Raw genomic sequence first — 90,070 nt, 5'->3', positions numbered from 1 at the left:
CCAAAGAATCCCTACCCAAAGAATCCCTACCCAAAGAATCCCTACCCAACAACCAACAACCAACAACCAACAACAAACCGATGATAATTCCCTCAAAACGCGCTTTTTTACTGCTGGGACTGGGGATGGCGATCGCCCTATTTGCTGCCCAGTGGTTTACTCAGTCAGTGGCCCTAATGATGACCCTGGGATTTGATGGACTGATTTTGGGGATGGTGTTTCTGGATGGATTCCGGGTCAAATTTCAGCGCGGGGAAATTTCTCGGACTCCTTTGGGCAAATTATCCATTGGGCGAGATAATCCGGTCACTTTGACGGTGCGATCGCCAGCTACCACTGCCCAGATTTCGATCCGCGATGGCTATCCTCTCCAATTCAAAGTATCGGCTAAAGAACTGCAAGCCACGTTAACGGCGAATAGCAGTCAAGAACTGACTTATACGGTTCACCCAGGGGATCGCGGTCAATTTGAATGGGGCGATATTCAAGTGCGACAGTTGGGGCAGTGGGGTTTGGCATGGCATCAGTGGTCAGTGAAGCAGCCGCAAACGGTGGCGGTATATCCCGATTTGGTGGGATTGCGATCGCTGACGATTCGCTTAACCTTGCAATCCACGGGCAGTTTGCGATCGTCTCGACGGTTTTCTATGGGAACGGAATTCGCCGAACTGCGGGAATATACCCAAGGGGACGATCCTCGGATGATTGATTGGAAAGCCACCGCCAGACGCACCGGCTTATCTGGGCATAATCCCCTACAGGTGCGGGTTTTGGAGGCGGAACGAGAACAAACTTTAATCATTTTGCTCGATCGCGGACGGTTGATGACGGCGCGGGTGAAGGGATTGCAGCGGTTTGATTGGGGGCTGAATGCCGCCCTGGGTCTGGCTTTGGCGGGGTTGAATCGGGGCGATCGCGTGGGAGTTGGGGTTTTCGATCGCGAGGTCGTGACATGGATGCCCCCGGAACGGGGTCAACACCAACTCAGTCACCTCCTGGAACGTCTCACCCCCATTCAGCCGGTGCTTTGGGAACCGGACTATATGGGGGCTGTCACCAAAGTGGCCAAACAACAAAGCCGAAGAGCCCTGGTAGTCTTAATTACAGATATTATTGATGTCACCGCCTCCGCAGAATTGCTGGCAGCCATGCAGCGGTTAGCCCCCCGTTATCTGCCGTTTTGCGTCACCCTCCGCGACCCTCAAGTCGATGCGATCGCCCATACCTCCACCCTGGAAATCCCTCAAACTTACGAACGTGCGGTTGCCCTTGATTTGCTGGCACAACGTCAGGTTGCCTTTGCCCAATTGCGCCAAAAAGGGGTTTTAGTTCTTGATGCCCCTGCCCATGAAATTAGCGACCAATTAGTCGATCAATATTTAAGATTAAAAGCGAGAAATCAGTTGTGAGGAAAGAGGATAAAAATTAAGGCAAAAAATTAACGTTTCCGCCTACAATACATAAAAAATACCCCAAATATTCCCAGGCCGATAATATATTTCAAAATATCAGGAATGGCGGGATTTGGGGATAAAAATCCTTCAATGATTCCGGCAGTAATTAACATTGGCACGATGCCAAACAGCAGTTGAATGGCTTGGGAACCATAGAAACGCAATGCCGCTGCCCGTTGATATTTTCCCGGAAATAATAACCCTCTGGCAATCAGCAATCCCGCACCACCAGCAAAAAATATGGCCGGTAATTCTAGGGCGCCGTGGGGAAAAACAAATGCCCAAAATGGATAGGCTAAATTATTTTGTCCTACTAAGGTGGCGATCGCCCCAATATGTAATCCATTGAAAACTAGAATATAAACAGTCACAAGACCGGCAGTGATTCCTCCGCCAATGGCGCTAAAGGCAACCTGTAAATTATTCTGCATAATTGAAGTCGATGCTAAGGGTTCCCACCCGACAATAGAACCCATCCACAATTCGCCGCGATCGCGCACTTTTTCGATTAAACTTTCCGGCACCATTAATGATAGAAACATCGGGTCTTGCCATGCATACCACCAAGCGACTAAAACCCCCAAGAGAAACAGCCCAGTAGCGATCGCAATATAGGGAAACGTTTGCTGCACTAACTGAGGGAAACCCCAAAGGCAAAATTCCCAAGCTTTCTGCCATTCTTGTCGTCGAGAACCTTGATAAATTTGGTTATAACTGCGAGAAGTTAGTTGCTGCAATTCTTGGATTACCGCATTGCCCACATTGTAAGTCTTTGCCCGGGCTAAGTCCCCAGAAAGCGATCGATACAAACTGGCCATCTGCCGCACCTCATCGGCATTTAAGCGAGACATCCCTTTTTTTTCAGCTTTTCTTAACAATGTTTCTAATTGTTTCCAGTTAGTTTCCCTGCGGGCAATCCAACGGCGAATATTCATAAAACTCGATGAAATATTGATAGATTATTGCTGATTATTGCTAAATTTTGCTAAATTTTGCTAACATAAGCCTCCCTATTTCTCTAGGGTAGCGTAAGATCGCGATCGAACAATCTTACCTGGGAGCATCAAACCAATGGCTAATACTCCATTAAAACCCATGACTGTGGGAAATGTGGTTAGTGCGGGACTTCGCCTTTATCGCGATCGCTTTTCTACCTACTTCCCGATTGGTGTCACCGCCAGCTTATGGGCATTAATCCCTATTTTAACGCTTCTACCGATTCCTTTTCTAATTTTTTTCCAGCAAATCAACCCATCAATTCTCTGGGCTGCCAGTCCTATCTGGCTAATCTTATTAATTTTTACATCGGCTAAATCGATTACAAACCTAGCCTTAATTTGCCGCTTGGCTTTTGGAGTTTTAACCAATAAACCGGAAACCGTTAAAGAAGCCAGTGCTCATGTCATGCCGAAAATCTGGAAATTGTGGCTGGCTTCTTTTTTCGCATTTTTACTAATTATGGCAGTTAGTCTGGGTTTTGCTGTGGTGATGGGATTCGGATCGGGCATAGTCGTAGGCATTCTTATTGGCTCACAATCTTCTCCCCTAGCTTATTGGATAGCTGGATTATTGGCATTATTTATTATAGCAGCTTTCTTGATTTTTTACATCCGATTTACAATTGGATTGTCCCTGATTGAAGTGCCATTAGCGATCGAGCATAATTTAACTGCTTGGGGAACAGTTCAAAGAAGTCAAAAGCTGACCAAAGGCTATGCTGGGAAAATTTTTACAATTTTTATCGTCGCCGGATTGATTTTTGTACCCCTGCAAATGGTCGTTAACGTTTTATCCGATCTCATCCAAAGAACTCTGATCAACACTTTAGCTATGGATCAAAACTCACCAATTTTTATTACCATATCTTTCTTGGTTGCTTACATCCTGGGCATTCTATTTGGGATGGTCTTAGTCCCCTTTTACCAAATCATTAAATCTACTATATATTATGACCTTTGCACTCGAAAAGAAGGATTAGACATGAAATTGAGCAATGAGTAAATTTAGCGCTCATTTCGGTGGGAATAAATAAAACCCAATGTTTTTATCCTGTGGGCATATTTCCAGATTAATAAATTAGATAATAATTAAATAATGCAGCAGTAGGGGCGAAGCATTCGGGGCAGCCAACTAATGCTTACCATAGCAAAGCCATTACCCGGTAAGCGAAGCTATGCCCGTAGGGCTTTATGCTTCGCCCTTCTCGAAACGCCCGTACTACAAAAAAGTTCCTGATTGATCCTTCCCGTTCCAAGGGCGCGAAGCGCTGTAAATTAATCAATTAAATCATCCCATGAATATCTTCAATCGAGTTAAAATTCAAACCCCAGAAAGTGTAGAACTTGAGTTTACCTTAGCCGGCATCGGCAGTCGGACTTATGCTTTATGCCTTGACTATTTATATTGGTTGCTGAGTTTGGTGATTTTAATCATATTATACTTAATCTTTTTCGCCATATCAGTCAATTTTTTACAAGACCTATTGGGCGGCGATCGCCTTGAGCTTTGGGGATTTGCCATTCTGGGCTTAATCTTTTTCTTTGTCTATGTGGGTTATTTTGCTTTTTTTGAAACCTTATGGCAGGGACAAACCCCAGGGAAAAGACAGGCAAAAATTAGGGTGATTCGTGATGATGGTAGACCCGTTGGCTTGCCACAAGCAACCTTAAGATCGTTGCTAAGACCCGTGGATGATTTATTATTTATTGGTATGTTTATGATTATGTTCGGCCAGCGAGAAAAACGCATCGGTGATTGGGTAGCTGGAACCTTGGTAGTACAGGATGAAGAAGCAGTAGCCTCGGCGGAATTTTCCTTTTCAGAAAAAGCTGATTCTCTGGCAGATCGCCTCTTAGAAGCTACGGATATCTCTGGGTTAAGCCCAGATGATTTTGCTCTAATTCGCGAGTATTTACGCCGTCGTTCCAGTCTTTTTTCCGAGGCAAAAGTTGAACTCAGCTATCAGATAACCCAACGGGTACAAACCGCCCTAAATTTAGAAAAAATGCCCAAAGGAGTTACAGCGGAGTTATTCTTAGAAGCTGTATATTTAGCCTATCAAAAACGATAAATATGGAAAAAGAAACCGGGTTTATGGGTAGTTTCATAAACCCGGTTTTTCGAGGCTTTCTCGGTTGAGTTTAAATTGACTTATTTTCCACTACAATAATCGGCAATGTACTTGTTGCTAACACCGCTTGCAAATCCGACCCAACTAACACATGATCATCGGCACGATCGCCGCGTTTACCCATGACAATTTCTGCTGCATTATATTCTTGAGCAATGCGAATAATTTCTGCGGGTACGTCTCCATCAGTAGTAATAAATTGATGGGGAATATCTGCCAGGAGTTGCTTGCTGCGATTCCGCAATTTTTCTACTTCTTGGATATCTTCTCCTACGCGCACATGGAGCACCACCACTTCCCCATCACTGCGACGGGCTAATTCTGCCGCTTTGGTTAAAGTCTCCGTGGCAATTGCCGAAGTATCTACCGCAGCTAATAAAATAATGTGACGGGAAACTGCGACTTTAGTGGGGTCAACTTCACCCTTTTCTAACAGTTTGGGAGCAAAAGTGGGAATTGCCCAAGCCCCCAAGGGTGCGGTGACTAAAATCGACAAAGCGGCGATCGCTAAAATCGTGTCTCCTCCTTGAATTCCTTGGGCTAGGGGAATAGCCCCAATCGCCGCTTGTACCGTGGCTTTGGCGGAATTTCCCGGCAGCAAAAACAGCCGTTCTTTCCAACTCCAGTTACTCCCCAAAGTGGACAGATACCAACCCAGCGATCGCCCCACCAAAGTGCCGATCGCCAACACCAGCAGTCCCACCAGCAAGCGATCGCCCAAAACATTCAGTTGAATACTAGCCCCCAGCAACACAAAAAGGACAATTTCCGCCACCACCCATAAGCTATCAAAACCGACTCGCAACCGTCGGGCTAAGGGGGTATCCATTTCTATTAGAAAAAATCCCGTCACCATCACCGCTAAATAGCCGGAAAATACAGGAAAATCTTCGCTTAATACCACCAAAAATAGGGCAAAACTGGCGGCAACCAGAGCATCCAAAACCTTATTTTGCATCCATTTTTGTTGCGACAGCAGAAACACCAAAATTCGCGCCATCAACCAACCTAACAATACCCCTAAACCAATTTGGGCAATGATTTGAAACGGCAATAATTGCAAGGGACTGAGGGTAATTCCACCGGGCAAAGTCAAGCTGGTGGCGGTATTTTGAGACAGAAACGCCAGCAGCAAGCTAAACACCAAAAGCAGCAATACATCCGATAAGGCACTTCCGGTTAAAATCGCATCGGGAATTCCTTTTTTCACCCCCCATCCCAGGCTTTTTAACCGCAACATTCCGGGGACAATCACTGCTGGGGACTCGGCACTAATCACGCAGCCCAGCAACAATCCGGTAGCTAAGTCAAATTTGAATAGCCAAACCGCCGCCACCGCAACGGCGATCGCTTCACAAGCTGCCGGTAAGAACCCTAGTCTTAACGCCACAGTCCCTTGTTGAGACAGCTTTTCCCGGTCTAGACCCAACCCTGCTTTCATCAAAATCACCATCACGGCGATCGTCCGCAGGGAGTCCGCTGCCCCCAGCACTTCCCCACTAATCACATTGCCCATTTGGGGGCCGAGGAGAATACCGACCAGGGTCATGCCCACCAATGCCGGTGCTCTTAGCCGTCGAGCAATCTGCCCCACGAAACAACCCATCAATAAAATCCAGATAATGCTTTCTAACATATCGTCACGTTAATTTGAATGTGTGGAAATTTAAAGTTGTGGAAAAACGTGACTTGTGGCAGAAAGAGTAATCAGAACCCAAAGCCCCTACTCTTCCGCAACAAGCCGGAATAGTAGGAGCCATCAGCCTTGGTCTGGTCAAATTCTTGGCAAATTCTTGGCAAACTTACGGCGGTTTTGGCGAGCCCCATCGCCATCATTATTTTTATAGCATAAAAAGGGAAAATAAACAAGTAGTAAATCATAAAGAAACCGGGTTTCTGTTGTGAATATTAGAGTTAACGGTGGATGTACCATAAGAAACCCGGTTTCTGGCGCAAATAAACAAGCTAAAAAAGAAACCGGGTTTCTGTTGTGAATATCAGAGTTAACGGTGGATTTCTAACAAGAAACCCTGTTTCTGAGTCCAGTGATGGCGATCGCTTAAGGATCAATCATTCTTTTAAGTCCCCTTAAAATGGGATCGTATTCTTCGGGAGTTAGTCTTCCCCAATACTCTGTAATTCTGGTGAAATCTAAAACTCTGATCTGATCTAATAATGCAATAGAGGGCTGACGCAATCCAGCAGTTCCGGCGGGAAATTTAGGATATAAATCAGGGGAATCATTCGCCCATGCTTGCCCTCGATCGCTGGTGATTGGCACCAAAATGACTAATGGAAAACGCGGATTCCCGACTCGATTGGGCAACCCCACTACAATTGCCGGTCGTTGTCCTTCTTGTTCATGGGCTTGAGGATTTTGTTGGGGAAATCGCGCCGTAACAATATCCCCAATTTGCAAAGATAAAATGGTCATTCTTCTCCTATAACTAAACCAACACCCTCCACATAATTCACCGGCTTACCCGATCCTAATTCTCCCGCTTGCCATTCGTAAGCATCGTATTCACTTAGCCGAGATAAATCTTGATTTAACCAAGCATCTTCCGCGTCTGATTCGAGGATTTGGTCTAAACCGAATTTAGAAATCAATTGCTCGATGCGTTCAAATTCAGCAATGGGAATTTGCACGGCGATCGCCTGTTTATTTTGATCAAATACATAACTTTTATTAATTTTTAACATGAGACAGAAGGCTCCTTGACTACTTACTTTATAATATAAAAAACAGATGGTTAAAAGAATGGTAAAATATTCAGAATATTGTCAATTTTTTGGCCAACTTACTGCGGTTTTGGCGAGCCCCATCGCCATGATTATTTTTATAGCATAAAAAGGGGAAATAAACAAGTAGTAAATCATAAAAAAACCGGGTTTATGTTGTGAATATTAGAGTTAACGGTGGATCTACAATAAGAAACCCGGTTTCTGGCGCAAATAAACAAGCTAAAAAAGAAACCGGGTTTCTGTTGTGAATATCAGAGTTAACGGTGGATTTCCCACAAGAAACCCGGTTTCTGGGTTCCGGTTTCTAGCTTAAGCTTGAAGTTTGCGGAAAATCCCTGTCATTTGAATGCCGGTGATTAATAAAGCCAGCAAACTTGCGCCAACCAGCAACACATAAAAAGACTTGAAAGTATTACCCAAATATGAGCCTTGATGAATTTCTAACAGGATAGAAGCTTGCTCGCGAGATAGACCAAACCAAGCCCTCCCTAGACGATAACCAACGCCGGTGATGGCGCTAAGAAATAGGGGCAAAAATGCGATCGGGGAGAGCACGCGATGAACCCATCTCCAGTCTTTTTTTGGCTGAAATTTTGATGCTTTACGCTGCCATTTGATCATGGTGAAACCTGTGAAAATCATGCCCAATAATCCCAGCCCAACTAATAATACATAAACCGGAACTAGGGGTTTGCCAAGAAATCTCCCTTCGTGAAGATTGAGCAAAAATCCAGAGATTTGTCCAGAAATACCAAACCAATTTCTGCCCAGTTGGTAAGCGACGCCGGTTAATGCAGAAAGAAATAAGGGAATAAAGACAATGGGAGCAGATTTTCGGTGAAGTTTGCGGAAGTTAATCATCAGAATTACCTAATTTTTACTAAAAAAACAATCAAATAACGGTAGAGGCATAATTACCAGATTGAAATATGCCAAAAAGTTTCAGGAAAAAATTGATGTTATTCAACCAATACCCAACTTTTCATGGCGGTGTTTTTTCCTTTGACTTGATGGGTTCGGCAATGCTTAACTTCTATTGCCTAGAAATTAACCTATAAAAGCAGATAAGCGATCGCTGTAGTGGATGATTTTTTTGGATAATTTGGCTAATTTGGCAATTTTAGGCATTGATAAATACCCTAAAACATATAAAATATCCCTGAACAGAAAAAACTGAATATTTTTAGATGAATCTTCCTAAAAAATAGTGATTGTTGGATAATTTTGCTTAAATTTCCACCCATTGCCGCAGTAAGTTGGCGTGGGTTTTGCAGAGTAAATCAAATTCTACGGTTTTGCCATATTGCTCAAATATTGACTTTCTCACCGTATCCAGTTCAAAGAGAATTTCTCGTTGCTGAACATCACGAACCAAACTTTGAACCCAAGTCACCGCAGCGAAACGAATTCCCTGGGTTACTTCAGTAACTTGATGGAGAAATGTAGAAGGATAAACAATCATTGACCCAGCCGGAAGTTTAAAAGATTTTTCTCCAAGACTGGTATCGATGACTAATTCACCTCCTTGATAAGTATCTGGATCGCTGAGAAATAAAGTCAGGGATACATCCGATCGCGCCAATTCGCGATCGCCCATAATTGCATTATCCGTATGCCAACCATAAGACATTCCCGGTTCATAACGACTAAACAAAATTGGCCGAATTGTTTTGGGACGAACGGCGGCTTTAAATAGGGGATTTTGGGCGATCGCATTATGCACAATTTCCCTCAAATTTTTGGCGGCATCCGTATCTCCTTTCAATTGATAGTTATCTTTAACGGTTTTCGCATACTTCCCAGCGGTGAGTTTACCATCGACAAACTCAGCATCTTTGAGAATGCGATGAATTTCTTCTATCTGTTCTGGGGTGAGAACGCGATCGATACATAAAATCATGGGATTAATGCCAAATTTAGCTAAAAAAGATTGATGATTTCATCTGGATTAATGATTTGAAAATATAGGGAGGGATACCCTAGCCAAGATATAGCGTTTATGATCCCGATGAAGTACAGAGGTTTTCTGGATTCCCGCCTGCGCGGGAATGACTTTTTTTGTACTTCATAACTCTACCAAGTGCTATATCGGATTCAAGACTAGGAAAATCCCCAAGCAAATCAAAAGCAAATCAAATTGTTGTTATCAAATGATGGTTAAGATGGTTAAATCGTTGCCACGAAACAAAACAAAAGTGGCAATGGACTAAGATTCTCCACCTTCACCATCTTGGTCATCTTCACCATCTTGATCGTCTTGATCGTCTTGATCGTCTTGACCATCTTCGCCATTTTCGCCACCTCCTTGAGGACTGGTAGAATTAGGCGCAGTTTGAGTGGTTCCTCCGGTTGTACCTGGAGTGGGAGTGGTCGGGGCTGGGGCAGTGGGAGCACCTCCTTCTTCTCCACCATCTTGAGTGGTAGAAGCTGGGGGAGTTGGTTGTCCTTCTGTCTGACCACCGGGCTGACTGGAACAGGCCGCCACGGTTGTCGCTAGGCCAAGACTGAGAAATAGTGCAACTGCTTTAGATTTCATAGCCAATTTGTGAACGTGATTATTGCTGGTCAGAAGTGATCATAAGGTAATTGTAGGAAACAAATAGTAAAAATCTGGGAAAGAAAGAAACCGGGTTTCGGCGATAACTTTGGCGGAAAATCGATCTTGGGTTCGGGCAAAGCATTCGGGTAATTATGTTAACGGTGAAAACCCAGAATTAACTGCCCGTAGGCGAAGCCTTCTCGAAGAGTATGCTTTGCCCCTACAGCGGAAAACCGATCTTGGGTTCGGGCAAAGCATTCGGGTAATTATGTTAACGGTGAAAACCGAAAATTAACTGCCCGTAGGCGAAGCCTTCTCGAAGAGTATGCTTTGCCCCTACAGAGGTGTTCGCTGTAATTAAGAAACCCGGTTTCGGCCCGATCGCTTTGGTTACGGGAGCGGTATTTTCACCTGAAAGCAACTTCCTTGACCGAGTTGGCTGTGTACGGTGATGTCGCCGCCATGAGTCTGGGCGATGGTTTTGGCGATCGCCAGTCCCAAGCCCGATCCTCCTTGATGTTGGCTTCTGGCTTGGTCGGCCCGCCAAAAGCGATCGAATATATGGGGCAATTGGTCGGGGGCAATACCAATGCCGGTGTCTTCAATGCGAACTAGGGCATGAGTGCGGCTGCGCTGCGATGAGACGGTGACGGTGCCCCCAGATGGGGTATATTGCAGGGCATTGGCTAATAAATTAGTAAATAAGCGACATAGTTGAAAGGCATCTGCATAAACCTCCAGGTTAGGGATAAGTTGAGATTGCAGTTTGAGGTTTGCCTCCTCTGCCCGATCGCTGTACAAATCTACCAAGTCTTCTAATATTTCATCGAGGGCAATTTGTCGCCATGCCGCGCGATCGGGGGCTTGGCGATCCATGCGAGTTAACAATAGCAAATCGTCAACCAGTTGGCTCATTTGGGCTGACGCAGAGGCGATCGCCTTCAGCTTGTCCACGTCAGCAGGATGAACTCGTTCTGGGTGACTTTGCATCACCGCGATCGATGCCCGAATTGCCGTCAATGGGCTTCGCAATTCATGGGAAGCATCCGAGGTAAATTGTTTCAGTTGCTCAAAACTTTGCAAAATTGGCTTGAGTGACTCGCTCACGAGCCAAAAGCCGCCCACTGTCACCAGTCCAGAAACAATCGCAACTCCAGCCATTAACCCTTGCTGAAACCGACGCAACTCAGCGTTTAACAAATCCATTGATTTGGTGGCTCGCACATAGCCTAATAATTGCTCTGGTTTTGATTGCTCTGATTTGGCCGCCGCATAAACCGGCAAAATGAAACTACGAATATTTCCCTGTTCAATAATTTGTCCTTTTGGGGATACAATTTTCGGCAAATAATTTTTGGGAAAAAAGTTCCCTTCCCGCACCATTAACTCTTGTTTGCGATCGAACCATTCGACCCCTTGCTCGGTCGATATCAGTGGATTCGGCACAAAATCTGGAATGGACTTGGCTTGATATTTATCCATCAGTTGAGATAAGCTAATGGGCAGAAAATTGCCATCAGCATCCCTGGGAATATATCCTTTATATTCTTCTTCTGTGGTTAGTTCTTCATATTCATGTTCAATAATTTCTAAGGTGCTGGCAGATGCAGCCGCAATCTGACGCAAAGATGCATTTAATTGTTGATTGCGATCGCGGGCAACCAGAGCATAAACCGCCGTAGAAAATGCCCCTAAAATCGTGGCAATTACCAATAAATACGACAGCAGCAGCCGAGTTTGTAATTTGCTAAACTGTCCGTTAGATATTTGCTTAGATATTTGCTTAGATATTTGCTTAGATATTTGCTTAGATATTTGCTTATACCATTTACAAAAATTCATCCCACAGCCCCTAACATTCTTCGGGTGGGCAAAAATATTCACCCCACCTTACCATATATGATGGTGGATTTTTGCCCACCCTACAATATAAATACTTAGAGATTTGCTTAGAGATTTGCTTAGAGATTAACATTGAGTCGATATCCCAAACCATAAACGTTTTCAATAAAATTTGCCGGGGCTCCAGCCGCCTTCAGCTTTTGGCGCAAACTGCGTAAATGCACTTTAACGGTTTCTTCTCCTGGCATATCTTCAAAAGCCCAGACTCGTTCTAAAATTACACTACGGCTGAGAACGCGACTGCCATTTCTTAAAAATAACTCTAACAAAGCGTATTCTTTCGGTGTTAAAGTTAATGGTTTATCTTCGTAGATTACCTGACATTCATTGGGATTTAGCCTTAATTTTCCCCACTCCAAAATCGGGGAAAATTTCACCGTTTCCCGCCGCAAAAGCGCCCGAATTCTCGCTAACAATTCTGGCAAATCAAATGGCTTGACCACATAGTCATCAGCCCCCACATCTAATCCTAACACTTTATCGCTGCTAGTATCTCTGGCTGTTAGCATCAAAATCGGGGTTTTATTTCCGGCGTTTCTTAGCTGCCGACATAAGGAAATTCCATCGAGTTTGGGCAACATTAGATCCAGAATAATTAAGTCAAAAGCATTGGTTTCCGCAAAAGTCAACCCCAATTCACCATCGCTGGCAATTTCTACTACATAGCGGCGATCGCTCAAAGCTTCGGCGATCGGCCCTGAAATCCGCACATCATCTTCAATTAACAGGATTTTCATAAGCGATAATTTTCACAGGAAAAAGAAACCGGGTTTCTGCGATAATTTTGACATAAAAGCAGAAAGAAAAGAAACCGGGTTTCTGTGGTGCTAATGTAGGGGCGAATGGCCATTCGCCCCTATTTTGCCAAAAATAAACCCGTTTTCTGGATCCTTTCAATAAGAAACCCGGTTTCTGACGAATCGGGTTTATTCTGGTGAGTTATAATTTAGTTGACAAATTACAAAAAACACTATGACTGAAATCACCCTAGACGAAACTAAACTGAAAGAATTACTCAAAGCGGCAATCGTTGAGTTACTCCAAGAACAACAAGAAGAGTTTTCGGAAATTTTAGCGGAAGCCCTAGAAGATATTGCGATGAAAAATGCGATTAAAGAAGGCGAAAATAGTGAGACAGTCAGCCGCGATGCTATTTTTAAAAGACTCCATAACAAACCATGAAAATTGAGGTTTAAAAAAGTTTTGAAAAAGATTTGCTCAATATTCTTGATGCCGATTTATATCAATTTTAAAACCTATACAATTCCAAGGTTTATTTGGGCGAAAAAAACGTAGCAGCCAAATTGTATGAATTTTTGTAAATGGTATTACCAATTTGAAAATAATCCAGAGTCGGTTTTAACCGACTTCCGCTATTAGCCGGGGGTTTTAACCCCAGGCGGTTTATGTACCCCCGCAATTAACCGACGATTGCGGGGATTAAAATTCGGCGGGGATTAAAATCCGGCGGGGATTAAAATCCCCGCCTGTAGGGGTCAACGGCCGTTGACCCCTACAGTCGGTTAAAACCGACTATTTTACCAATTTTAAAACTATACAATTCCAAGGTTTATTTGGGCGAAAAGGACGTAGGGCCCAAATTGTATGAATTTTTGTTAAACTCAATAAAATAAAACGGGTTTCTGCTATCCAGAAAAGAAACCGGGTTTCTGTGGTGAATATATAGGGGCGAATGGCCATTCGCCCCTATATTGCCAAAAAGAAACCCGGTTTCTGAAACCCCACTGCTATCCAGAAAAGAAACCGGGTTTCTGTGGTGAATATGTAGGGGCGAATGGCCATTCGCCCCTACGTTTTCAAAAAATAAACCCGGTTTTTACCCGTTTTTTGGGTTTATTTAGGCACCCCAGAAGTTAAAATATCATGGCCTTCCGCAGTGACTAAAACATCATCCTCAATCCGAATACCAATCCCTCGCCAACGGTCAGGGATTTCTGGTTGCCCTTCCACGGGTTTTGTGGTCGGCCCGATATAAATTCCTGGTTCTACCGTCAGCACATTTCCTGGTTGTAAAGGATAGGGATTTTCGCCATATTGATAAACCCCTACATCATGCACATCTAGACCTAACCAATGACCAGTCCGATGCATATAAAATGGTTTATATTTTTCCTCTTTAATAATTTCTTCTATGTCCCCCATTAAGAGTCCTAAATCTAGCAATCCTTCTACTAAAACTCTGACCGCTGTTTCATGGACTTGATTGTAAGGATTGCCCGGTTTTACTTGTGCGATCGCCTTTTCTTGGGCTTCTAAAACAATGTCATAGAGGATTTTTTGTTCGGGAGTAAATTGGCCATTTACCGGAAAAGTACGGGTAATATCTGCATTGTAATAATTGTATGCACAGCCCGCATCAATTAACAATAAATCCCCGTCTTGGAGTTGGCGATTGTTTTCCACATAGTGCAAAACACAGCTATTTGGCCCAGAGGCAATAATCGAAGGATAAGCAGGGCCATTGCCGCCATGTTTGCGAAAAATATAGTCCATTTCCGCTTGAATTTCATATTCATAGCGTCCCGGTTTAGCAAATTCGCGGGCATGGTTATGGGCTTCTACGGAAATAGCCGCAGCTTTTCGCATTAATTCTAATTCCGCCATACTTTTAATTTGGCGCATGGGGTTAAGAATTGTGCCAGAGTCTTGAATGGCGATCGGGCCTGTGCCCCGCTTGGGATAAGTGGTCATTAACCGTTGCCAAATTTTGACAATGGTTTCATTAAAATTGCGATCGCGGCCAAAATGATAATAAATGCGATCGGCTTCCAGCAAATATTGGGGCAATTTTTCATTTAATTCCGTAATGGGATAAGCTTCATCAGCCCCATAACGTTCTTTAGCCCCTTCCACCCCAGCGCGATATCCCGTCCAGACTTCTTTATCCGGGTCTTTTGGTTGGACAAACAGGACAAAACGGTGCTCTTTATGGTGTGGCGCCAGCACAATTACCGCGTCGGGTTCATCAAACCCGGTCAAATAGAAAAAACTGCTATCCTGCCGAAAAGTATATTCCACATCATTGTGCATCACCGCCAGGGGCGCACTATGAAATATAGCAGTTCCTTGGCCGATTTTTTCCATCAATTGCTCGCGACGCTGACGATATTCTATAGCTACCATAGGATGAGATTATAAATTGAATCACAAACTAATCATAAACTAAAATTTAGTTGCTCCAGTTTACAAAATCCACTCCTAATCGTGAAAAAAAACCCCGTTTCTTCTATAACTCCCGGTTTCTCGTCCAGATTTTGCGATCGATATCACCGATCAAAGTGCTAAAAATCACCAAGTTAGCTGATATAACTCAACCACTCAAGAGCAAAATTATGTTATATAGGAAGAAATTGATTTCCCAGGGTGCGTGTTTGTATGATGATTCATAAATTAGTCCAGTCAGCATTTATGACTGGGGTTATGAGTGTGGAGTCCGAAGCACTTATTCGCCAAGTCTTAGCTTGGAAAGTCTACCAGCCTTCAGATTTAAAAGCCCTGCATAACTTGTATCAAGCCATCAACAATGGCGCGATACAACGCGAGGCTAATGGCATTTTTAATCTTCAATTACCGGCGATTTAGCAAGGTTAATTAAACCGTAATTAACCTAATTCGGGTGGGCATTCTCCACCCTGTTTTTTTGGTAATGAATTATAGCAATTGTCTGATTTATGAGGTACAAAAAAAACTGTCATTCCCGCGCAGGCGGGAATCCACTACGATTAACATAATTCGGGTGGCCATTTTCCACCCTGTTTTTTTGGCAATTAATTATAGCAATTGTCTGATTTATGAAGTACAAAAAAACTGTCATTCCCGCCTTCGCGGGAATCCACTACCGGCGATTTAGCAAGGTTGATTAAACCGTAATTAACATAATTCGGGTGGGAAATTACCGCCCTGTGTTTTTGGGAATTAATGATTGATTAATCATTGACGCATAAATCAGCAAATCCCAAAAATTTTACCCCTTGGGGACTAGGTTCAAACCGACAGGGTAATATTTCCATACCACAGGCGATCGCCTCTCGTAACTTAGCACCATAAACCGGATCGATGCTATCCCCAGGGGCAAAATGAGTGCAATCATTGCGGTTAATAAAATATAAAGTCACCGCCCGTCCCCCGGCAGCGACAATTCCCATTAACTCCTGTAAATGTTTCTGTCCCCGGGTCGTCACCGCATCAGGAAACCGGGCAATATTCCCATCAGCCCAAGTCACATTTTTTACCTCTACATAAATAGGAGAATTACCTGAATTTCCGGTCAACAAAAAATCCACACGACTGTTATTATCCTGACCATAACGTACCTCTGGCTTCACCGTTGTATAATCTCCTAACTGGGGAAAAATGCGGTTTTCTAATGCCAGCTTAATCACCTGATTGGGTAAACTCGTATTCACCCCCACCCAGGTAGCTTGGTGCTGATTTTTTGCCTCCACCAACTCCAAACTATAAGCTAACTTTCTCTTAGGATTATCACTGCGGGAAACCATCACCCGAAACCCAGGTTCTGATAATCCCAACATTTTCCCAGGGTTAGCACAATGGGCGGTAATTTTTTCGCCGTTTGTCAATTCAATATCAGCCAAAAAACGTTTATAGCGTTTAATCAGAATACCGGGAAATAAGGGCGGAAACGGGTAAATAAAATCGGTCATTATCAGGATAATTTTATTGATTGATTGGTTGATTATATCACAAAATTTTCCAACCCAGAAACCGGGTTTATTTTTGGGGGTTCAGAAACCGGGTTTCTTTTTGGGGGTTCAGAAACCGGGTTTCTTTTTGGCAACAACCGTTAACTGTTTTTTGCACCACAGAAACCCGGTTTCTTTTCTCCACGAAAAACCCGGTTTCTTTTCTCCACGAGAAACCCGGTTTCTTTTCTCCACGAGAAACCCGGTTTCTTTTCTCCACCACAGAAACCCGGTTTCTTTTTGAGGTTCAGAAACCGGGTTTCTTTTTGGCAAAAACAGTTAACCGTAATTAGCACCACAGAAACCCGGTTTCTTTTCTCCACGACAGAAACATCGAGAATAATTTTCATGGTTCGCCAAACAGGGTTTCGTCAACTCGGATGGGTTGGCGTGGTTCGATCGCAATTTCGCCCGGTTCGATCGCGCTGAAGTGTCGATCAAAGACGGCAGTAAGCCACTGGCCCTCGTTGGGAAAGTTTCCAGGTTGGAGTTCTGGGGCTGGTTTGTGGGGGGTTGGGTGCAGTTCGCGATCGAGCATCTCGAATAGTTTTTGTTTGTCAGTCTAGTGCTGTATCTAATATTTTACCTTCTGGAAACATGGCTGAGACAATTTCCCAGCATCAGGTGTCGAAGTTTACCAGAATTAGTGGAGCAAAAGCCCCTAAGTATTGTACAATAATGTTGTACGAGTTATCTAGCAAAAATGATGTTAAGCAAAGAAACCACTTATTCTCAAGCGAGAATGAATTTAGCCACTATTTTGGATCAAGTTTGTGATGAGCGTCAGATTGTGGTCATTAAGCGTCGCAATGAGAAAAATGTGGCGTTAATTGCCGAAGATGAGCTAGAAAGTTTATTAGAATGTGTCTATTTACTGCGATCGCCCGAAAATGCGAAACGGTTATTTCGTGCTTTAGAATGGTCAGAAAATAGCACCGCAACTCCTCAAACGGTAGCTGAATTAAAAGAGGAGTTAGGAATTGAGTCCTAAAAAGAAAAAACCAGGCAATGAAAACCCTAATAATCATATTTCAGGTTATTTTCCTGTATTTAGTCCCGATTTTAAAGCCGATTTAGCTTGGTGGTATCGCACTGAACCCAAAAAAGGGGATAAAATCCTAGATTTAGTCGCAGATATCCTTGATGGTGAACCATTTACCGGGTTAGGAAAACCTGAACCGCTAAAATATATTGCCGCAGATACTTGGTCAAGACGTATTGATTTAGAGCATCGTTTAGTTTACAAAGTAACAGGAAATAAGGTTTATTTTTTACAAGCACGTTATCATTATCAATCAGATTAAACAGTGAGGTTCAGAAACCGGGTTTCTTTTTGGCAACAACCGTTAACTCTAATTACCACGACAGAAACCCGGTTTCTTTTCTCCACCACAGAAACCCGGTTTCTTTTCCCCAACCCAGAAACCCGGTTTCTTTTTGGGGTTTCAGAAACCGGGTTTCTTTTTGGCAACAACCGTTAACCGTAATTAGCACGACAGAAACCGGGTTTCTTTTCTCCACGACAGAAACCCGGTTTCTTTTCTCCACGACAGAAACCCGGTTTCTTTTCCCACCCAGAAACCGGGTTTCTTTTTGGCAACAAAAGTACAGGTAATTACAGCGGTTTTTAGATTAATAAACCACAACCGGCGGGGATTGAAATCCCCGCCTCATAGCGCAAGTCGGTTAAAACCGACTCTTGATGCTTATATTAAAAGAATTTTAGTCGGTTTTAACCGACTTTCGCTATTAGCCAGGGAATTTATTCCCTGGCGGTTAGGTTTACTCTAGGAAACCCCGGTAGCACCACAAAAACCCGCTTTCTCACTCCCCTAACAACGCCCGAAATCGACTATCCCCGCGAATCCTCTCAAAGTCCTGGTCAGTTTTCGCCATCTTGCGATATCTTGAATCTAACGAAATCGCCCGTTGTAAGTTTTGAACCGCTAAATCTACATCCCCTTGTAACCCATAAAGACAAGCAATATTATAGTAAGCGTTGGCATAATTAGAGTCCAACTCTAAGGCTTTTTGGTAACTCGCTATTGCTTCCTCATAGCGACCTAAAATATGGAAAGCATAACCGCGATTATCCCAAATATTAGCGTCGTCGGGTTGTAACTTTAAGGCAGTTTCATAACTAGAAAGTGCCGCTTCTGCATCCCCAGAATTGTATTGTGACGCTGCCAAATAATTCCAATATTCGGCGTTATCTGGTTGCACTTTTACCGCCCCTTGAAAACAACGCACCGCCCCTTCATAGTTTTCTGCTTCCCACAGCGCCTTGCCTTGTTTATAAAGCGCCTTTCCCCCATTTCCCCAAATCATCGAGGCAGCATCCGGTCGCAGTTTCACCGCTTTCTCCCAACAGGACATCGCCTCCTCCTCCCGTCCCTGCTGTACCAGGGATAAGCCTTCGGACAGTAAACTCAAGGGATTTTCCGACCCCTCACAAGGCGAGGCTAAGGGGGCATCCATCTCCAACCGCAGAAAATGCACCCCTCCAGAAGTATCCCCCGCCACCACCGTTACTCCATCCGGTTTCATTGCACAACTTTTAAAGCCAACCTCACCTCCAAATGTTGCCACTATCCTTCCCGTGAGTAAATCCCAGAGTTTAAGGGTTTCATCCAAGGATGCGGAAAGCGCTTGTTTGCCCGAAGGGGTGATGGCCACTGCTAGTACCGAGCTACTATGCCCTCTAAGGGTGGCCAATTCCGACCCGGTAGCCAAATCCCAGAGTTTCAGGGTTGTATCATCAGATACGGAAAGCGCTTGTTTGCCATCCGGGGTGATGGCTACTGCTCTTATCCAGAAACTATGCCCAGTGAGGGTGGCTAGTTCTGAACCGTTGGCTAAATCCCAAAGTTTCAGGGTGTTATCCCAGGATGCAGAAACCGCTTGTTTGCCGTCCGGGGTAATGGCCACTGCCCATACCGAATCACTATGCCCCGTGAGAGAGGCCCGTTCCAAACCTGTAGCCAAATCCCACAGTTTGAGGGTTTTATCCACAGATGCGGAAACCGCTTGTTTGCCGTCTGGCGTGATGGCTACTGCTAGTACCGGGCTACTATGCCCCCTGAAACTGGTAACTTCCAGCCCCGTAGCCAAATCCCAAAGTTTCAGGGTGTTATCCCCGGATGCAGAAACCGCTTGTTTGCCGTCTGGGGTGATGGCCACTGCACTTACTCCCTTACCATGCCCTCTCAGGGTGGCCAATTCCAACCCCGTAGCCAAATCCCACAGTTTCAGGGTTTTATCCAAGGATGCGGAAACCGCTTGTTTGCCGTCTGGGGTGATGGCCACTGCCCATATCTCCTTACTATGTCCACTTAGGGAGACCCGTACCGACCCTCTGTCCAAATCCCAGAGTTTGATGGTGGTATCATCAGATGCGGAAACCGCTTGTTTGCCGTCCGGGGTAATCGCTACTGCATTGACCAAGCTACGATGCCCAGTCAGGGAGGCCAGTACCGACCCCCTCTCCAAATTCCAGAGTTTGAGGGTTTTATCCACAGATGCGGAAACTGCTTGTTTACCGTCCGGGGTGATAGCCACTGCATTTACCTCATCACTATGCCCTCTGAAAGTGGCGACTTCCGCTCCGGTAGCCAAATCCCAGAGTTTGAGGGTGGTATCATCAGATGCGGAAATCGCTTGTTTGCCGTCTGGGGTGATGGCCACTGCATTTACATCATCACTATGCCCTCTGAAAGTGGCGACTTCCGCTCCGGTAGCCAAATCCCAGCGTTTGAGGGTGGTATCATCAGATGCGGAAATCGCTTGTTTGCCGTCTGGGGTAATAGCCACTGCACTTACCCCGCTACTATGCCCAGTCAAAGTGGCGACTTCCGACCAGGTAGCCAAATCCCAGAGTTTGAGGGTGGTATCATCAGATGCGGAAATCGCTTGTTTGCCGTCTGGGGTGATGGCCACTGCATTTACATCGTCACTATGCCCAGTGAGGCTGCCCAGTTCCGACCCGGTTCCCAAATCCCACAGTTTCAGGGTCTTATCCCAGGATGCAGAAACCGCTTGTTTCCCGTCCGGGGTGATGGCTACTGCATTTACCACGCTACTATGCCCTCTGAGGGTGGCCAGTTCCGACCCGGTAGCCAAATCCCACAGTCTCAGGGTCTTATCATCGGATGCGGAAACCGTTTGTTTGCCGTCCGGTGTGATGGCTACTGCCCATACCCAGTCACTATGCCCTCTGAGGGTGGCCAGTTCCGAACCCGTAGCCAAATCCCATAGCTTTAGGGTTTTATCATCGGATCCAGAAACTGCTTGTTTGCCGTCCGGTGTGATGGCGACTGCATTGACCGAATCACTATGGCCGGTGAGGGTGCGAATTAGTGGCCCGCCTGGGGGGGTAAGGTTGGCTGCAAGGGGTCGAAACCAGGGTTTTTCCTGCTTTTGTTTGGCTTGTTCCAGTAAAGCGACTATTTCAGGCCGATCAAAGGAGAGCAACCGCCCCCAAAGTTGCCCCGCCAGTTGGGTTGTATCCTCTTCTAAAACATGAGCCGATCGCCGCAACGCTCCAGCGATTAATTCCAGGGTTTCCCTCTGTTCCAGGTTCAGCAATACATCCGATTTTATCGCCAAATTGTAATCTTCAATTAAGGCTTGCACCCCAAACTCCGCCAGTTTTGCTTGGATAAAGTCAAAATCGGTCAGCAATTGGTGCAGCCGTGCGGTTTGGGCGGTGTTGACGAGATCACCGGGCAGAGTGTCCAGGGCAGAACGTCGCTTTTCTGGGGAGAGGTTTTTGAGTCGATCGCTGAAGTCGGTCATAAGTCATCGCTAGGGGGTGAAGTAGGATAAAGCATCTGGTCTTAGTCCCTAATATAATGAATTAAGCGCAATATTGAGGAGGAAATTCTATGACAACAAAACCACTAGAAATCGAGGGAACTTGGGAAGAAATTGTCAGCCATGCCGATGCCTTAGCGGGATGCCAAGTGCGGGTGACAGTTCTCTCTAATCCAACCCAGTCGCCATCTCCAGACAATCCTGCCCCTTTTCGTCCGGCTTCCGGTCGGTCTTTTCTCAGACACGCTGGAACTTGGTCTGGTGATGATTTGGAGGATTGTCTAAAAATGGTTTATGAGACTCGTCGCCCTGTGTTATTTAGCTAATTATTCTCCTCATCATTCTCCATACAAACCCTGCCAAAAATTATCAGTTTTTCGTAGGTTGGGTAGAGCGAAGCGAAACCCAACGCACTCGGACTCTACAGCAATTTTCTTTCTTCCTGAACCACGATCGGGCGAAGCATTCCGGTATTCAGATTAATATTTTCAGCAATAATTTATCTGCCGGAATGCTTCGCCCCTACAGGTGTTTGTGGTTTATTCACTAGACAAGAATGCAAAATTCTTAAAAGCCGATTGGCCCTTTTAAGGGGGGTTGGGGGGATTGATCTATTTATTTTGCAAGAGGTCTAATAGAAAATGTACGCTTGCTTTGGTTGGATTTTTGTTGGGTTTCCTGCGTCAACCCAACCTACTAATTATTCTCATCTTTTCCATATAAATCTTCCCACAAGTTATCCGCGATCGCCTGTTCAATATCCCGCAAAGATATCCCCGCCTTTTGTACCGTTCTCTTATTGAATAAAAAGTCCTGAAAACTCTTGTGGTAAATACTATAAACCTCCTCATTCTCCACAGACAGATGGCGTAAAAATTGCTCCCATTCATCCAAAACATCCTGCACCGTTAACGGGTCTTCCTCAGCAAAATACGCCAACAAATCGCAGGACACAGGCTTACGAGTTTTGGACAATAAATAGATAATTTTTAACTTAGTCCGAGGTAACGGCTTAGTCATCATTCCCATACGTTGCCAATGTTGCTCATAATATTGTTCCAAACCCTTGGGCAAATTTGCCAAGTTCAAATCCGCATATTTTCCCTTCTCAATATCCCACTTTTCAATATCATCGAGAACATACTTTAAATACATAAAATTATTCTCGCTATTCTCTGCCAATACTTCCGTAAATTTCGCCTCTGTCACCCCTTGGGCAGTTAGCCAGCGTTGGATCGGTTCTCGTTGGCAGCGATACCGAATAAACCCTTGAATATCCGCTAAATTCGCCTGATAATATTCAGGGGACATCATATCAAACTCCTGCTGCGGTGCCGATACCACAAAAGGCAAAGGCTTCGGGCGTTTGGTCAGGATAAAATAGACCCCATTGGGTAAAGTTGCCGGGAGATAAAGCACATTTACCCCCGGACTTTGGGTGTTTAGATCCACCTCATCCAAGGCATCCACCGCAATCACTAAACGGTCAGTTTTTGCCGCCGCTTCCGTTAATAACTTACTCAAAAAATTGCCATTGCGGGTATTATCCGGATGCAGGGGCAAGTCATAAGCTAACCCATAGCGAGAAATCAGTTGAGCGCAAATACTTTTAATAAAATCATCGGTGCTGGTGCGGTTTTCTGAGAGGATATTAAAATAAGCCAAACATCCGGTTTGCTGCACATATTGGGCTAACAACGCACTCTTACCTACTCCGGGTTCAGCTTCTATGATAAAATAACCCTTGGCTTGTTTATGGCAAAATTTCTGAATTTCCTCAAACACAAATTCTCGGCCAAAAAATTCCTGGGTTTTTTCCTGAATAAAAGCCGAAAAATCCGCCGGAACGGGACTCGTCCCTTTTAAGGTTTTCAGCACTTGATTAAACCGTTCATCTAACCCCTGACAAGAGGCGATAAATGTATCCACACCCTCATCAATTCTCACCCGAATTTGCTGGTGTTCCCGATCGATATTGCCGACTTTCCCGCCAATTTCGGTGAGCAAATCGTGGGCTAAGGTACGAAAAACCACGTCATTATATTTAATTTCTAAGCGGAAATAATGCACTAGCATTGGTAAATATAAACCTTGAAATGCCCGCACTAATACCGGAGGGGCTTCTCGCAACCATTGATGTTCTTGTTCTAGGCGCTGCGTCAATTGTTTGGCAATTTCCTGCTGTTGAGGTTGCCCCAAACCGCCCTCAACTCCCGGAGACTGCCCCGCCTCCACCATGCCTAGTATCACTTCACCATCTTGCTTTAGCTGATTTATCCGTGCAAGAATTTGCGGCTGAGTCCCTTCCCACTCTGGTGTACCCTGACAATAGCCGCAAATTTTTTCTAAAGCCCGGTGGTGGGCCTTTAGCAGGGCTTGTTCAATGTGGTCCTTTTGTTCCTCGGCTTTCTTCTGTGCCCACTGGCGAATATCGCCGACTGCTTGCTTCGCTACAGGGCCAGCAAATAACATTAAAATATCAACTAGCATGACTTAACCCTCACCTCAACGCACCTTAAACCTTTGATTAAATATTCTAATTCTATTGCGTCCCTAGGTTGAGAAGCCCAGAAACCGGGTTTATTTTTGGCAGCCCAGAAACCGGGTTTCTTTTTGGCAACAACCGTAGGGGCGAATGGCCATTCGCCCCTACATTAGCACCACAGAAACCTGGTTTCTTTTCTCCACGACAGAAACCCGGTTTCTTTTTTGGGTACAGTCGGCTCAGAAACCGGGTTTCTTTTGTGAAAACAACCGTAGGGGCGAATGGCCATTCGCCCCTACATTAGCACCACAGAAACCCGGTTTCTTGAGGTTTCTTGGAGTTAACTGTGAGGTTCAGAAACCGGGTTTCTTTTGTGAAAACAACCGTAGGGGCGAATGGCCATTCGCCCCTACATTAGCACCACAGAAACCCGGTTTCTTTTCTCCACCACAGAAACCCGGTTTCTTTTCTCCACCACAGAAACCCGGTTTTTTTTCTCCACGACAATTACGCTATAATTAAATTAACTTACTTAACCAAACCATGAATACAACTGAATTACGCCAAAAAATCACCAGCCAAGTGAATCACCTCTCACCGGAAAGACTTGCCCTCGTGAGTGAGTTTCTCGACTCCCTAGAAGCAACCGAACCAAATAAAGCATCTTCCTTGCGAAAATTGCCCCCGCTAAAAAGAGGTAAAACCGCCAAAGATTTACTAAAATTCGCCGGTACTTGGCAGGGGGATGACTTGGAAGAGTGCCTTAATTTCGTTTACGAAACTCGCTCAGAAACCCAGTTTTAATATCATGTCTTATTTACTAGATACCAATCACTGTAGCTATATTATCAATGGCAACATTCAAGTAATTAATGCTTTAAATACTCGTGAGAATGACACAATTGCCATTAGCATTATTACCTATATTGCTTTATATGGCTGATAAGTCCGAGAAAAAATCAGAAAATATCACGGCATTTGAGGTTAACTGTGAGGTTCAGAAACCGGGTTTCTTTTGTTAAAACAACCGTAGGGGCGAATGGCCATTCGCCCCTACATTAGCACCACAGAAACCCGGTTTCTTGAGGTTTCTTGGGGTTAACTGTGAGGTTCAGAAACCCGGTTTCTTTTTCGCAACCCAAATTATCAATGGTATAACTATATGATTTTGCCGATTATAGATGCGATCGCTTCTCAGGGTTCATTCCTTTCTAACCAGTCAGCGATGTTAGTAGCAATATCTGGAATTGATGCATCGGGAAAAGGCTATTTAGCGGAAAAAATTGTCAGTATGCTACGACAAAGAAATCTCCGAGTAGCCAGTATTAATATTGATGGCTGGCTGAATTTACCCAACCAGCGATTTAGCCAGAACAACCCCGCAGAACATTTTTATCATCATGCTATTCGCTTTGATGAATTATTCACTAAATTAGTCTTCCCACTCCGCCAGTTTCGCTCAATTTCCCTGGAAATGGATTATGCCGAAGAAACCGCCAGAAAATATCGCCCGCATCACTACGAATTTGCCGATATTAATATCATTATCTTAGAAGGAATATTTTTATTAAAAAAAGAGTTTCAATCCTATTATGACCTGTCTTTTTGGGTGGAATGTAGCTGGGAAACTGCCTTAAACAGAGCTATTCCGCGATCGCAAGAAGGATTATCTCCCGAAGCAACAATTCATGCTTATCAAACCATCTACTTTCCCGCCCAAAAAATTCACCTAAAACGAGACAACCCCAAACAAGCGGCTACGGCAATTATTGATAACGATTGCGACGATATCTTTTTGATCGAATAAGTGGAAAAATAATTTATCTAAATTAGCAGAAAATACTGATAGATTCCCGCATTCGCGGTAATGACACATGACTAAATAGCAGAAAATACTTATAGATTCCCGCATTCGCGGGAATGACATATGAGAAATAAAACTTTTCTGGGTGAAAGTGGCGATGAGAATAGAGGGGAAAATTTAGGGGCGATCGCGGTTGAAATTGCTTCATGCTATAATAGACTTATACCACTGATTAAAACCGCCATAGAAACTGCCATGATTGCCGTAAGATCCTCCGACTACATCAGCCCAGAAGAATACCTCGATCGCGAACGCCATAGCCCCATCAAATATGAATATATCGATGGCGAAATGTACGCAATGGCTGGCACCGGAGGTATCCATAATATTATCAGTGGCAACCTTTATGTGTTGTTACGCAGCTACCTTAAAAGTACATCCTGTCGCACCTACTTTGCGGATCTCAAAGTGAACATTGCCCAGGGAAAATGCTTTTTCTATCCCGATTTAATTGTCACCTGCGATCCTCACGACGATCCCAGCCGTGCTTATGTGGAATCGCCCAAAGTCATCATAGAAGTTTTATCAGAATCCACCGAATCTTTCGATCGGGGGAAAAAATTCCAGTATTATCGGACAATTCCCAGCTTACAAGACTATATTCTGGTCAGTTCTCAAGAATATTTAGTCGAAATATTTCACCGGATGGAAAATAATCTCTGGTTGCTACAAACCTATCAAGGCTTAGAGGCGATCGCCCAGATCGAAAGCCTTGCCATTGATGCGCCCCTGGGGGAAATTTACGCCACCCTAAACCTCAGCCCCCAAGCTGACACCCCTGAACCGGAAGCCGAAACAGGCGATCGGGCGATCGAGCGATCGTGACCCTGACCCTTATGTCAAAGGCAAATTCACTTTAACAATTGTGCCCACCCCTTCTTGACTAGAAACCGTGAAACTGCCGCCATAGATATCCACAGATTTTTTCACAATTGCCAGTCCCAGGCCATTTCCGGGAATCTTGCCCACATTTTTGCCGCGATGAAACAACTCAAATAAATGCTTCTGATCTTCTAAAGGAATGCCAATACCTTGATCTTCGACTTCCAAACAGACCGCATTATCTTCTGGGTATAATCTCAAATAAACCGGGGTTTGATTTGGGGAATATTTCAGGGCATTTGACAATAAATTATTCAAAATATGCTCCAATAACTTTTCATCGATTGGCCAAAGATTATCTTCACATTGATTCACTAGAGAAATTCTTCTGATGGGACTGCTTAACTCTAGATTTTCTAATAAATCATCACAAAAATCAGCCAGATTAATTAGTTTTCTTTGCACGACTAACTTATTTGAATCGGCTTTGCCTAAAATCAGCAAATTATCTAACAGTTCCAATAAATTTTCTACGGATTTATGAATTTGCTCAATATACTTTGAAGTTTTAGGTTCTGAAACGTTTTGGAGATTAAACTGCAACAATTCTGCCGCTGAGAGAATCACTGTCAGTGGGTTTCTAAACTCATGGGAAGTCATTGACAGAAAGTTAGATTTCAGTTCGTTGAGTTCTCGTTCTTTCTGCAAGGCGATTTCCATTTCTTTTTCCAGCCGTTTTCGTTCAGTGATATCTCTACCTATATATACAAATTTATTTTCATTGTCGATTTTAATCAATGAACAATTAAATAAGACGGTTAAATTTAACCCGGATGGTTTCTTATAACTAACCTCCAAATTATTAATAGTTTGAATGGTTAATAGTTCAGGAAAATAATTTTGAACGGGCAATAATTTAACGTCTTTAAAGAATTGGTAAATAGGTTGATCGATGAGCCTATCTTCACTGATTTCTAATAAGTTTTGGGCGGCGTGATTACACTCTTCAATAATTCCCGAAGCATTGGTGACAAACAAGGCATCTGCCATGTACTTGATAATATATTGAAGGTAATTTTTATAAACCGATAAATTTCGATTGACTAAGGTCAGATCGTTGGTAATTTGAACATATTTCCTTTCTAAGACACTTTGTTGGGTGACATCTTGGAAAAAAATCACCAAATGATAATTTTCGATCAATTCATCTGTTTTCGGAATCGCATAAAAGTTGAAATACAAAGGTTCCCCGCTGGCAGTTTCTCGGCAAATAGCCATGAGTTCCAGTTGTTCTTGATGCCCCGCGAACAAAGTTGACAAAATATCTTCAAGTCCAATCAACTCTGGAAAGTAAATCCGGCTATCCTGTCCGACTTGCACCTCACCGGGATGTTCCGCAAATCGGTTAATCCCAGGAGAATGGTCTAAAATATTGAATTTACGATCTATTTCAATAAATTCTAAACTTTGTACGCCTAATATTTTTCCGAATAAATGGTTCATTCTGATGTCTCCATAATTTTCGCAGTCAAAGTCTGAAAAATTTCATCAACATTTTTCCCGGTTTTGGCTGAAGTATTATAGATAGCGCTGATTTTTTCCGAGTCCAGTTGATAACTAGCCATCATTTTGGCAATTTTGACTTCATCAAGTAAATCAGACTTATTCAAAGCGACGATAATTTGCCCTTTCGGGTTCATAGACAAAAATAACTTAATATGATCTTGAATATGCTCAATCGTTTCTGAACGAGTCAGATCCGCCACAATAATCACGCCTTTGGATCCTTGCAAATAAGTCGGGGCGATCGCCTTAAACTTGGTACTACCTTCTAAGTCCCAAATCAGCAATTGTACCTGGACATTTTTTTTCCCGCCTACTTCCTCTAAGTCTACATTTTTGCGAGAAATTTTCACCCCGACCGTAGAGAGATATTGATCGCTAAATTGGCGATCGACAAACCGACGAATTAAACTGGTTTTACCCACATTGAAGTCACCAACCAGGCAAATTTTTTTAGAAATCATAAATATAACAAAGAAGTGAACAAATCTGATGCTTTAACAGCACGGTAATTTTGGAATTTAGCGATCGCATTGCCCCTGGTATATGCCCCTTTTATATATCATCCCTGGTCTTGAGTCATCCTGAGATCGTCATTTAAATCGCCATAGAAATAGCTCATCCAAATTATGAGACCCGTTCGCGCTGGGCAAAAATTTTCCGCTTAGGAAAATGATTGCTGAAAAAGCTTTTGCGACCAATGGGTGAGTATAGCGCGAAGTTGTTCCAAACCTACAGGTTTACTAATATAATCGTCCATCCCGGCATCAAGACATAGCTGCTCATGGTGACTCACGGCGTTAGCGGTCATGGCAATCACCACAGGACGACGGATGATTTGAGTGGCTTCTAGGCGATCGGCAGTCCAGCGACGGCGGATCTCTTGGTTGGCCTGATATTTATCTAGGACAGGCATTTGGCAATCCATTAGTACCACATCATAAGGCATCTGTTGCAAACGCTGAATCACTTCTGCGCCATTTGTCACCACATCGGCAGTATATCCCAAATTTTCCAGCAGCTTCAACGCCACTTTCTAATTTACCACATTATCTTCAGCAAGTAAAATTTTTAATCGCTGACCTTCAACTTTGTCGGTTTGTAGACCTGTAAATCTTGAGAAATCAGGGGAATCAATCTATCGATCTCTTTAACTACAGGAGTTTCTAAAGCCTCGACGATCAAATCAAACAATCGAGAAGCTTTCACCCGCTTGACTGAATCGGCGAAAAAACCTAGATCCAGGCATTGTCTGGCCAGTTCCTGCTGCTGAGTCGATCGCATCAAAATTAGCGGAATTGAAGCCAACCGGGGGGTTTCTTTAATGGTCTTGCCGAATGCGACTCCATCTACCCCAGAAATTTCCGCATCAATTAAGATCAAATCATACAACTTTTCTGGGGAACTATGAGAATAGTTTTGCAAAAAGTTCCAGGCTGCTTCGGCGCTATTCGCTTCAGTAATTTTCACTTGCCAATCGCTGAGGGAATTGCGAATCATATAACAATGATTGATATTGTCATCTATCACTAAGAGATGAATTCCTTTGAAAGGCGAAGCAATTTTTACCGGAACTTGAGAATATGTCTGTTTGGCAAAAGGAAGGGTTAACCAAAAGTCAGATCCGCGTCCCACCTGACTGTTCAGCCCAATTTTTTCTCCCATGAGGGTGACTAATTGTTTGCAAATCGCTAGACCCAAACCCGTCCCCCCATATTGGCGAGTGGTGCTGCCATATAACTGAGAAAAAGGCTTAAATATTTTGCCAATATCCGTTGGCAGAATGCCAATAACCGTATCACTGACAACCAAATAAATCACGACGCTATTGTCATTTTTTTATTGCATTTTTACCTGAATATTTCGCATTTTTGAGTAAAATTAATAGGATTACAAATTAAATTAATTAAAATTTGTTCAAATCGCTTTATCCACAGAGATAGGGATCTGATTAGGAAGACAAAAATTGATTCATAGTTTTTTATCTGCGGTTATATATAGCTAACAATTATAAAAGATTTTACAAGCAAATAGATAAATCAAAATTTACCTGCTACAAATTAATTTGACCGGCTTCTTTGGCCAGATATAAAATTTCATTAATCAACCCTAAGACTGATTCGCTAGGTTATTTTGGCAAAATCACGCTGATCCGGTGTCAATGGAGTCATTAATAACAGTTATGTCATCGCAAAAATTGGATTCATTGGCGTCCTAATTTTATGGCTCATATTGGCCAAAAAATTAGTTTTAATTTGGGCGGCTAACTCGGCTTCTCCCTTGGCATAAAAGCTTGATCTGCCTGTTTTTGATCGGTGATATCTCGACCTATATAAACAAATTCAGGAGGATCGTGGGCAGTTATTTTCATCCATGAGCAAGAAAATGATAAAACAATCTCTTTGCCTTCTTTAGTTTGGCTAATAAATTCTTTGTCTTGAAAAATATTCTGATTCAGCGATTCCTGATTAGGCTTAATTTTAGGTAAAATATTTTCATTGGCACTCAATAAAAAAATTAATTTATGAATCAATTTGCCATTTTGCTATTTAAATAAATTCAAATAATTCAAGTTAAATTAATTTTTTAATTAAATTATTAATTAATTTAAACTATATTATAATATTTAGTTTTTTTATTAAAAAATCAATTATTTTCGTTATTTTATTTAACTAATTTTTGATACATCAGGATAGTATCGGTCGGATTTTAAACTAAAATTATTAATCGGTTAACAGGTAAATCATCATCGGGATAGGCGATCATAAATCAATATATAAAGGTTGCTGCGGATCGTCAAATCGAGTAATCCCCTTTAGTTCAAAATTATCTTGTCTTTCTTCGATCACTTGTTGAAGAATTTCTTCAAGGCAAAACAATTCTGGAAAGCCTAAGCGAATATCATTGCCGATTTTTACTTCATCCGGATCGGGATCGTCCGCAAAAGATTTTACCCCAATCGACATATCTAAAATTTGTAATGACTCATTCACTTTTAGATATTCTAAATGACGGGGTTGGATCAGTTTTTTAATTAAATGTTTCAGCCAAATAAGGTTTAGGGAGAAGGAATCAGAACTTATCGGATCATCAGAGGAACAAAACCTGGAAACAAAACCTGGAAACAAAACCTGGAAAATAGAGGATATCGGCGGTATATTCTCAGCATTTTACCTGGAGGTCTTGACGCTCAACAATACGCTCAACAATCAAAGATTTGTTCAAGAAAAAATTACTGTGAGGTCTCGGAAAAACTCAGGGACTATGGTCGATAGGCAGGCGAGATAATTGGGTAAAAAATCACACATCGCTGCTGCCATTCCGGTTGGTCTTGAGTTACATCGATGGGGGGTGCTGGGTTGGCGGAAATGTTTAGCCTTCCAGGGGCGATCCCCATTGATATCAAGGCTTTTTGAACGCTTTCAGCACGATTCAGTGCTAAACGCTGATTGCGGGAGGGTTGACCTGTGCGATCGCTGTGACCAACGAGATTTAAATGGACTTGGGGATATTGAGTCAAAAACCTTTGAACCTCAACCAGTTTCGTATTCACATCTTCTGGTTTAATTTTACTAGAATTTTGTTCAAAGTAAATCCGCGTATCAATCCTTAAAGGTTGCAGTTGTACGGAACTAACCACGGAAGTCACTCCAGGAATGTTGCCAAAAGCTTGGGCGATGGTTTGGCTATCCGTTGCCTCAATCACCGTTCCGTCTACGGTGACTTTTCCCTCAACATATTTCACCGTAATTGAAATCCCCGCCATTTTATTGAGGGTTTCCGCCACTCGATTGACTTCATCTTCAACCAACTTGTGCAGAGAGGATTTTTCTGGGGCGATAATTTGATTATTTAACTTCAAATTTGGCACCGCATTTTTCACAATTTTTTCTGCTTGATAACGCAGCATTGGATTTGGCACTTTACCTCGGACTGTGACTGTATCTTGGTCTACTTGAACCGTCCAAGGATAAATCTTTAACTCTGGGTCGGCATCCAAAGCATTTAATACTTGGTTTTCCTGCTGCCGCCCTTGAAAATTTTGATAAAAGTTCCAGCCCAAAGACAGGAAAATTAATCCGGCAATGGCGATGAGGAAAAGTTGCAGTAAAGGTAGATTTTGGTGTTTTTTGATTTGACTAATGGCGATTAAATCATCCAGCATTTGATGAATTTTTTGGGGTACGCTGTCGGTATCGCCGTCAAATTCCTGAACTACTTTACTATAATAGAGAACAATTTTGCTGAGAGTTTTTCTGATTTGATACACCAATTGCTTGGGGGGATGATCTCCTTTGATTAATACGGCTATATAGCAATAGCCCGCCACTTCTAGTTTAATCGTGGATAAACCATATTCAATATCATTTAACTCCGCAACTTCTCCGGTCTGAACAATGCAGTCATTGACAAAGCTGCGAATTGCCGTGAGCATACCAGCAACCATTTCTGACTCTAGTTGATGTTCTGGCGGTTGGGCTTCGGAAATAATTAACCCCGACTGTTTGTGAATTAAAAATACTCCTTGTACGCGGGAAGCGATCGCCTCTTTAAAAATTAGCTCTCCTTCAGAAACTCCCTGAAGTTTTGCTTGGATTTTCCGGCGAATTGTTTGGCCGCTGAGGGCTTTAGCAATCTTTTCATTAATATCCTTAATGGCTTCAGCAATATATCTAGCAACGGTAGAACCAATCACCGGATAAAGTGCATCTACCATTGCTTCTTGTTCTAGTTTAATTTGCTCTTTAATCGCGTCTCCCATTTGGGGAGCAAGGACGTTGGCGATCGCCGCTCGATCTAGCTTTATTTGCTCTCGAATTGCCGGAGCAATTTCTGGGGCGATCGCCTTGGCAATATCTTCTGGGGCTTGTTTAATTTGGTAAGAAATGGCTTCGGGAATCAACGTGGCTAAAACCGCACTCATGGCGCTTTTATCTTGCAGCGATCGTTCTTGAATCGCTTGGTCAATAACTGGCGCGATCGCTCGCGAAATATCCTCTTTGGATTCTTCTACTTTCAGACTTAAGAGTTCGGCAATCACCGGCATCAGCAAATTAATCAAATTTTCGGGATTATGAATCTGCCGATCAATGTGCGAAAGTTTTTGATCCAATTGTTGATTAAATTTTCGCAGGGGGTCAACTTCTGGATTCACCAAAAGATTTTGCAGGATTTCCAACTCTGACGTTGGCTTTGTTTGTGGTGACTGATTTAAAGGCTCTAAAACTTCTACCGCCACAAAATCCGCAGGCTGCTCCTGATTGCTCCCCTCAGAATTTAAAGATTCCCCTTGACTTAGTTGAGCCGACAAATCAACGGGATATTCTTGACTTAGTTGAGCCGAAAAATCAACCCGATCTGCGATCGATTCTGGAGCCTTTGACCGTTGATTGTCTGAATCAATTTCAACATCAATTTCAACATCAATTTCAACTTTTGGCTCGGATAGATCCGATAAAGCTTGATTTTTTAATGGTGAATTCGGCAGTGAGTCTGCGGGTTGGGCTGAAGTCTTTTCAGGATTAACCTCTTTTACTGGAGTGGTCTGGGGTGGTTTCTCCGTAAACATCAGTTGACGCAAAAAATCCAGGGAACGAGCCACTTCTTCTATATCCGGTTCTGGGAGTGATTCTGCTTCCACTTGAGGCGATCGCTCTGGTTCCGGTTCTGACTCCTCTGACTCTTCTGACTCTAATATAATGTCTGATTGTAACTCAGGTTCTGACTCTAATTCACTAGGTTTTTCTAGCTGATTCATCACATTCATCAGGGGTTGATTCATCCCTGGAAATTCTGCTGCTGCCAATGGATCTGTATCGGTGATTCCGGAAACCGCCGAGGGTTTTTTTTTCGGTTTAGACCCTTGCAGACCCTGCAAAAATGCGGAAATCTGCCTAAAGTGATCCTCGGAATAATCAGGATAATTCTCTGGGCTTAAATCACCGACAACTTCCTCGGAATAAGAAATTGAATCCAAGGAATTTTCGAGGTAATTCGGCACCGCTTCTGAGGAGTAAAAGTTGCCATTTTCAGAATATTTAAGCAAATTAAAAAGGCGAGCCAGCAAGCGATCAATCTCATATGTGCGCCGAGATTCATCTAAGTTACCATCGCTACAACTTTCTAATTCTTGCAAGAGCAAATTGGTGAGATGATGAATCTCCTGAGTTGAGTTAAGCGGGTTAAGCGGATTTTTATTATCCGGGTCTGTTGAATTTTCTACATCACATAATAGAGTTATTAACTGCTGAATTTGCTCAGAAGATGCTTCAGAGGAATTACTATCTAAAACATTTTCTGAGGATTCTAGTTGTTCGAGCGCCCTGTTGATTTGTTCTAATAAAGTCATCAGCTACATTCTCATGGAGTGTGGGAGGGAATTGGTCGATGATTTTTCAGAATTCAAGTCATGGTTTTGCCACCGTAACTTGACTCTCCTGAAAAATCCACAAACATTCGCGAAATCATTAACCATTTTTACCTCCGGTACATATCCGAAATCTACCGGAGAGAATGGAAGTTTAAGCAAGGCTTCAATTCACCGCCATCGAGATGATTGGGTTTTTGGCGCTGCCAACCCCTCTGAATCAATGAATATCTAATTTTAGTTGAAAAAAGACCGCCTGAGCAATCCCTGGAAATGTCGATTCAGAGGACTAGCAGCAAAAAATCCAGAGTCTTGGTATAGTCATCGGCGCCCCTCGGTTTTTTCCCAATTTTACCCTAGATTGGGTCACGAGCAAAAACCCGGTGATTCAATCCTGCCACCCTCTGCGGGATGATCTAGAAGGGCTTTTTTTAAAGATTCTCTCTTTGTCTGAGATCAACAATGGTCAAATTTTGTCGAATTACCGGGAAAGTTTAGGCGAATGTCTAGGCGATCGCCTGACCATCTCTGGCAAATAAATAGACTTTTTTCTACTTTTTTCGCATCCACTGGTTAATTTACAACAAATTGGAATTTCCGGGGATGCTGGCAATTAAATCAATTAAATTAATTAAATAAGCTGAATTACAGCGGAATACGGCAAGATTTAAACATGATTCTCAATTAAATGTTGATTCTAGTCGAGGATTGCTATAATCTTAGGCCGATCGGCTTTTATTAAAAGCCTTTCCACGTCCCCAATCGGCAAATGATTAATTGTTTGGCGGATTTTATGGAAAAATCATTAATAATTGATAAAAAAATTATTAAATTCCTCTCTGGTTTGAGTAAATTACCGATCGCCATGCCACAGCAAGAAGATTTGTTGATCGCTTGAGCAATTTGGTTTAAAGGGTAGGAGAAGACCGCAAAAGTTATTTGGTTAAACTGGCTACAAAATTCATCGGCTGACTACGATCGCCCATGATGGTTGATCTGACCAAGATCCATCGCCTCAGCCGGATCTATCACCTGGATCGGGATTCTGGGATCGCTGGTGTCGAAATTAAGTCAGCGATCGCAAGATTCCTGTTGATTTTACTTCCATGACATCGCTTCAGGGGGCGACGACCTCAGATAGCGATCGACATATAATCGGGATATAATAGAATAGAAACACAATAGAATTGTACTACCACTTCACAGATTATGTCACCTAAAAAACGCTTATCAGACAGAGTGCTCACTATTCGTCTGCCGGAACTAGAACTGGAAAAACTCGAAGCCTATTGTCAGGCAACCAAACGGACAAAAACCGATGTGGTCAGGGAAATGATTCGTAAAATAAAAATAAAATCCGCCTCAGATAGTGAGTCATCTCAGTAATGGCTTAATTTTTATGTTTTAAATAATTTTAAAAAACTATTTTACTCAGAGATATTGCCACAATTATCAATTGGCCAATAAATTTGGCGAATAAATTCATTTTTTATTTTTTTCGATTTTATCTCTGGCTAATAATCGGTCTAATGGCTGGCATCACAAAAGACAATAATAAAACCGAAAATATTGAAAAAATAGAGAAGAAATAGGGAAGCGATCGCTACCAATAAATTACCCATGTCAGCAGAGCAGCGGCAATCGCCACCGGCTAACGGACGATACCTGATATGTCACCATTAATCCCTGATTTTTCAAGGCGGCGATCGCATTTAAACAGACTGATTTTTTCCTTTCCCTGTATAATGTTTTTTTTGGCGTGACCGCTTCAGTTTACATTTCAGTTTATAGCGCACCGCTTCATGGACAACTTTATAAGAAGCATCAACCCCAAATTCACGTTTTAACCAAGTTTTTACTTCCCCGTAGCTCTTAAATGTTTCCTGTTGATCCAGGTGCTGCTTTAATTTTTGCATCACATCTGCGGGAATTGCGGGTTTTCGTCCTTGGCCTTTTTTTACCTCAAGGATTCCCTCAAGACCATCTTCTTTATACCGTTGGAACCATCGATAAAGGGTAGCAGTATCTCGCCCTAATAAAATCGCCAGTTCTTTGAGTGTTCTTACTTGGCCAATTTTTAACAGATACAGTGCTTGGACTCGTTCCCGACCCCGGGCAGTTGTCTGTTTGGAGAGCAGGGTTTTAAGCTGTTCACCACTTTCTGTGATTTTGAGTTTTAGGACTCCGGGCATACAATCAATCTCAACGCTAAGATTAATATACTATATTTTTGCAAATTTAAAGTGAATTGCTTTTCTTAATCAGCGATTCGGCGGCACCAAGATCGCCGGATACCGAAAGAAAGCAGCGCGATCGCCAACCCATAAAAATTGTGGGACAAGCTAAACACCGATCCCACAATTGATTATTTTATCCCAAGAGATCCCCGAATGGGTGAATCACTTAAAATTCGTGACTATTTTACAGATTGACCGCGACCCTGACCGCGACCCTGACCTTGACCGCGACCCTGACCTTGACCGCGACCCTGACCTTGACCGCGACCTTGACCGCGACCACCGCCATCCTCATCATCTTGCCAACGTCCCTGCATATTTTCACCGAGTTGCCGTCGTTGGGCTTCGGTCAAAACGTTGCGAATTTTTAACATCTGTTCAAATCGCAAATTCCCCATTTGCTGATGTAACTCTTGCATTTGCCGATGTTGATTTCGCAGTTGACTATCAGACGCATTAGAACTCATCAACTGACGCATTTGCTCGTGCGCTTGACGCATCTGCTCATCTAACCGATCAAATTCACCCTGAGATGATTGACGAATTTGCTCAATTTGTTGTTGTTGGTCAGCGGTCAAATTCAACTCAGAAATCCAGCGATCGCCCCCTCTCCCTGGGCCATTCCCCAGGCCGCGACCCCCACCTCCAGGGCCTTGGGCAATCATTTGCTCAAACTGATCGTAAGGCAAAGATTCAGGAGCCGCGATCGCTGCTGTCCCACTCAGCGCCACCATCAGAATAGCCAAACTAGAAAAACGACTTAAGAACATCATACTATCCTCTTCAAACAATTAAGTAAATCAGTGAATTGATGAATTCATCCTGCGGGATAATTCCTGATCCTTTAGATCAGTTAACTTTAAAAAAGGTTCAAATGAAATTTTTCCCATATTCGGATAATTTTTGAGCTTTTAGACTCGCCAGCTTTGAAAAAGGTTCAAATTGAATCAATCTGAATCAAATACCCTAGTTAAAAATCTAAATACCAATCTTGGCTATCCTTATCCAAAACCCCATCCCAAGTATTTTCAATAAAAACCTCTAAACTCGCGAGATCGGTGGTCGTCTGGGGTGGCGGGGTGAACAGGCGACTGGTTCCCCAAGCCATCAGTAAACCAGCCGCGATCGCCGGCGGCATCAGCCAGAAACTCCGTCGCCGGAACGGAATCACCGGAGAATTTTGCACCGATTCTGACAGGGAAGTTGCCGCCACCGCCGCCATAATCTGTGCTTCCAAATCCAGATTTTCTGGTGGCAAATCTGGACGATTTTGGCGGAGAAACTCCACCAGCTTTGGGTCATTGTTTGGCAACTTATTCATAATTGAACCCCCTGTTTTTCTAAAAATTTACGCATGGCAGCCCGCGCATGAAATAAGCGAGACTTCACCGTTCCTACCGGCACCGCTAAAATTTCGGCAATCTGCTTTTGCGGCAAATCTTCTAGGTCGTGTAACACCAGAATCGTGCGATGGTCAAAACTCAATTCAGCCAACCCTCTTTTGACTAAATCTTGATAATGTAAATGCATCAAATCAGAAGGGTCTGAGGTTGTGGATTCAGCGTGATTATTCAGAGTTTCCTGTTCAGAACGTTGTTTGGCAAATTGCTGTCGCCGATCCGTAGCCACATTCCAAGTAATTCGATACAACCAGGTGGAAAAATGCTGCGGATTTTTCAGCTTAGGCAGTCCTTTCCAGGCTCGCAAAAACACATCTTGCATCAAATCATCCAGCACTGATGTACCACACAACTGGTAAAGCGTGGATCTGACTTTATGCTGATAGCGCTGGTACAAGACTCGAAAAGTTTGGCGATCGCCCTTTAAACAACGCTGCACCAGATCCGCGTCTGACCCCTCATTTTGGTTAACATCCACTGAAACCATCAACACCTCTGGTTTCTCCCTTACTGTGGTCTGATTACTGTGGATTTAGACCAAAAGGCAGAAAAAAAGGTTCAATATTTCTGAAATCTCTGAAATCACGCAATCTCTACCCGCAGAGTTATACTGAAAAATATACTGAAAACGCCATCCTCAAGTAAGTCCATGACTCCACTGGATGACGATCTGACCCGCATCACGCCAAATTTTTTTTGATCGTAAACTCCCAGGGGATATCCTGAGAAATACAAAATACTCACAAAATACTAACTCTTAGGAATACGGAATTTCCTGGGTTACTGGACTAACACTACTGGACTAACCCTACTGGACTAACACTACTGGACTAACGCTTTAGAATTGGAGATTTTATCATTATGAAACTACTGAAAAATTTTAAAAATTTATTGTTTATGCTTGCGAGTACGGCTTTGGTCTGTCCGCCTGTTTGGGCAGTTCCTTCTACTAATGCCGACGGTGATTATATTTTTCCCCAAAGACGGGGAAATCGGCAGGTGAATTGGCAAGTAAGCGATCGCGATCCCAAGGGGTTAAATTGTCGGATGCCTCGCCAATTTCAGGGAGTCTATCTCGATAGCATAGACGTTCCTGCCCCGTTACAAGAAAATAACCGCCATGACATTACTCAATGGTCAGTTTTAACCGTTTTTAAAACCGGACAACGTTTACAAGCGGTCACTGGAAATATGGCCAATCAAATTGTGCTTTTGGATTACCGAGGCAAACCTTGGATTCCGGTGGATAGTATTAATGGTAATTGTTTTGTTCGTGCCAATAATCGCTTTATTATGCCAATTCCAGAAGACCCCAGCACCCTGGAAACCCTTGAGGATTGAAGCCAGGAGGGTCAGAGGTTCCAGAAACCGGGGTTTCTTAATTTTTGGCTGGGTGACAAAATCGCCGAAAACCGGTTTCTTTTATTTCTTTTTTGACCTACGATCGCCGAATTTCCACCCATAAATCTTGATACTTTTGGGTAACTTCTGGGGGCAGCGGTTGCATAAATTCAGATTTTTCTAAAATATCCGCTTCTGGCAATAACAGGGCATTTAACAGGGAATTATTTTGTAATCCTTTGGGTAAGTTGGGTTGATTTTGATTCAACATAGGCGAAACGGCTTTCGTTCTCAAAGAGATTTGCTCCACGATCGCCCGTTCCCAGCAAAAGTCAATCCATTGAGAAAGAAGGTCATCAGATTTTGATTTGTTGGGTGAATTTCTGTCTTGATTGGTGTCTTTATTTGTCTCTTTTTTGGCTGCCGGTCGCACCCACAAATCAGCCCACAACGCAGTCCCCGAAGCCGGAATCACCGCCCCTAGATTAGAATACCGTTGCAGCATAGGCAAGATATCTGTAGACCAACCCACCGCCACCCAGGTATCCCCTAGAATTAAGGGTTGTAGATAGGTATCGGAACTGTAGAATTTAACGAGTTTGTGTAAATTTTGTAGTTCTTCTTTGAGTTGAGGAACTTTGGTTAAATCTGCGGTGTTGTAGGAATGACCGAGTTTTTTTAAGGTTAAACCAATGATTTCTCTGGGTTGGTCAAGCAGGGAAAGGCGATCGCGCAATTCTGGACGCCATAAATCACTCCAATCCGTTGGCAACCAATCAAAATGTTTTAATTTATCCAGCCGATAGACGATCGCGGTACTGCCCCAGCGATAAGGGGCGCCCCAGACTGCCCCATTCGGGTCGAGGTTGCCCTGGCGATCGCGTTGCACCAAAGCTTGCCAACGGAGGGGTAATTGTTGCCACTGCTTGAGTTTCTGAGTATCCAACGGTTGAATCAGTTCTTGGGCGATCGCCGAAGCTAACCAATAATCGCCCAAAGTCACCAAATCAGAAATCACCCCATCTGGTTTTCGTCTACCCAAAAACGGCAAGTTAAACCGTTGACTGGTTTCAGTAGTCGGAGTTTGCTGCCAAGTTTGAAGCTGAGAAAAAATATCTTGCAACTGGGCAACGGGAACAAAATCCAACACCACCTGATTTTGAATTTGTTTACGGTACTGATTCAACACCACTGCCGGAATGGAATTTTGCAACAAACGAACTTGGAGGGTGGATTTTTTCTCACCCCCACAAGCGGCTAATAATTGTCCCAAAGTCAGGACTCCGGCACCGAGAATAAAAGATCGTCGCTTCAATGTTTACGGGAAATGTTTATTGGATACGTTTTTCTAGATACTGACCAATCATAATTTGTTCACCGGCACGGGACATAATCGATTGCCTGGTGCGGTACTGCTGGCCAATATGTTTAATTTCTTCTTCAAAGACTGACCCATTGTACTCTGTTCGCAGACACAATGTTTCCGGGTTGGGCAGGTAAAATTTCGCCGTAACCGGATTCAAGGTGGCAAAACCGCGATCGCGGTACAAAATACTATTCAACGCCCCAAACACCGTAGAACCCGCCGACTTTTTCTTCCCGTTCCTGGAATCGGTACTTTCCCAGTAGACCTTACTCCCACAGAGGGCTTCACATTCTGCCAAAGACAACTGATGCAAAGACCCCAACTCTAACAAAGAAACATGACCGGGTTCGAGAAACTCAACCGTGACAATACTCACCAGTTCTTCCGTCGGCCCTTCCGGTAGGGTGTAATACCGCCGTTCTGAGCGCCATTTTCCCTCACTAAACTGGAAAAATGCTCGAATCAAATCACTGCTGGTCTGACCATGAGTCTGAGAACTGCTTGGTTGAGTAAGTTGTGGCAATAACGTCATTAGGTAAACCCCTAACTTTAATCGATTATGGACAGGGTAACAACGGCTCATCCAGAAAAGATGTCAATTTTGTTACCTTTCTTAATATAACTTCATATTTTACTGACGATTCCGTGAAATGGGTAGGGACTTCGCCGAGTCCTGTCCTAAATTACAGGTGAGTCTGATACAACGACCTGCTTGCTATAGAGGCAATTCATCAATTGTCCCTACATCTCCGAGTGAAATGCCAAAAATTGCCTCAGTCCTAATTCTGGAAATAAATCAACCCTGTGGCAGATTGTTAGCCCCAATGTTAAGGATTGTTGCGTGACATATTTTTTTAAAGAAAATCAACATTTTCGCAATAAATATTAAATAAATGTAGAAATAATCCAAATTTGACCAAATTATTACTTAAGATTGATTAGAAGATTTTTTTATAATCATGGGGGTCTGGTATGGGTTCTGTAGAAAGCCAGATAATGACATTAATTCATAAAGTCGATATTCTTTATCAAATGATCGAGCAGCTTAATCGGAAAATCGCGCTTATCGGTACTAAAAATGGCTGGACAAATAACCACTCCGTTGAAGGGTCTCCGTTTGATGCCAGAATTTCCGACTACTATGCCAATGGAGAAATCATCGATTCTCGTCGAGAATCTCAGAATTTTTACTCAGATCGGGCAAGTTGGCAACCCAGGCTACAGGGTCAAAATTCTGCGGCCAATTCTCCGACCAATGGCACAAGCCTTGAATCATCGTTAAAAGATTTGGATCTATCGTCACCGATGGATCGCTCACTGTTATATCTGGATGATGAAGTTTGCTATCCCACTAGCGAAATGTTCGATCGCTCCCTAATTCATCAAGATATTTTGGGCAATGACAATGACCTAGAGGATATGGTTGAAGGGGAGCAAACCGAGATTACCCCCGATATCCAAATTCAGCGACTCACCGCACAACTCACTGCTGCCTATAATCGGATTGCCGCATTAGAGGAACAGCTTGTGGCCAAAAGAATCCACGCTTAAGAATTAGAGATTAGAAATTACTGGTTTTATTCCCACGGTCTGAAACAGGCGATCGCGTCAATGGCATTTTTAGATTGCTACCCATTTATCAAAATTTAGGATAACATCTATTAGGAGAAAAAACAACCCAATCAAATCGACAGCGATGAGACTTTTGTTAGTAGAAGATGAGCCTGATTTAGGGGCAGCGATTAAACGCACATTAACCCAAGAAGCCTATATTGTAGACTGGGTAGAAAATGGTCAAGATGCCTGGGACTATCTAGAGAGTGGTACTCAATATACCTTGGCAATTTTTGATTGGTTACTGCCCGGATTATCTGGTTTAGAATTATGTAAGCGTTTGCGGCAAAAAAAGAATCCTTTGCCGGTGATTATGCTCACCGCCAAAGATACTCAAGCGGATAAAGTTGCGGGGTTGGATGCGGGGGCTGATGATTACTTGGTCAAGCCATTTGGTATGGGAGAATTGTTAGCCCGGTTGCGAGCTTTACAGCGGCGATCGCCCCAAGTTCAACCCCCGCAACTTCATTTCAAAAATAGCAGATTAGATTATGGCACTCGCTACTTATATCAGCAGAATAATAGCGGGGAAATAGCCGCGATCGCCCTAACTAATAAAGAATTTCAACTGCTAGAATATTTTATGCGTCATCCCAACCAAATTGTCACCCGCGACCAAATTTTCAATCAACTTTGGGAATTTGATGCGGAACCAGAAAGTAATGTGGTAGCGGCACAAATTCGCCTCCTCAGACGCAAGCTTTCTGAACATCAATCTGACTTAATTATTGAAACGGTTTATGGGTTGGGATATCGGTTAATGGTTAATAATTAATAGCTATTAACTAATAGTCAATAGTTAATAGTTAATAGTTATTCGTGATTGGGGCTGATTCAAACAACAAACAACAAACAACCAATAACAAACAACAAACAACAAACAACCAATAACCAAAGAATCCCTACCCAACAACAAACAACAAATAACCAATCACAAATGATGCAACAAAATCAGCTTTTTCAAAAGACTCGATCGCGACTAGCTTGCTGGTATGCGGGAGTCATGGGGGTGATTTTAAGTATTTGTGGAGTCGGGGTTTATGAAGCGATCGCCCATGCTCACCAAGTCACCTTAGATCGGGAATTAGAATCGGTGGCTGGAACCATCCATGATAGCCTGGAAACCTTATTAGAAGAACCGGGGATTTTAGCCCCTGAATTACGGCGATTTTTGCCGGATTTATGTATCGTCACCGAAAAATGTGCCACGGAACCGAGAAACCCCAATAGTCATGTCCTCGGTGCGATCGCCCAAGGACACTATTACCTTCGCTTACTCGATTTATCCGGTAATTTAGTGGCCTTAGCAGGCATTCATCCTCCTGGTTTATCCAGCAAATCACCCCAAAAAACTTGGCAAACAGTTGTTGATACTAATGGCACTCGTTACCATCAAATTTCTGTCACCTTGCATACCCAAGATTATCGGGATTGGGGATATTTACAACTGGGGCGATCGCTGGCTGAATGGGAACATTATTTAGCGGCGGTCAAGCTGATTTTAATTGTGGGATTGCCCATCGCCTTATTATTAGTTGGATTTGCCAGTTGGTGGTTAGCCGGATTAGCCATGCAACCCATTTATCAATCTTATCAGCAAATCCAACAGTTTACTGGCGATGCTGCCCATGAACTACGCACCCCCCTGGCGGCTATCCGCGCTACCGTAGAATCTACTTTAAGAATGCCCCAATTAAATCAAAGCGAAATTAGAGAAACTTTACACAGTATTCAACGGCAAAATCACCGTCTGTATCAACTGGTGAAAGACTTACTTTGGTTATCGCGCATGGATCGGCAAATTATGCCCCAAGAGCCAAATGTCTGTTGTTTAAATGATATTATTAGTGATGTTCAAGAAGAACTCGCCGCTTTAGCGATCGCCGCCAATATTACTCTTAACAAACATATTAATAGTTATCAACCTTTAACCCTGCTTGGCTATGAAGACCAACTCTATCGTCTCGTGATGAATTTAGTCAGTAACGCCATTCAATATAGCAATGCGGGGGGTGAAGTTAACCTAATTTTAGAGAGTGCTGCTAATGACGCGATGATTCATATTAAAGATACGGGAATTGGCATCAGTCCCGAAGACCAAACCCGAATCTTTAATCGGTTTTATCGGGTGAACAGCGATCGCTCTCGAACCACCGGAGGCGCTGGTTTAGGATTAGCCATTGCTGAGGCGATCGTCAAAAACCATAACGGCCAAATCCACCTCCAAAGTGAACTGGGAAAAGGCAGCATTTTTACCATTAGATTACCTCTAACAAAAAGTCCATCCCAATTTACCAATAAACTCAAAACATCAAAAACTTAGGGCTTTGTGATTCGTGATTTATTATGGCTTATCCAGAGCAAATACCCAAAAACAAATAAGCAATAAGCAATAAATATTCAGCAAAGAAAAAAATCCCAGCTTGACTCGCAAGCCGGGAAATGTCAATCAGGGTGCATCTACCATTTTTTTTTCCACAAGAAGTCACGATTAATCCGGAAAAAATCAGCAAATTTATGTTAAATTTAAGCCAGCGGTTTAAACCGCCTATATTCTCTATCAGAGAAAAAAAACCCAGCTTGACTCGCAAGCCGGGAAGCGTAAATCAGGGTGCATCTACCATTCCTATTTCCCGCATCCTACCTTTAACATCCGGAAACTTTTGGCCAAATTTATGCTAAATTTCTGCTAATTTAAGGAAAGCGTCTTCTTTCCCGCATCTATTCTTTATCTATTCTCTATCAGAGAAAAAAAATCCCAGCTTGACTCGCAAGCCGGGAAGCGTCAATCAGGGTGCATCTACCATTCCTATTTCCCGCATCCTACTTTTCACATCCGGAAACTTTTGGCCAAATTTCTGCTAAATTTCTGCTAATTTAAGGGAAGCGTCTTCTTTCCCGCATCTATTCTTTATCTATTCTCTATCAGAGAAAAAAAATCCCAGCTTGACTCGCAAGCCGGGAAGCGTACATCAGGGTGCATCTACCATTCCTATTTCTCGCATCCTACCTTTCACATCCGGAAACTTTTGGCCAAATTTCTGCTAAATTTCTGCTAATTTAAGGGAAGCGTCTTCTTTCCCGCATCTATTCTTTATCTATTCTCTATCAGAGAAAAAAAATCCCAGCTTGACTCGCAAGCCGGGAAGCGTCAATCAGGGTGCATCTACCATTCCTATTTCCCGCATCCTACCTTTCACATCCGGAAACTTTTGGCCAAATTTCTGCTAATTTAATTTTGGTTATTTTGTTGCCTATTTGTTATTTGTTATTTAGGTTAATATGCTAACAACAAATAACAAATAACAAATAACAAATAACGAATAATTCTAACTCTTTTGCGGGACGATTTCTTTGATTCGGGCTTGAATTGCGGCTAGTTCGTCCACCCCTTCATAACCATAAGGGTTATAACTATTTTCCACAATCATTTCCTCTAAATATCGCACCCGTTCTGCGGAGGGTGGGTGAGTCGATAACCACGGCGGTGGGGCTTTATCTCCGTAAAGTTTATCAAGTCTGACCATCACATTTCTGACGCCATCGGCAGCATATTTTGTACCCGCTAAAACTCGCGTTCCTAAAATATCTGATTGCCGTTCATTCTGACGAGAATAAGCCCGATTTAACAGTTCAGCAATCACATCTCCTAAGGGTAAAACACGGTTTAAATTGGATAATAATGTCCCTTTAGCAATGCGCTGATAGCCGTGGGATAGTACCGCGTGGCCGACTTCATGGCCGATTAATCCCATTAATTCTGCTTCGGATTTCAGTTGCATTAATGCCCCCGTATGAATAAATATTTTACCTCCGGGCATGGCAAAAGCATTGAGGGAATCATCGGCAATCACATTAAATTCATATTCAAATTCATCGCGACCCATTAAGCTGGCGACTTGCTGACCTAATCGGTCTACATATTCTAAAATTTGTGGGTCTTCAACTAACATCCCTTGGCTTCTATACTCTTGTTTGTAAGCTTCAGAAAATTGTTTGCCAAAGGAAGATTCGCCTTGCAATAAGAGCATGGTTAATTGCAGGGTGGGAATGCCGCCAGCGGCATTGCCGGTTAGGAGGTAATCGCCAATATTAATCGCGCCACTGAGAATCGCTTGACCGATTAATCTCCGCTTCATCCCTCCTTGATATTTTTTCAAATATTCATCGGCAATTTTGGTGAATTCTCCCGCCTTTTCGTGTTCGGGAAAGAGTAGGGCAAATTGCCGCGCAGAAATTGAGGCTTCTAGCCATTGTTTATCCTCGGCTAAGGCTTTGATTTCGGCAGCAATTAATGACGGTTCATTGGGATAGAGGTTGGTGGCCCTTTCTAGGGCGGCGATCGCCAAGAAGAGGCGATCGTATTGTCTCAAAGCATCTACTAATAATAAATGACCGGGGATAAATTGCGGATAGTCTTCTACTAACTGTTCTAGGGCAATAAACAGTCGGCTTTGCATTTTTTGTTCAAATCCCGCTTGGGCTTCGCGCCAATAAACTCGCGCTGCTCCTCCCAGTTGTTCGGCATCATAGACAGGTTCAGGCAGATCGTTTCTGCCAACATTTGAGGAGTAAGGGGGTTTAACTTCGCGATAAATTCGTTCTGCCCCAGAGACATTTCCTTCTCGAAAGAGGCGATCGCCTTCCGCTAATCTTTGTAATTGGTTGCTATCCGAGTTTTGGGCGAGTTGGAAAACCTCCTCAAGACTGGGGAGGTTGCTGTTTTGCCAAACAAAACCGGGAGTTTGGCTGGGGGTTTGGTTGGTGGTAGGCGGTAATTTTGACTGAACCCCCAGGGGGAAGCCAAAATTCAACAAGTTGACGCTGAGAAATACAGCTAATCCTAGCGCCACCCAGCGGAATTTTCGCAGTTTTTTCATTTTGCTTGTCTCCTTATTTCCGAAGTGGTCAAAAGCGTTTTCTAGGGCAGGATTTAGAGTGATTAGAGTTAAATGAGTAGTTCGCACCCCAGACATCCGATCTATATATACCCTGTGAACAATACCCTAGAAGTTCAATCCCTTGCCGGTTTCTTAAGTGTCTAGATCCATTTACCCGGTCAACAAGTTCCTGAGAATACAGCGTCAGCTTTCAAAGGTCAGCTTTCAGAGGTCAGCTTTCAGAGGTCAGCTTTCAGAGGTCAGCTTTCAGAGGTCAGCTTTCAGAGGTCAGCCTTCAGGGTTTAGCTTTCAGCTTTATTCTGAATATGAAAGGCCGATATTTGGTGCCGATATTTAACGCCCAAGACTGATAGCCGATCGCATTTTTCACGCACAAATCACTCTGGCTAATCCTCTTTTTACCTCCATTTCTATTGGTAAATACTCGACTTGCTCCCCATCCACCGTTAAAATACCCTGGGGGGTTAAGGGTTCTAAGCGAAAACCCCGTACTTTATAAAATTCGATTCCCGGTAACGAGAGATGCTTTCCCTGGGCAGCTTTTAAGAAAGCTAAGAGTAAGTTTAACTTAGAAATTCCCCGGCGGACTATAATAATATCCATCATCCCATCAGATAAATGGGCGTGAGGTGCCGCTTTGATATTTTGGGTAGCATGACTAATATTCATCGCCCAAATTAATACAAAGTCATCTTGCATCACTTGCCAATCTTGCTGCTTTGTTGGCGGTATTTGTTTATCTGCTGCCAGACAATTTGGACATTTTTTAAAGGTTTGACATTCACTTTGGTATTCACCCATGAGAGAGGCGACTCCCGTAAGGGATCCGCTACGCGTAATCGCCTCTGTTTCTGGTAAATAAGCGGGTAAATAAGCAAATTTTCCTGGATAATGACGCAATGTCGCAATTCGCATCAGGGCATAAATATCGGTTCTGAGACTGCCTAAAAACCTTAATTTTTCTGATTCAATATCTACATCACTAATAATTCCCCAACCAAGAGAAAGAAAACTATAAAATATTTGGCCAGATTGTTGAGTTTTAGCAAGATCCAAAGGGCGATATTTTCCTTGGGTAATTCCTTTGGCAATCAGAAAAGCCGCACTTAAGGGATCGTCCGGTTCACCGGAAATTTCTAATAAAGTTTTAGCTAACCCATTCCCCGTTCCCGTTGGAATAATGCCAATGGGTTTGAGGATTGCTGTTTGCCAATCAGAACGATTCATTAATCCATTGATTGCTTCATGGATGCTGCCATCACCCCCGACGATGATAATCCCATCAATTTCTGAGAGATTAATTTCACTTAAGGTGTCTTGAATTTGACCAGTACGGGTGGTTTCTGTTAAGGTATATTCCAGATGACTATTGTCTAATAATGGACTAATTTGCTGGAAAATTATCCGGCTTTGTTTTTTGCCACTTGTCGGATTTAAAAATATCTGTAACCGCTGATTAACTGCCGGATTTTGGTTGTCAATCGGTAAACCTCGAATCAGGTTTTGAATCGCCACTATCCAGCGCGATCGCACCTCAGTATTGGGACAAGCAAATTCATAAGTTTTTAACCGGCGTTGGCGTTTTTTTCCCAAACCCAAAACTGCTGATAATTCTACCAAATGATAAGCTTTAACTTGAAAAAATGCTTCCTCAATATTTTCTAATCTATCGCATATAGATACCCCAACTACATCGTCTAAGCTTAAATAGCTTTCTTGGCTATTCTGGAAAAATATCAAGTAATTTTCCGTTAAATACCCTAAAGGATAATCAGGGGTATTTTCCGCCAACGGTTTTGGGCTATCTATAAACCAGAGGCAATCGCTAAATATTCTTTCCTGGATTTTTTCCTGCATTCTTTCCGTAATTTTTTCCTGCATTTTTTTCTGCTTTTTTTCTGCAAAATTATTAGTTAATACATCATATAAATGATGCAATATTTATATGATTAACTTAATCAGATAAATTTGGCGATATATTGGCGATATATTGGCGATATATTTTTGGCTAGGGTGGCCAATGCTTGCTACTTAAACAGGTCGGCCATGCCCAACCAACATTTTTCTATTCCCTGTTTCCTATTTGATTTCACTGAAAATGCGCTATAATAAATTGAGAAATTTCGCTCACTCTATATTTTACCACTATGCCCCCGATTTTACAAGTATTTTTTCAGGATACATCCAATATACTCTGGCTAATTTGTCCATTATTTATCGCGGGAATAATCGAAGCATTCCTCTGGAAAACTCCACTATTTGAACCGTTAAACTTTCCCATTAACCAGTCATTATTTGGAGCAAACAAAAAATGGCGCGGCTTAGTCAGTCTTCCCTTAACCAATGCGGTCAGCGTCTTATTATGCCAAATATTAGAACCTTTGCTCATCAAAGACCCTCTGCCTAATTGGATATCTTTGGCATCTTTTAACTGGTTAGAGTATGGGTTACTGGTTGGATTAGTGTTTAACTTATCTGAATTACCCAATTCTTTTATCAAACGTCGCTTAGGAATTCCCCCTGGGGATGAAAGTAGTCTGCTATTTTATTTTGTGGATCATACGGATTCCCCTTATGGCACCTTACTTTTATGGTATTTTTACTTTCAATTTCCGGGACATATGATTCTTACGGGATTGCTTGTCACCCCCCTATTATTTATGACCGCTACTTGGATTAGAAAAAAATTGGGCTTAAAATAGAGTCATCAATCAGTAAATTAGCCGTTAATCAGCAATGTCTAACACTCCAAAAGAAACTAAAGTTCTCCTCCTAACCCTAGTCATCACCTTAACCCTGCTGGGGATAGGATTTTTCTTTTTTCAGCGATCGGGTGGCATCCAATCGATTACTGGAGGCAACAATTCGTCAGAAAATGGTGACAATTCTGCCGATAATTCCCCCAATCAAACAGTTATAGAATATCCTGAAACCTTTGCTCAAGTGAAAAATGTTCCCAAAGGATTATTTAGTCATGGTGGCAGTACCACTTGGGCGCCCATTAGAGCAGAAATTGACCCAGCAATTCAAATCGTTTGGCCACAATTTCAACTGCGTTATACGGATCCCGTCCGAGAAGCCCCCAGTACGGGTACGGGAATCTCTATGCTATTAAATAATGAACTGGCTTTTGCTTTATCTTCCCGACCGATTTCTAAAAATGAATATGAAACTGCCGAAAAACGAGGCTTTAAAATAAAAGAAATCGCAGTGGGGATTGATGGAATTGCCGTAGCAGTTCACCCCAGTTTAGAAATTCCCGGTTTAACCATTCAACAACATGATGATATTTATGCGGGTAAAATTACTAACTGGAGCGAAGTTGGGGGCCCAGATTTAAAAATCCAGCCTTATGGTAAAATAGGTAGAGACGATCCCAATTACGCTATCTTAACAGAGACTACCACTGAAGCTATCAGAATGGTAGCGAGAGATATGGGGGGAATTTACTGGTCTTCCTCTACATTACTGGTGCCTCAATGTACGGTAAAAACTGTACCAATTGGTAAAAACCCTGGTGAATTTGTTGCCCCCTATCAAGAACCGTTTATCCCTCTTTCCCAATGTCCCAATCGACGGAATGAAGTGAATGTGAACGTATTTAGAAGTGGGGCATATCCCTGGAGTCGTCGTTTATTTGTGGTGGTGAAAGAAAATGGCCAATTGGATCAAATTGCTGGGGAAACTTATGCCCAGTTTATGTTGACGGATCAAGGTCAAGAAATAATTAGAAATGCCGGATTTGTCAGTCTGAGATAAGCCGAGTTTTATCTAGGGGGGATGGGGACTCATAGATTCCCTAAATCCTACACGGATATATTACGGGTAGGATGGGCGAAAGCCCACCCTACCTATGTTGTTTAATCGCCGTTAATCGCCAGATTTGCGTAATTCCTAATATCAGAATATCAACAAATTAATAATTAATTGTTAATTTCGATGGTAAATATTGAGCCATTAGGAGTATTATCTGTGACGGTAATATTTCCCCCGTGGGCATCAACCACCAGTTTACAAAAAGCTAAACCTAAACCGATTTGGCTCACGCCTTTCATCAAAGTGCCAATCTCGTATTTTTCAAAAATACCTTGCCGTAAATTCTCATTGACTCCTGGGCCTAAATCCGCCACCTGAACTTTTGCACCTCGTTCTTTTGGATAATCTACCAAGAGAGTGATTTCGCTGTTTTGTGGGGAAAACTTAATGGCATTGGATAATAAATTATCAATGGCTCGCCGAAATAGCATGGGATCGACTTTGACGGTACGATCATTCACTTCAGGGGTTTTTATAATCAGTTGTAAATGCTTGTCAGCGGCGCTGACTTCTAAATCGGCTACTGCTGATGCACAAATTTCACAGATATCTACATCTTGGTAATCTAAAACCAACTTATTCGCCTCTAACTTGGCTCTCAGGAGCAAATCATCTACTAAACGCCGCAGTTGTTGTGCTCCATAGAAAATTCTTTCTAGACTTTTCTGCCGTTTTTCCGGGGCTAGGTTAGGATATGTCAGTAGTAAATCGACGGTGGGAAGTATCATGGAAATGGGATTTCGCAAATCGTGGACGATCATGTTTACCATGTCTTCGCGAAATTGAAGTAAGTCTCGCAAATTGTCCAGAGAAGCTTTTAGGGTGAGTTGGGTGTTGACCCGGGCTAGGAGGATGGGAGGACTCACGGGTTTGGTGATATAGTCGGCGGATCCTAATTCCAGACCTTTCCGTTCGTCTTCGATTTCTGATTTGGCGGTGAGAAAAATCACGGGAATTTCTCGCGATCGCACATTCGCCTTGAGTTGGCGACAGACTTCATAGCCATCCATCCCTGGCATCATAATATCCAGCAGGATTAAATCTGGGGGATTGTCGGACTGGGCGATCGCCAATCCTTTTTCGCCGTTATTCGCAACTTTAACCCGAAAAGTATCCTTGAGTAATCCGCTAATAAAAGCCAGATTATCTGGGGTATCATCCACCACCAGAATCGTCTTTTTTTCTTGCGTATTTTGAGTAGTTTCCATATAGATACCCTGTTTAGTTATTTGATTTATTAACCTTAAGAGATATTAAAAGTTTCCCTAGCCAACAATAACGCGGCATGGGCTGCATCAAAATCAAATGAATTTACCGCATCCGCAATCGCACTATAACCCTGGGGAAAAGCATTTTTAAGTAAATCCGTATTATCTTGTAAAACTTCGGCAGCCTCCGCATCATTTTCGAGCAAGAGGTGAGAAAGTTGATGGCAGACTTCTGTCAATTTAGCCAAATCTATATCGACGGTAGCAGTCACGACTTCCGGTGCCAGTTTAATTTCTAATTGGTCAATCAATGTTTCCAGAGGTTGACGCAATGCCAGCAAAAATGCTTCGATTTCCCCAGGAGAAACCTCGTTTTTAACCGCAGTTTCTAAAGTTGAGGCTGCGGCTTGGATTTCTGCGGCTCCAATGTTGCCCGCTACTCCACGCAATGTATGGGCTAATCTTTCTGCTAGTTTGTAGTCACCAACTTCCCAAGCTTGGATAAATTGCTGGGCAAAGTTTTTCTGTCCCGATACAAATTTGCGTAACATTGACAGATAAAGTGATTTTTTGCCCAAGACCCGGCGCAGCCCTTCGCATATATTCAGACCCGGAATATCTGTAGGAATAGTCACCGGATTTTCGGGCTTGGCGATCGCCGGGACAGGAGTTTCTGCTGATTCCCTCTTGGAGGACTGGGGTGGAATCCATTTGAGCAAAGTATTCCAGAGATCCTCCGGTTCAATGGGTTTGGCCACATGATCGTTCATCCCGGCGCTTAAACAGCGATCGCGATCGCCTTGCATCACATTCGCGGTCATGGCCACAATCGGCAAAGTTTGGTAATCAGGATCTTGGCGAAGCTGAATGGTAGCGGAAATCCCATCCATTTCCGGCATCTGCATATCCATCAGCACCAGATCGTAATCATCAGTTTTGACTTTTGCCAGCGCAATCCGCCCGTTTTCGGCCAAATCAACCACAAATCCGGCATCCTGTAATAACTCTATGGCCACTTCCTGATTCACCTCGTTGTCTTCTACTAATAGAATCTTTGCCCCTTGGATGGTTTTGAGGCGATCGGCCAGCAGACTCGGCGGTTCATAATTGCTATTGGCCACATTTTCTCCCGTTTCACCGAGTAATCTCGCTAGACTGTCAAACACAATAGAAGCATTGACTGGCTTGACCAAAACATCGGCGATGCCCGTTGATTCTGCTTCTTGGAAAACTTCCTCTCTTCCGTAAGCGGTGACAATCAAATGATGCGGTTTATGTTTCAAGGAAATTTTTTTGATTCGGCGGGCAACTTCCAGCCCGTCCATAAATGGCATTTGCCAGTCCAGAAAAACAATCTCATAAGGACGATCGAAGGTATCAGCCGCAGCGACCGCATCCAAAGCTTCCTGACCGGAACTCACCAGATCCACATCAAATTTCATCTGTTCCAGGAGATCCTTCATAATCAGTCGGGCATTTTCGTTGTCATCAACCACTAAGACCCGTTTGCCTTGAATATCTCGACTCAGTACCATTCGCCGTGGCGGTAAGGTGCTTTTCTGCAAACAAACAGTACACCAGAAAGTGCTGCCTTTTCCATATTCGCTTTCCACCCCCACTTCACCCCCCATCAGTGCCGCAATCCGCTTACAGATGGCCAGTCCCAGCCCGGTGCCACCGAACTTCCGGGTGGTGGAAGTATCCGCCTGTTGGAAACTTTGGAACAATGTGCCCTGATGCTCTTCGGTCAAGCCAATTCCGGTGTCTTTGACTCCCAGGTACAGCACCACATCGCGATCTCGGTATTCTTTCAGCTTGACAGTGATGGTGATTTCTCCTTTTTCCGTGAACTTAACGGCGTTATTGGCATAGTTAATCAGAATTTGCCCCATACGTAAGGGATCGCCGATAAAATTTCTGGGCAAATTTGGCTCAATATCAAAGAGCAGTTCTAGTCCCTTAGCTGTTGCTTTTTCCGTAATCAGGGTCGCCACATTTTCTAAGACCTTTTCCAGATCAAAATCGATCTGTTCAATCTTCAGTTTCCCGGCTTCGATTTTGGAGAAATCGAGAATATCATTGATCACTCCTAATAAATGTTGACTAGAGGTTTGGATTTTTTTTAAATATTCTTGCTGGCGGGGAGTTAAATCAGTTTTCAAAGCCAGATGGGTCATGCCGATAATGGCATTCATGGGAGTACGAATTTCATGGCTCATATTCGCGAGAAAGTCCGATTTAATTCGGGTGGTTTCTTCGGCCAATTCTTTAGCCCGTCGCATTTCTGCTTCGGCGGCTTTAATTTTACTGATATCCGTTAGCCAACCTAAGACTCCGGGCTTGCCTTCATATTCCGTGGCGATAAAAGTAGCCATAATGTCCCGAATTTTGCCATCGGGTCCATACATTTTATAAGTACCCCCCTCAAATACCCCATAACGGCCTAGTTGTTGGAGCATATAAAGGCGATCGAATTTATCTGCATAGATTTTTTCTGGGTTGTCGCCAACTTTGAGATCCACTAGGGTGCCTATGCACGGGTTAGCAAAGCGAGTAATGTTGTCCACCGTGATGGCAACTCCTGTGGGGGCTTTATCCAAGATCCACTGCAATTGTTCGCGCTGGCGGATAATTGCCGATTCCGTTTGTTTGCGGCTGGTGACATCCCGTACCGAGGCAAAGACACTGATGCCACGATCCCCTAGTTCCGGCAAACGGACTAATGCGACTTCGATGGGAAACTTTGTCCCATCTTGACGCTGACCCTGTAACTCTAAGTTGCGATCGTTGAGGGGACAAACCTGCCCTTTGGCTTGGAAGTAATCCCCCAAGTCAAGCAGTCCGCCAGAACTATCGGTCAAACTCAGGATTTCCCACGACTGCCCCAGCAGTTCGTTGGACTGATAGCCAAACATGACATCGAGTACCGGGTTAGTCAGGATAATCTGCCCCCGCGAGTTAATCACCAGCATCCCATCCGGGGCATATTTAATGATCCCACGATACCAAGCTTCTGTTTGTGCCAGAATCTGGTTCTGATTTTTTTGCCAAGTGGTTTCCCGCAATACCACCAGCATGATGATTCCCGTCAGCAAGGTGGTTGCCACGGTGACACCAATGGCGATCGCATTCAGTCCCACCCCAGAATCAGGCATCGTGCTGAACGGATTACAGAAGAACTGGGTGGCGGTCATGGCGATATAGTGCATCCCCGATGTCGCCAAACCCATGACCACTGCTGAACTGGCTAAGGCATAGCCCCCAATTTCGCCAAAGATTTTGTTGATGTAGAAACGAAACCAGAGGGAGATCGTCGCCAAAATGATGGCCACGAGAATTGAGACAGAAAACAGCACGGGATTATAGCGAATCCAGCCATCTAACTGGATTGCTGCCATCCCTGAATAGTGCATCGTCCCAATCCCCAGTCCCACCAAGACCCCTCCAGCCAGTATTACTGGCAAACTGGGTTGGGGATGGGCGATGAAATGCATGGTGTAGATGCTGGCCCCTACGCTGGGCACCATTGACAGGATAGTGATCCAAGGGTTATAGCTGGTGCTACAGGACAAATGAAACCCCACCATACCAATGAAGTGCATTGCCCAGATGCCCACCCCCAAGGCTAATCCACTCAGGGAAAGAAGTGTCTGGCGAACCCGCTGACTGGCAACTTGCTCCGCAAACTGACCCATTAAAAACGCCATATATGACGTAAAAATGGCGATCGAGATCGAAAGAACGACCAAAAAAGGCTGATATTCCCCTTGATGGAGAATGTTGTTTCCTCCTATCTGGCCAATGAAATGCAAATAATCCCTGAACATTTATTGTTTACCCACAGAATCATTTTCTGAAAATTAGTCTCTATTCCGATCTGACAACTCACGGCAATAACTCACGGCAATAACTCACGGCAATAACTCACGGCAATAACTCACGGCAATAACTCACGGCAATAACTCACGGCAAATTTTCTCCGGGTTTATTTCCAAATATGACCCGGTTTAAAGAGCCTTTCCAAGATAGTGATTTACTATCATTATATACGATTAACTATGCCGATAACATCAGTATTTATACGGTTTTAATCTCTGTCTTACCGCTATTCTCCGTAAAAATTAGATGAAAAATGCTTGGCACAATAAATCGGCCAAATTAATCGGTAAAATTAATCGGCAAAATTAATCGGCAAAATTAATCGGTAAAATTAATCGGCCAAATTAAACAGCGATCGCTTAAACGATCGGGGATCTATCAGGGAGCCTAAGATTCAATTAAGACAAAACCGGGAAACATTTTCGCGATCGCATTTCCTAGCTCATATTCCACCCGTTTTTTCCCTAACATATCGGCAATCACCAAATAACAAATTTGCGATCGATCCACCCTCATGCCCACTCGCCATTGATCGTTAGGGCTAGAACTGGGTAATTTGATAATATCCGGCAACATATCTTTAAACCGAGTGCCTTTAGACTGAGGATCGACCCAAAGGGTCAAGGTCAAGGGTTCATCATGGAAAGTAAATAACGGCGGAATATCGGCAAACTGGGGTTGAGCTAATTCCGTTAAATTTCTGCCCCCTTGCACTAGGGTAATATATCGCTCCTCTCGTTCTGCTTCCGAGTTAATCGTATCGACGACAATTCCCAGACTATGCACATATTTTTCCGTGGGATCGACTAAACCATTGGCAATTAAACAAGCACCATAAGAAATAGCATAAGCACTATTGGTAATATTAAAATTGCGGTCAAAGCGCTCGTCTTCTTGAGAAATTCCCAGGGCATTGCGAATAGTTTTTTCCACTAATAAAAATTGAGAAAATCCCCCAACTAAAAATAGTCTGTCAATGGTTTGATTTTGTTGGGTAAACCAATGGTTCAGCCGGTGAATTACCGCTTCAATTCCCTGGGCGATCGCCGCAAATGCTTCCGTCACCTGAGCATAAGTGACGGAATAACCGCCGCCAAAGACATAAATCACTTGTGAGTCATAAATATCCGGGGCTTTCAGGCAGTTCAGCAGTTTGCGGGTAACTCGTCCATGAGAGCCAATTTTTACCGCTTCAAACTCCGCTAATAAGCGCATAAATTCGGGACTATTTTCATCTAATGTGACCCCATGTTTTTCCCTATAAGCTTGTTGGACGCAACGGCGATCGAAAGCCACCCCCGCCGATTCTAGTCCGCGATCGCCTTGACCATCGAAATAAAGCACTTCCACTTTATTGTTGCCATAAATGCGACAAAGACTCACATCAAACGTGCCGCCTCCCATGTCACAAACCAGTAAATTGCCGGTGAACAGATCGCGATTCTGAGCGATCGCCCGTCGGTGCATTTCCCAGGTATAATAAGCCGCTGCCGCTACAGGTTCGCTGACTAATTGAGTTAACGGCAATCCTAAATCTTGAATCAATTTTTGCAAAGATTCTCGACCTCGGTTGTAAATATCCCGTTGCCAAATTTCCGGGACAGACACCACTAAACGGGCGATCCTCCCTTGTTGGGTCATAAAACTGTAGGGATTTTCTGGGGAAATCAACAATTCCCGCAGATAATCTGAGGTGACGCTGACCGCAGTCCGATTTGAGTCGGCGCGATCGCTCAATGTCAACAACTCTGGCTCCACGATGGGCAACCGCATCTTAAAATTGCCATAACTTTCCACCGTCGGATGATTCGCGGCAGTCGTCCGGGCGGCGGTGCCAATCTCGATAAAATTATCTTCGTAAGTAATAAAAGACGGAATATATTTATGCCCATTCGGACCTCCATACTGAAACGCTTCTAGCTCCCCTGTAGTGCCGAGATAAGAAATAATCGAGTTCGTGGTGCCAAAATCAAGGCCAATATTGTAGCCTGCATTGTAGCCTGCATTGTTTTCTGCCATGATTCTTTTTACTAGCTTATGCGCCGAATTTATGCCGAATCTATTTTAATCGCCTGTGGACATCCGCGAATATAGGTCATGGAGCTATTTGTTATTTGTTGGTGGTTGGTGGTTATTTGTTGTTTGTCCCTTGCACCCAGAAGTACCCAGAAGCACCCCACGCTCATCCTCAGCGGTGGTGCGGCAGCACATCAGCAGTGGGTGGCGGCAGTAAGGGAGCGTTACAGAGGGCTTCTTGGAGATCCACTCCCAGGGCGATCGCGCTGAGACAAATGGTTGTCAAAATAAACGCAGAATAGATCACTACTGAGCCAACAGCATTGATCTTAATGGCAGATTTATCAGTGGGGCTAGATACCAGCATAAAAAATGGCAAAAAGATTCTATTTTATATTCTAATTATCTCCGTACTCAGAGATAAATGTCATCGATAAAAATACGCAAATTACTACTAGAGCCATTTCTGTATTTTTACTGAGGAACTTTGTCAAATCAACACAATTGAGGCGACAGAGAATCCTAAAATTAGATGGCTATAAAATTAGAGTTATCAAAAATTTATCAAAAATTTATGATAACCGCTGTAAGAGAAAAAATTAGACAATTTTGGCAAAATTCGTGCAAAGCCTATGGCGGTGGATCCGCCATCGGTTGGGGGGATCGACCGCCATCGGTTGGGGATCCACAATCCCGGTCTATCAGTCCAGAATTGTCTATTAATCATTCTGAAGTGATCGGCTTGGGGTCAAGTCTGTAATCGGTGCGATCGCTCCAGACATTGAGGAGCCCCAGGGAGAATCCTCAGAAAAAAATCCCCAGAAGCGTTAACTTCACTCTTCTAGGGAACGGTGCAATAATACGATCTATCAGGTCAAAATCGAGATATCTTTAGATTTGAGAGAGTTCAGAGAGTTCAGAGAGTTCAGAGAGTTCAGAGAGTTCAGAGAGTTCAGAGAGTTCAGAGAGTTTAGAGAGTTTAGATCTAGGGATCTGATGTCACATTGATAGGCGATCAGCTATCTCCGCTTTAGTCACTTGTAAGGCAAAAGGTTTTTTTCATCGCCTATTCTCTGCCTATTCTCTCAGGTTTAATCGGTTTTGTCGGCAAGTGACCGATCTCTGAATATTCAAACCTTAACCGCTGACTTGACCAACTAATTGGGGGCGGGCGATCGCCGAATCACTGTCAAATCAAAAGTTCAATTGGGGATATGGGACATGGACTTAAAATCACATAGATTTATTTTGTATTTTCAAGAAGAACAAGCTACCGAACTTTGTCAGGTCGCTACGGTAAGAAGCTTTCAAGATGGAATGCTAGTTTTTGAAGAAAATGAAATCCCAGATAGCTTATACCTGGTATTAGCGGGTGAAGTCGAATTTAGCAAATCCCTTGGACCAAATCAGTACCAAACGATTGCTTGGTCGCATCCCAACGATTTTTTTGGTGAATTTGGGGTACTAGATGGACAACCTCGGAGTGCTAGGGCTATTTGTAGAGGTGAAACTGTATTGGCCAAAATACCCTGCGATCAACTCATGAATATTTTGGAGCGAACCCCCGGTAATGTAGTGATGAAATTATTTTCTCACGTTATTCAATATCTGCGGATTACCACCGATCAATATGTGCATGAAATTATGCACAAACAAAAAATGGCGTTAATTGGAGAAATGGTCAACGCCATTGTCCATGATTTTAAAAGCCCTTTTACGGGAATTCAGTTATCCAGTTCTATGATTAGAGATATTCATCAAGATGATGAAGAAACCCAGGAATGGTGCTATTTAATTGAAACCCAAGTTACCCGAATGTTGGGCATGGCAGAAGAATTATTAGAATTTACGCGGGGAACTTCCACCTTACAAAAAAAACCCGTAAATTTATCGGAAATATTAGCCAAGTTTGAAAGGCTGAATCGGATTTATTTAAAAGATGCCAAGGTGGATTTTGTGGTGGCTGGAGTTGATGAAATTGTTTTGTGGGCAGATGAAAATAAATTAATCCGGGTGTTGCAAAATTTAATCGTCAATGCGGTAGATGCTTTTGACGGTAAAGGAGGTATAATTGAAGTTACTGCCAGCGAAGAAAATCAATGGGTTAGTTTAAAAATTACCGATAATGGGCCGGGAATTCCCCCGGAAATTCAAGATCGCTTATTTGATGCATTTGTCACTTATGGTAAACGCGGGGGGACTGGCTTGGGAACCGCGATCGTCCGTTCAATTATTAATGCTCATGGTGGGGATATTTCCTTTACATCTAATTCCGCCGGCACAACTTTTTTGATTCGGTTGCCCCAATCAGAAACCCAAAGAGAAAGTTTAGTTAATTCAGTTAATTCAGTTAATTCATCAACTGTCATCAAGGAAAATCATCCCCTATCAACCGTTAATCATTAAAAAATATAACCTGATATAACCTTGGTGATTTGTTATTGCTTATTCGTTCTGGTAACTTGCAATTAACATAAGACAAATGTCAAGATTTATGACCCTCACAGAAAAAATTCTCGGTCAACTCCCCGGTAATGTATTCGCCGGACTGCAACGGGCTGATAATTTGTGGCGATCGCTTCGGGAAAATTCCTCCCCTAGTCAGGGGGCGATCCATCAAGCCCCAGAACCCCTAGACTCTGTAGAGTGGGATGTGGTGATTTGTGGAGGCACTTTAGGGATTTTTATTGGCACCGCTTTGGCGGTACAAGGTTGGCGAGTCGCCCTGCTGGAACGGGGAGAGTTGCGGGGACGAGATCAAGAATGGAATATCTCTCGCCAAGAGTTAACAGTGTTGTCAGAACTCAGCCTGCTCACCGATCAAGAACTGGCAGAGGCGATCGCCAGTGAATATAACCCTGCCCGGATTAAATTTACCGATAGCCCAGAATTTTGGGTCAGAGATATCCTCAACCTGGGGGTAGATCCGGTCTATCTCCTAGAAGCCCTTAAATCTCGCTTTCTGGCTGCGGGCGGTCAACTTTTTACCCAAACCGCTTTTTCCGGTGCCGTGATTCATCCTAATGGCGTACTCGTCCAAGCAACGGTTTCCCCAGGGCAACCGTCAGGGGCTGGAGGGGCTGGGGGATCGGCGTACTTCGCGAAAAAAGCCGAAAATCCTCTCGGCAAAACTTTTACCAGCCGCTTAATCCTTGATGTCATGGGACATTTTTCCCCTATTGTCCGGCAAGTACGCCAAGGGCAAAAACCCGATGGCGTTTGTTTAGTCGTCGGCACTTGTGCCAAAGGGTTTAGTCGGAATGATACCGGGGATTTAATGGTATCGTTTACCCCGATCGCCCATCAATGCCAGTATTTTTGGGAAGCATTCCCCGCCAAAGATGGGCGAACCACTTATTTATTTACTTATCTCGACGCTGACCCCAAACGAATCACCTTGGCGGATTTATTTGAAGACTATTTTCGCCTATTGCCAGAGTACCAAAATGTTTCCTTAGATCAACTGGAATTTGTCCGCGCCTTGTTTGGATTTTTCCCCTCCTATCGCCAAAGTCCCCTGCGATCGCCCTGGGATCGGTTACTGTTTGTCGGGGATAGTAGTGGCGCACAATCTCCGTTGAGTTTTGGCGGATTTGGCGCAATGTTGCGTCACTTAAAACGTCTTAGCCAGGGAATCAATGATGCTCTAAAAAACGATTTGCTTTCTCAAAAGTCCCTAGGGGAATTAATGCCCTACCAACCCAATCTTTCCGTAACATGGTTATTTCAACGGGCGATGATGGTGCCGGTGGAACAAAAAATTGCCCCGAATCAAATTAACCAGTTACTTTCTGGAGTATTTCAAGGAATGGCTGACCTGGGAGATCCGGTGCTCAAACCTTTTTTACAAGATGTAGTTCAATTTAGCGGACTGTCGAAAACCTTATGGAAAACGTCTATTACCCAACCGGGATTAGTATTCAAAATTATTCCCCAAGTTGGACTACCGCCTTTAATCAACTGGATGCAACATTATATTAACCTAGGAATTTATACAGCTTTATGTCCGGTCGGTCAAGCAATAAATTCCTGGGTCAACCGTTTGCCCCTTTCCCAACAGTATGAATGGCGAAGACGGATCGATGCTTGGACTTATGGTTCAGGCTTGGACACAATTGATAATTGATAATTGATTGTGCGATTCGTTCACGCGGAAAGCGGAAGTAAGTAGGGTGCGTTAGGCGGGCAAATAACCTAAGCAAAAAACAACTAACCTTGATTCCCGCCGTAACGCACCTATCGGTGTTCACCTCTGTGAACCTCTGTGCCTCTGTGGTTCAAATTAATTATCTGTTATTTAACTACATCGTATCCGCCGTAACGCACCTAATGGATAATGAATAATGAATAATGAATAATTGTCAGGAGGAATAGCTAACATGAAATGGACTGCGATCGCCCCCATTTTGCTGCCAACAATAAAGATAATTTCCACCCTGCTAATTAGTGGGGCAATTATTTTAGAAGCCTGGAATTTAACTAGCAATTTTATAGATCAATCTCCACCTGATATATTGAAAATGGACACATTTAAATGGGTGATTATCCTTGCCCAATTTGCTCTCATCAGTCATTTTATTGAAGCCATAATTGCCGGATTTGCTGCGAAATCCCAAGGGAAAAATCCCCTGAAGTCAGCGTTGTACACTTTTTTTGTGGGAACGGTTGGTTTACTGGAAGTTCTCAATAGACTACACCCGTCGGGGGTCGAAAACCCTTTTTAGCTGTCAGGGATTAGTAGGGGCGATCGCCTATTGCCTCCCGCACCCGATTTAATTATGATCGGGCGTTAAAGGGTTGCCTGTGGGTGAGGTGATTCCTGAGTATCCAGAACGGAGTAAGATTTCAGGACGCAATAAGACTATGAAAGCATTTCGCCCTTGGGTGAGAGAAAAAATTGCCGAACAATAGGAGGATAATATGAGCGATCGCACCACATTAATTAGTTTACTCCGAGAGCGGGCATCCCGTCAGCCCGATCGCATCGCCTATACTTTTCTGGCAAATGGGGAAACGCCAGAAAATACCTTGACATATCGGCAGTTAGATGGTAAAGCCAGAGCGATCGCCTCTCTGGAATAAATCTTGCATTTCCCCTGGAGAAAAAAGACTGCAAGAAGTTCAGGTAGAATTAGAGCGATCGCATTCCCGACTCTCCCAAATCAAAGCTTTTTTAGAGTATATTAAAAACCAAAAATCTAATCCCAAAGGAGAATTACGCTGTGGCAAAGATAGAAGAAATTCAGGCCGACTTAGAGCGATCGCAGCTTCGATTAGCAGAAATTAGAGCAAATTTACAACCGATAGATCCGATATCGGAAATCTCCAAGTATATGGAGGATTTTGAGAAAATTCAGGGATCGTTTCATCGAAATTATGTTCCGGTCTATTTTTGCATAAATTATTATCAGGAAAAACACGGAATCAGAGGCAACTTAGCGGAAATAGGAATATCTCGTGGGAAAAGCTTTATACCTCTTAGCTCTCTGTGTAAGCCTGGTGAATTAGCTTTAGCTGTTGATATTTTTGCGTCTCCCAAACCAGATTACGACGGTGTAATAGGTGATTATAATATTTTTTTAGACAACATCAGAAAATATTTACCCGGCCAATTAGATTCTATAAAAATATTGCAGGTAAACTCAGAAAAATGTACGTCCCAAGATTACCTCAATAAAGTAAAGGGAAAAAAAATGCGGATTTTTAGCGTTGACGGTTGTCATACCAGTGAGGCAACTGAAATTGACCTAAGAAATGCCTACAATTGCTTAGAAAAAGGAGGTGTGATTATTTTAGATGACTATTTTCATGCAGGGAGACCGGGTGTTTCAGAAGGTTTTCATAGATTTCTCTTCAAAGATAATCCAGACCTTAAAGCTTTTTTTATAGGATGGAATAAAATGCTGTTAACTCATTCTTCCCATGCTGAGGGATATATGTCTGCATTAAGGGAATCTATTTCTAACCTTATTCAAAAGGAGTTTTTAGGCTCGCCTGTAATGATAATTCCACCGCCCAAAATAAATTGGATATCATAATCTAAAATGCTCTTATAAAGAAGTTAGCACATAAATCAACGGGTAACGAACAAGACTCACGATGCTATCCAAAAGCCTAGAACAAGTAAAATCAGATTTAGAGCGATCGCACTCTTGGTTGACGCAAGTCCAATCAAAACTGGGACCCATCTCAACCACTAAAGAAGCCACCAAGACTCTGCTATCGTCCGATCGCAAAAAACATTATCTGAGCATCGGTGCGATTATGAAAAATGAAGCTCCCTATTTGAGAGAGTGGATAGAATTTTATAAACTTGTCGGAGTAGAACGATTTTATCTATATAACAACGAAAGTACAGATAATACAGTAGAGTTATTACAGCCTTATATTCGTTCGGGTGAAGTAGTTCTGGAACATTGTCCTACATCAATGAGACAGGTTAATCGTGCCTATAACCACTGTCTGGAATATTATGGATCTGAATCTGAATGGATGGCTTTTATCGATATCGATGAATTTTTATTTCCCACAAATGAAGAAAACTTAAAAACCATCCTGGATGATTATCTTGAATACCCGGGTTTGCTGGTGAATTGGTGTTGCTTTGGCAGTTCTGGACATCAAACGAAACCAAAAGGGTTGACAATCGAAAACTATACACACCGCGCCAACTCTAGCTTTGCAAAAAGTCGAGTTTTCAAATCTATTGTGAAACCGATTTTTGTCCAAGCCTGTATAACCCCTCATAATTTTTTATATATCGGCAGAAAGCTCAAACCAGTTACAGAAAACAAGATAGCCTTTACACAGATAGGGCCAAAAGACAATCAAAACTTAACGAGTTCGTGGGGAAAAATCAGGATAAATCACTATATCATTCGTTCTAGAGAAGAGTTTATCGCTAAAAGGGGCAGAGGAGATGCTCTCTTTAACTTCGCTCGATATACAGGGGATTTTTTTGAAAGACACGATCGCAATGCAGTTGAGGAAGATTTAACCATTCAAAGATTCCTGCCCCAGTTGAAGCAAAAATTACAAAATAAATTACAAAATATTTGAGATTATACAGATGAAAAATATCCCCAATTTTATGATTATCGGTGCCCAAAAATGTGGCACAACTTCACTATATAATTATTTGACGGTACATCCTCAAGTTGTCCCAGCGAAACAAAAAGAAATTCATTTTTTTGATGATTCTTTTGAAAAAGGGGTGGATTGGTATTTAAAACAATTTCCTTCCATTGACTACGACAAAAATTTGATAATAGGAGAAGCCAGTCCTTACTATATTTTTCATCCTCATGTCCCAAAACGGCTCTATCAACTTTTTCCAAAAACGAAACTCATTGTTTTGCTGAGAAATCCAGCAGACCGAGCAATTTCTCACTATTACATGAGCTTGACTCGAAGGAAGGAATATCTTTCCTTGGCAGAGGCGATCGCCAAAGAAAGCGATCGCGTTGACCTGGAACTGGCTAAACTCGAATCCGACCCCAGCTATTACAGCATCGCTCATCGAAGGTATAGCTATCTCAGTCGCGGACTCTACCGAGAACAACTGCAAAGCTGGTTCGATTGGTTTCCTCAAGAGCAATTTTTAATTTTAAAGAGCGAAGACTTATTTGCCCATCCAGCAGCCATTGTTCGTCAGGTCTTTAAATTTTTGGAATTGCCCGATTATGAACTACCGGAATACCGCCGATATATGGCAGGCAACTACGGTCAAATAGACCGAGGGATTAAAGCCGCCCTCTCAGAGTATTTTCGACCCCATAACCGCCAGTTAGAACAATATCTAGGTAGGGAATTTAATTGGGATACTGATAATTGGGATTCTGGCAGCGAGTCGGTCAATAACCCCGACCCCATCCAAGCCAAACAAGAACTTTGTCAGAAATTAGCTGCCCTATCCCAAGTATCGCCAGAGCAAATTCGCACGGAAATTGCCCCCTGGCAAAGGCTGGAAATTCCCAACTCGCCTGAACCCAAACGCAAAAAACCCAACATCCTACTGCTGATGAGCGACCAACATCGCGAGGATGCGATGGGTTGTAGCGGCGGTTGGGTTCGCACGCCGAACCTCGATCGCCTTGCGGCAGAAGGCATCCGCTTTAGTAACTGCATTACCACCTCCCCAGTCTGCATCCCCACCCGCCTCAGTCTGGTGACGGGCTGGTATCCTCACAATACGGGCATCTGGGATAACTGCAACCACACCTTATCGCCGGATAGCCGCACCTGGATGCAGGTCATTCGCGCCCAAGGCTATCGCACGGCGCTCTTTGGCAAGACTCACTGGCACTCGCAAAAAAGCGACCTGCGCGATGGCCTTCCACTCCTGGACGCCTACGGTTTTGACGAGGCGATCGAAGTATCAGGCCCCAGAGCTAACACTTCGATCCGCAGCCAAATGACCGATGAATGGGAAGCGGCAGGTCTGTGGCAACCCTACAAAGATGACTTTGCCGAACGCTTTCGCTTCTGCCCACAAATAGTCCGTCCCTCCCCTTTAGGCTTATACTACTACTACGATGTGTGGGTCGCTCGCCAAGCCTGCCACTATTTAGAAAGCTATAGTGGCGAGGAGCCTTGGTTTTGCTGGGTGAGTTTCCCCGGTCCCCACGAACCTTGGGACGCGCCGGAGCCTTACGCCACCCTGTACGATCCTGCTGATATGCCCGTCCCCGCACCGATTCCCACTATGGAACCAAACCGGCCTACTGGTTGGTTCGACGAACAAATTGCTAATCCTCGAGTGGTTTTGGACGAGTCCGATCCGCCTCAAATGCGTGGGAATTACGCAGGCAATGTGACTTTGATCGACGACCAAATTGGTGAAATCCTCGGGGTTATCCAAAGACGGGGAGAGTTGGAGAATACAATTATTGTTTATATTTCCGACCACGGGGAGATGAATGGGGACTGCGGTTTGACCTACAAGAGCAACTTTATGAAGGGATCGGTGCAAGTTCCCCTGTTGATTCGCACCCCAGAAACTTTGGAAAGCGTTGCCGGTTCTGTTTATCCCCACCCAGTAGAATTGCTGGATGTGGGGCCTACCCTAGTAGCATTGGCTGGGGGAACCTTAGACTACCCGCAATTTGGCAAATCCCTCGTGCCGGTTTTGAGAGATCCGAATCAATTACATCGGGAAGATGCGCTTTCGGAAATTAGACAAGAGGTAATGCTACTCCAGAGTCGTTGGAAAATTGCCCTGAATCAACAGGGTCAGGTCTATCTCCTATTTGATATCGAAAATGACCCCCAAGAAACGACGAACTTGGCTGGTCGCTCGGATATGATGAAAATTTCTGCCGAACTTCGTTACCGAATTTTAGAGCGAATTAAACAATCCCAAGTTCAATCCGAAATCTAATGACAAAGCAATTGCAGCTAAAACTCCCCCCCTTGGGGCCAAATTTGGTGGGCGCTACGGGCGGTTCTGGTACTCGCGTGGTGACGAGAATTTTGCGTGCTGGCGGGATGTATGTTGGTAGGAATTTAAATAGGGCTGAAGACGCGATGTATTTTGAGAGTTACCTCAACGATTGGATCAACCCCTTTATCTCTCGAACTTGCTTTAGTGACTCAAGGGAGATCGAAAGAGAAATGATTCACAATTTGGAAGCCCCTTTGAGCAAATATTTAGAAGACTTCCAGGCGGAAGAACCCCAGCCGTGGGGATGGAAAAATGGCCGTAGTATGTATTTACTGCCTTTTTTTCATTGTCTGTTCCCCCGGATGAAGTTCCTGCATATAATTCGGGACGGTAGAGATATGGCTTATTCAAAAAATCAAAATCAGCTTCGTAAACATGGCAGCCTGTTGTTGTCTTCTACGGAGCAGCAGCAATGGTCTAGTCCCGTCCAATCGATCGCCTTGTGGAGTCGCATCAATCTTTTGGTGGCAGAATATGGGGAGAAAAATCTGCCCGGTCAATATCTGCGGATTCGCTTTGAGGATTTATGTACGGCTCCCGTAGCAACTATTTTTCAGATTTTTGAGTTTTTCGGTCTTCAAGGCAATGCTGAAGAAATTGCCAGGGATGAAGTTTCTCCTCCTGATAGTATCGGACGGTGGCGCAATGAAGATATGCCTAATTTAGAACTGTTGCATCAAGTGGCAAGGACAGCATTGCAAAAGTTTGGCTACGGGATTACTGCCGAGTTTCAGCAACAGGGCAATAGGGGGGGGAGATTGAGTTTTCAACCGCCATATAACTCGGAAACCGAGTTGCTAGAATTTCCAGAACGCTTACAAAACATTCGTTCTCAATTAAAAAAATCGTGCGATTGGCTCGCTCTTATTCGCACCAACTTAAACTCATCGTCAGGAGGCTGATTTGTCAAAAACTGCTATTTTGATTGTGAATGGTAGCGCTCCCGGAAACAAGATACCCTGGCTCGATTGCTGCTTGCGGCAAATCGAGCGGCATTCTCGCTCGTCTAACTATCAAATCTATATTGCTAATGGAGACAGTGAAGCCGAGGGGCGATACGCCGCTGCGACCTACCCAAAAGTTAAAGTATTTTCTTATCGGACAGAGGAAACGAACGCCAAACAACACTCAGCGGGTTTGGATTTTCTCATCGAGCGCTTAGACAAGGAAATTGAGTATTTTATTACTTTAGATTCGGATGCCTTTCCTATTCGCGATCGCTGGATAGAAATATTGACAGGTTTTATCGAAACCGGAGTCACCGCTATCGGGGTGTATCGTGACGAATTTATCCGCGAACTCGAACCCTTCGTCCATATTAGCTGCCTTTGCATGAGAAAGCAGGACTATTATAACCTGGGTATCCGGTTTGCCGACGGCTACAAGCCAGGGCAGGATTTTAGCTATTACGCAAGTTGTGAATGGTTAAAACGAAAAGCATCTTTGGTCGGTCTGCGCCGCAGCAATGTCAATAATCGCCATTTTTTAATAGCCGGAGTGTACGGCAATTTAATTTACCATCATGGTGCTGGCAGTCGGCCTCCTGTTTTCCGAACATCTGAAGATCCAGCACAGAACGAAGCAGTCTGGAAGGATTTACGAGAAGCTGCTTTGACAAACTTAGATGAGCTAATCACGGGGCTGATAGAATGCCCATACGATGCTATTGAGACTCTACCGATTCCCACGGTGAGGGTCAAGCAGCAGAATATGAATTTAGCTTTAATCAATCGGGATTGGCAAAAATACAGCCAATCTCTGGAAAACACTGGGCAACAAAAAACAGAGTTTACTTGTGGGAAAGGCGTGTTTATTTTAGGAATGCACAGAAGCGGAACTTCTTGTTTAACGGGAATGCTCGAACAATATGGTTTGCATTTAGGGGAAGTTTCCCAAGGTGAAAAATTTAATCAAAAAGGAAATCGAGAAAGTGAAGTTGTTATGCAAATTAACAACGAGCTATTATTGGCAAACGGCGGTTATTGGTACGAACCAGAGGAGGTGCAGTGGGTTCCGCCTCCCCTGAAGCAACGGATCGAGCAATTTAAGCAGAACCTCGGCGTAGGAAAACTTTGGGGAATAAAAGATCCGCGAATGCTGTTTTGTCTATCTGCTTGGTTTCAGCCAGACACGCTTTTGGTAGGGACTTTTCGACATCCCTACGATGTGATTTATTCTCTTAAAGATAGAGCAAACATTGTCTTACCTGAGCGAGATTGGCAGGAGTTATGGTTTCGCTACAATTGCCAGTTAATTTCTTTGTACCGCCTCTGTCCGTTTCCAATTGTCAATTTTGATTGGGAGCCAAATCGCTACCGAGCGGCAGTACAAAATTTGGGACGATCGCTCTCTCTCAATATCGAGCGAGAAGACTTTTTCGACCCAGAACTACGCCATCATCTTTGTGGGGAAGAAATTCCAGACCCCAGAGCGAGAAAGCTGTATTCAGAACTGGTCGAAATTGCCGAATGCGAAGAAAAAAAGCTCCAGGAAGTCTCTAAAAGACCAGATCGACTGCAAATTATTAAATTAGATCTAGAGCGATCGCATTCTCAACTCTCCCAAATCAAAGCATTTTTAGAGTGAAATTTATTAAAAATCAGAATATAATCCCAAAGGAGAATTACGCTGTGGCAAAGATAGAAGAAATTCAGGCTGATTTAGAGCGATCGCGCACCCGACTCTCCCAAATCAAAGCTGATTTGCACCTACCTCGATCGGGCGCTGTGTTTTAATAATTTTCATCTGTATAATCTTGTAGCCGAGGTTAGGGGCGTATTGAGTAGTTGAGAAAAGAGTCCAGGGATGGTCTGTATCGGCTACCGTTTCAGGGGGGGATAGAAACCAGGTTTCTCTAATAAAGTCAAGAAAGTCGGTTTCTGTGTGCGAGCAAAAAAGCTCCAGAATAAGCTAACTTTTAATGATAAAATATAATTGATTTGGCTAGACATCTATTACTGGTATGATGACCGGAAAAGAGAATTTCGCATATCCTCAAAATCTAGGCGTTTACGATTTGGTGGCAGGTTGGGCGCAGCAAAACCCTCACGCGATCGCCATTACTGCCCCTGGACGAACTCCACTGACCTACCAGAGTTTATATGAGCAGATTAATCAGATCATTGCCAATCTCAACGTGATCGGCGTCGGGCGGAACGATCGCGTCGCACTAGCACTCCCTAATGGGCCTGAAATGGCAGTGGCTTTTGTGGCAATTGCCTCCTGTGCCACCTGTGCGCCTCTCAATCCAAATTATACAGAATCGGAATATGATTTTTATCTATCAGACCTCAACGCCAAAGCCCTAATTTATCAGTCAGGATCGGCCCTACCTGTCGTAAACGCCGCTCAAACCAGAGGCATTCCCCTGGTGGAACTCTCCCCAGTCAAACAAGCAGCAGCAGGCATTTTTCAGCTAACAGGTGGAAAAGCGAAAAGTGCCATCAACCCAGGAATAGCTCAATCCGAAGATATTGCCTTAGTGCTACATACTTCCGGGACTACCTCCCGTCCCAAAATGGTGCCGCTGACGGGCAACAACCTCTGCACCTCGGCTCAAAATATTGGCGTTGCTTTGAATTTAGTGGCAAGTGATCGCTGTCTCAATATCATGCCCCTTTTCCACATTCACGGACTCATTGGCGCCTTACTTTCATCCCTCAGTGCGGGTGCCAGCGTGGTTTGCACTCCCGGTTTTGAAGCCCCCAAATTCTTTGACTGGTTAGCCGAATTTCGCCCTACTTGGTATTCCGCCGTTCCCACCATGCACCAAGCAATTCTGGCGCGATCGGTGGAGAATCGGGATATCATTTCTTCCTCTCAAATTCGGTTGATTCGTTCTTCCTCCGCACCCTTACCGCCCCAAATTATGGTAGGGTTAGAAGCAAAATTCAATGCCCCAGTTATTGAATCTTATGGCATGACCGAAGCCTCCCATCAAATGACCAGTAATCCCCTGCCGCCGAAAATCCGCAAACCCGGTTCGGTGGGAGTTGCCGCTGGTCCAGAAGTGGCAATTATAGATGAAGCCGGCAACTTGCACTCCGTGGGAGAAGTGGGAGAAGTGGTCATTCAGGGTGCTAATGTCACTTCTGGTTATTATAATAATCCCGATGCCAATCAAAATGCCTTTACGAACGGTTGGTTTAGAACTGGAGACTTGGGTTATTTAGATAGCGATCGCTATCTTTTCCTCAAAGGTCGGATTAAAGAAATTATCAATCGTGGAGGCGAGAAGATTTCCCCGCGAGAAGTGGATGAAGTGCTGCTAGACATGAGCGCGATCGCCCAGGTTGTAACTTTTGCTGCCCCCCATAAATTACTAGGAGAAGATGTGGCAGTTGCTGTAGTCTTGCGAGAGGGATTTTCGGGAACGGAGCAGGAAATTAAAGAGTTTGCCGCTGCTCGACTAGCTGATTTTAAAGTTCCCCGTGTGGTAGTTTTTGTGGATGAAATCCCTAAAGGACCTACAGGCAAACTACAACGCATAGGGTTAGCTGAAAAATTAGGCTTAACGGCTTCTGACCCTAAAAGTCCCAGGGCCGATTATGCTCCACCACAAACCCCCATTCAAGCCGATTTAGTGAAAATTTGGTCGGAAATTTTAGGAGTTGCTACCGTTGGCATATATGACAACTTCTTCCAACTCGGAGGTGATTCTATTTTGGCGGCCAGAATAGTGAACCAAGTGCGAGAATTGCTTAATGTTGATTTATCTTTTATCTTCTTTTTTCAGGAACCAACTGTGGCGAAAATGGCAGATTTAGTTGCCCAAAAGCAGGTAGAAATTTTTGAGGAGGCTAATATATCTGCTATACTAGACGAGCTAGATTCCCTATCGGATGATGAAGCTGAAAATCTGCTGAATCAATAAATGATGAACAAATGATGAACGATATTAACAACCGAATTGCCAAACTTTCACCGGCTAAACGAAAATTACTAGAGCAGAGACTCCAGCAAAAGGTTAAAGAAGCTAACCGTCAACTGACAATTCCGCCAAGAGAAAATCCCCATTCGGCACCCCTGTCTTATGCTCAGGAGCGGATGTGGCTATTAGATAAATTAGAACCGGGAAATCCTGCTTACAATCGTCCGCTAAATATTCGCCTCACGGGTTCGTTGAATGTCGTTGCACTGGAAAAATCAATTAACGAAATTGTCCGTCGCCACGAAATTTTTCGCACCAGTTTTTCCATAATAGATGGGCAACCAATACAGGCGATCGCACCCAGTATGACGGTAAATTTACCCATCGTACAATTGAGTCATTTACCCATAAATGAGCGAGAAAAAGAGAGCGATATCATGGCAACTGAGGCAGCACAACATAAATTTGATTTATCTCAATTGCCTCTAATTACAGCCAAGCTGCTGCATCTGAGTGAAACAGAAAATATCCTGCTGCTGACGATGCACCATATTATATTTGATGGTTGGTCAGTGGCAGTTTTACTCAAGGAACTCGCGGCACATTATCAAGCTTTTGTCATGGGAGAAGCATCCCCACTTCTGCCATTGCCTATTCAATATGCCGACTTTGCCATTTGGCAGCGACAGCGACTACAAGGGGAAGTTTTAGAGTCTCAACTTGCGTACTGGAAAAAACAATTAAGCGGTAGTTTGCCAGTGCTGGAGTTGCCCACAGATAGACGGCGATCGCCCGTGCAGACTTTCCGGGGAGCTAAACAAGATTTACTGTTGCCCAAACACCTGAGTGAATCTCTCAAAGAACTGAGTTTGAGAGAAGAAGTGACACTATTTATGACCCTGTTGGCCACTTTTCAAATATTGCTTTATCGCTATACGGGGGAAGAAGATATGATTGTTGGTACTCCCATAGCCGGACGCGATCGCCTGGAAACAGAAAACTTAATAGGTGTTTTCATCAATACTTTAGTTTTGCGTTGCCACTGTGACGGGAATTCAACCTTTCGGGAATTCTTAAATCAAGTGCGTCAAGTAGCATTAGAAGCATTCGCTCATCAAGAATTACCTTTTGAAAAATTAGTAGAAGAATTAAAACCAGACAGGGACCTCAGCCATACCCCCATATTTCAGGTCTTATTCCAATTAAGAAATCTTCCCCAATCCAGTGTAACAGCAGCAGGGATAGGGTTTGAAGAATTAAAAGGCGATCGCGAGATTACGGCTTTTGATTTAACCCTAGATATACTAGAAACTTCTTCAGGACTTGTGTGTTCCTTTAACTACAACCGCGATTTATTTGATGCCGCAACCATCGAACGCATGGCTGGACATTTTCAACTCTTGTTATCGGGAATAGTAGCCAATCCCCAACAACCGATTTTCCAATTGCCTTTATTAACAAAAAAAGAGCAAGATCAGTTATTAGTTGCATGGAATGATACAGCGACAGATTATCCCCAAGATAAGTGTATTCATCAGTTATTTGAAGAGCAAGTAGAACGAACACCGGATGCAGTAGCGGTGGTGTTTGAAAATGAGAAATTAACATACCGCCAGTTAAATAATCGGGCAAATCAATTAGCCCATTATTTGCGCTCTTTAGGAGTTAAATCAGAAGTATTGGTGGGGATTTGTGTAGAGCGTTCTCTGGAAATGATCGTGGGATTATTGGGGATTCTTAAAGCCGGTGGTGCTTATGTGCCCTTAGATCCTAATTATCCGAGCGCTCGATTCAATTACATCATAAATGACACCTGTATATCTATTTTATTGACACAGCATCATTTAATTGATAAACTATCCACGCTAGTCCAACATATAGTTTGTTTAGACACAAAAAAAGAGGTAATCTTGCAATACGCTCAAAGTAATTGCAGCTTCAAAATGAAATCAAATAATTTAGCTTATGTTATTTACACATCTGGTTCAACAGGAAATCCTAAAGGGGTACTTATTGAGCATAAAAGCGTAGTAAATTTCTTGCATTTTCGCAACGAGCAAATTTTTAGGAAGCATGAATTAAAGGCTGGAACTTTAACGACTTCTATTTGTTTTGATGCTAGTGTGGCTCAAATTTTTTCTCCACTAATAATAGGAGGTAAGCTTGTAATCATTTCCCAGATAGAAAACTTATTCACGTGGGTAAACAAGGAGCAAATAACCTGTCTGACTACGGTTCCTTCATTGTTAGAACAATTACTCAAGAACTTTACCTTACCGAGTTGTGTCCGAGCGATCGGACTTGGAGGAGAATCAGTGACCGAAACTTTGCTAGAAAAATTAGGCAAATATCCCAATCTTAAAAAGATTTTTAATTTATACGGCCCAACCGAAGCCACTATTGGTAGTTTAATTGGTATAATATATGACGATAGTTTGGACGCTTTTTAAATTCCTAGAGCAGAATGAAAGTTTCAGCCTTTTATCAGTCTAAAATCCTTAACGAGAGTATGAAACCTTTTATACTGCCCATCAAAACAGGTACATTTCAATTAGGGAAAATGAATATTTATGTCTCTACAAAATAAAGATGATTTTTTGAATAAATCATCTGAACAACATTGGCAAAAATATGGTAAATGGTGGGATTTTCTTGGTTCGCCATTACGTCCAACATCTGAAGACTTAGATTGGTTAAAACTAGAAATTTTATCGAGACTCAAATCAGTAACTTCTGAAATAAAACAAGTTGTTTTATTAGGGGTCACGCCAGAAATTGCTACTCTTCCTTGGAGTGACGATACATATATTTTGGCTATTGATAGTTCGCCTCTGATGATTCGCACAGTTTGGCCTGCCAGCAAAGTCACCAGAGGAAAAGCTATTTGTGGTGATTGGCGAGAAATTCCTTTACCAGATAATTCCTGCGATCTAGTTTTAGGAGACGGTTGTTTTACTTTGCTTGACTATCCCAATGGTTATCAAATGGTTTTGCAAGAAGTTCTCAGAGTCCTTAAACCGGAAGGATTATTTGCCATGAGGTTTTTCTTGCGTCCCTCTAAGTCTGAAAATGTAGAAACTATATTTGAAGAATTGCAAAATCAATCAATTGGCAACTTCCATGTTTTTAAATTGCGTTTAGCAATGGCTTTACAACCAAGCATTGAACAAGGAATTCCGGTTGTTAATATTTTGGAAGCATGGGACAAAAAAATTATTAATCCAGAATCTTGTTTGCAGTCCTTGAATTGGCCGATAGAGTTACTATCGACAATAAATATTTATCAAAATTACCCAAGCGTTTATACGTTTCCTACATTGGCAGAAGTAAGACAGTTATTTTTATCTGATTTTCTTGAAATTAACTGTTATTTTCCTAATTATGAGTTGGGGGAACGCTGCCCTAGTATAATATTTTGCTCAAAAAAATAGGATAAATTATATATATGAAATAAGAATAACATTGAGTATTCAGTAAGCTTGGTGACAAAAAAATCCAAGTGTATTGCGATTGAAATTTCATAAAATTAACAAGGTGGGAGGATGAATAGAATGTTGGATTGCATAGTGATTGGTGCCGGACCTGGAGGTCTAGTGACGACGAAAGAATTACTAGAGCAAGGTGTATCCGAGATAGTATGCTTGGAACAAAACAATGAGATAGGAGGTGTTTTTGCTAATGCATACGACAATCTAAAACTGACTTCTTCTTGTACATATAGTATGTTTTCTGATTTCTGGATTGGGGATGGAAAACAGCATCACTTCTGGACTAAGGAAGAAGCAGTTGACTATTGGAAAAACTACGCCCAACATTTTGGACTTTTAGATAAAATTCGTTTCAAATCGGAAGTTATATCGGTAAGTTCCACAGAAGATAATGAAGGTTGGCAAATTCAACTAAAGTCTGGCGAAAATTTACTGTCAAAACGAGTAGCTTTAGCGATTGGAAATAATAATATTCCGAGTTACCCAGACTGGAAAAACCTATTAACTGAGGTAGAGGTTGTTCATTCCAAAGAGTATCGTAACGCCAATAAATTTCTCGGCAAAAATGTGTTAGTAGTTGGAGGGGGAGAATCAGGTTCAGATATAGCGCTAGAAATATCGAGTGTGGCCAATAATTGCTGGGTTAGCCTGCGTAATTCAACGGGGTGGATTCTCCCCAGAAAAAGAGGTTCTTATGCTGCTGATATTGCCACACATCGCGGTTTATATGGTCTACCCAGAGAATATGGAAATACTTTGGGCAAGCTGATAGTTAAACATGAGTTAAGCCAAAATGATTCAGTTCATAATACTGTCGTAAAGCTTAATGAAAAAGTTAAAGCCAAAAACGGAATCTGGGGTATATATGGAACCAAAAATTTTTCTTTGCCAGAAGCAATAGTCCGTTATGGCTGTAAAGTTATTGGTGAAATAGTAGAAGTAAAAAATGGCGGAAGGACATTGATATCGGCTAATGAAAAAACCATTGAAAATGTGGATGTAGTCCTGTTTTGTACTGGATACAAAAACTATGTTTCTTTCCTCCGGAATGAACTAAAAGAAACAGATACTCGCTCTCTTTATAAACATATGTTTAATCCAAAATTGGGCGATAAAATGGTTTGGCTCGGTTGGGCGCGTCCAGCCTTTGGAAGTCAGTTTCCTATTATGGAAATGCAGGCGCGGTTTTTTGCTTTGATTTGCACTGGACAAAGATATCTTCCAGATGTTGAGAAGATGCAGCAGGTGATATCTATAGAGCAAGAGCATTACTTAAAACAATTTGAACATAATGCCGAACGGATACGAAGCTTAGTTGATTATCATATTTATATGGATAGTCTGGCTGACTTAATTGGTTGTAAACCTCCCTTATGGGAATATTTTTTCTTTCACCCTCGCCTTTGGCTTCACATGATATATGGTGCGACTCAGGCTACACAATTTCGTCTAAGAGGGCCGGGTGAAAAGAAAGCTCTGGCTCAAGAGATAATTATGAAATTGCCTGTGAGTCCTTTTAATCATGTTGTTAAAGCTGGTCTTAGAGGTCGTTTAACTTATGCTTTCAAAGGGTTATTTAAGTAGAAATCCTAAATAAACAATGCGAATATCAATCGGTCGTCCCATTGCCAATACCCAGGTCTATCTGCTAGACAAATATCTGCAACCCGTCCCCATTGGCATTCCCGGAGAAATCCATATCGGGGGTGCAGGTTTAGCCCGAGAGTATCTCAACCGTCCTGAAACTACTGAAGAGAAATTCATCCCCAATCCCTTTACTAAGGAACCTGGTTCTCGCCTCTACAAAACAGGTGACTTAGCCCGTTACCTACCAGATGGCAATATCGAATTTCTCGGTCGCATTGACAACCAAGTCAAAATACGCGGTTTCCGCATCGAACTGGGAGAAATTGAAGCCGCACTGCTGCAACATCCCAACATCGAAGAAAGCCTAGTTTTAGCCCGAGAAGACATTCCAGGAGACAAACGTTTAGTCGCCTATATTGTTCCCACTCAAGAGGAAGTTCCCACCTTAGACTCCCTGCGCCATTTCCTCAAGCAAAAGTTGCCAAACTACATGGTGCCTGCGGCTTTCGTGGTTTTGGAGGCCTTTCCCCTCACCCCCAATGGGAAAATCGATCGCCGCGCCTTGCCTGTCCCCGATCTACTCGGACAAAACTCGGAAAACACCCACGTTGCCCCTCGAAATTCGCTTGAACAAAAACTGGCAGAAATCTGGGGTAAAGTGCTTTGGCTAGATCGGAAAGTCGGCATCCACGATAACTTCTTTGACCTCGGTGGTCATTCCCTGCTTTCGGTTCGCCTGGTGGCGGAAATCGAAAAAGCTTTCAACCAAAAACTCCCCGTTGCTGCCCTATTCCAACTCAGTACCATTGCCGAACTCGCTCCACTCTTGCAACTAGGGGAAGAAACCACAGAAAATACAGCAGTTGAGGGAAAATCTACCCCGTTGCTTCCAAATTCGTCCTTAGACCCGGAAATTTATCGTCAGCTTTTAGCCTATACCGCTGGGTGGCAAGGAAAAAGAATTGCTGACAATGCTCTGATGGTGGGTGTAAACACTGAAGGTTCTCAGCAACCACTCTTTTGGTGCTTTCAAGGGTTTCGAGAACTGACTCAATTAGCTAAATATCTCGGCACCGACCAACCCTTGTATGGGATGCGATCGGGTCACCAAGCTATGAAGAAAATCCCTGAAAATTCCACCGCTTTAGCCGCTCACTACGTCCAGGAAATCCTCACCGTGCAACCACAAGGCCCCTACCTGCTTGGCGGCAACTGTCAGGGGGGCAGGGTTACTTTTGAAATTGCTCAACAGCTTTGGCAACGAGGAAAAGTGATTACCTTGTTAGCACTGCTAGAAAACCCGGAACCAACGCCTTATCCTGGTCGCCTTGCCCTATTGTTTGGGCGTGATAGTCAGTTTAACCCTTATCGCTCATTTTGGTGGCCTGAGTGGGGTTGGCGCAAGTTCTATCCCGGAGGGTTTTCTGTAGATTTAATTCCTTGCCGGCATGGGCAGTTTTTTAATGAACCGAATGTTCAGATTCTAGCGGAAACGTTACAAGCTTACATTCAAGCAGCGCCAACTATTCCCACTCCTTCTCCAGTTGTGGCAAATCAAATTACTTATCCTATATTGCCCGACGTGGCTTATCAAGCCCAACTGACTGCTCCTTTATTCCTGTTCGCTAAACCAGGCGAAATCATCGATGTTGCGGTGACAGTGAAGAATATTAGCCCGGTTGCTTGGCCTGATTCACAAGCGAGTGGGATTACTCTGGGAAATCATTGGTTGGATACTGATGGGAATATGATTTGTGGGTCTGATGGTCGAGTTGCCTTACTCCAAGATTTGCACCCCAACGCCGACGTGGTGTTGTCCTTGTCCGTGAAGGCGCCAAATGCGGTGGGTGAGTATATTTTAGAGTTAGATTTAGTAGAAGAAGGGGTAACTTGGTTTCAACAAAAAGGTTCCAAAACAACAGGGATTAATGTTAAAGTCTCGGAGAATCCAGTTTTAATCCACTCAGAGTCTCGACTAAAACAAATTCAGGCTGATTTAGCGCGATCGCGCACCCGACTCTCCCAAATCAAGGCATTTTTAGAGTAAAATTTATTACAGAAATCTTAGGACAATGCCAGTGACAGCAACCCAACCCCCACAAGTCAGCGTCATCATCCCAGCTTATAACGGTTCGCGCGACATTCAGCAAGCCATAGAAAGCGTTTTCACCCAAACTTACCAGAATTGGGAGCTAATTATCGTCGATGATGGCTCCACCGACAACACTCGGCAAGTTGTGCAACAATATGGCCATAAACTGCGCTATTTTTATCAAGAAAATCAAGGAGTTGCAGCGGCTAGAAATCGCGGCATTCTGGAAGCTAAAGGCGAATTAATCGCATTTTTGGATCAAGATGATTGGTTTTTGCCCGATAAATTGGCGCTACAAGTGGCATCTTTTCCAGAACACCCTTCTATCGGAATTGTCCATAGTGGATGGCAAATTGTCAACGAGACTGGAGGAGCAATTTCTGATATTGCATTATGGCATATTTTACCGGATTTAAGTTTAGCTGATTGGTTGTTGTGGAAGCCGGTATTTTTGGGGGCGATGCTGTTTCGTCGTGATTGGTTAGAATTCGCTGGCGGATTTAACTGTCGCTATCATCAAGCACCGGATGTAGATTTGGTGTTGCGGTTGGCGGTGATGGGATGCAAAGCTGCTTGGGTAAATCAAAAAACGGTATGCTATCGTCAGCATGAGACTAATGCTTCGCGCAATACACCGTTACAAGTTAGGGAATGTCAAACGGTGCTGGAGAGGTTGTTTGCTCGACCCAATTTACCCGATGAAATTCGCCAATTAGCGCGTCAGGCTCGCTACAATAACTTAGTCTGGAGTGCGTGGCGGTTGTATTTTACCGGCCATCGGGCGGAAATGGCTAATTATCTTGCAAAATCTTTATCTTATACTCCTTTTTCTCGGACGGAAACTGTGCTAAACTGGATTGAGTATTTCCAGAAGTATTCTAGGGAATATGGCCATGAATTTGCGGCTGATTCCCTGAGCCATTCTCAGGATTGGCAAGAATTGATGGCTATGCTATTTTAAATCGACGTAGAAGGAAATTTGATAATTCAATATGCTAAAAACGATTTTTGGGACGGTGAAACAAGGAAAAATAGAATTGCTTGAGTCAGCCGAACTAGAGGAAGGAACTCAGGTGCTGGTGACATTGATTCCAAATAATGAATCTGAGTTTTGGTGGCAGGCTAGTCAGGTTTCATTAAATGAAGTTTGGGACAATACTGAGGATGATATTTATGGCGAGTTACTCAAAAAATGAGATAATTTTGGTTCGCTATCCGTTTTCAGACTTGTCCAGTTCAAAGGTCAGACCTGCTGTGGTGGTGAGTTCGCCACACCCGTCTCAAGATATCTTAATTGTGCCTCTAACAAGTAAAACAGTCTCATTGCTTGATGGGGAATTTGCACTGGTTGATTGGTCGGCAGCAGGATTAAATGTAGCTACGGCAGTCAAGCGAGGTTTATACACAGTGCATGAGAACTTGGTGATTAAAGCGATCGGCAAGTTATCTGATGCAGATGCAAAACAATTAGAGCAGTCATTGCGAGGCTGGCTGGGGTTAATTTAATCAATCAGTAAATGAGTTGTCGTAATGACCGAAGTTGTATGCTAAGATGGACTTTTTGCTGGCTCCAGTTTACCTGATGAAATTCGCAATTTAGGTCGATCGCCTCTTGATATTAAGTGAGTGAATAATAATGTTGGGTTTCGTACCTCAACCCAACCTACGAATCAAGCTATGTAGCAATAAACCCAACCTGTATAATAATGTTGGGTTTTGTACCTCAACCCAACCTACTAATATGGAAAAACACAACATCCAAAATTCACAAGTATTAATTATTACCAGTATGCACCGCTCTGGCAGTTCCTTAACTGCTTCTTTACTACAGAGCGCGGGTCTGCATATTGGACGGCGGTTGATGGGTGCGGCTGAAGGAAATATTAAAGGTCATTTTGAAAATCTGGACTTTTGGAGCCTACATCAAAAAGTTCTCAAATCTCAAGGGGCAAATGAGGAAGGCTGGACGCTACAAGACCAGATTCAGGTTGACGACTATTATAGAGAAGAAGCCAAGAATTTAGTTGCCCAAAATGCTATCAGCGGATTATGGGGATGGAAAGACCCCCGCACAACCTTATTTTTAGAATTTTGGGCTAATCTGCTACCAGAGGCGAATTTTTTGCTGCTGTTTCGCTATCCTTGGGAAGTGGTTAGTTCTCTCTACCGAAAAGGGCAACCCTATGCAATTTTTCAAGAACAGCCAGAACTGGCTATTAAGTTTTGGCTCCATTACAATCAGAAAATATTAAATTTTTCCAATTCTTTTCCCCAGCGTTGCTTTTTAGTCAGTCTGAACAATTTTTTGCAGCATACTCAGCCATTTATTGATGCCTTAAATCAAAAGTTTAGGATTAATTTATCGATTCCTAATCCAACGATTTATCAGCCAAGTTTATTACATCGACAAAACTCAGAAGGGCATCGAGCCAGCCTGATTAACCATTATTACCCAGAAGCGATCGCCCTCTATCAAGAACTCGAAGCCCGTGCATGGCAACTAACCGATGCACCCGATACTTCCTGGCAAGAAAAGCTGAAGTCTTCTCCTTATAGAGTTTGGGCGTTTCAAGATTGGGTAAAGGTTGGCAATCTTCAGGGAGAAAATCAAAAGTTGCAGCAGGAATTGGGGCAAACTCAGTCTCAACTGCATCAAACTCAGGAGGAATTGGGGCAAACTCAGTCCCAACTGCACCAAACTGAGGAAAAATTGGGGCAAACTCAGTCTCAACTGCACCAAACTGAGGCGGAATTGGGGCAAACTCAGTCCCAACTGCATCAAACTCAAGAGGAATTAGGGCAAACTCAGTCCCAACTGCACCAAACTGAGGCGGAATTGGGGCAAACTCAGTCTCAGCTTGAAGAACGTCAAACTCAACTCTATCAAACGGAGGCAATGCTGTCACAATATCAATCTCACCTCCAGCAAGTAGAAACTCTGTTAGAACAATCTCAAACTCAACTGCATCAAAAAATCGAAGAGTTAGAAAAAACTCAAGGGCAACTGCACCAAACTGAGGCGGAATTGGGGCAAACCCAGTCCCAACTGCACCAAACTGAGGAAAAATTAGGGCAAACTCAGTCCCAACTGCACCAAACTGAGGAAAAATTAGGGCAAACTCAGTCCCAACTGCACCAAACTGAGGAAGTTTTAGAACAGTCTCAGGCTCAACTCCATGAAACTGAGGCAGTTTTAGAACAATCCGTGACTCAATTGCAGCAGAAAACCCAGGAGTTGCAGCAGTCTCAGTCTCAGCTACACCAAGTTCAGGAGGAATTAGAGCGATCGCAGTCCCAGCAGCAGCAAATCAAACAAGAAGAACAACAGGCTAAATCTGAACTTGCCCAAACTCGCTCAAAACTCGAAGCCGTTCAAACTCAACTCTATCAAACGGAGGCAATGCTGACAGAATATCAATCTCACCTCCAACAAACAGAAAGTGCCTTAGAGCGATCGCTGTCTCAACTGGAAGAGACTCGTAGCGAGTTAGAACGCTATAAAACTGAAGTCGAGCGATCGAGGCTTGAAGATACTCTCGCCAGAACTGCCGAGAATGAGCCACATATGCAGTACAATCTCCTATTGTGGGATGGTTGGCAAGCATATAGAAATGGCGATATGAACAAGATGGCTCATTGCTTGCAACAGTCGTTAAAATTCACGTCTTTATCCCGAACGGAAACCATCCTCAACTGGCTAGAAAATTTTTCTAGATTTTCTTCAGAGAGTGGCTATCATCTCGATATTCAGGAATTGACCAACTTAGCCGAATGGCAACAACTCGTGCGTCGCCTAACCGCAGCTAAATCCCTGATTGCTATTAAATAGAAGATTCTGTTTTTACAAGAAACAATAGACTTCTTGCTTTTCCAAGCTAAAAAGCCCCTCTTAAAAAGGGGGCTGGGGGATCAATCCGGTATTTGACAAGAAACAATCATTTAAGGAGTTTTCAAGATGGATAATTCTACTGCTTCAGCTTCCGACAGTGTAGAAATAATCTCCGTTCATGTGCCTAAAACTGCTGGCGTAACCTTTGGTCACATTATTTTACCGCAAATTTATAGTCTAGAACAAATTTTTTATGATTACGAATCTTTACCTGTAGAGGTTTTACAAGATAAAATTACCTCCAAAACTAAAGTGATTCATGGACACTTCCCCGCCATAAAATATCAAAAGGCATACCCCAACGCTAAAATAATAGTTTGGCTGAGGAATCCAATAAATTATTTAATTTCAGCGTATTATTTTTGGCTGACTTTTCCTACTGACCATCCAAATTCAACTGATTTTCATAAATATGTAGTTAACAACCAGATTAGCTTTGAAGAATTTATCAATTGCAAACAGACTCAAAATCGCATATCAATATACTATTGTCAAGGAATAAATTTGGAAAATTTTCAATTCGTAGGGATTCAAGAATTCTTTCGAGAAGATTTACGGGAGCTACAGAACCTATTAAACTGGCCTGAAGTCAAGGTGACACCTTCTAATCGAAATACCTATCCTGATTATGAGGATCTGGTCAAAAGCATCTTGAGCGATCGGCGCTTAATTGGGAGGATAGTTTCTCTCAATAGTGCAGATATGGAACTTTATCAAGCTGCTCTGAACCTAAGAGCGAAGCGCAAAGGGTTATCCAATTCTCTGCAACAGTATCAAGTTTATTTACAAGCATCCCAGCAACATCTTCACTCTATCCAGACTATCCAACTGATTGCCTAGAGATAGAGATTCACTTTAAATATAAAGAATAGAACGATAAAATTTTAGTTAAAGTAAGCATGAACAATCAAATCTACAAAAGCCATCCCGATCAAACTGTAATCTGTACGATTGTTGCGAAAAATTATTTACCTCAAGCTCGGTGCTTAACTGAGTCATTTTTAGAGCATCATCCAGAAGGTCAAGTCTTCGTCTTGCTTGTAGATAAAATAGATGGATATTTTGACCCGCTTCAAGAGCAGTTTACGACCATTGAACTGAAGGATCTGGATATTCCTGAGTTAAAATCAATGGTCAACCGCTATAAAATTATAGAACTCTGTACTGCGGTCAAGCCATTTTTCCTTCAATATCTTTTTGATCGCTACAAATATAATAAAATTTGCTACTTTGACCCGGATATTTATTTTTACCAATCTGTTGAAGATGAAATTTGGAAGAAGCTCGATCGCGATCGCATTATTCTCACCCCTCATTTATTAGCTCCTATTGATGACGAATGTTATCCCAACGAAATTGCCATCATGCAAGCTGGCATTTACAATCTAGGCTTTATCGGTCTCCGCAAACATACCGAAGTCGAGAAGCTCTTAAGCTGGTGGCATAGCAAATTAGTCAAATATTGCTATATGGAACCCGAACAAGGGATGCACGTCGATCAGAATTGGATTGATTACGTGCCGAGTCGTTTCGATCATGTCTATATTAGTCGCCATCCCGGAATTAATGCAGCCTACTGGGATTTATCCAATCGCTGTCCGGAATATATTGATCGTACATATATCGTTAATGGAGTTCCACTGAACTTCTTTCACTTCAGTGGATACGATCCAGACAAGCCGGATATCATTTCCAAGCATCAAAATAGGTTTACCTTCTCCGATTTACCCCAACTAAAACCTTTGTTTGAAGGCTATCGAGAGCGGCTTAAAGCCAATGGTTGGGATAGCTTCCGAAATTTTCCCAATGCTTATTATCCTCAACCGTCAGTAAAATCAACCCCAATTCAAGATCGACCCCCTGAAAATTTAATAATCCAGAACCCCATCCAGTTTCCTTATGGAATCAATATTCTCGGTTATGTGAATGGAGAGTTTGGTGTCGGAGAAGCGGCTAGAGCAAATATAAGATCCATAGAAGCTGCTGATATCCCTTTTTCTATCACTAATTTAACCCCCGATTTTCAACGTAACTTAGATTTAGAATACCAAAAGTTCAGCCAAGAAAACCCATATCCCATTAATTTGCTTCATATAAATGCCGATTCAGTCAGTGGATTTGCCCAATCTGATTTCGGTCGCAAATATTTACAAAATCGCTATAACATAGGTGTCTGGTATTGGGAAGTTCCGATATTTCCAGAAAAATGGAAGCCCGCCTTTCAGTTTTTTGATGAAATATGGACGGGTAGCAATTATGCGGCTGAAGCAATTTCCAAAGTTTCGCCAATTCCCGTAATTAAAGTAATCAATAGTGTGGCAATGCCTCAACCTTCTATCAGTCGAGAAGAACTGCATTTGCCTAAAGATAGATTTATTTTTCTATTCATTTTTGACTTTTTAAGTGTCTTCGATCGCAAAAACCCATTGACTACTATTGAGGCATTTAAACGAGCCTTTGGTTCGGATAATGACAAAGTTTTGCTCACGATCAAGTTTTCTAACAGTCAATATTTTCCAGAACAATTACGGGTTTTACAAAAAGTAACGAAAAGTTGTTCCTCTATCCGACTGATAGATGGATATTTATCCAGACCTGAACTCAATGCTTTGGTTTATAACTGTGACTGCTATGTGTCGCTACACCGTTCTGAGGGTTTTGGACTGACCCTGGCAGAAGCAATGTTTTATGGTAAACCCGCGATCGCCACTGGATACTCGGGAAATCTCGAATTTATGAATGTTGGTAACAGTTTTCTAGTTCCATACGATTTATTAACTCTCGATCGCGATTATGGTCCTTATGAAAAAGGTAATGTTTGGGCGGATCCAGATATTAATCGTGCAGCAGAATTAATGAAGTATGTATTCGATCACCAAAAAATTGCCAAAGAAATTGGCGAACGAGCATCCCGTGAAATTAAATCTCTTTTAAACCCAAAAACTGTGGGACAAACAATTGAAAATCGTCTCCAAGAAATTAGACGCATGAATGTCACCAGACCGAATCACATGGAAAAACTTCAGTCTGCTACTGGTTCGCTTGATCCGAAAGCTCAAGCTTGGATGCAAGCAGCTCAACAAATCCAGCGAGAGCTGCTCGAATACCAATCTTCTCTTTCGACTCGCTGAATATTTTTATTGACAATTAGCAGTTATTAAGCTTCGAGGCGAGTCACTTGTCTATAACAGGTGCTTGCCTCGTTTATGCGACCAATTTCAGCCAACAAATTACCTAGATTTTTGTAGAAGAGAGGGAAGTCTGGTTTTAACGTAATAGCTTTTCGATAAGCTGCAATTGCTTCGTCCATGAAACCTTGTTTGCTTAATAAATCTGCCATGTTGCCATAAGACCAACAACAAGCAAGATAATTCGGATCTGGATCTATAGATTTGCGAAAGCTGGCGATCGCTTCATTAATATTTCCCTGTTTTTTGAATGCTTCTGCTAGGTGAAATTGACCCCAGAAAAAATCAGGTTTTATCTGAATGCATTTTTGATAGCACTGAATTGCTCCATCTAAATTTTGCAGCTTTTCTAAACTTTGCCCTAGCTGAACATAAACCTCTGCATCATCCGGCTGCAACTGCAACGCCATCTGATAAAAGACGATCGCCCCATTAGAGTTTCCCTGCTGGGCTAAAGCATTCGCCAACTGCACATAAAGCTGGGCATTATCCGGCTGAATTTCTAAAGCCTTGTGATAATTTTGTAAATCCCCTGGTTGCTCTTGAATTGCCCGATGATACCAGCCCAAAGCTTTAGCTAAATCGGACATAGCCCGTTCTCGCAAAGCATCGGCTATTCTGGAACAAATCCCCGCTAAATCTGGCTGAAGTTCCACCGCTTGACTATAAGCTTTTTCCGCTTCATCCCACCGTTGCAATTTCATCAGCACATCCCCCAAACTTTGGTGGGTTAGGGCAGAGGAAGGATTCAGTTGCAAAGCCTGACGGTATGCGGGTAATGCTTGCCCCCAGCGTTTCAGTTGGACTAAAGCCCCGCCAAAATTATGGCATGAGTGAAAATCTGGTTTTAGGGCGATCGCTCTCTCCAAAACCGCCACCGATTCTTCCCACCGTTGTAATTGAATCAGAGCATATCCTAAATAATTATAAGCGTCAGAATTTTGCGGATTTAACTGAATAGCTCGCCCATAAACCTTAACCGCATCCTGCCACTTCAGTTGTTTAGCAAAAATATCCCCTAACTGGCGACAAGTTTCTCCGTTATCCGGCTGCAACTCCAGCACCTTAGTATAAACTGCTGCTGCTGCATCCAACTCATTTTGTTTCACTAATATTTCAGCAATCTTCTGATAAGCTGGCGCAAATTTCGGCTCAACTGAAATCAGGGTGCGATAGCAAGCCAGGGCTTCTTGCCATTCTCCTTGCTTGGCCAATTCTTGACCTAATTTATAGCAACAATCGATTAATTTTGGATTTAATTCAATAGCGCGACGATAACAAGTAATCGCCTCTTGGGACTGCCCTGTTTCACTCAAAACTTCCCCTAAATTATGATAAGCTGCTGCTAAATTCGGGTTCAGTTGAATCGCTCGACCATAACAGGCGATCGCCTTTTCCCGCTGACCTTGTTTTAATAAAATATTGCCTAAATTAAAATGTTCTTCCGGTTTAGCCTTTGCCGGTTCTAACTCGTAAGCGCGATACCAACATTCGGCAATTTGCGGACTCATCTGTGGGTCGGACTTGCCGGAACGTTCTGCAAAAATCTTGGCTAAGTTGCGATAAAACCCTGCCACCTTGGGTTTAAGATTAATCGCTTTTTGGTAGCAAGAAATAGCCTTCTCAAACTGCTTTTGCTGTCCATAAATACTGCCCAAATTCGCCAATGCCTCAGCAAATTGTGGTTTCAGGGCAATAGCTTTCTCATAAGATTGCATCGCGGACTGAATATTCCCTAAACCCTGGAAAGCATTACCTAGTAATTTATAGGCATAAGCATTATTTGGTGCTACAGATAAGGCTTTTTGGCAAAGAGAAATTACTTTTTGCCATTGTCGGCGATCGGCATAACTTTTTGCTAGTTCAAGATAGTCATTGACGTCAAATATAGAAGATGCGTCGTTAGCGGCATTATTAGCAGTATTTTTTTTACCTTGCACCGATAAACTACCCGATAAAGTATCCTGGGGATCGGCGTACCCATTGACCTGAAAAAAACCTTGACTAGCCGCCGCTAAAGTATCCTCTGGAGTTGGTGTAGTTTGTGTCTTTTTCGCCTTTAATGCAATGGCTTGACGATAACAAATTGTCGCCTCCTCTAAAGCACCCGATCGCTGCAAAGCCGCCGCTAAATTTTGATAAGCCTCTGCCCAATTGGGATTCAATTTAATTGCATTTTTGTAACAGGCGATCGCCTCAGTCCCTTGCCCTGCTTTGAGTAAATTATTTCCCACCTCAAAATATTGTGCTGCGGTTACACCAGTGGGTTCTAACTCATAAGCCCGATACCAGCAGTTAGCCGCTGATGCTGCTTGGTTGAGGATCGTCCAAACTTTGGCTAAATTGCGATAAACCCCGGCAAAATCTGGTTTAACTTTAATTGCTTGTTGGTAATAATTCACCGCTTGCTGCCACTGCTTCGCCTCAGCGTAAATCGTCCCTAAATTGGCTAATGCTTCCGCCATCTTTGGATCTAATTCTATAGCGCGATGATACCAGCGTTTTGCCACTTCCACCTGACCCAGGACTCGGCAAATATTCCCCGCCGTTTTGCAAGTGCTGGGGCAGTTGGGGTCAAGGTTCAAAGCTTGTTGACAATAAGCTTGTGCTTGGTCGAGTTGACCAGCATTTAAATGGAGTTCTGCCAGTTGATTTAGTTGGGCGATACGGGAAGCTATGCTGTCAGGGCTGGTTGCAGGAGTTTCGCTGAGGTTTACCATAGTTCTTTAAACAAATAGCCAAAAGAAGTTTACCACTAAAGAGGCTGATTTTTGGCGCGATCGCGTAAAAATTTTTTGCAGGTTGGCATAACCACAAAGACACAAAGAACACAAAGAAGCCTAAACAACCGATTTCTGAGTTTTTTGGGCAGCCCGCTTTTCTGGATTATAACCATAAATTCTGGATATTTCCTCTAGATCGATTCGGCTGCCGATAAATTCTGGTAATTGAGCGATTAATTGCGCGATCGCTCTCATCAGAATCAAAAATTTGATATAATTGGTTAATTAATCAGCAATATCCATCCTCTCCATCTCTATTATATAGGAGATCAAAATGGTACAAGCACCCGTAAAACCAAACAGCGAAACTCTATCGCTTCAGTTACCAAAAACCATTGGGCTTTATGTCACCCAAGAACAATTTGCTGCCCTGGCAATAGCTAATCAAGATTTACAACTAGAACGAACCGCGCAAGGAGAATTAATCGTGAATCCACCTACTGGCTGGCAAACCGGAGAACGTAATAGCAATATTTCTGGAGAGTTGTATCTATGGTGGCGCAATTGCGGCGAACCGGGGAAAATTTTTGATTCTTCTACTGCTTT

Annotated in this window: 79 protein-coding genes, 1 pseudogene and 1 riboswitch; of the genes and pseudogenes, 45 read left to right on the top strand and 35 right to left on the bottom strand. The window is 43.1% G+C overall.

What is annotated here, in order from left to right; genetic code table 11:
• Nucleotides 1-1,409, top strand: a 1,409-nt coding sequence (locus AM228_RS17020; protein ID WP_369817755.1) for a DUF58 domain-containing protein, incomplete at its 5' end; no start/stop codon positions are given.
• Between the two features lie 29 nt (nucleotides 1,410-1,438).
• On the opposite strand, the gene AM228_RS17015 is transcribed toward AM228_RS17020, so the two are convergent.
• On the bottom strand, nucleotides 1,439-2,389 hold the full coding sequence (locus AM228_RS17015; RefSeq protein ID WP_054467381.1) for a stage II sporulation protein M: 951 nt from the start codon (nucleotides 2,387-2,389) through the stop codon (nucleotides 1,439-1,441).
• 136 nt (nucleotides 2,390-2,525) lie between these two features.
• Here AM228_RS17015 and AM228_RS17010 point away from each other — a divergent pair, with 136 nt between their 5' ends.
• Both AM228_RS17010 and AM228_RS17005 read left to right on the top strand, forming a co-directional pair.
• The gene (locus AM228_RS17010; RefSeq protein ID WP_054467378.1) at nucleotides 2,526-3,455 is read left to right on the top strand and encodes a hypothetical protein; all 930 of its coding nucleotides are present in this window, start codon (nucleotides 2,526-2,528) and stop codon (nucleotides 3,453-3,455) included.
• A gap of 292 nt (nucleotides 3,456-3,747) precedes the next feature.
• Nucleotides 3,748-4,524, top strand: a complete 777-nt coding sequence (locus tag AM228_RS17005) for an RDD family protein (protein WP_054467376.1) — start codon at nucleotides 3,748-3,750, stop codon at nucleotides 4,522-4,524.
• 70 nt (nucleotides 4,525-4,594) lie between these two features.
• Here the strand turns inward: AM228_RS17005 and AM228_RS17000 are convergent, their stop codons facing one another.
• The 6 genes from AM228_RS17000 to AM228_RS16975 all read right to left on the bottom strand — a co-directional run bounded on the left by AM228_RS17000 (nucleotide 4,595) and on the right by AM228_RS16975 (nucleotide 9,865).
• Complete coding sequence (locus AM228_RS17000; RefSeq protein WP_054467374.1) at nucleotides 4,595-6,220, bottom strand: sodium:proton antiporter; 1,626 nt, start codon at nucleotides 6,218-6,220, stop codon at nucleotides 4,595-4,597.
• A 107-nt stretch (nucleotides 6,221-6,327) separates the two neighbouring features.
• A riboswitch (Fluoride riboswitch) is annotated at nucleotides 6,328-6,424 on the bottom strand.
• Nucleotides 6,425-6,643: 219 nt separating this feature from the next.
• Nucleotides 6,644-7,018: a type II toxin-antitoxin system PemK/MazF family toxin gene (locus AM228_RS29790; protein ID WP_072160806.1), complete on the bottom strand. Its 375-nt coding sequence runs from the start codon at nucleotides 7,016-7,018 to the stop codon at nucleotides 6,644-6,646.
• On the bottom strand, nucleotides 7,015-7,287 hold the full coding sequence (locus AM228_RS16990; RefSeq protein ID WP_054467371.1) for a hypothetical protein: 273 nt from the start codon (nucleotides 7,285-7,287) through the stop codon (nucleotides 7,015-7,017). Before AM228_RS16990 ends, AM228_RS29790 begins: the two co-directional genes overlap by 4 nt.
• 351 nt (nucleotides 7,288-7,638) lie before the next feature.
• A complete protein-coding gene (locus AM228_RS16985) occupies nucleotides 7,639-8,190 on the bottom strand; it encodes a PepSY domain-containing protein (protein ID WP_054467369.1) in 552 nt (183 codons plus the stop codon).
• Nucleotides 8,191-8,557: 367 nt separating this feature from the next.
• Nucleotides 8,558-9,229 carry a Fe2+-dependent dioxygenase gene (locus AM228_RS16980; RefSeq protein ID WP_054467367.1) on the bottom strand — a complete coding sequence of 224 codons (672 nt, stop codon included), beginning with the start codon at nucleotides 9,227-9,229 and terminating at the stop codon, nucleotides 8,558-8,560.
• Between the two features lie 306 nt (nucleotides 9,230-9,535).
• On the bottom strand, nucleotides 9,536-9,865 hold the full coding sequence (locus tag AM228_RS16975) for a hypothetical protein (protein WP_054467364.1): 330 nt from the start codon (nucleotides 9,863-9,865) through the stop codon (nucleotides 9,536-9,538).
• A 109-nt stretch (nucleotides 9,866-9,974) separates the two neighbouring features.
• On the opposite strand from AM228_RS16975, the gene AM228_RS16970 reads away from it, so the two are divergent.
• The gene (locus tag AM228_RS16970; RefSeq protein WP_054467361.1) at nucleotides 9,975-10,163 is read left to right on the top strand and encodes a hypothetical protein; all 189 of its coding nucleotides are present in this window, start codon (nucleotides 9,975-9,977) and stop codon (nucleotides 10,161-10,163) included.
• A gap of 95 nt (nucleotides 10,164-10,258) precedes the next feature.
• On the opposite strand, the gene AM228_RS16965 is transcribed toward AM228_RS16970, so the two are convergent.
• Both AM228_RS16965 and AM228_RS16960 read right to left on the bottom strand, forming a co-directional pair.
• Entirely contained in the window at nucleotides 10,259-11,710 is a 1,452-nt protein-coding gene (locus AM228_RS16965; RefSeq protein WP_082348919.1) for a cell wall metabolism sensor histidine kinase WalK, read from the bottom strand.
• A 119-nt stretch (nucleotides 11,711-11,829) separates the two neighbouring features.
• Nucleotides 11,830-12,507, bottom strand: coding sequence for a response regulator transcription factor (locus AM228_RS16960; protein ID WP_054467359.1), 678 nt, complete (start codon nucleotides 12,505-12,507; stop codon nucleotides 11,830-11,832).
• 235 nt (nucleotides 12,508-12,742) lie between these two features.
• Here AM228_RS16960 and AM228_RS16955 point away from each other — a divergent pair, with 235 nt between their 5' ends.
• On the top strand, nucleotides 12,743-12,952 hold the full coding sequence (locus AM228_RS16955) for a hypothetical protein (RefSeq protein WP_054467357.1): 210 nt from the start codon (nucleotides 12,743-12,745) through the stop codon (nucleotides 12,950-12,952).
• 672 nt (nucleotides 12,953-13,624) lie between these two features.
• Here AM228_RS16955 and AM228_RS16950 read toward each other — a convergent pair.
• Nucleotides 13,625-14,914, bottom strand: coding sequence for an aminopeptidase P N-terminal domain-containing protein (locus AM228_RS16950; RefSeq protein WP_054467354.1), 1,290 nt, complete (start codon nucleotides 14,912-14,914; stop codon nucleotides 13,625-13,627).
• Between the two features lie 252 nt (nucleotides 14,915-15,166).
• On the opposite strand from AM228_RS16950, the gene AM228_RS16945 reads away from it, so the two are divergent.
• Nucleotides 15,167-15,373, top strand: a complete 207-nt coding sequence (locus tag AM228_RS16945) for a hypothetical protein (RefSeq protein WP_313890646.1) — start codon at nucleotides 15,167-15,169, stop codon at nucleotides 15,371-15,373.
• Between the two features lie 344 nt (nucleotides 15,374-15,717).
• Here AM228_RS16945 and sfsA read toward each other — a convergent pair whose 3' ends face one another.
• The 3 genes from sfsA to AM228_RS16925 all read right to left on the bottom strand — a co-directional run bounded on the left by sfsA (nucleotide 15,718) and on the right by AM228_RS16925 (nucleotide 17,032).
• Complete coding sequence (gene sfsA, locus AM228_RS16935) at nucleotides 15,718-16,455, bottom strand: DNA/RNA nuclease SfsA (RefSeq protein WP_054467350.1); 738 nt, start codon at nucleotides 16,453-16,455, stop codon at nucleotides 15,718-15,720.
• Nucleotides 16,456-16,595: 140 nt separating this feature from the next.
• The gene (locus AM228_RS16930; RefSeq protein WP_054467348.1) at nucleotides 16,596-16,844 is read right to left on the bottom strand and encodes a hypothetical protein; all 249 of its coding nucleotides are present in this window, start codon (nucleotides 16,842-16,844) and stop codon (nucleotides 16,596-16,598) included.
• Nucleotides 16,841-17,032: a hypothetical protein gene (locus AM228_RS16925; RefSeq protein WP_054467346.1), complete on the bottom strand. Its 192-nt coding sequence runs from the start codon at nucleotides 17,030-17,032 to the stop codon at nucleotides 16,841-16,843. The genes AM228_RS16930 and AM228_RS16925 overlap by 4 nt, the downstream gene beginning before the upstream one ends.
• A gap of 165 nt (nucleotides 17,033-17,197) precedes the next feature.
• Between AM228_RS16925 and AM228_RS16920 the strand changes: the two genes are divergently transcribed.
• Genes AM228_RS16920 through AM228_RS32890 form a run of 3 tightly spaced genes read left to right on the top strand, consistent with a single transcriptional unit; the run spans nucleotide 17,198 to nucleotide 18,109 of the window.
• The gene (locus AM228_RS16920; RefSeq protein ID WP_197285331.1) at nucleotides 17,198-17,485 is read left to right on the top strand and encodes a type II toxin-antitoxin system Phd/YefM family antitoxin; all 288 of its coding nucleotides are present in this window, start codon (nucleotides 17,198-17,200) and stop codon (nucleotides 17,483-17,485) included.
• The gene (locus AM228_RS16915) at nucleotides 17,475-17,798 is read left to right on the top strand and encodes a Txe/YoeB family addiction module toxin (protein WP_054467341.1); all 324 of its coding nucleotides are present in this window, start codon (nucleotides 17,475-17,477) and stop codon (nucleotides 17,796-17,798) included. The genes AM228_RS16920 and AM228_RS16915 overlap by 11 nt, the downstream gene beginning before the upstream one ends.
• A 29-nt stretch (nucleotides 17,799-17,827) precedes the next feature.
• Complete coding sequence (locus AM228_RS32890; protein WP_156331853.1) at nucleotides 17,828-18,109, top strand: hypothetical protein; 282 nt, start codon at nucleotides 17,828-17,830, stop codon at nucleotides 18,107-18,109.
• Between the two features lie 209 nt (nucleotides 18,110-18,318).
• Here the strand turns inward: AM228_RS32890 and AM228_RS16905 are convergent, their stop codons facing one another.
• Nucleotides 18,319-21,288 (bottom strand): tetratricopeptide repeat protein, encoded by a 2,970-nt coding sequence (locus tag AM228_RS16905; protein WP_054467337.1) that lies wholly within the window; start codon nucleotides 21,286-21,288, stop codon nucleotides 18,319-18,321.
• Nucleotides 21,289-21,377: 89 nt separating this feature from the next.
• Here AM228_RS16905 and AM228_RS16900 point away from each other — a divergent pair, with 89 nt between their 5' ends.
• Nucleotides 21,378-21,632 (top strand): hypothetical protein, encoded by a 255-nt coding sequence (locus AM228_RS16900; protein WP_054467335.1) that lies wholly within the window; start codon nucleotides 21,378-21,380, stop codon nucleotides 21,630-21,632.
• Between the two features lie 370 nt (nucleotides 21,633-22,002).
• Here the strand turns inward: AM228_RS16900 and AM228_RS16895 are convergent, their stop codons facing one another.
• The gene (locus tag AM228_RS16895; RefSeq protein ID WP_054467333.1) at nucleotides 22,003-23,796 is read right to left on the bottom strand and encodes an ATP-binding protein; all 1,794 of its coding nucleotides are present in this window, start codon (nucleotides 23,794-23,796) and stop codon (nucleotides 22,003-22,005) included.
• 145 nt (nucleotides 23,797-23,941) lie between these two features.
• On the opposite strand from AM228_RS16895, the gene AM228_RS16890 reads away from it, so the two are divergent.
• The 5 genes from AM228_RS16890 to AM228_RS16875 all read left to right on the top strand — a co-directional run bounded on the left by AM228_RS16890 (nucleotide 23,942) and on the right by AM228_RS16875 (nucleotide 26,480).
• Nucleotides 23,942-24,313, top strand: a complete 372-nt coding sequence (locus tag AM228_RS16890) for a hypothetical protein (protein ID WP_054467331.1) — start codon at nucleotides 23,942-23,944, stop codon at nucleotides 24,311-24,313.
• Between the two features lie 21 nt (nucleotides 24,314-24,334).
• Nucleotides 24,335-24,595: a hypothetical protein gene (locus AM228_RS16885; protein WP_054467329.1), complete on the top strand. Its 261-nt coding sequence runs from the start codon at nucleotides 24,335-24,337 to the stop codon at nucleotides 24,593-24,595.
• A 4-nt stretch (nucleotides 24,596-24,599) separates the two neighbouring features.
• A complete protein-coding gene (locus tag AM228_RS36245) occupies nucleotides 24,600-24,734 on the top strand; it encodes a type II toxin-antitoxin system VapC family toxin (protein WP_255353214.1) in 135 nt (44 codons plus the stop codon).
• A 219-nt stretch (nucleotides 24,735-24,953) separates the two neighbouring features.
• On the top strand, nucleotides 24,954-25,598 hold the full coding sequence (locus AM228_RS16880; protein ID WP_054467327.1) for a uridine kinase: 645 nt from the start codon (nucleotides 24,954-24,956) through the stop codon (nucleotides 25,596-25,598).
• A 120-nt stretch (nucleotides 25,599-25,718) separates the two neighbouring features.
• Entirely contained in the window at nucleotides 25,719-26,480 is a 762-nt protein-coding gene (locus AM228_RS16875) for a Uma2 family endonuclease (RefSeq protein ID WP_231636836.1), read from the top strand.
• Between the two features lie 9 nt (nucleotides 26,481-26,489).
• Here AM228_RS16875 and AM228_RS16870 read toward each other — a convergent pair whose 3' ends face one another.
• The 7 genes from AM228_RS16870 to AM228_RS31040 form a co-directional block, all read right to left on the bottom strand.
• Nucleotides 26,490-27,980, bottom strand: coding sequence for an ATP-binding protein (locus tag AM228_RS16870; RefSeq protein ID WP_054467325.1), 1,491 nt, complete (start codon nucleotides 27,978-27,980; stop codon nucleotides 26,490-26,492).
• Nucleotides 27,977-28,510 (bottom strand): Rab family GTPase, encoded by a 534-nt coding sequence (locus AM228_RS16865; protein WP_156331852.1) that lies wholly within the window; start codon nucleotides 28,508-28,510, stop codon nucleotides 27,977-27,979. The genes AM228_RS16870 and AM228_RS16865 overlap by 4 nt, the downstream gene beginning before the upstream one ends.
• A gap of 194 nt (nucleotides 28,511-28,704) precedes the next feature.
• Complete coding sequence (locus AM228_RS16860; RefSeq protein ID WP_054467321.1) at nucleotides 28,705-29,073, bottom strand: response regulator; 369 nt, start codon at nucleotides 29,071-29,073, stop codon at nucleotides 28,705-28,707.
• 38 nt (nucleotides 29,074-29,111) lie between these two features.
• Nucleotides 29,112-29,861 carry an ATP-binding protein gene (locus AM228_RS16855; protein ID WP_054467319.1) on the bottom strand — a complete coding sequence of 250 codons (750 nt, stop codon included), beginning with the start codon at nucleotides 29,859-29,861 and terminating at the stop codon, nucleotides 29,112-29,114.
• Between the two features lie 442 nt (nucleotides 29,862-30,303).
• On the bottom strand, nucleotides 30,304-30,549 hold the full coding sequence (locus AM228_RS16850; RefSeq protein WP_156331851.1) for a hypothetical protein: 246 nt from the start codon (nucleotides 30,547-30,549) through the stop codon (nucleotides 30,304-30,306).
• A gap of 253 nt (nucleotides 30,550-30,802) precedes the next feature.
• Nucleotides 30,803-31,033 (bottom strand): hypothetical protein, encoded by a 231-nt coding sequence (locus AM228_RS32885; RefSeq protein WP_156331850.1) that lies wholly within the window; start codon nucleotides 31,031-31,033, stop codon nucleotides 30,803-30,805.
• A 269-nt stretch (nucleotides 31,034-31,302) separates the two neighbouring features.
• Entirely contained in the window at nucleotides 31,303-34,389 is a 3,087-nt protein-coding gene (locus tag AM228_RS31040) for an OmpA family protein (RefSeq protein ID WP_054467313.1), read from the bottom strand.
• A gap of 787 nt (nucleotides 34,390-35,176) precedes the next feature.
• On the opposite strand from AM228_RS31040, the gene AM228_RS36240 reads away from it, so the two are divergent.
• Together AM228_RS36240 and AM228_RS32880 are read left to right on the top strand one after the other, a co-directional pair.
• Nucleotides 35,177-35,305: a hypothetical protein gene (locus AM228_RS36240; protein ID WP_255353213.1), complete on the top strand. Its 129-nt coding sequence runs from the start codon at nucleotides 35,177-35,179 to the stop codon at nucleotides 35,303-35,305.
• Nucleotides 35,306-35,616: 311 nt separating this feature from the next.
• The gene (locus AM228_RS32880; protein ID WP_156331849.1) at nucleotides 35,617-35,793 is read left to right on the top strand and encodes a ribbon-helix-helix protein, CopG family; all 177 of its coding nucleotides are present in this window, start codon (nucleotides 35,617-35,619) and stop codon (nucleotides 35,791-35,793) included.
• Nucleotides 35,794-36,119: 326 nt separating this feature from the next.
• Here AM228_RS32880 and AM228_RS16835 read toward each other — a convergent pair whose 3' ends face one another.
• The 4 genes from AM228_RS16835 to AM228_RS16820 form a co-directional block, all read right to left on the bottom strand.
• Nucleotides 36,120-36,599, bottom strand: coding sequence for a helix-turn-helix domain-containing protein (locus tag AM228_RS16835; RefSeq protein WP_054467311.1), 480 nt, complete (start codon nucleotides 36,597-36,599; stop codon nucleotides 36,120-36,122).
• Between the two features lie 224 nt (nucleotides 36,600-36,823).
• A complete protein-coding gene (locus AM228_RS16830; RefSeq protein ID WP_156331848.1) occupies nucleotides 36,824-37,417 on the bottom strand; it encodes a Spy/CpxP family protein refolding chaperone in 594 nt (197 codons plus the stop codon).
• 197 nt (nucleotides 37,418-37,614) lie between these two features.
• Nucleotides 37,615-37,965, bottom strand: coding sequence for a hypothetical protein (locus AM228_RS16825; protein WP_054467307.1), 351 nt, complete (start codon nucleotides 37,963-37,965; stop codon nucleotides 37,615-37,617).
• Nucleotides 37,962-38,531, bottom strand: coding sequence for a sigma-70 family RNA polymerase sigma factor (locus tag AM228_RS16820; RefSeq protein ID WP_054467305.1), 570 nt, complete (start codon nucleotides 38,529-38,531; stop codon nucleotides 37,962-37,964). Before AM228_RS16820 ends, AM228_RS16825 begins: the two co-directional genes overlap by 4 nt.
• A 374-nt stretch (nucleotides 38,532-38,905) precedes the next feature.
• On the opposite strand from AM228_RS16820, the gene AM228_RS16815 reads away from it, so the two are divergent.
• Complete coding sequence (locus AM228_RS16815) at nucleotides 38,906-39,385, top strand: hypothetical protein (RefSeq protein ID WP_054467303.1); 480 nt, start codon at nucleotides 38,906-38,908, stop codon at nucleotides 39,383-39,385.
• Nucleotides 39,386-39,482: 97 nt separating this feature from the next.
• Here AM228_RS16815 and AM228_RS16810 read toward each other — a convergent pair whose 3' ends face one another.
• Together AM228_RS16810 and AM228_RS16805 are read right to left on the bottom strand one after the other, a co-directional pair.
• Nucleotides 39,483-40,700, bottom strand: coding sequence for an extracellular solute-binding protein (locus tag AM228_RS16810; protein ID WP_054467301.1), 1,218 nt, complete (start codon nucleotides 40,698-40,700; stop codon nucleotides 39,483-39,485).
• Between the two features lie 16 nt (nucleotides 40,701-40,716).
• Complete coding sequence (locus AM228_RS16805) at nucleotides 40,717-41,283, bottom strand: phycobiliprotein lyase (RefSeq protein ID WP_082348917.1); 567 nt, start codon at nucleotides 41,281-41,283, stop codon at nucleotides 40,717-40,719.
• A gap of 464 nt (nucleotides 41,284-41,747) precedes the next feature.
• Here AM228_RS16805 and AM228_RS16800 point away from each other — a divergent pair, with 464 nt between their 5' ends.
• The 3 genes from AM228_RS16800 to rppB all read left to right on the top strand — a co-directional run bounded on the left by AM228_RS16800 (nucleotide 41,748) and on the right by rppB (nucleotide 44,688).
• On the top strand, nucleotides 41,748-42,302 hold the full coding sequence (locus tag AM228_RS16800) for a hypothetical protein (protein WP_054467299.1): 555 nt from the start codon (nucleotides 41,748-41,750) through the stop codon (nucleotides 42,300-42,302).
• Nucleotides 42,303-42,447: 145 nt separating this feature from the next.
• The gene (gene rppA, locus AM228_RS16795; RefSeq protein ID WP_054467297.1) at nucleotides 42,448-43,140 is read left to right on the top strand and encodes a two-component system response regulator RppA; all 693 of its coding nucleotides are present in this window, start codon (nucleotides 42,448-42,450) and stop codon (nucleotides 43,138-43,140) included.
• A gap of 162 nt (nucleotides 43,141-43,302) precedes the next feature.
• Entirely contained in the window at nucleotides 43,303-44,688 is a 1,386-nt protein-coding gene (rppB, locus tag AM228_RS16790) for a two-component system sensor histidine kinase RppB (RefSeq protein WP_322096566.1), read from the top strand.
• 1,006 nt (nucleotides 44,689-45,694) lie between these two features.
• On the opposite strand, the gene AM228_RS16780 is transcribed toward rppB, so the two are convergent.
• Both AM228_RS16780 and AM228_RS16775 read right to left on the bottom strand, forming a co-directional pair.
• Nucleotides 45,695-47,245: a M48 family metallopeptidase gene (locus AM228_RS16780; protein WP_054467292.1), complete on the bottom strand. Its 1,551-nt coding sequence runs from the start codon at nucleotides 47,243-47,245 to the stop codon at nucleotides 45,695-45,697.
• A gap of 387 nt (nucleotides 47,246-47,632) precedes the next feature.
• On the bottom strand, nucleotides 47,633-49,204 hold the full coding sequence (locus AM228_RS16775; RefSeq protein ID WP_054467291.1) for a diacylglycerol kinase family protein: 1,572 nt from the start codon (nucleotides 49,202-49,204) through the stop codon (nucleotides 47,633-47,635).
• Between the two features lie 209 nt (nucleotides 49,205-49,413).
• Here AM228_RS16775 and AM228_RS16770 point away from each other — a divergent pair, with 209 nt between their 5' ends.
• Nucleotides 49,414-49,968 (top strand): CDP-archaeol synthase, encoded by a 555-nt coding sequence (locus AM228_RS16770; RefSeq protein WP_054467289.1) that lies wholly within the window; start codon nucleotides 49,414-49,416, stop codon nucleotides 49,966-49,968.
• 34 nt (nucleotides 49,969-50,002) lie between these two features.
• On the top strand, nucleotides 50,003-51,025 hold the full coding sequence (locus tag AM228_RS16765) for a PstS family phosphate ABC transporter substrate-binding protein (protein WP_054467287.1): 1,023 nt from the start codon (nucleotides 50,003-50,005) through the stop codon (nucleotides 51,023-51,025).
• 164 nt (nucleotides 51,026-51,189) lie between these two features.
• Here the strand turns inward: AM228_RS16765 and AM228_RS16760 are convergent, their stop codons facing one another.
• From AM228_RS16760 to AM228_RS16750, 3 genes are all read right to left on the bottom strand, one after another.
• Nucleotides 51,190-52,290, bottom strand: coding sequence for a response regulator (locus tag AM228_RS16760; protein WP_054467285.1), 1,101 nt, complete (start codon nucleotides 52,288-52,290; stop codon nucleotides 51,190-51,192).
• Between the two features lie 35 nt (nucleotides 52,291-52,325).
• A complete protein-coding gene (locus AM228_RS16755) occupies nucleotides 52,326-56,117 on the bottom strand; it encodes a response regulator (RefSeq protein ID WP_054467284.1) in 3,792 nt (1,263 codons plus the stop codon).
• Nucleotides 56,118-56,556: 439 nt separating this feature from the next.
• Complete coding sequence (locus tag AM228_RS16750; protein WP_054467283.1) at nucleotides 56,557-58,188, bottom strand: Hsp70 family protein; 1,632 nt, start codon at nucleotides 58,186-58,188, stop codon at nucleotides 56,557-56,559.
• 1,218 nt (nucleotides 58,189-59,406) lie between these two features.
• Here AM228_RS16750 and AM228_RS16735 point away from each other — a divergent pair.
• The 21 genes from AM228_RS16735 (at nucleotide 59,407) to AM228_RS35360 (ending at nucleotide 86,684) form a co-directional block, all read left to right on the top strand.
• Nucleotides 59,407-60,591, top strand: coding sequence for an ATP-binding protein (locus AM228_RS16735; RefSeq protein ID WP_082348921.1), 1,185 nt, complete (start codon nucleotides 59,407-59,409; stop codon nucleotides 60,589-60,591).
• Nucleotides 60,592-60,679: 88 nt separating this feature from the next.
• Nucleotides 60,680-62,311, top strand: a complete 1,632-nt coding sequence (locus AM228_RS16730; protein ID WP_054467278.1) for a hypothetical protein — start codon at nucleotides 60,680-60,682, stop codon at nucleotides 62,309-62,311.
• A 253-nt stretch (nucleotides 62,312-62,564) separates the two neighbouring features.
• Nucleotides 62,565-62,909, top strand: a complete 345-nt coding sequence (locus tag AM228_RS16725) for a hypothetical protein (protein WP_054467276.1) — start codon at nucleotides 62,565-62,567, stop codon at nucleotides 62,907-62,909.
• A gap of 196 nt (nucleotides 62,910-63,105) precedes the next feature.
• Complete coding sequence (locus tag AM228_RS32870; protein ID WP_156331846.1) at nucleotides 63,106-63,267, top strand: hypothetical protein; 162 nt, start codon at nucleotides 63,106-63,108, stop codon at nucleotides 63,265-63,267.
• The gene (locus AM228_RS32865; RefSeq protein WP_156331845.1) at nucleotides 63,233-63,472 is read left to right on the top strand and encodes a hypothetical protein; all 240 of its coding nucleotides are present in this window, start codon (nucleotides 63,233-63,235) and stop codon (nucleotides 63,470-63,472) included. The genes AM228_RS32870 and AM228_RS32865 overlap by 35 nt, the downstream gene beginning before the upstream one ends.
• Nucleotides 63,408-64,223, top strand: coding sequence for a class I SAM-dependent methyltransferase (locus AM228_RS16720; protein ID WP_054467272.1), 816 nt, complete (start codon nucleotides 63,408-63,410; stop codon nucleotides 64,221-64,223). Before AM228_RS32865 ends, AM228_RS16720 begins: the two co-directional genes overlap by 65 nt.
• A gap of 226 nt (nucleotides 64,224-64,449) precedes the next feature.
• Nucleotides 64,450-65,244, top strand: coding sequence for a glycosyltransferase family 92 protein (locus AM228_RS16715; RefSeq protein WP_197285330.1), 795 nt, complete (start codon nucleotides 64,450-64,452; stop codon nucleotides 65,242-65,244).
• A 10-nt stretch (nucleotides 65,245-65,254) separates the two neighbouring features.
• Entirely contained in the window at nucleotides 65,255-67,564 is a 2,310-nt protein-coding gene (locus AM228_RS29780; protein WP_072160804.1) for a sulfatase-like hydrolase/transferase, read from the top strand.
• Nucleotides 67,564-68,529 carry a sulfotransferase gene (locus AM228_RS16705; RefSeq protein ID WP_054467269.1) on the top strand — a complete coding sequence of 322 codons (966 nt, stop codon included), beginning with the start codon at nucleotides 67,564-67,566 and terminating at the stop codon, nucleotides 68,527-68,529. The genes AM228_RS29780 and AM228_RS16705 overlap by 1 nt, the downstream gene beginning before the upstream one ends.
• 1 nt (nucleotide 68,530) lies before the next feature.
• A complete protein-coding gene (locus AM228_RS16700; RefSeq protein ID WP_054467267.1) occupies nucleotides 68,531-70,213 on the top strand; it encodes a glycosyltransferase in 1,683 nt (560 codons plus the stop codon).
• 376 nt (nucleotides 70,214-70,589) lie between these two features.
• A complete protein-coding gene (locus AM228_RS16695) occupies nucleotides 70,590-72,500 on the top strand; it encodes an AMP-binding protein (protein WP_197285329.1) in 1,911 nt (636 codons plus the stop codon).
• Nucleotides 72,501-72,511: 11 nt separating this feature from the next.
• Complete coding sequence (locus AM228_RS16690) at nucleotides 72,512-74,947, top strand: condensation domain-containing protein (RefSeq protein ID WP_082348916.1); 2,436 nt, start codon at nucleotides 72,512-72,514, stop codon at nucleotides 74,945-74,947.
• 120 nt (nucleotides 74,948-75,067) lie between these two features.
• On the top strand, nucleotides 75,068-75,928 hold the full coding sequence (locus AM228_RS16685; RefSeq protein ID WP_054467265.1) for a class I SAM-dependent methyltransferase: 861 nt from the start codon (nucleotides 75,068-75,070) through the stop codon (nucleotides 75,926-75,928).
• A gap of 111 nt (nucleotides 75,929-76,039) precedes the next feature.
• Nucleotides 76,040-77,569, top strand: a complete 1,530-nt coding sequence (locus tag AM228_RS16680) for a flavin-containing monooxygenase (protein WP_369817751.1) — start codon at nucleotides 76,040-76,042, stop codon at nucleotides 77,567-77,569.
• A 16-nt stretch (nucleotides 77,570-77,585) separates the two neighbouring features.
• Nucleotides 77,586-79,619, top strand: coding sequence for a phosphopantetheine-binding protein (locus AM228_RS16675; RefSeq protein WP_054467261.1), 2,034 nt, complete (start codon nucleotides 77,586-77,588; stop codon nucleotides 79,617-79,619).
• 25 nt (nucleotides 79,620-79,644) lie between these two features.
• Nucleotides 79,645-80,625 carry a glycosyltransferase gene (locus AM228_RS16670; RefSeq protein ID WP_054467260.1) on the top strand — a complete coding sequence of 327 codons (981 nt, stop codon included), beginning with the start codon at nucleotides 79,645-79,647 and terminating at the stop codon, nucleotides 80,623-80,625.
• Nucleotides 80,626-80,656: 31 nt separating this feature from the next.
• Nucleotides 80,657-80,860, top strand: coding sequence for a hypothetical protein (locus AM228_RS16665; protein ID WP_054467259.1), 204 nt, complete (start codon nucleotides 80,657-80,659; stop codon nucleotides 80,858-80,860).
• Nucleotides 80,838-81,170, top strand: a complete 333-nt coding sequence (locus AM228_RS16660; protein ID WP_054467257.1) for a type II toxin-antitoxin system PemK/MazF family toxin — start codon at nucleotides 80,838-80,840, stop codon at nucleotides 81,168-81,170. The genes AM228_RS16665 and AM228_RS16660 overlap by 23 nt, the downstream gene beginning before the upstream one ends.
• A 235-nt stretch (nucleotides 81,171-81,405) precedes the next feature.
• Nucleotides 81,406-83,493, top strand: a complete 2,088-nt coding sequence (locus tag AM228_RS16655) for a sulfotransferase (protein WP_054467256.1) — start codon at nucleotides 81,406-81,408, stop codon at nucleotides 83,491-83,493.
• 126 nt (nucleotides 83,494-83,619) lie between these two features.
• Nucleotides 83,620-84,393, top strand: coding sequence for a sulfotransferase family 2 domain-containing protein (locus AM228_RS16650; RefSeq protein WP_054467254.1), 774 nt, complete (start codon nucleotides 83,620-83,622; stop codon nucleotides 84,391-84,393).
• A gap of 59 nt (nucleotides 84,394-84,452) precedes the next feature.
• Complete coding sequence (locus tag AM228_RS35360; protein ID WP_054467253.1) at nucleotides 84,453-86,684, top strand: glycosyltransferase; 2,232 nt, start codon at nucleotides 84,453-84,455, stop codon at nucleotides 86,682-86,684.
• A gap of 26 nt (nucleotides 86,685-86,710) precedes the next feature.
• Here AM228_RS35360 and AM228_RS16640 read toward each other — a convergent pair whose 3' ends face one another.
• The gene (locus tag AM228_RS16640) at nucleotides 86,711-89,461 is read right to left on the bottom strand and encodes a tetratricopeptide repeat protein (protein WP_054467252.1); all 2,751 of its coding nucleotides are present in this window, start codon (nucleotides 89,459-89,461) and stop codon (nucleotides 86,711-86,713) included.
• Nucleotides 89,462-89,581: 120 nt separating this feature from the next.
• Nucleotides 89,582-89,728 carry a hypothetical protein gene (locus tag AM228_RS32860; protein ID WP_156331843.1) on the bottom strand — a complete coding sequence of 49 codons (147 nt, stop codon included), beginning with the start codon at nucleotides 89,726-89,728 and terminating at the stop codon, nucleotides 89,582-89,584.
• Nucleotides 89,729-89,798: 70 nt separating this feature from the next.
• On the opposite strand from AM228_RS32860, the pseudogene AM228_RS16635 reads away from it, so the two are divergent.
• A pseudogene (locus AM228_RS16635) lies at nucleotides 89,799-90,070 on the top strand (Uma2 family endonuclease); the annotation flags it as partial.

Origin of the sequence: Planktothricoides sp. SR001, assembly GCF_001276715.1 — a bacterium.
In the GTDB taxonomy this organism is placed as follows: Bacteria; Cyanobacteriota; Cyanobacteriia; order Cyanobacteriales; family Laspinemataceae; genus Planktothricoides; species Planktothricoides raciborskii.
This window is presented reverse-complemented; position numbering and strand designations above follow the sequence as displayed.

Coding starts and splice junctions, on each gene's coding strand:
- AM228_RS17015 (WP_054467381.1), bottom strand. CDS start 2,389: ATGAATATTCGCCGTTGGATTGCCCGCAGGGAAACTAACTGGAAACAA.
- AM228_RS17010 (WP_054467378.1), top strand. CDS start 2,526: ATGGCTAATACTCCATTAAAACCCATGACTGTGGGAAATGTGGTTAGT.
- AM228_RS17005 (WP_054467376.1), top strand. CDS start 3,748: ATGAATATCTTCAATCGAGTTAAAATTCAAACCCCAGAAAGTGTAGAA.
- AM228_RS17000 (WP_054467374.1), bottom strand. CDS start 6,220: ATGTTAGAAAGCATTATCTGGATTTTATTGATGGGTTGTTTCGTGGGG.
- AM228_RS29790 (WP_072160806.1), bottom strand. CDS start 7,018: ATGACCATTTTATCTTTGCAAATTGGGGATATTGTTACGGCGCGATTT.
- AM228_RS16990 (WP_054467371.1), bottom strand. CDS start 7,287: ATGTTAAAAATTAATAAAAGTTATGTATTTGATCAAAATAAACAGGCG.
- AM228_RS16985 (WP_054467369.1), bottom strand. CDS start 8,190: ATGATTAACTTCCGCAAACTTCACCGAAAATCTGCTCCCATTGTCTTT.
- AM228_RS16980 (WP_054467367.1), bottom strand. CDS start 9,229: ATGATTTTATGTATCGATCGCGTTCTCACCCCAGAACAGATAGAAGAA.
- AM228_RS16975 (WP_054467364.1), bottom strand. CDS start 9,865: ATGAAATCTAAAGCAGTTGCACTATTTCTCAGTCTTGGCCTAGCGACA.
- AM228_RS16965 (WP_082348919.1), bottom strand. CDS start 11,710: ATGAATTTTTGTAAATGGTATAAGCAAATATCTAAGCAAATATCTAAG.
- AM228_RS16960 (WP_054467359.1), bottom strand. CDS start 12,507: ATGAAAATCCTGTTAATTGAAGATGATGTGCGGATTTCAGGGCCGATC.
- AM228_RS16955 (WP_054467357.1), top strand. CDS start 12,743: ATGACTGAAATCACCCTAGACGAAACTAAACTGAAAGAATTACTCAAA.
- AM228_RS16950 (WP_054467354.1), bottom strand. CDS start 14,914: ATGGTAGCTATAGAATATCGTCAGCGTCGCGAGCAATTGATGGAAAAA.
- AM228_RS16945 (WP_313890646.1), top strand. CDS start 15,167: ATGATGATTCATAAATTAGTCCAGTCAGCATTTATGACTGGGGTTATG.
- sfsA (WP_054467350.1), bottom strand. CDS start 16,455: ATGACCGATTTTATTTACCCGTTTCCGCCCTTATTTCCCGGTATTCTG.
- AM228_RS16930 (WP_054467348.1), bottom strand. CDS start 16,844: ATGAAAATTATTCTCGATGTTTCTGTCGTGGAGAAAAGAAACCGGGTT.
- AM228_RS16925 (WP_054467346.1), bottom strand. CDS start 17,032: ATGCTCGATCGCGAACTGCACCCAACCCCCCACAAACCAGCCCCAGAA.
- AM228_RS16920 (WP_197285331.1), top strand. CDS start 17,198: ATGATGTTAAGCAAAGAAACCACTTATTCTCAAGCGAGAATGAATTTA.
- AM228_RS16905 (WP_054467337.1), bottom strand. CDS start 21,288: ATGACCGACTTCAGCGATCGACTCAAAAACCTCTCCCCAGAAAAGCGA.
- AM228_RS16900 (WP_054467335.1), top strand. CDS start 21,378: ATGACAACAAAACCACTAGAAATCGAGGGAACTTGGGAAGAAATTGTC.
- AM228_RS16895 (WP_054467333.1), bottom strand. CDS start 23,796: ATGCTAGTTGATATTTTAATGTTATTTGCTGGCCCTGTAGCGAAGCAA.
- AM228_RS16890 (WP_054467331.1), top strand. CDS start 23,942: ATGGCCATTCGCCCCTACATTAGCACCACAGAAACCTGGTTTCTTTTC.
- AM228_RS16885 (WP_054467329.1), top strand. CDS start 24,335: ATGAATACAACTGAATTACGCCAAAAAATCACCAGCCAAGTGAATCAC.
- AM228_RS36245 (WP_255353214.1), top strand. CDS start 24,600: ATGTCTTATTTACTAGATACCAATCACTGTAGCTATATTATCAATGGC.
- AM228_RS16880 (WP_054467327.1), top strand. CDS start 24,954: ATGATTTTGCCGATTATAGATGCGATCGCTTCTCAGGGTTCATTCCTT.
- AM228_RS16875 (WP_231636836.1), top strand. CDS start 25,719: ATGAGAAATAAAACTTTTCTGGGTGAAAGTGGCGATGAGAATAGAGGG.
- AM228_RS16870 (WP_054467325.1), bottom strand. CDS start 27,980: ATGAACCATTTATTCGGAAAAATATTAGGCGTACAAAGTTTAGAATTT.
- AM228_RS31040 (WP_054467313.1), bottom strand. CDS start 34,389: ATGACTTTATTAGAACAAATCAACAGGGCGCTCGAACAACTAGAATCC.
- AM228_RS36240 (WP_255353213.1), top strand. CDS start 35,177: ATGATTAATTGTTTGGCGGATTTTATGGAAAAATCATTAATAATTGAT.
- AM228_RS32880 (WP_156331849.1), top strand. CDS start 35,617: ATGTCACCTAAAAAACGCTTATCAGACAGAGTGCTCACTATTCGTCTG.
- AM228_RS16835 (WP_054467311.1), bottom strand. CDS start 36,599: ATGCCCGGAGTCCTAAAACTCAAAATCACAGAAAGTGGTGAACAGCTT.
- AM228_RS16830 (WP_156331848.1), bottom strand. CDS start 37,417: ATGATGTTCTTAAGTCGTTTTTCTAGTTTGGCTATTCTGATGGTGGCG.
- AM228_RS16825 (WP_054467307.1), bottom strand. CDS start 37,965: ATGAATAAGTTGCCAAACAATGACCCAAAGCTGGTGGAGTTTCTCCGC.
- AM228_RS16820 (WP_054467305.1), bottom strand. CDS start 38,531: ATGGTTTCAGTGGATGTTAACCAAAATGAGGGGTCAGACGCGGATCTG.
- AM228_RS16815 (WP_054467303.1), top strand. CDS start 38,906: ATGAAACTACTGAAAAATTTTAAAAATTTATTGTTTATGCTTGCGAGT.
- AM228_RS16805 (WP_082348917.1), bottom strand. CDS start 41,283: ATGACGTTATTGCCACAACTTACTCAACCAAGCAGTTCTCAGACTCAT.
- AM228_RS16800 (WP_054467299.1), top strand. CDS start 41,748: ATGACATTAATTCATAAAGTCGATATTCTTTATCAAATGATCGAGCAG.
- rppA (WP_054467297.1), top strand. CDS start 42,448: ATGAGACTTTTGTTAGTAGAAGATGAGCCTGATTTAGGGGCAGCGATT.
- rppB (WP_322096566.1), top strand. CDS start 43,303: ATGATGCAACAAAATCAGCTTTTTCAAAAGACTCGATCGCGACTAGCT.
- AM228_RS16780 (WP_054467292.1), bottom strand. CDS start 47,245: ATGAAAAAACTGCGAAAATTCCGCTGGGTGGCGCTAGGATTAGCTGTA.
- AM228_RS16770 (WP_054467289.1), top strand. CDS start 49,414: ATGCCCCCGATTTTACAAGTATTTTTTCAGGATACATCCAATATACTC.
- AM228_RS16765 (WP_054467287.1), top strand. CDS start 50,003: ATGTCTAACACTCCAAAAGAAACTAAAGTTCTCCTCCTAACCCTAGTC.
- AM228_RS16760 (WP_054467285.1), bottom strand. CDS start 52,290: ATGGAAACTACTCAAAATACGCAAGAAAAAAAGACGATTCTGGTGGTG.
- AM228_RS16755 (WP_054467284.1), bottom strand. CDS start 56,117: ATGTTCAGGGATTATTTGCATTTCATTGGCCAGATAGGAGGAAACAAC.
- AM228_RS16750 (WP_054467283.1), bottom strand. CDS start 58,188: ATGGCAGAAAACAATGCAGGCTACAATGCAGGCTACAATATTGGCCTT.
- AM228_RS16735 (WP_082348921.1), top strand. CDS start 59,407: ATGGACTTAAAATCACATAGATTTATTTTGTATTTTCAAGAAGAACAA.
- AM228_RS16730 (WP_054467278.1), top strand. CDS start 60,680: ATGACCCTCACAGAAAAAATTCTCGGTCAACTCCCCGGTAATGTATTC.
- AM228_RS16725 (WP_054467276.1), top strand. CDS start 62,565: ATGAAATGGACTGCGATCGCCCCCATTTTGCTGCCAACAATAAAGATA.
- AM228_RS32870 (WP_156331846.1), top strand. CDS start 63,106: ATGAGCGATCGCACCACATTAATTAGTTTACTCCGAGAGCGGGCATCC.
- AM228_RS32865 (WP_156331845.1), top strand. CDS start 63,233: ATGGTAAAGCCAGAGCGATCGCCTCTCTGGAATAAATCTTGCATTTCC.
- AM228_RS16715 (WP_197285330.1), top strand. CDS start 64,450: ATGAAAAATGAAGCTCCCTATTTGAGAGAGTGGATAGAATTTTATAAA.
- AM228_RS29780 (WP_072160804.1), top strand. CDS start 65,255: ATGAAAAATATCCCCAATTTTATGATTATCGGTGCCCAAAAATGTGGC.
- AM228_RS16705 (WP_054467269.1), top strand. CDS start 67,564: ATGACAAAGCAATTGCAGCTAAAACTCCCCCCCTTGGGGCCAAATTTG.
- AM228_RS16695 (WP_197285329.1), top strand. CDS start 70,590: ATGATGACCGGAAAAGAGAATTTCGCATATCCTCAAAATCTAGGCGTT.
- AM228_RS16690 (WP_082348916.1), top strand. CDS start 72,512: ATGATGAACGATATTAACAACCGAATTGCCAAACTTTCACCGGCTAAA.
- AM228_RS16685 (WP_054467265.1), top strand. CDS start 75,068: ATGTCTCTACAAAATAAAGATGATTTTTTGAATAAATCATCTGAACAA.
- AM228_RS16680 (WP_369817751.1), top strand. CDS start 76,040: ATGAATAGAATGTTGGATTGCATAGTGATTGGTGCCGGACCTGGAGGT.
- AM228_RS16675 (WP_054467261.1), top strand. CDS start 77,586: ATGCGAATATCAATCGGTCGTCCCATTGCCAATACCCAGGTCTATCTG.
- AM228_RS16670 (WP_054467260.1), top strand. CDS start 79,645: ATGCCAGTGACAGCAACCCAACCCCCACAAGTCAGCGTCATCATCCCA.
- AM228_RS16665 (WP_054467259.1), top strand. CDS start 80,657: ATGCTAAAAACGATTTTTGGGACGGTGAAACAAGGAAAAATAGAATTG.
- AM228_RS16660 (WP_054467257.1), top strand. CDS start 80,838: ATGGCGAGTTACTCAAAAAATGAGATAATTTTGGTTCGCTATCCGTTT.
- AM228_RS16655 (WP_054467256.1), top strand. CDS start 81,406: ATGGAAAAACACAACATCCAAAATTCACAAGTATTAATTATTACCAGT.
- AM228_RS16650 (WP_054467254.1), top strand. CDS start 83,620: ATGGATAATTCTACTGCTTCAGCTTCCGACAGTGTAGAAATAATCTCC.
- AM228_RS35360 (WP_054467253.1), top strand. CDS start 84,453: ATGAACAATCAAATCTACAAAAGCCATCCCGATCAAACTGTAATCTGT.
- AM228_RS16640 (WP_054467252.1), bottom strand. CDS start 89,461: ATGGTAAACCTCAGCGAAACTCCTGCAACCAGCCCTGACAGCATAGCT.